The sequence below is a fragment of the Rhodobacteraceae bacterium LMO-JJ12 genome, from assembly GCA_021555075.1.
GTDB lineage: Bacteria > Pseudomonadota > Alphaproteobacteria > Rhodobacterales > Rhodobacteraceae > JAKGBX01.
Genome location: JAKGBX010000001.1, coordinates 1,490,680 through 1,603,611 on the forward strand (window position 1 = coordinate 1,490,680; position 112,932 = coordinate 1,603,611).

A 112,932-nucleotide genomic window follows, 5' to 3' on the forward strand; every position below is an offset into this window, starting at 1 on the left:
TCATCGGGGGCGTATGGAGGAGCCTGCGATCTATCACGTCGATCCGATAGAGACGGTGCAGAGCTGGGCTGCGGCCGGGGCCGAATGGATTCACGTCACCGATTTTGACGCCGTGGCGGGTACCGGAGACAACGCGGCACTGATCGAAGAGATCATCCGCGTGGTTCCGGCCTCCGTTCAACTGGCGGGCGGCTTTGGATCGCATGAGGCCGTGCAGCAGTGGATTGACCGGGGTGCGGGGCGCATCGTGCTGGGAACCTTGCCTGCGCGTGATCCGGACACATTCAAGTTGCTTGCGCGCGACTATCCCGATCAGATCGTTCTGGCGCTGGATATCTGGCAGGGGCAACTGATGACCGATGGCTGGAAGACGCCGGCGGCGATATCGCCGCAAGCGTTTCTGGAAAGCTATGGCGATGATCCGCTGGCGGCGGTTCTGATTACCGATATCGACAGTGACATTGACGAGGTCGATGCCCACCTGAGCGTGATCACCGGTTTGGCCGCGCAGACCCGTCATCCGGTGATTGCCAGTGGCACCGTGCGAGGGCCAGACGACATTGCGCGGCTGAAATATGTGCCCAACATTGCGGGCGCGTTGGTGGGGCGCGCGCTATTTGCCAAATCGGTTGATTTGGCTGAGGCGCTAAAAATCGCTCAACCGACGCCAGACCGGGTGGCAGACTTTCTCTGACAGCTGGTTTGACACCGCCCTGTGAAGCCCCTTTCTCTTGCCCCAGTGATCCAAGGCGCGTAAACAGCGCTGAAACATTGTCGTAGGTAAAGGGGCATTCTCATATGCGTCGAGTGGTTGTCACAGGGCTTGGAATGGTTACACCTTTGGCCGATGGGGTCGAAGAAAGCTGGAAGCGGCTGTTGGCCGGGCAATCCGGTGCAGGGCCGATAACCCAGTTCAATCCTGAGCGACTGATCACGAAATACGCTTGCGAAGTCAAACATGGCGATGGCAGTGACGGCACATTCAACGGCGACGCCTATGTCGAGCCGAAGGAACGCCGCAAGATCGACGATTTCATCCTCTATGGTATCGCCGCAGCCGATCAGGCGGTGAAAGATGCCGGTTGGATGCCGGAGGACGAGGAAAGCCGTCTGCGCACTGGCGTGATGATAGGGTCGGGCATTGGCGGGCTGAAATCCATCGAAGCGACCACTTTGTTGATGGCCGAAAAAGGCCCGCGCCGGGTGTCGCCATTTTTTATTCCCGGCGCTCTGATCAATCTGATTTCCGGGCAAGTCGGTATTCGCTTTGGCTTCAAGGGGCCAAACCATGCGGTGGTGACCGCCTGTTCCACCGGGGCGCATGCCATTGGTGATGCAACGCGGCTGATCAAATATGGTGATGCCGACGTGATGGTCGCGGGGGGCGCCGAGGCGGCGATCTGTGAAATCGGCATGGCCGGGTTCAATGCTTGCAAGGCGCTCTCGACCAAGCGTGAGGACGATCCAAAGGCGGCGAGCCGCCCCTATGACGCTGACCGTGATGGTTTTGTGATGGGGGAGGGTGCCGGTGTTGTCGTGTTGGAAGAATATGAACACGCCAAGGCGCGCGGCGCGAAGATATATGCCGAAGTGGCGGGCTATGGCCTGTCCGGCGATGCCTATCATATCACCGCACCCAGCGAAGATGGCGATGGCGGTTTTCGCTCGATGCAAGCCGCGCTTAAGGATGCCGGACTAGAACCCGATGCGGTTGATTACATCAATGCGCATGGTACCTCGACCATGGCGGATGTGATCGAATTGGCAGCGGTGGAACGGTTGTTGGGTGATGCGGCAAGCAAGGCAACGATGAGTTCGACCAAGTCGATGACCGGGCACCTCTTGGGGGCGGCGGGGGCGATCGAGGCTATTTTCTCGATCCTGGCCATTCGCGATCAGGTGGTTCCGCCGACGATCAACCTCGATACGCCTGTCGTGGAGACACCTCTCGACCTAGCGGCGAATGTCAAAAGCGAACGCGAGGTGAATGTGGCGCTTTCCAACAGCTTCGGCTTTGGCGGCACCAATGCCAGCGTGATTTTCAAGAAGGTCTGACCTGATGTGGCGCCATTTTGCTTCCAACGCGATCACGCTGCTGATCGTGATCGTTTTCCTGCTGGGCGGGATGATCCTGTGGGGGCAATCGCAATATGTCGCCGAGGGGCCGCTGGAGCAGCAGATATGCTTGCGCGTCGATCGCGGCAGCAACGTCACCCGTGTTTCTGAAACCTTGGAACAGGAAGGCGCGATCACATCCGGCACGATTTTCCGGCTTGGAATGGATTATGGCGACAAGACAGGACAGTTGAAAGCTGGTTCATTTCTGGTGCCAGAGCATTCGTCGATGTCGGAAATCGCCGAGATTGTCACCCGCGGCGGGGCCAGTACTTGTGGCACGGAAGTGGTCTATCGTATCGGTGTAACGGCACAGGACGTGCAGGTGCGCACGCTTGATCCGGTCACCAGCCGGTTTGTCGACGTGGCGAAGTTTGACCCGATAGCAGACCCGGTACCAGACGAATTTACCAAGGTGCGCGCGCAGAATGACACACGCTATCGCGTTGCCATCGCCGAGGGTGTAACCAGCTGGCAGATCGTGGATGCGTTGAGCCGGGTCGATGTGCTGGATGGCAAGGTGAGCGAGGTGCCGCCTGAAGGGTCATTGGCGCCAGACAGTTATGAGGTGCGCAAGGGGGATGACCGCGCCAGCCTGCTCAAGAAGATGAGCGAAGCGCAAGAGATACTTCTGGCGGCGGCTTGGGAAGGCCGTGATCGCTCTGTGCCATTGGCCAGCCCTGAAGAGGCTCTTATTCTGGCGTCGATCATCGAGAAGGAAACCGGCGTGGCCGAAGAGCGCGGCAAGGTTGCCAGTGTGTTCGTCAACCGGCTACGGAGCGGCATGCGGCTTCAGACCGACCCGACGGTGATTTATGGCGTCACCAATGGGCAAGGCGTATTGGGTCGCGGGTTGCGCCAGAGCGAGTTGCGCAAGGCGACACCATATAACACCTATGTCATCGAGGGTTTGCCGCCGACGCCGATCGCCAATCCGGGCCGTGCAAGCCTGCAGGCTGCGGTGAACCCGGAAGAGACCGAATATGTGTTCTTTGTCGCCGATGGCAGTGGTGGCCACGCCTTTGCTTCGACGCTGGACGAGCACAATGAAAACGTCAGACGCTGGCGCGAGATCGAAAAGCAGCGCGCCAGCGAATAGCGGCGTCGGGCTGCGGTATATATCCGGCATCAAAGGTATTTGGCAGTATCTAATCGCGCCCAGCTTGCGGGTTGATTCTATGCCTTGAACCATATGCGCGAAATTGCAGACGTCCTTAACGGGTCACCTTGGGTTGCTGCAAACTCCTTGGCGATCGTCGGAATTTCATTAATTTTTCAAGGGTTTGAGCGGAAATTGCAAACCGCAATGCGGCGTTTGCTCGATTCAGGGTACTCGTTGTTCCCAAGCCGCATATCGTGGGGGTTGAGTGATGCTTGCCACGATATATAGTGAAGCCAACGTCTGGTGGATGGCAACGCCTGAAAACCCAAGAGGCAGATCGCGTATGGACGCTAATTTCAGGTCGGAATTTGTCAGGCAGTCTGGCGCGCTCAGGCATTGTCCGGCGCTGGTTTTGAACGCTGATTATCAGCCTCTGTCTTATTTTCCGCTGAGCCTCTGGCCATGGCAGGAGGCGATCAAGGCAGCTTGGCTGGACCGGGTGGATATCGTTGCTGAATACGATCAGGTGGTCCGTTCGCCAAGCACCGAGATCAGGATACCGTCGGTTGTGGTGCTGAAGGACTATGTCAAGATGGGCAAGCGCGTTGCCTTCACGCGCTTCAATCTGTTTCTGAGGGATGAATTTCGCTGCCAGTATTGCGGGTCAAAGGGCGATCTGACGTTCGATCATGTGGTGCCGCGTGCGGCCGGTGGCGTGACCAGTTGGCAAAATGTCGTGGCCGCGTGCAGCCCTTGCAACCTGAAGAAGGGTTCGAAAAGCTTGCGCCAGGCGGGCATGAACCTACGAAAACCTCCTCGTATGCCTGACGCCGAAGCTCTGCGTAATAAGGGCAGGAAGTTTCCGCCCGGCCATTTGCATGCCAGTTGGATGGATTTCCTCTATTGGGACGCTGAACTGGAAGCTTGATCTTGAAGTAGCAATATCAAAGCTTGCCGTCTGGATATGTGACGGCACCGAAAGTGCGATCCTGTGCCTGATTTTCGCAAGCGCCGCGTGCGAGTTTTACAACCCCTGAAGGCCTTTGAGGGTGAGGTTGCTGACGAGCTCTGCATAGTCGCGGCGCGCAGACTCGTCTGCACCGGGATGCCACATGAAATACCAGTTCAACATGCCGAATACGGACATTGTTGTCGCGCGCAGGCGGGCAGGTTGGCCTTCAAATTGCGATGGGGCACACGCCGAAAGAATGTTGGATAAATGTGCCACCATGTCCCGCTGATAGGCGCGCAGTATGCTTTGTTGATCCCCTGGTAGAGCGGATAGGCCAGTGCTTTGAACCCGGTGTTCATCGTCGGCACCCTGGTAGGAAAGAAGGGTCTGCAATACAGTTTCGCGCAAAGTTTCTTCCGGTCGCTGATGATCGAGCGGGATCGCGCAAATTCGATCTCTGAGGGTGCTTAGATAGCTATCGAGAAGGTCGAATAGCAACGCGTGTTTGCTTTCGTAATAGTGGTAGATATTGGCCTTTGAGATACCGCATTCGGCCGCAAGCTGGTTCATGGACGCGCGATCAAATCCTTGTTCAGAAAAGATTTTTGCCGCCGCTTTGAGTATTTGCGCGCGCTTTTCACCATGATCTTTTGCAATCGTGCGGGCCACGGGGTTACCTCTTGTTGCGATTGTCGATGACGCGCACCGCCTTGCCCTCGCTGCGCGCGACCTCGCCGGGATCTCCGACGATGATTTCGGTTGAAACACCGACGATATCCTTGATTCGCTTGGTCAGCATCCGTGCGGCGGCAGTCTTTGATAGCTCGTCGTTTGAACCGAGCGCGGATTCGACATAGACGCGCAGACTGTCCATTCGGCCGGATGTGTAGAGTTCGATCTGGTAATGAGCGGCCAAGCCACCGGTGGCCATGACCTGTTCTTCGATCTGAGAGGGGAAGACATTGACACCGCGCAGGATGATCATGTCGTCAGAGCGCCCAGTGATCTTCTCCATCCGCCGCATCGAACGCGCGGTGCCAGGCAAAAGCCGCGTGAGATCTCGGGTGCGGTACCGGACCATCGGCAAGCCCTGTTTGGTGAGCGTGGTGAAGACCAACTCGCCCATCTCGCCATCGGGGAGAACCTCGCCGGTGACAGGGTCAATGATTTCTGGGTAGAAGTGATCTTCCCAAATGACCGGGCCATCTTTGGTTTCGACGCATTCATTGGCCACGCCTGGCCCCATGATTTCAGAAAGGCCATAGATATCAACCGCATGCATATCGAAGGCTTGCTCAACCTCCTTACGCATCGCATCGGTCCAAGGCTCGGCACCAAAGACGCCGACCGAAAGAGAGGTCTTGCGCGGATCAAGCCCTTGTTTGTGATACTGTTCGAGAATGTTGAGCATATAAGAAGGTGTGACCATGATGCCATCGGGGCGAAAATCTTCGATCAGTCCCACCTGTTTTTCGGTCTGACCGCCGCCCATGGGCACTACTGTGGCGCCCAGGCGCTCAATCCCGTAATGCGCGCCCAAACCGCCGGTAAACAGACCGTAACCATAGGCGTTATGCACCATATCGCCCCGGCGCAGACCGGAGGCGCGCAAGGAGCGAGCGCCAAGATCGGCCCAATTGTCGATATCGGCTTTGGTATAGCCGACGACGGTGGGTTTGCCGGTCGTGCCGGACGACGCATGGATGCGCATGATTTCGGAACGCGGAACGGCAAAAAGGCCAAATGGATAGTTGTCGCGCAGATCATTTTTGTAGGTGAAGGGGAATTTCGCAAGATCTTCAAGGCTTTGCAGGTCGTCCGGATGCACGCCTTTTTCGTCGAAACGTCTTTTGAACATCGCCACGTTGTCATAGGCGTGACGAAGCGACCATTTAAGTCTCTCAAGTTGGAGCGCACGAATTTCGTCGATTGAGGCGATTTCGATTGGATCGAGATCGGATTTCCTGGGCGTTAGATCCTTCATCGCGGTCTCCTCCTAAATTTCTTCGATATATTGGCCTCTGATCGCGCGCGACATGCCGCGAAATTCGGCAATCACGGTGCCGGTCTGGGTTGTCACTTTGACATCATAAATGCCTGAGCGGCCAGTCAGAGACACCTCCCGTGCCTCGGCGCGGAGCCGGTCGCCGATCTTGCCGGGGGCGAGATAGGAAATCAGATTGTGATGGGCCAGGGTGGATTGATTGCGGCTGTTGCAGGCAAAGGCAAAGGCCGTATCCGCCAGCATGTAGGTAATACCGCCGTGGCAGATGCCATGGCCGTTGCAATGGCGTTTCTCGACGGTGAGTTCCATGACGGCAAAGGCTTCGTCGATCTCGGTCAGTTCGATCCCGATGCCCCGGCTGGCATTGTCATTGGCCAGCATCGCAGCACTTGTTCTTTGGGCGCGTTCTTTGGGGGTGAGGTTCATTTACCTGTAAACTCCGGGGTGCGTTTGTCGAGGAATGCGCCGACACCTTCGGCGTAATCGGCGCTTTCGCCACAGGCTTTCATGGCGTCGGCTTCCAATTCGAGGTGGCTTTCAAAATCATTGGTTGCGGCGGCGTGGATTGCGCGTTTGGTTTGCGCATAGCCAAATGTTGGACCGGCGGCAAAACGGGCGGCCAGAGCGCGTGCCTCGTCCATCAGTTGGTCGTCTGGAATGGCCTTCCAGATCAGGCCCCAATCGGCAGCCTTTGCGGCGGGCAGTGGCTCGGCGGTGAGCGCGAGAGCCTTAGCACGGGCTTCGCCCAGAAGGTGGGGCAGGTGCCAGGAAGCGCCGGTATCGGGGATCAGTCCGACTTTTGAGAACGACTGAATGAACTTGGCGCTTTCAGCGGCGAGAACGATGTCGCATGCCAGAGCAACGGATGATCCCGCACCGGCCGCGACGCCATTCACAGCGCAGACCACCGGCATGTCCAGCGACCGGATCAGCCGCACCAGTGGGGCCCAGAAATTGCGCACGGTCGCGCCGAGATCAGGGGGTGTATCGGAGTTACGCGGATCGCGGTCGCCCAAATCCTGCCCGGCACAGAAACCACGGCCCGCACCGGTAAGCAGAACGGCGCGTTTGCCGTCGTTGCGGGCAGATTCCAACGCGGCGCGCAAAGCGTGATGCATGTCTTCGTTAAAGGAGTTGAGCTTGTCAGCACGGTTGAGCGTAATCTCCACCCATTGCCCGTGATCTTTGACCAGAACTGTGTCGCCCATTATGTCTCCTCCCTAAGCGTCCCGTCAGAATATCTTGCATAAACCGAACGGTTGGTCAATAAAAGAGATCAGAACGAGATTGGGGAGGGAAAGCCATGTCAGTGCAGCAAGTTGGAAGTTACGCAGCGGGAGAATGGTTGGCGCCAGGTGGCGGAGCCAGACCGATTGCCAGCGCAATCACCGGAAAGGTGATTGCCGAGGCGGGCAACGATGCGCTCAATGCTTCGGGGATGCTGGAGTTTGCGCGCGGGCAGGGCGGCCCGGCCTTGCGGGCGATGACGTTCCATCAGCGCGCAAAGATGCTGAAGGCGCTGGCGCTCTATCTCAATGAACGCAAGCAAGCGCTTTATGACATATCGTTTGAGACCGGCGCGACGCAATCGGACCATATGATTGACATAGACGGTGGGATTGGAACGCTCTTTGTTTTTGCCTCGAAGGGGCGGCGCGAGATGCCTGACTCCCAAGTCTATCTGGATGGCGGTTTGGAGCAGTTGGGGCGGACCGGCGCATTCATGGGCCAGCATGTCTGCACACCTCTGCAAGGGGTTGCGGTGCATATCAACGCCTACAACTTCCCTGTCTGGGGGATGCTGGAAAAGCTGGCGCCGAGCATTTTGGCTGGTGTTCCAGCGATTGTGAAACCGGCGACAGCCACGTGTTATGTTACCGAACTTTGCGTAAGGATGTTGCTGGAAAGCGGAATTTTGCCCGTGGGCTCTTTGCAGTTCGTGGCGGGCGGACTTGGCGACATGTTGGACAGGTTGGGTGCGCAGGATGTGGTCGCGTTTACCGGATCGGCGGATACCGCGCTCAAGCTGCGCTCGAACCCCGTAATCTTGTCCAATTCGGTGCGTTTCGCAGCGGAGCAGGACAGTCTGAACAGTTCGATCCTGGGGCCGGACGTGGGGCCTGGAACGGAGGAGTTTGATCTGTTCGTCAAGGAAGTTGCGCGTGAGATGACCGCCAAGGCGGGTCAGAAATGCACAGCGATCCGGCGGATCATTGCGCCCGAGGCATTGGTGCAGCCCGTCATTGAGGCAGTGTCAGAGCGCCTTGCGAAAGTGGTGATCGGTGATCCGCGCAACGAAGCGACCCGAATGGGGGCGTTGGTGTCGGAAAGCCAGAGGCGAGACGTTTTGGAAAAAGTCGCGTTAATCGGGGCCGAGGCGGAGCGGGTCTTTGGCTCGGACGATCTGCCCATGGGCGGCAAGGGCGGCTTCATGGTGCCGATGCTGTTTCATTGCGCCGATCCGGACGCGGCCAAGCGGGTGCATGATACCGAAGCCTTCGGGCCGGTTTCGACCGTGATGGGCTATCGCGATCTGGATCATGCCGTGACGCTCGCCAATCGCGGCGGGGGCAGTCTTGTTACTTCGCTGATCACGCGCGATGGCGATGTGGCGCGTCAGGTGGTGCTGGGTGCGGGGGCCTGGCACGGGCGGATCTATGTCAACAATGCCGATTCCATGAAGGAAAGCACCGGCCACGGATCACCAATGCCGCATATGGTGCATGGCGGTCCGGGGCGTGCTGGCGGCGGCGAAGAGCTGGGCGGCGTGCGCGGCGTGATGCATTACATGCAACGCACGGCAGTGCAGGGCAGCCCGGACATTCTGACTGCGGTGGGCGGGAAATGGGTGCCGGGGGCCGCTGAGATCACCGGCCCGGCGCATCCGTTTACCCGCAGGTTTGGCGAATTGTCGATCGGAGAAACGCTTCACACCGCATCGCGGGTCATTTCCCTCGAAGATATCGAACATTTCGCCGAGTTCACCGGCGATACGTTCTATGCCCACATGGATGACGAGGCAGCCAAACGAAACCCGTTCTTCCCTGGACGTGTGGCTCATGGCTATTTGCTTTTGAGTTTTGCGGCGGGGCTGTTTGTCGAGTCGAACGAGGGGCCGGTTCTGGCCAATACCGGCCTTGACAACTTGCGGTTCATGAAGCCGGTGCAAGCCGGTGACAGCATTGCTGTGCGGCTGAGCGTCAAGGCCAAGACCGCGCGCAACGATGAGTATGGCGAAGTGCGCTGGCACGTGACCCTGACCAATCAGGATGGTGACATGGTGGCGGAGTATGAGTTGTTGACCATGAATGCTTTTTGATCGGTAGCGGATAGGCTAGCCGAAAAAATGCGCTCTACACGGGTGGGCACGGTGGTGATAAGGTAGTCGTCATGGATCAGGGAATTCCGGTGACATATCAGACCGTTCTGGACCGCCTGCTGGCCTGTGGGCCAGTCAAGGCGTGGTCGTTGATCGTGACCATCCTGGGCGACCTGGCCGCCGAAGAGGGCGCGCGCGTGCCCGGCCCGGTTTTGACTAGGCTGACCGATCCGATGGGGATCAAGCCCGAAGCATTGCGGGTGGCGATTCATCGGTTGCGACGCGACGGCTGGATCACTTCGGAGCGTGACGGGCGAATGTCGCTTTATGGGCTTACGGCACATGGCCGCAAGTTGACACGATCAGTCTATGCGCGGGTTTACGGACAAGCCGTGAGGGACCCCAAGCAATGGCAGATATTGATCGCTCCCAATGCAGAGGCATTGCAGGGCGTTGATCATCCTGACTTGATATTGATAAGCGCCCGCGTGGCGATTTTGCCGAATGGGGCAACGGAATTGCCGGTGGCTTTGTTTGCCTGGGATGCCAGGCCCGGAGTTGTGCCCGATTGGATGAAATCAGTTCTTGTTCCCGAAGAATTGGACACGGCCTATGCAATGCTGGCCCAAGCGCTGACTCTTGCAAAGGAATTGAGAACGCCTCAATCTGTGTTGGAACAAGCGGTTTTGCGTCTTGTTGCGCTGCACCAATGGCGCCGGTTGGTCTTGCGCCATGGTACGGGGGTCGAGACGTTGATGGGCCCCGAGTGGCACGGCGCATTGTGCCGCACGCGGGTGAGCGATATCCTTGGTTTGCTGGTTCGACCCACCCCTTCAAGTCTGGTTGCAGCGGTGGAGACCTGAAGATCAGGACTGTTCGGAACCACCTTCTGTTTCACGCTGTTCGATGAAGTTGGCGAGGCTGATTTCGAGGTCTTTTTCAAGGTCGCGCGCGCGTGCGAGGTAAGCCTTGTTCTTTGATGTTTCGATTTTTGGATCCCAAAGTTCGGCGAGTTCGAGCATGGACTCGCGATCGCGCGCGTAGAAGGCCTGTTCTGTGGCGGCGGCTTCATATTCCGTAAGCCCCGCATTTTCGAGCACATAGCGACCGGCCCGCAACGAACTGTCAAACATCTCGCGAACGATATCGTTGGCGCCGGCATGAAAAAGCTGAAAAACATGGCCGCGATCACGTGCTCGCGCAATGATGTGCAGATCCGGGCGTTCACGGCGTGCAAATCGAACCAGTCGAACAGCGTCTTCGGGGTTGTCGAGCGCGACGACAAGGACTTGTGCTTCTTTCAACCCGGCAGCGTGCAGAAGGTCAGGGCGGGTCGGATCTCCGAAAAACCCCTTGTAACCAAACTCGCGAAGCAGCGCGATAGCCTTCATGTCGTGATCCAACACGACGGTCTTGAGCCCGCTGGACCTTGCCAGACGATTTACGACCTGTCCAAAGCGACCGATGCCAACGATAATGACAGGGCCTTTTTCGTCGATTGCATCCGGTGCCGCAGCTTCCTCGGATATGGAGGGCGCGAAACGCGACAGGAATTCATAGGCGATGAATAGCAAAGGTGTAGCCAGCATCGACATGGCCACAACGAGCAACAGTTTTTCGCTGAGATTGGGGGGGATAACGCCTTGTTGCAGCGAAAATGAGATCAGCACGAAGCCGAATTCACCCGCTTGTGCCAGAGCCAGTGTGAAGAGCCAGAGATCGCGGTGACGCAGGCCAAAGGCGCGCCCGAGGAGGTAAAGGCCAACGCCTTTGACCACGATCAAGGCAAAGGTCAGGCCGATGATGTTGGCAGGGCGTGACAGGAAGGCGGAAAAATCAATCCCGGCGCCGACCGTGATGAAGAACAATCCGAGAAGCAGGCCCTTGAAGGGTTGTAGATCGCTCTCGAGTTCATGGCGAAATTCGGAGTTGGCCAGAACAACCCCGGCCAGAAACGCGCCAAGCGCGGGTGAAAGCCCGACCAGCGTCATGCCAAATGAAATACCAATCACGATCAGCAGGGCCAATGCGGTATACATTTCGCGCAACCGTGCCGTGTGGATATAGCGAAAGAGCGGCCGTGTGAGGTAGATCCCGGCAAGTATGATCGCCGCGACCATGCCGATGGTGACAAGCGTAACGCCCCAACCCGGCAGGCCTTCGACCAGAGAGGGCCCGTGATGCGCCGCGTCCTCGACCATCAGACGCTTCATCGAGCCGTCAGGGTTCAAGGCAACGGGCGTAGACACGGCGAGAAGCGGTATGAGCGCCAACATCGGGATGACCGCAATATCTTGTGTCAGCAAGACGGAGAAGGACGAGCGCCCGCCCGGTGTTTGCATCAAGCCCTTCTCGGAAAGAGTCTGTAGTACGATAGCAGTTGAGGACAACGTCAGGATCATGCCAACGGCAATGGAGGCGTTTAGATCAAGGCCGAGAGCAATCGCAACAAGAGAAATACCTGCCCAGGTGCCAACCACCTGAATGCCGCCCAGCCCGATCAAACGGTGACGCATATCCCAGAGCGCGTTTGGTTCCAGCTCGAGCCCGATCAGGAACAGCATCATGACAACGCCAAACTCGGCGAAATGCTGCAGATTCTGAGTTTCCGACCCGATGCCGGGGATGAGCCCGATCAGAATGCCCGCTGCGAGATACCCCAGCACCGAACCGAATCCGAGCCGAGCGGAAATCGGCACGGCCACGACGGCCGCTGCAAGGTAGATCGTGGCTTGCAACAGGAAGCTGTCCATGTCCCGCTCTTTCGCGTCATCTTACACTGGCAAAACCGCATCGGCCTTGACCTGGTCCATAACGATCTGGCTATGAACCCGGCTGACAGCCGGATGCGGCAGCAGGACTTCGTGAATCAATCGATTTAGCCCTGCCAAGTCTTTGGTATAGATGCGGAGTAACAGATCTGCATCCCCTGTCAGCGCCCATGCGCTAATAACTTCCGAACGGGTTTCGATCAGGCGGGTGAAGCTGCTGGCTTGATCGGGTGCGTGGGTCGTGAACTGAATCTGGACAAAGGCCTGAACCGCCAATCCTAGTTTAAGCGGATCGAGCCGTGCGTGATACCCTTGGATGATGCCGCCTGCCTCAAGCCGCTGCCGCCGCCGCCCGGCCTGGCTGGCCGAGAGATTGAGTATCTCCCCGAGCTCCTGCGCAGTGAGATGTGCGTTTTTTTGAATTGCAGCGAGAAGCCGCGAATCGGCGTCATCAAGCATATGCGGGTTTCCTGCATGTTTCCGTCAGTCTATGCGGAATTCCCGCGAAAATACAACATTGGATGGCTAAAAACGCGCAAAGACACCCTGCGATGTTATGTATTTTGAAAGCTGAAACAGGACGTGACGCCAAACAGGAGACCGATCTCATGGGCCCATTCCCGCACGATGCCCCCCGCGCAACGATTTCCGACGAAAACCCCGCCGGCACAGACGGCTTTGAATTTGTCGAATTTGCCCACCCTGAACCTGAGAAGCTCCGCGAAGCGTTTACGAAGATGGGGTTCAGCCATGTTGCCAACCACAGGACTCGCGCCGTCGAACTGTGGCAACAGGGCGATATCAGCTATTTGATCAACAGGGAGCCGAACAGCCACGCTGCGGATTTCATTGAAGAACACGGCCCCTGCGCCCCGGCGATGGGTTGGCGGGTGGTGGACGCACAGCATGCCTTTGATCACGCGGTAACGATGGGTGCGAAACCATACGAAGGATCGGGCAAGAGCATGGATGTGCCGACAATCTATGGCATCGGTGACAGCCTGATCTACTTCATCGAGGATTATTTCGATACCTCGGCCTATAACGCCGAGTTCGACTGGATTACCAATTCGCATCCCGAGGGCGTGGGGTTTTATTATCTCGATCATCTGACCCATAATGTATTCAAGGGTAACATGGATAAGTGGTTCAATTTCTATGGCAATCTGTTCAATTTCAAGGAAATCAGGTTTTTCGACATTCAGGGCAAGTTCACCGGGCTGTTCAGCCGTGCATTGACCTCGCCATGTGGCAAGATTCGCATCCCGATCAACGAGGATCGGGGCGAAACCGGGCAAATCGTGGCCTATCTGAAAAAATACAATGGCGAAGGCATTCAGCATATCGCTGTTGGCAGCGAGAATATTTATGACAGCACCGACGAGATCGCATCGCGGGGGCTGACCTTCATGCCGGGCCCGCCAAAGAGCTATTATGATATGTCGTTCGAGCGGGTGAAAGCCCATGAGGAGCCGGTTGACCGGATGATGAAACACGGAATCCTGATCGATGGAGAAGGCGTTCTGGGTGGTGGCGAAACCCGTATATTGCTGCAAATCTTCTCGAAGACCGTGATAGGACCGATCTTTTTCGAATTCATTCAACGCAAGGGGGATGATGGCTTTGGTGAGGGTAACTTCAAGGCGCTCTTCGAGTCGATCGAGCGAGAACAGATCGAAAACGGTGAGATTGAAGCCGCGCAGTAGTGCCCCCTATCATTGAATATTGAAAGCCCCGGCCGGATGAATCTTGGTCGGGGTTCACTTGCGGATTTATGAGGTTTGGGCTCTGATGGGGAGGCGATCAGCACAGCATTGCAAGTCTAGCGTGTGGCTCTTCCACCGTCGTCTTTGCGCTATCCGCGCGGCATCTTCAGGATAACGTTACGACCGTTCTTCTGGTAACTGAGTTCGTCGTCACCAATGGTCGAAATACGACCGCCATCAATCCGGTCGCCCACTTGAACCTTTTTGTAACGACCATTTGACAGTCGCACGAGTGCGCGGCGTGAACTGGGTTTGCCATAAACGCCGATCAGGTTGATTTTGCGAAGATTCAATTGGTTGCGCACGGTTGCTGCCTTGGCGACCGAGGATTTTGACGGAATTTTCGGCGCGGTCTGTTGTTGTTGGGGAACGGCAGCGGCGACCTTGGTTACCTCCTGTGTTTCGTTTGAATCGCGGGCTTTTTCGACCACCCTGGCAAAGTTTCTTGGGCGTGGTTTGGGTTTGCGCGACTCTGCCACGGCCTGTGCTGTGCCGGTTTCAATGGGTGTCGTCGCCGTCGCGGCCTCAGCCAATGCGCTTTCCACCGCTGCCTTCGCAGCGGCAGCTTCGGATTCTTCCTGATCCCGCTTTGCCTGAGCTTGTAGTTGAATTGATGCGGGCCGAGTTCTGGGCCGTTTGCCTGCCAGTTCGCTGCGGGTTAGCCCACCCAGATTGGCGCGCTCGTTCTGCGCGATCAGACCTTCGGGGCGCACGCGTGGCCGTATGGCCGCACGTCTCTCATTCGCTGCCGAAACGGCAGGCTCCTCAATCTCGTTGCGCTGAGGCATGGCCGCAGGAGTCGAGGGTGGGCGGCCTGCAAACACAAGAAACCCTTCTGGTGTGAGGGAACCTTCAGCCCGGGCAACGACAAGGCCACGATCATCAAGTTCAAACCGGCTGCCGCGTTTGGCAGGCAGAGGCACCCGGCCCATCACCAGATCAGTGGCAAGTGCCGCAATTTCGGGAAGCGCGACTGCGTCCTGGGCATCGACCCGCGGATCAATCGACGTGAGATAAAGGTCATCAAGCGAGTTCTGGTCCGGTAGCTGGGGCTCTTGCGGGGCTCGTTGCCACACGCCGGTTACGGCATAACGATCCTGTGCTTCCTTTTCGCTCAGCGCTTGGGGCAAATTGGGTTGGGCCAACGGAGCGATTTCAGCGGGCTCCTCTGGCGCTTCCAAAGAAGCAATGGCGGGGCCATCGCCTGGCATTGCGGGCACCATCGCCTCGTCACCCTCGACATTCAGCTCATCAGCAGTGCCGGGGGGCAGGATTGCGACTTCGGCTTCGCGGGGGGCAAAAAGCCGGGCCAGACCGTCATCCATGAAGATTGACGCCCAGGCCGCAATCCCAGCCAGAAAGACCAGCAGAATCGCCGTCAGCATGAGGCCGAGATAGCGCGGCTTGCCACCGATGGCTCGCTTTTCGGTTTCCGCTTTACGGGCGCCGAAAACCGTCATTCGCTGACGTTCGCTTACCAGTTCCGGCTCACCTGTCGGCTCAAAGCTGGCTTCTGCGGCTCTTGCCCCGGCGCGGCGAGCGGACCTGTTTGCAAGCGAGTTTCTTACACCGCCAGCAAGGCCAGAAGCCATCTCGGAGCCCCGGCGGCTTAAGAAGGAAAGCCGCCCTCTTGGTGGTTCGGCGTTTGAATCGGATGCGCCTATATCGTCGTCATACTGAGTCGGCTCTTGGAAATGCTCCAATTCTGGCGCTGGTGCCGCGACGTATACATCGTGCTCAAGGTCAGATTCTGGTTCCGCTTCAATTGGCTGAGGCGCGCTTTCGACATGGTCATCGATTGCAGGCGTGAGCGGCTCGGCTATCAGACCTTCTAGATTGCGGCGCACTCCGCTCAGTGAAGGTGCGACGATGTCCTTATCATCGTCGCGAACCGCGCGGATGGTGGAAAAAGAAGGGGTGCTGTCATTCCCTTCGTCAACCGCATCACTGGCAGAGGTAATTTCGTCAAGCGAGCCGTGTGGAACGACATCGTCGACAGCAGCAGTTGCTTCTGTCCCCACTGTCTCCGGTTCCGCCTCGGCTTCTTCGCCCTCTATGGAGGGTAAAGTATCAGAGAGCACAGAGACACCCAGCGAACCGAGATCGGATTCGGTATCAGGCTCGGTTTCCTCGTCCAGAGGGGGCGCTATTGTCGCGGAGTCCGAGACAATCTCTTGCGCCGCGTCAGGTCCCAAAGCTTCAACCGCAGCAGATGCCTGCTCCGGCTCGGTCTCAATTGACGGGGCGTTGGCGATGTCTGCGTCGAGGCTGGTCGAGGCGTCGGGTGTTGCCTGTTCGGTTTCTTCATCCCCGGGGTCGGGAAGTCGCACGACACCTGTGACCTTGATCGGCGCCATGTCGCGATGCACTTCGTCGCCGTTAGCCAACAGCGCGGAGGCATGATCGGTCGGGCCAAAAAACGGCTCACCCGCGAATTGTCCCGGTGGGGGTATCGCTACGAAGCAGACGGGGCCGAACCCGTGATCTGACGCGAATTTTTCGGCCTCTGCGAGAGTTTCGCGTGCCACGGCGGCAATCTGTGTTTTCTGCCCGTCCATTGTCCAGTCATAGACGAGTTGATCGACGGGGTAGGGGGTGGCGTCGTCAAGGGCTTTCAGAATGGCTTGGGTGCGTTGAACCTCATCCATGAGACCGAGGTCAAGGCTGAGATATTTGATCTGCTCATTCGGTATGATGAGTTTGGAGGTCAGGTCTTGACCATTTATTTGCTGCGCAGTCTCGCGAAGTACCTCAAGCGCGCCGGGAAGATCCGGCGAATCCAGCGCAACCTCGCCCACCCGGTTCCAGCCGGGGAAGGCCCTGTGTAGCAGGCCTATGCCCTCAAACGAGAGCGATAGCGCAAAATTTGGTTTCATTGCCGGGGAATTAACACTCTTTCAGATGTGATGGGAGTCTTACCCAACATTGACTAATTTTATCGCAACAAATTGCCGGGGCAAAGGAGTTTCGGGTTCAACCGGCTCAAGGATGATATGGGGACGGAGCCGGTGGGTTCAACCAAAACCCCGGCAACCATGGGCAGCCGGGGCGGAAAAGAGTTCAGTCAGCTTTTGGATGTGTCAGGCAGTGGCCTTGGCCAGCCCCTGATCGAGATCGGCGATCAGATCGTCAGCATTTTCGATGCCGATGGAAATGCGCACGGTATCGGGGCCCGCACCTGCGGCTTCTTGCTGCTCGGGTGTGAGCTGACGGTGGGTGGTGGAGGCCGAGTGGATTATGAGCGAGCGCGTATCGCCGAGATTGGCAACGTGCGAAAACAAATCAAGACTGTCGACCAGTTTGACGCAAGCGTCATACCCTGCCTTTAGCTTGATCGTGAAAAGCGCGCCTGCTCCTTTTGGGCAAACCGTTTCTATGCGGTCGTAATAAGGCGAGGAGGGCAGGCCGGCATAGGTAACAGCTTCGATTCGCTCGTCCTTTTCCAGCCATGCCGATATTTTGCGTGCGTTTTCAACATGGCGCTCCATCCGCAGAGACAGCGTTTCGATCCCCATCAGCGTATAATGCGCCGCCTGCGGGTTCATCGTCATGCCAAGATCACGCAGCCCCACGGCGATGCCATGGAAGGTGAACGCCAACGGGCCAAAGGTCTCATGGAATTTTAGGCCATGGTAGGCGGGTTCGGGTTCGGACAGGGAAGGGAATTTGCCCGACGCAGTCCAATCGAAATTGCCTGAGTCGACGATACAGCCACCCATGACCGTGCCGTTACCGGTAAGGTATTTGGTGGTGGAATGCACCACCAGCGTGGCGCCCAGCTTGATCGGCTGGCAGAGGTATGGTGTGGCCGATGTGTTATCGACAATCAGCGGGATTTGTGCGCCGTCGGCAATCGCCGCAATTGTCGGAATGTCTGTGATGTAGCCGCCGGGATTGGCAATGGATTCGCAGAAGATTGCGCGTGTGTCATCGTCGATGGCTGCTTTCACGGCGTCGACATCATCGAAATCAACGAATTTGGCCGACCAGCCAAAACGTTTGATCGTTTGTGCGAACTGGGTGACCGTGCCGCCATAAAGCCGGGTTGACGCGATAACGTTACGGCCTGGTTCCATCAATGGGAACAGCGCCATGATCTGGGCCGCGTGGCCCGAGGAACAGCAGACAGCGCCCTGGCCACCTTCCAATGTGGCGATACGCTCTTGCAATACGGCTACTGTCGGGTTGGTCAGCCGCGAATAAATGTAACCCACTTCCTGAAGATTGAAGAGCGCGGCGGCGTGATCGGCATCGCGAAAGACATAGGCCGTTGTTTGATAGATCGGTGTCTGGCGGGCACCTGTGGCCGGGTCAGGGCGCGCGCCCGCGTGAATTTGCAGTGTATCGAAGCCGTAGGTCATGAAAAACGCTCCCGTTGATTTGTGTTTGAGCGACTCCTAGGGCATTCGCTTTGCTCTCACAACTGTGCTCAACGCGGAAAGGAGGGTGTTTCAATTGCAAAGCCTGAAATACAACAGCGTTCCGGGCTTGGCCAAGTGGTAGGAAGATTGGCTCGGTTCATCGCATCCAGAAACCGGCTTTCTTGATTCGGTTGCGGATTGCCTGCTCGCGTCGGGGGAGATTGTCCCGGTCGAACATCTCACGCACCTTCTGGCCACGGTTCTGATAGACCATCCGTTTGATCGGCTCATATTGCTTGAGCACTTTCTTGATCTTGTTGGGGGCGGTGACTTCTTCCAGAGCGGCGACGACTGCATCGCTTTCGCGGGCAAAGAGAAGCGGAAAGAGCCTGTAGTGGCAGCTGACCTGGCCATCAAGATACCCTGCGGGCAGCGAGTCGCGGCCGCCCCCCAAAGCATGGATCACCAGCGGGAGAGCAACCTGATCAAGCCACGGGTCAAGCTCCTGACAGACCAGTTCTTCCGGAGCGTCACGACTGATCGCCAGCGCATATTCGAGGAATTTTTCGCCAAAGGCTCTGGGGCACTGATAGAAAAAGTAGCCCGCGTTGAAGTAGAGATAGCGCTTCCAGTATTCGTCAGGCTGTGACTGATTGAGCGAGCTTTCGAAATCCAGCCCGAACTTGTCATAAAGCGATTTCCAGATATCGGTGTAACCGGGGCCATAGAGTTCGAGCTTGGGCCAGGTGCCTTCACAGCGCAGTGAAGCGGAGGGGCGTGTGAAATCAAACGGAACAGTCTCCAAATCGCCCGTGATCAGAGTGTCTGTATCGAAAAAGACGAAAGGTTCACCCTCGGGGAGGGCGAACAGAGCCTCGATCTTGTTGCCATAGGGATAAGTCTCGCCGAAGTGATGGTTTTCGAAACTCAGAATTTCGGCTTCGAGTCCTTCAAGAGCCTCTATGACCGCGCCATTGCCGATGCGTGGGTCGCGTGACCATTTCGGTCCGGGCTGGGGTTCTGCCACGAAGATGCGGCCTTTGAAATCGGGATTGAAATGGCGAAAAGAGGCTACAAAAAGGAGTGCTTCATATTGCAGGCGTCCATTTTGACCGATGATCACCACATTGAAGGATTGGCTTTCCTTTGCCTTTGCGGCCATTATTGCACCTGCCTCGCTCTGCTCAACGCGCAGTATAGAAGGAGTGAGGCTGACGACAAAGGCCTTTGGAGAAATTGATTACAAATTTGACGTGAAAGGAATTCCACATGCTCGACAATATTTTCATTGTTTTCGCAATTTCGATGGGGGCCGCCGGTGGGGGTGGGCCAATGGAGGCGCCCATGCCTGCACCCGCTACTGACGCGGTGGTCGTTGAGCAACCGTCTCAGAGTTCTGGCGGGGGCTTGTTAGATGGCACGGACGAAACCGAAACCGCCCTGACCACCCCGGAGACCGGTGCATATACTGCCGAGCCGCAAGTGCCGACGGGAAAGTTCACAACTGCCATTGAGATCAAGCCGATCATGAGCGCAACCAAGGGAAACTGGGTCGCCATTCGAGAATATGATGGCAAAGATTTGGTCTACTTTTCACATATCCTGGCTTGGCGATGCGGTTTGGCTGGTGTGCGCTATTCGATCAATGGTGCCCCGATGCAGGAGTGGCCATTGGCGCCCTGCCAACTCGACACAAACGCCCCAAACGCGATACCCAGTGATGCAAAGATCTATGAGGTGCATCCATTTCAATCGGTCAATTCGCTGTCCGTCGAGCTTATTTATGATGATCTGACGCGTGAAGCTGCTGTTTTTGAACGGAAAAATGTTCTCATGCCTTGATCCATTCCGCCGGGTCGTTTGAGCACGAATGTGAATGGCAAGGCGGGGCGTAAGCCTATCCTCGTGGTCGGTGTGTCATGCGCAAAGCCATCAGTGCGGAATTCAACCCGCCGAGCATGATATTGGGTGGATAAGGGCCATAGCGGTTGGACCCCACGACAAAAACCACGCCGATTTCTTTGCCTGGTATGTCGTGAAATACCAAGTGATAGGCTTCTGTTTGTTGTGACAGGGTGGTGGTGAGCAGTCTGTGCAGTTGTTCTTGGGTAAGTGTTCCAGTCGTCTCGCGCCCCCAGTTTACATGAACGTCAATTCTTGCATTGCCATTGCCCTCTTGCGTGGTTTCCAAGGCGGAAATGCCTTTCTTGGTCAATGCAAGAGGTTGCAGATAGGGGGCATCGGAATAGTTACTCAGGATACGGACGGTTACGGCCGGCGCCGCCAAAAATACGATGATCAGGATTACCCGGAGAAGATTGCCTTTGTCGCCCATGGCACAAAAACTGCCATAGCAAACCTGATAAATCGTTAATCACTGGCACGCACATTGAAATTCATAAAATTTCGCAAGAGGCGGCCCGACTGCTTGGCTGGCGCGATGCCGGTATGCTTCGCAAGAAGATAGAAGTGTGGATGAAATGGTGGGCGACCCTGGAATCGAACCAGGCGTGCGTCTCCGCGAGGGAGTTACAGTCCCCTGCCACACCTTGCGGCCTGTCGCCCACTGTGTCGGGGTGATTACTGTGGTCTCATGGGGTCGTCAACAGGAAAATCCCGTGATATGCGGCGGGAAAGACGGGGCGTTCGGAGACCGCGATGAAGAAGCCTACCTGGGTGATCGATAAGGAAAAGGCGCGCCGCAAGGAAGCTGCGGAAACCGTATGGCTTTTTGGCCTGCATGCCGTGCGCGATGCATTGCTGAATCCGGCTCGCGAAAAGCTGCGCTTGGTGGTGACGAGGAACGCCGCTGACAAATTGGGCGAGGCCATTGCCGAGGCCGGAATCACCCCTGATCTGTCCGATGCTCGCAAGTTTGCAGCGCCAATTGACGCGCAGTCGGTACACCAGGGCGCGGCGCTGGAGGTCAAACCACTGAATTGGGGCAGTTTGGCCGAGCGTTGTGTCGGCGTGCCCGAACGGGTTCCGCGTGTCTTGTTGCTTGATCGGGTGACGGATCCACACAATGTCGGCGCGATTCTGCGTTCGGCGGAAGTGTTCGGTGCCTGCGCGGTGATTGCGCCTCGGCACCATTCGGCGCCCGAAACCGGGGCTTTGGCCAAAACTGCGAGCGGCGCACTTGAACGCCAGCCCTATTTGCGGGTGCGCAACCTGTCGGACGCGATGGAAGAGCTGAAGGCTATGGGATATCTGATGCTTGGACTTGATGGCACAGCCGATCAAACCATAGAATCGGCACTTGAAGGGGTTCGGGATCGCCCTGTCGCGCTGGTTCTGGGGGCCGAGGGGCCGGGTCTGCGCCAGAAAACCCGCGAGACCTGTGACGCTTTGGTCAAGATAGATTTTGCAGACGCATTTGGGTCGCTCAACGTATCGAACGCGGCTGCGGTCGCACTTTACGCATCGTTGCCACGCTAGGGCAAATCGGACTTGTGGATGCTGTCTTCACAATTATCTTACTTCCTCTTCATAACTTGCAAAAAGTTTCTATCTGAAGATCAGAAAGGCAGGCGCGGAACTCCTGTCTTTCACTTCACTGTCCCTCGTTCCGTGACTGGCGCCCGGACATGTCCGGGCGCTTTTTTCCCGACAGCTTTAAGGCTATGGTTGGCATATGAGTGAAACCTATTCAGATTCGCATTTGCGCGAAATTCTCTCCCGAACCAAGACCATAGCGGTTGTTGGGGTGTCGATGAACGAAGTGCGTCCGAGTTTTTATGTCGCGCGCTATCTTTCGCTGAAGGGTTACAAGGTTATTCCGGTCAATCCAGTTCACGCGGGCAAGGTGCTTTTGGGCGAAACCGTGCGCGAAAACCTTTCGGAAATCGCCGAGCCTGTGGATATGATTGATATTTTCCGCCGGTCCGAACATGTTCCGCCAATCGTAGATGAGGCGTTAGAGGCCTTTTCCGGTCTGCAAACCATTTGGATGCAGATCGGGGTGGAGCATAAGGAAGCCGCCGAGCGTGCGCGCGCGCGGGGTGTGGATGTGATCATGAACCGCTGTCCCAAAATCGAATATCAACGGCTCTTCGGAGAGCTGCGCATGGGTGGGTTCAACACCGGCGTGATTTCTTCGAAATTGTGAAAACCTGCCTTTTCCGGTCGGATGCGGAAATGGCGAAAACCACAAGCGTGCAAGGTGAAAGTCGGGTGTCTTAGGTCCGGCTGGCTTTTTCTTTCAGCCCGGATTGACCTTGACGGCTGGCAAGCTCCTCCAGAACGTCAGCCAAGGCAATGTCGCGCGATTTGAGCATGACAAGCAGGTGAAACAGGACATCTGCCGCCTCGGAGGTAAGCCGTTGGCGGTCGCCCTTTACGGCCTCGATCAGCGCCTCGATGGCTTCTTCCCCGAATTTTTCGGCCACTTTCTCCGGACCCTTGGCGAGCAACTTTGCAGTCCAGCTTTCATCTGCCGAGGCAGAGGCGCGTTCAAGAATGATTTTTTCCAGGTCTTCCAGTGTCATGTCAGCCTCATCGGGATGCCGGCGGCGGCCAAATATTGCTTGGCCTCGCCGATGGTGTATTCACCGAAATGAAAGATCGACGCGGCCAGAACGGCCGAGGCACCGCCTTTGGTGACGCCCTCGACCAGATGGTCGAGCGTGCCGACGCCGCCCGAAGCAATCACCGGAACATCGACAGCGTCGACAATCGCGCGTGTGAGCGGCAGATTGAAGCCAGCGCGCGTGCCGTCGCGATCCATCGAGGTCAGCAGGATCTCACCGGCGCCTTTTGCAACCACGGTGCGAGCGAATTCAACCGCGTCGATGCCGGTGGGTTTGCGGCCCCCGTGGGTGAAGATTTCCCATTTCCCCGGAGTCACGGTCTTGGCGTCGATGGCCACGACGATGCATTGACTGCCGAATTGATCTGCTGCCTGGGCCACGACGTCTGGATTGGCGACTGCAGCGGAGTTGAAGCTGACCTTGTCCGCCCCGGCGAGCAGAAGTTTGCGCACATCCTGAACCGTGCGCACACCGCCGCCAACAGTGAGCGGGATGTAACATTGTTCAGCAGTGCGCGTGACCATATCCAGCATCACCCCACGATTTTCATGGGTGGCGTGAATATCAAGAAAACAAAGCTCATCAGCCCCCGCAGCGTCATAGGCACGCGCGGATTCGACCGGATCTCCGGCATCGACCAGATCGACAAAATTCACGCCCTTGACTACGCGGCCATCGGCCACGTCAAGGCAAGGGATAATTCGGATCTTGAGCATGGCTCGGCCCCGGCTGACTACGCTGCATCTCTATGGCAAGAAACGCGGCAAGGGGCAACGGCTTGACGGTAATCAGCCGACCGGTTTGGCCCGGCCGACATAGCTGTCGGCAAACCGCACGAGAATGCCCAAGGGGAAAAGCCCGAGGATATAGATCATGGCCGCCATTTTCGTGACCGGTGCGAGGGTGTTGAACAGGTTTGTCACGTTGCTCCCACCCAGGCAGACGCTATGGGTCTTCATCAGATGTCCATCGCAGGCCATCATCGGGATGACGAGGAGGGCGACGAGAATAACGGCGAGGCAGCCGCCCCAGAACATCACAAACCGCGCCTGCGGTGTTTTCAGGTCGTGTGCCGTGGCGACGGCCACGATGGCGGGCATTCCGTAAAAGAAGGATAGCAGAAAATCGTTGAGCATAATCAATCCGTTGATAAAATTCCGGATGGCATGAGTATCGGACGCGCACCAAGGCGTGTCAATTGCGGATTGCTGAGGCAATCAGGCCAATACGGCCAGCGCCTGCTTGAGATCAATCGCGCCATCATAAAGCGCGCGGCCCGAGATGGCACCGTTCAGGGGCGCGCCACAGGTTCTGAGCGCCCTGAGATCGTCAAGGGAACTGACCCCACCAGAGGCGATGACGGGGATTGATACCGCATTGGCCAGCGCCGCTGTTGCCTCTACATTTGGGCCTTTCATAGCACCGTCGCGCAAGATGTCGGTGTAAATGATTGCGGCGACGCCGGCATCTTCGAAGGATTTGGCAAGATCGGTCGCGTCGATATCGGTTTCTTCTGCCCAGCCTTTGGTGGCCACTTTTCCGTGACGCGCGTCGATGCCGACGGCGACCTTGCCGGGAAATTCGCGGGCCGCGTCGCGCACCAGGGCGGGGTTTTCGACGGCGACCGTGCCGAGGATGACACGCGCCAGCCCGCGTGAAATCCAACGCTCAATCGTGGCCATGTCGCGGATGCCGCCGCCAAGTTGAGCGGGGGTTTTTGTCTGTTTCAGGATCTCCTCGACCGGTGCGGCGTTGACCGGTTCACCGGCAAAAGCGCCATTGAGATCAACAAGATGCAGCCATTCGCACCCGGCCTCGACAAACTCCAACGCTTGCGCGGCGGGGTTTTCGTTGAACACGGTTTCGCGCTCCATTTCGCCATGCACAAGGCGCACGGCGCGGCCATCCTTGAGGTCGATCGCGGGGTAGAGGATCATTGTTTTGTCCCTTGTTTTGCTGGCGGGAATCCTTTGACATGGTGGCGCGGCAAATGCAACGTGACCTCAAGTTAAGCTTGAATGGAGTCCTCGCAGGAAGCAGACTGGGAGGGGAACTCAGGGAGGAGAATAAAAATGAAGAAAATCATGGGCTTGGCGGCGATTGGGCTGTTGGCGATGGCGGGTGCTGCGATGGCGGACCCGGCGGAAGGCATCTGGAAAACCGAAGTGGATGATGGATCTTACGCGCACATCCAGATGACGAAATGCGGAACGAATGTGTGCGGAACAATTGCGCGTACCTTCAACGCCAGCGGTGAATACAACTCACCCAACAAGGGTAAGCTGTTGGTTCAAAACATGAAACCCGAGGGCAAAGGCTATTACGCCGGCAAAGTTTGGCGCCCGTCCAACAACAAGATCTATATCGGCAAGATGCAGGTGAGCGGCAACAAGTTGAAGCTCAAGGGATGCATCGCCGGTGGGATGCTGTGTTCGAGCCAGAATTGGACGCGGGTAAAGTAAGCAATCGTCCGGTCGGGTTAAAAGGTTAATCCTCCGCCCAAGGGCGGGGGTGTTTCGCGTGCACTGACAAGGCACTTCTTGTGCACCGGGTCAGGCGTTAACTTTTGGCTCCGCGAAAGCTTAATGCAACGTACGACATTGAGCGATCTGCGGGCCTGCGTTTCGGCGTCGTTCCGCCTTGCGGGGTGGGACACGAAACCTTCATTGGTGACAATCTGAAAATCCGCGTATTGTGGTTTGCGTCCGGGTGTGGTGCCGGGACATGTACGCTGCGACCCCAAGGTCAGCAGCAGGAGAGCCCCGAAATGCGACCTCTGCTTGTTTCGTTTCTTGCGTTGTTTGCGATGCCTGCTGCGGCAGAGACGGCGGCGGGGCTTTGGCTGACCGGGCCGGACCAGAAGGGGCAGGTTGGGCACATCCTCATGTCGCCATGCGGCGCGAGCCTGTGTGGGACGGTTGTGAGCGCGCTGGATAAGGCCGGACGGGCGGTGAAGACGCCCAATGTCGGCAAGCAGGTGATCTGGGATGTGAAGCCGGTCGGCGCAGACAGCTATGCCGGGCAGATGTATGTGAGCCATTTCAAAGCCACGGTGGCCGGAAAATTCCATCTCATGGGCCGCAAGATGACTGTTAAGGGCTGTCTTGGGCCGGTTTGCCAGTCGCAGGTGTGGACGCGGCTGAAGTAGGGCTTGGCAACGCGGCTTTGAGTGAGGGCGCGCGACGTGTGGGCTCTCAGACGCTTCAGGGCGTCCAGTTGAGGAAATTCGCGATCAGTTGAAGGCCGGTTTTCTGACTTTTCTCGGGGTGGAACTGCATGCCTAGAATGTTATCGCGTCCGACGATTGCGGTGATTTCGCTGCCATAATCCACATGCGCAAGGCGATGCGCAGGGTCGGTGACGCGGAAATGATAGGAGTGCACGAAATAGGCGTGCTGACCTGTTTCGATCCCTTCAAAGACCGGGTGAGGGTGGTCGATCACCAGATCGTTCCAACCCATGTGCGGCACTTTGAGAGCGGGATCTGAGGGCGCTATCTTGACCACTTCGCCGCCGATCCAGTCGAACCCCGGCGTTTCGGTATATTCAAGCCCGTGCGTGGCAAGCATTTGCATCCCGATACAGATGCCGAGAAAGGGTTTGCCGCCTGTTGTCACAGCTTCTTCAATCGCCTCGTACACGCCGCGATGATCGAAGAGTGCGGTGCGACAGGCCGGGAAGGCGCCATCGCCGGGCAAGACGATGCGCGCGGCGCGCCGGATCAGATCGGGATCAGAGGTGACATGCACTTCGCCAGCGTTGCTTTCACGGGCCATGCGTTGGAACGCCTTTTCGGCCGAGTGCAGATTGCCGGATTCATAGTCAACGATGGCGGTGAACATGGGTGGTCCCGTCTTGTGCAAGGGGGGAGACGCCCCGGATCAGGCCCGGAGCGTCGGAAATGTCTTAGAGCGTGCCCTTGGTCGAGGGGATCGCATCGCCCTTGCGCGGGTCGGTTTCAACCGCGTCACGCAGCGCACGAGCGACCGATTTGAACGCGGCTTCGGCGATGTGATGCGAATTCAGCCCGTGCAGAGCTTCGACGTGAAGCGTGATGCCGCCATGGGTGCTGAACGCCTGAAAGAATTCACGCACCAGTTCAGTGTCGAACGTGCCGATCTTTTGCGTTGGCAGATCAAGGCTCCACACCAGAAAGGGGCGGCCCGAGAGATCAAGCGCGCTGCGCACGAGGGTGTCGTCCATTGGCAAAAGGCAGCTTCCGTATCGGCGGATGCCCTTTTTGTCGCCCAAGGCGCGTGTGAGCGCCTGACCAAGGGCGATGCCAACATCTTCCACCGTATGGTGATCGTCGATGTGCAAGTCACCGGTGCAGCGGATTTTCATGTCGATCAGCGAATGGCGGGCAAGTTGGTCAAGCATATGATCAAAGAAGCCGACACCGGTCTGGTTGTCGTAAGCTCCGCTGCCATCGAGCGCGATTTCGACGCTGATTTCGGTTTCCGCAGTTTTGCGGGTGACGCTGGCGCTGCGCATAAGGCTGTTCCCATGGTTCAAGGTAATGCGGGGCCGTTATAGGAGCGCGCCCGGCGGGTTGGAAGCGGTTGCATGCGCAATGGCATGGGTTTTTGCGCGGGCGTGACATTTTGCGTAGTGACGATTCGGGTGTATCGTTTCGCGATTACACAAGAAAAGGTTGTTTGCGATGTCGGTTTTTGCGCTGCGTTTGGGTGTGGTCATGGCGGTTTTGGCGGGATTGAGCGCCTGTGCGACGGCCAAGGGGCCATTTCGCAAGACCTTGTTAAGTGAGCCGGTTTGCGCAGAGCCGCATGATTTGCAGGCGGGCAATCAGGAGCTTGGAAAAGAGGAAAAGCGGCGTTGTGCCATGCAGCGACATTTGATGCCGGGTGCGGCAGAGGCACGGGCCAAGCGTGCGGAACTGGTGGCGGCGATTGCGCAGGCGCGGGCGGAGGCGGGCGAGGGCGAGGCGGTGGTGGTGACGGTTTCGGATCTGGCGATGCCGGATGAGGATTGGGTGGCGCTGGCAGATGTCAATGAGCGGGCGTTGCAGCGCAGCGATGAATACGATCTGGCGTTTGTCGAGTTGGCGGATGATGGATCGCTGGATCTACCCTGGCAGTTGCAGGCGGTGAAGGCGCATCTGGATCGTCAGGATAAGGCAGGCGTGCAGAATTACGTGGTCGCCTATGTGCACGGATGGCGTCACAATGCCGAGCTGCGCGATGGGGATGTGCGCAAGTTTCGCCGGATGCTGGCCTATTCGCGCGCGGCGTTGAACACGCGTTGTGTGGCGGATGGCAGCTATTGCAATGCGGCAGTTACCGGCGTGTTTATCGGCTGGAACGGGCAGCGGGTGAAAGAAGGGCCGTCGGATGAAAACCCGGACCAGGGCGCGCCGACAGGGTTGGAGAGTATCGGGCCGGCGCTGACCTTCTGGAACCGGTGGGATGTGAGTTGTCGGTTGGGGGGCGGACGGGGCAATTGCCAAGGCACGGTGCCGAAGAATTTCAAATCGCCCTTGCGGATGGTGTTGCGTGAGTTGCAGGGCGAGTTGTGGTTGCGCCCCGGCAATGCGGCGGCGGACAAGTTTCTGATTTTCGGGCACTCGATGGGCGGCAACATGCTGGCCGAGATGCTGCGCGTGCAGGCAGAGGCCAAGGTGAAGCGCCATGTGCCGGGGCAAAGGATGACGCCGCTGGTGGGCGATCTGGTGGTGCTGCTCAACCCGGCGGCAGAGGCGGGGGCGTGGCTTGGAATTCAGCGGGCCGAGCGGGCGCGTGCCGGGTTGAAGGACAGCAATCGGCTGACCTGTTGGCAACCGGGGGGCGAGGCTGGTGAATGTCCTGAGCGCGCGGAATTGGCGCGGTGGTATCGACTTTACCCCAAGGAACAGCGTCCGATTTATGTTTCTCTGACATCAGCAGGGAACTGGGGGACGTTGAAGGCCAAGGACCGGGACGTTGAACATGATCTGGCGACGGGTGAAATTTTTCCCTTTGCGCGCAAGATAGAGGGCCAGCAGGCGCGCGAAAGGGTGGTGGCCATCGGGCATTATACGCCGGATTATGCCAGCCAGTTGGTGCTGCGGGGTGAAGCGGCGGGAACGTCGCATGAGGTGGCCGTTCTGGAGGGGGCGGTAGGCAAGAACACGCGTTATCTTTCGCGTTATCGCAATACCTCAAACCCCGAGGCGTCATGGTGCGCGCCTGCCGATGGCTGGCTGCGCGAGACGCGCGAGATGTGGTCGCAAAACGGCACGATTGCCAATTGGGATACCAGCTATCTTGGGGATGGGTCGCGCAAACAGGAATTGCCCAATATTGGTGGACCATTGAACAAGGCGCGTATTCAGTGGCGTCAGGGGATGAACCTGAAAGGTAATCTGGGGGCCTTGAGCGTGTCGCCGGGGACCAGCCCGTTTTGGAATACCCGCGCGCTGGATACGGCGATTAGAGGGCATGCGGGTTGGGCCAATTATGCGACGTGGTGCGCGCTCAACCAGATGGTTTTGGATGATGTGACGGGGCCGGGGCGCCGGCCGGTGGTGACGGCAGAGGTTGAGGCAGTTTCAGGGGGCGGAAATTGACGAGGCCGCTTGAACCTCTGGCGGGTTCATGCCAGCTTGCGGCGATCCAGAAGGGGCGATGAAAATGTCGACATGTGTCTTCGTGCAACTGCGCTGCAAACCGGGCACGACCTATAAGGTGGCCGAAGAAATCGTGCTGCGCGAAATTCATTCCGAGCTGTTTTCGACCAGCGGGGAATATGACCTGATCCTCAAGCTTTATATCCCCGCAGATCAGGATGTCGGGAAGTTTATCAACGATAGTCTGCTGGACATCCCCGGCATCGAACGCTCGCTGACGACGCTGACGTTTAACGCGTTCTGAGTGTTGCGCCTGCTGCGGGATGGGCGAGAGGCAGTGGGTGGTCTCAGGCCTTGAGTGGGGAAATCGCCAGAAATCCCGCCTCGCAGAAATCGAGCAGGGTTTCGATCATTTGCGTCGGGGTGGCGTTGCCGTCTGAAATTCCCTCCTGATCTCTTCCAAGTGTTTCGATGCGCCCGAGCGAGGCGCAGATCGAGAGCATGGACGAGACCATGAAGACGAAACATGCGCCGATCTGAGAACGCGAGGCGTTGGGCAGGAGGCGGCGGATTTCGGTGATGAAAATCTCGACCGTTGGGTCAAAGCAGCGTGCGGCAATCTCGCGCCAGCGCTCGTCGGTGGAGACATGGGCGATCAGACGGCCATAGGCGCGCCAATGGGCTCCACCCTCAAAAACCTGGTGCAGGAAGGGTTCAAGAAAGCAGGCAAGCACCGAGCGCAGATCGAGCGGGCCGAGTTCCTCGCGTGCTGCGAGGGCATTGACACGCAGGTGTGAGAGCGGTTCGGCGCGCCGTGCAACCACGGTAAAGAAAAGCTCATCCTTGCTGCCGCCATGGTGGTTTACCAGCGCGGTTTGCACTCCGGCGCGTGCGGCAATGTCGCGAATCGAAGCACCATCGAATCCATGTTCGGAAAACACCGCCTCGGCCGCATCAAGAATGCGCGCGCGGGTTTCAAGCGAGCGTTTGCTGGGGGCGCGTTGGCGTTGTTTTTGCTTGGTGTTTAACATCTTCACAAAAGAGCTTGCCTTATTTTGAACGCTCGTTCAATCTAATTGTAACGGGAGACGGAAGAACAGGGTGGAAATATGCCGGAGTCGTTGAGGGGGGCGCCCGCCGAGGGGGGTGTGGAGAAATTCGCGTTGATCGGGGCGGGGCCGATGGGGTTGGCCATGGCCAAGGTGCTGCGTGAGCAGGGGATTGCGTTTCAGGGGTTTGAGCTGCATTCCGATGTCGGGGGCCTGTGGGATATCGATGCGCCGCGGTCGACAATGTATGAAAGCGCGCATCTGATTTCGTCAAAGAAGATGACCGAGTTTGACGATTTTCCGATGCGTGAAGAGGTGGCGGAATACCCCTCGCACCGGGAAATGAAGCGTTACTTTCAGGAATTTGCCGAGCGGTTTGATATCTATCGTGACTATGCGTTTGGTTGCGAGGTGTTGAGCGCCGAGCCAAAGGGGGCGGATGGCGAAGGCTGGGTGGTGCGTTGGCGAGACGGCGAAGGGCATGAGCAAAGCGGCGAATTTGCCGGGGTCATGATCGCCAATGGCACGCTTTCAGAGCCGAATATTCCCGAGTTTGAGGGCGAATTCACCGGTGAGTTGATCCATGCCTCGCAGTATCGCAGCGCGCGGCAGTTTGACGGCAAGCGGGTGTTGATCGTGGGGGCGGGCAATTCCGGCTGCGACATCGCGGTGGATGCGATTCACCACGGGGAAAGCTGTGATTTGTCGATGCGGCGCGGCTATTATTTTGTGCCGAAATACGTGTTTGGCAAACCGGCGGACACGATGGGCGGGGCGATCAAGCTGCCGATGTGGCTCAAGCGTCGGGTTGATGGGATGATCCTGAAATGGTTCGTCGGCGACCCGCAGAAATATGGCTTCCCCAAGCCCGATTACGCGCTTTACGAGAGCCACCCGGTGGTCAATTCGCTGATCCTGTTTCATGCCGGGCATGGGGATCTGAAGGTGCGGCCCGATATCGCGCGCCTTGACGGGAACGTGGTGCATTTCACCGATGGGAGCAGCGGTGAGTATGACATGATCCTGACGGCGACGGGGTATCTGCTGCACTATCCGTTCATCGACAAGGCGTTGCTGAATTGGCAGGGCGATGCGCCGCATCTTTATCTCAACGCCATGCACCCCGAGCGCGATGATCTGTTCGTTCTGGGGATGGTCGAGGCGTCGGGGCTGGGATGGCAGGGGCGTCATGAGCAGGCGGAAATGGTGGCGCGTTACATTAGCGGATTGAAAGCCGGGAATGCGGCGGCGCGCCAGATCAAGGAGGAGAAGGCGCGCGGGTTTGATCGTGCAACGGGTGGGATGAATTATCTTAACGTGGCGCGCATGGCCTATTACGTTGACAAGGCGACCTATCGCAACGCCGTCACCGGCTGGATCAAGGCGCTGTCACGGGGGGCGGCATGAACGATATCGACACGGTTGCGCTGAACTTCAGCCCGGCGAGCCTGATGGCGTTGAACGGGGTTCTGGCGATTGTGATGTTTTCGGTCGCGCTGGATCTGCGGATTGCAGATTTCGGACGGTTGATGAAAGCGCCAAAGCCGCTTTTGACCGGGATCATCTCGCAATTTCTGCTGCTGCCGGCGCTGACCTTTGGGTTGGTGATGGTGATGCAGCCGCAGGCCTCGATTGCGCTGGGGCTGATCCTTGTGGCGGCTTGTCCGGGGGGCAATATCTCAAACTATATTACCCATCGCGCCGGGGGGAATACCGCGCTGTCAGTGTCGTTGACGGCGTTTACCACGGTGGGGGCGATTGTGCTGACACCGCTTAATATTGCGTTCTGGGGGAACCTCTATGGCCCGTCGCGCGAGATTTTGCAGGCGATCAAGATTGATCCGGTGCAGGTGGCGATTACGGTGATCCTGATGCTGCTGTTGCCGCTATTGGCGGGCATTGTTCTCAATGAACGGCGTAGGTTTCTGGCGATGCGGCTCAGGGCGCTGATGCAGAAACTCTCATTGGTGATATTCGTCGCCTTCATCGTGTTGGCATTACAGGCGAATTGGGCGTTTTTCCTTGGGTATGCGCATCATGTTGCACTGCTTGTGTTCTTGCATAATGCGCTGGCGCTGGCCGGGGGGTATGGCATTGCCAGCCTTGTGGGGCTGTCGGAATTTGATCGCCGTTCGGTGACGATTGAAACGGGGATTCAGAATTCCGGTCTTGGGCTGATCCTGATTTTCGGGTTCTTTGGCGGGCTTGGCGGGATGGCCGTGGTGGCCGCGTTCTGGGGCATCTGGCACGCAATCTCGGGCATTGCATTGGCGCGGATCATGTCGCGCACGGTGGCTGCGCAATGAGGCGTGTATTGGTGACAGGAGCCGCCGGGGCAGTGGGCACGGCACTGCTTGGTGAACTTGCCGCGAGTGACTGGGACGTGATTGCGACGGATGTGCAGGAACCACGCATGCTGCCCGAGGGCGTTCGGTTCTTGGTGATGGACGTGCGCGGCGGGGATGTTGACCGGGTGATCGGTGAGGTGCGGCCCGAAGTGGTGGTGCATCTGGCCTCGATTGTGTCGCCGACGACACGCGAATTTGCCCATTCGGTCGATGTTGTGGGGTCACGCAATGTGATTGACGCCTGTGTAATGCATGGCGTGCGGCGGTTGGTGGTGACCTCGTCGGGGGCGGCTTATGGCTATCACGCCGACAACCCGGTGCCGCTGCGCGAAAGCGACCCGGTGCGCGGCAATGTCGAGTTCGCCTATTCCGATCACAAGCGGCAGGTCGAGGAGATGCTGACCGAGGCGCGTGTGGCGCATCCGGCGCTGGAGCAGGTGGTCTTGCGGGTCGGGACGGTGTTGGGCGAAGGGTTGGAGAACCAGATCACGGCGCTGTTTCACAAGCCGCGCCTGTTGGCGCTGAGAGGCAGCGACAGCCCGTTCGTGTTCATCTGGACGCGTGATCTGGCGCGTATCCTGCGGCGTGCGGCGGGCGATGGTCCGGCGGGGATTTTCAACGTGGCGGGCGATGGCGCGTTGGGGGTTGATGATCTGGCCAAGGCGCTGGGCAAACCGGTTTTGCGGTTGCCGGTCTGGGCCGTGAAGCTGGGGCTTGGGGTCGCGAAACCTTTGCGCTTGTCGCGATATGGGCCGGAGCAGGTGCGCTTTTTGCAATATCGCCCGGTGTTGGATAACACGGCGCTGAAGGGCGAGTTTGGCTATGTGCCGGAGTTGAGCAGCGCCGAAGTGTTTGATCTCTGGCGCAAGGCGGCGGGGCTGTGAGCAAGACGGCGGTGATCACTGGCGGGGCCGGGGGGATGGGATTGGCGCTTGACGCGGGATTGCGCGCACGCGGCTGGCGCACGGTTCTGATTGATCTGCCGGGGCAAGCGTTGGAGGCATTGGAACCCATGGCAGAGCGCAAGGTTCTGGCCTGCGATCTGTGCGATGGGGCGGCGATGCGGGCGGTTTGTGACGGGCTGCGCAAAGACTGTGCGTCGATTGATCTGGTGATTTACAATGCCGGGATCACGCAGGTTGGGGCGTTTGACGCGCTGTCGGAGGCGGCGCATCGAAAGGTTTTTGAAATCAACTATTTCGCGGCCACCAACATGGCGCGTGAACTTTTGGAGGATGTGCGGGCGGCGCGCGGTATTCATCTGGTGATGTCGTCGGTTGCGGGTTTTTCGCCGCTGATTCACAGGACCGCCTATGCGGCGAGCAAACACGCGCTGGAAGGGTTTATGAAATCGCTGCGCTCGGAAGAAAAGGCGTTTGGCGTCAGGTGCCTGATTGCGGCCCCAAGCTTTGTGGCGACCAATATCGGCAGGGCGGATGAGCAGGCCGATGGAACCTCGCGCCCCGGATCGGCAAGCGATGGAATCGACGTGATGTCACCCCAAGCGGCGGCGGAGGTGATCCTGCGCGGGGTTGAGAGAGAGCGTGATTTCATACCTGTGGGGCGCATGGCGCGGATTGCGTCATTGGTAAACCGGCTTTCTCCTGCGCTGTATCAACGCTTGATGGAGCGTAGTGTCAGGCAGCGGTAGGTGTTTCGGGGAAGAGGCGGCGCGGCATTGCCATGCGCAGGCAGGGGGCCGCCCGAACCCGATCATCTGGTTTCCATGATCTGAGGTTACTTCGTCGGTGGCCAATTCAGGGCGATACCATGCGCCGCGGCCAGGTCGGCTTGGGTTTGTGTGAGCGGCTGGTAGGACACGAATTCGCTACCCGAGCAGGCGGGCAGGCCCAGGGCCGCGATCAAAGGTGCGTCGTAGTGGCCGGACAACAGCAGGATGCCTTCGCGCGCCAAGTGGTCGCGCGTGCCTTTGCCTTTGTCGGATCGGATGCGCCGCATGAAGTCTTGCTGTTGCGCCACGGCTTCGACCACGTCGCGGGTGATGGGTTGGCGTTGAACCTCGCGGAACAGATTGGCCATACGATGATTGCCGGATTGCCCCGCGAAAATACGCGCGATTACATCGGCCGGCACGGTGCGCCAGAAATTCGGCGGGTAGGGGTGGTCACGCAACAGCCAAAGTATGTTGGCGAATCCCGACGCCGAGACGCTTTTCTTGGAATCCTTGTTCTGGCCGAGGGTCAGGTATTGGGGGCGCGCCACGATCAGGCCGAGATAGCATTTTGCCCGCACTTCGTCGGCGGCCACCAGAATGCAGGGGTGGTCGATGGCCTCGGTCGGAATCATCCAGTTGCTGCCCATGGTGTTCTTGATGTCCACATCGTGTCCGAGAATGACGGTATCGAGCTTGCCTTTGGGCAGGCGCAGCATGGCGCGTAGTTCAATTTCGACGCGGGTGCCGATGTAGGTTTTTTCGGTTTTTTCCAGTTCGTCATAGGAGCGCCGCCCGGTTTTCGGGGTCATGATCACGTCGTCAACGCATTGGCGCAGCATGGCGGAGAACCTGGTCGCCAAAGCCGCACCCCCGCCAGCGCGCCGAGTGATTTCATCGCCGATTGCGCTCAGCAGGGTGTGATCGCGGTGGCCCGCGATGACCATGCTATCTGGAATGGTTTTCTTCAAATTGCCCGCAGCCCTGTGAAACCGTTGTTTACCGGCAAGCTGTCACAAGTGGGAGGGCTTGGGAAGTTCAGCCGTTGACGGCGCGCAGCACCCGCTTGCGCAGAGCTTTGGCGATCTGCGCCGATACGGCCTGAGCGACGGGGGGCGGAAAGGCGTTGCCGACCTGCCGATAGGCGTTGGTCTTGGCGCCTGTAAAATGCCAGTCGTCCGGGAAGCCTTGGATGCGAGCCACCATTGGCACCGTCAGGCGCGGCATGCCGATGTGCGAGGGGTCGGGGGCTTCGGGCGCAATGGTGCGCCCTTCGACACCCAGCGTGGCCCATGCGGCGCGCGCACGGGTGGGGCCAAGATCGGGGCCGCCGTGTTTCTTGGAGCCGCCCACGATGGTCGGGGCAATTTCGTCGGCCTTTGCAGCCCAGTCGTCGGCACCGCGCCAGCCGCGCGCGGCCATGAGATCGCGCAGGGTTTCGCCAACGGTGGGCGGGTTGTGCGGATTGGGCTCTGGCCAGTCAAAGAAGTCTGCACGCTCCTTTTGAACCGCCACAATCACCACGCGCGGGCGCAGTTGCGGCACGCCATAATCTGATGCATTGAGAAGCCGCCAATCGGTCTTGTAGCCCAGCTTGTCGAGCTGCTTTTTCAGCCGTTCGCGATAGTCGTGGAATACAGCGTCGAGAAATCCGCGCACGTTTTCAATCATCACGGCGCGGGGGCGGGCGGCATCTACAATGTCGATGGCATCGTTGAACAGGTTGCGTTCGTCCTGCTCGCCCAGCTGTTTGCCGGCGACGGAAAAGGGCGGGCAAGGTAGGCCACCGGCCAACAGGTCCATGCCCTTGTAATCAGCGGCGCGCTCCTTGAAGAGTCGCATGTCTTCTTCGAGGACATTCCATTCGGGGCGATTGTGGCGCAGCGTGTTGCAGCAGTGTTTGTCGATCTCGACCAGCGCGGTGTGGGCGAATCCGGCTTTTTCCAGCCCGAGGGCCTGACCGCCGGCACCGGCGCAAAGTTCTACGGATGTCAGCATGTTGCCCGCCCTCTTTTCGCACATACAACGCGTTGTGGTCGCCTAGATCAACAGGCGACTCGACGTTGCATGAATGTTCCTAATTCGTTCTTACTTGCTTTGGGCAGGTCGGGCAAGCCCGGGCGGGTGGCAATCTGTTGCCCCGTCGCTATCCCAGCGTCAGAAACAGAAAGGCCGCCCGGAGGCGGCCCTGTCTCGCTAACCGTGGGTATTCGGTTAATTTGGAGCGGGCGAAGAGATTCGAACTCTCGACCCTAACCTTGGCAAGGTTATGCTCTACCCCTGAGCTACGCCCGCATCCTTGAGTGAGGCGGAGATATGAAATCTGGCCCGGGGCTGCAAGGGGAAAAACGCGCCAAAGTGAAAGATTTTCATCTTATGACCCGCCCATCGGGCCAGCGGCCCCCTCACGCGGGCCTTTGGTCAGATCAAGACCAGCACCAGATTGGCAATCGACAGGGCCAACAGCAAGACAAAGGTCAGCGTTGCGCCGCCACCCCGGCCCGGGGACCAATGGGGCAGACGCCCCATGCCGAAAGCGTGCAAACCTCGTGCAACCAGCAAGGTGAGCCCGCTGACGTGCAGCCAAGTGGACCCCAGGCCGTTCACCTCGGCCAAACCCATGAGGATCAGCAGCATGGGAACGTATTCGACAAAATTGGCGTGTGTGCGCATGGCGTTGGCCATGATCGGGTCGCCCTTGTCACCGGACATTACCTTGCGGCGGCCGCGCTGCACCACGACCCAAGAGCTGAGGCCAAGGTAGAACAGCCCGAGCAAGCCAGCATAAAGGGTTGTGACGGCAAGTGACATGAGACCTCTCCGGAATATGAAATACCCGGCCAGTCTGACGATTGGCCGGGTGTTTGCAAAGCGTGACGTCGCGGGGATGTTAAAGCGTTCCGCCTTAACCTGACGTCAGGGATGGGGCGGAGCGCCGTGCAGCAGATAGGTTCCGCGCGTGACGCCCAAAACCCGTGTTTCAGGTTTTGGGCGCGGGACGCTTTATTCGAACTCGATCAGCAGATCCTTGGCGTCAATTTGCGTGCCGGGTTGGACGTGCACGGCTTTGACCGTGGCGTCGCGTTCGGCGTGGATGCCGGTTTCCATCTTCATCGCCTCAATCGTGAGCAGCATGTCGCCTTCGCGCACCTGTTGACCGGCGCTGACCACGACCGAAGCGACCACGCCGGGCATTGGCGCGCCGATATGGCTGGGGTCGCCCTCGATCGCCTTGGGGCGTTGGGCGGTCTGGGATTTCACCAGGCGGTTGGGCACGCGGATCACCCGGGGCTGACCGTTGAGTTCAAAGAACACCTTCACTTCGCCGTCTTCGTTGGTTTCGCTGATCGCCTGGCAGCGGATTTCAAGCGTCTTGCCGGGGTCGATCTCGGTCGAGATCTCGTCGCCCGGTTCCATGCCGTAAAAGAACGTCTTGGTGGGCAGTGTGCGCACCGGGCCATAGGTGCGATGACGGCCCATGTAATCGAGGAAGACCTTGGGATACATCAGGTATCCGTTGAGGTCTTCGTTGTCGAACTTGAAGCCTTCGAGCTCCTTTGACAGATCTTCGCGGGTTTTTTCCAGATCGACCGGGGCGAGATGTTTGCCGGGGCGTTCGGTGTTTGGGGCTTCGTCTTTCAACACCTTCTTGACGATCGTGTCGGGGAAGCCGCCGGGAGGCTGACCAAGATTGCCGCGCATCATGTCGATTACCGAGTCGGGGAAGGCGACATCGGTTTCGGGGTCTTCCACATCGGCGCGGGAGAGGCCTTGGGAGATCATCATCAAGGCCATGTCGCCAACCACTTTTGAGCTGGGCGTGACCTTTACGATGTCGCCGAACATATGGTTCACATCGGCGTAGGCCTGCGCCACTTCGGGCCAGCGCTCTTCAAGCCCGAGCGAGCGGGCCTGGGCCTTGAGGTTGGTGAACTGACCGCCGGGCATTTCGTGCAGGTAGACCTCGGAGGCGGGGGCCATGAGGCCGGATTCAAACGCGGCGTATTGGGTGCGGACCTGCCCCCAATAGTTGGAAATCTCGCGAATTGCGGAGATGTCGAGCCCGGTGTCGCGCTCGGTATTGTCGAGGGCTTCGACGATGGAACCGAGGCACGCCTGCGAGGTGCCGCCCGAAAACGCATCCATCGCCAGATCGGCGGCGTCGACGCCTGCATCGGCGGCGGCGATAATGGTCGCCCCGGCGACGCCCGAGGTGTCATGGGTGTGGAAGTGAATCGGCAGGCCGGTTTCGTCCTTGAGCGCCTTGATCAGTACGCGCGCGGCGGCGGGTTTCAAAAGGCCAGCCATGTCCTTGAGGCCAAGCACATGCGCGCCGGCGGCTTCGAGATCCTTGGCCATGCCGACATAGTATTTCAGGTCGTATTTGGCGCGGTCGGGGTCGAGGATATCGCCAGTATAGCAGATCGTGCCTTCGCAGATCTTGCCGCTTTCGATCACGGCGTCCATGGCGACGCGCATGTTTTCAACCCAGTTGAGGCTGTCAAAGACGCGGAAGATGTCGATGCCGGTTTCAGCCGCTTGCCGCACGAATTCCTGCACCACGTTGTCGGGGTAGTTGGTGTAGCCGACGCCGTTGGAGGCGCGCAGCAGCATTTGAGTGAGCGTATTGGGCATGGCCGCGCGCAGATCGCGCAGGCGCTGCCAAGGGCATTCCTGCAAGAAGCGATAGGCCACATCGAAAGTGGCTCCGCCCCAGCATTCGACCGAGAACAGGCCGGGCAGGTTGGCGGCGTAGGCGGGCGCGACCTTGATCATGTCGATCGAGCGCATCCGCGTGGCCAGAAGCGATTGGTGGCCGTCACGCATGGTGGTGTCGGTGATCAGAAGCTGTTTCTGGGCCTTCATCCAGTCGGCCACGGCCTTGGGGCCTTTTTCAACGAGCAGGTTCTTGGCGCCGGATGGCGGGCGGTCTGTTCGCAGCTTGGGCGGACGAGGCTCTTTCAGGTCGGCGGGCGGTTTGGGGCGATCTTGGGTTTCGGGGTGACCGTTAACCGAGATGTCGGCAATGTAGGTCAGCACCTTGGTGCCGCGGTCGCGGCGCTTCTTGAACTGAAAGAGGGCAGGCGTTTCGTCGATGAAACTGGTTGTGTAATCGTTGTTTACGAACGACGGGTGTTTGAGCAGGTTTTCAACAAAGGCGATGTTGGTGGAAACGCCACGAATGCGGAATTCGCGCAGGGCGCGGTCCATCCGGGCGATGGCCATTTCAGGGGTCGGCGCCCAAGCGGTGATCTTGGTCAGAAGGCTGTCATAATAGCGTGTGATGATGCCGCCCGCGTAGGCGGTGCCGCCATCGAGCCGGATGCCCATGCCCGTGGCCGAGCGATAAGCGGTGATGCGGCCATAGTCGGGGATGAAGTTGTTCTGCGGGTCTTCGGTCGTGACGCGGCATTGCAGGGCGTGGCCATTGAGGGTGACATGGTCCTGATCAGGTTTGCCGGTGGCCTGGGCGATGGTCTTGCCCTCGGCGATGAGGATCTGGGCGCGCACGATGTCGATGCCGGTGACCTCTTCGGTGACGGTATGTTCGACCTGCACGCGCGGGTTTACTTCGATGAAGTAGAATTGGCTGGTGTCCATATCCATAAGGAATTCGACTGTGCCGGCGCATTCGTAATTGACGTGTTTGCAGATCTTGTATCCGAGTTCGCAAATCTCGGCGCGCTGCAGGTCGGTGAGGTAGGGGGCGGGGGCGCGTTCGACCACCTTTTGGTTGCGCCGCTGAACCGAGCAATCGCGCTCAAACAGGTGATACATGCCGCCGTGCTTGTCGCCCAGTATCTGCACCTCGACATGGCGCGCACGGGTGATCATCTTTTCGAGATACCCTTCGCCATTGCCAAAGGCGGCTTCGGCTTCGCGGCGTCCTTCGAGCACCTTTTCTTCCAACTCGCTTTCCGACTGAATCGGGCGCATGCCGCGCCCGCCGCCGCCCCAGGAGGCCTTGAGCATCAAGGGATAGCCGACTTCCGAGGCCTGTTTGCGCGTGTCGGTCATGTCATCGCCCAAAACCTCGGTGGCGGGGATGACGGGGACACCGGCTTCGATTGCGACGCGCCGCGCGCTGGCCTTGTCGCCGAGCGCGCGCATGGTGCTGGCCTTGGGGCCGATGAAGGCGATTCCGGCGGCGTCGCAGGCATCAACAAAATCGGGGTTTTCGCTGAGCAGGCCATAGCCCGGATGGATCGCATCGGCGCCGCAATCCTTGGCTACGCGGATGATGTCGTCAATGCAGAGGTATGCCGCGACGGGCCCGAGTCCTTCGCCGATTCGGTAGGCTTCATCCGCTTTGAAACGATGCAGGCAGAGCTTGTCCTCTTCGGCATAGACCGCGACGGTGCGCTTGCCCATCTCGTTGGCGGCGCGCATCACGCGGATGGCGATTTCGCCCCGGTTGGCGATGAGGATTTTCTTGAAGTCTGGCATCGGGTATCCCTTGGGTTGTTCGGTATTCCGCTGTGGCTTGCGCGATTTGCTAGCGCGATGCCGCATCGCAGCGCAAGCGTTGCTGTGTCTGAGTGACAAAAATTATCGACATTTTCGCTCCAATTGCATCCGCGCGAACTTTTCTTTCCTTTGAGAGGTAAGTGACGCAGTTTTTATTCGCGACGTAAGGGAGGCCGACAGCGGAAGGCGGCAGCTATGTCTTCGCAGCTTAACGCCGAAAGGGGGCCGCCAGAGGGTCGAGCCGGGTGGAAAGATCGGCGAAATGCTCGATGCCGATCTGGCCCATGTTGGCTTCTAGGTCGCGGCGCAGCATGTCGGCCAGATGATCGGGGCCGCGCGCGCCAAGAGCGGCGAGGGCAAAATGCCAGGCACGCCCCAACATCACGAAATCAGCCCCGAGGGCGAGGGCGCGCAGGATGTCGAGCCCGCCTTCGACGCCGCTGTCGAAAATGATCGGCAGGTTGGTCGCGGCGCGCATGGCGGGCAGCATTTCTATTGTGCTGGGCGCGCCATCAAATTGCCGCCCGGCATGGTTGGAGAGCCAGATGCCGTCGATCCCTTGGTTTTCCAGCCCTTTGGCTTCGGCAGGGTTCATCACGCCTTTGAGCAGCAAGGGACCATCCCACAGGTCGCGCACGGCGCGGACATAGTCGAGATCGGGGGAGGTGCGCAGCAGGTAGCCGATGTGTTCGGTCGAGGGCAAGGCGCCGTGATCGTCGATATAGCTTTCGATGGTGCGCAGGCGCGGCATACCGTGCGGGCGCATTGCCATGGCCCAAGCGGGGCGCTGGGCGATCTGCCAGAGGATGCGCGGCGTGGTGCGGGGTGGATGGGTCAGCCCCGAGCGGGTCTGGCGTTCGCGCCGCGAGGCGACCGGCACGTCGACGGTGAGGGCAACTGTCTTGAACCCGGCGGTTTTGGCGCGTTTGAGGATGTCGCGCAGGATCTCGGGGTCTTTTGGCGGGTAGAGTTGAAACCAGCCGTGATTTCCCAGGACCGGCGCGACATGTTCGGGGGTCTGCGCCGCCACGGTAGAGAGGCAATAGGGAATGTCGAGGCGCGCGGCCGCGTTGGCCAGAAGGTATTCGGCATTGGGCCAGATCAGCCCGGACATGCCCACGGGGGCGATACCGAAGGGCAGGGGCAGATCGGAGCCGAAAAGCTTGACGCAAAGCGCAGGGGTCATTGGGCCGCGCAGGATCTGAGGCATGAAGCGGACCTGGTCGAGCATTTGGCGGTTGCGCCGGAGGGTGGCTTCGCTGCCCGTGCCGCTATCAAGATATTCGAAGACGAAATGCGGGATGCGGCGGCGGGCGCGGGATTTCAGATCCGAGAATCCAGGGTATTTTGCGTGCAGGTCAACCAAGTATCAGATCCCCCGCCAGTCCGAGTGCCATGCCTGCGACCGCGCCAAGTGCGGGCAGCCATGCCTTTTGCAATTTGACCTGTGGCGCGATGTCTTCGAACATCAGGTAGAGAATTGCACCCGCTGCCAGAAGCATCATTGCGCCCAGCGTGGCAGGATGATCGGCGAGAAACACGTAGCCCAATACGGCGCCGATCGGCCCAAGCGCGGCAAGGGCGACGAATTCACGCAAAACCCGGGGGCCGGACGCCTTGTTTCGGCTGGTTCTTTCACGATAAGCGTTGAACCCTTCGGGCAGGTTTTGCAGACCGATCAGCGCGGCAAGCAGCAGGGTGGCGCCGCTATCGACCGTATAAAGCGCGCCCAAGGCCATGATTTCAGGCAAGAAATCGGTGAGCATGGCGATGAATTGACCCGAAGAGTGGCCCCGTCGCGCGATCAACCCGTTCAGGCCCGCCATTGCAAGACCACCAGCCATGAGCCAGAGCGGCGCGCTCCACGGTGCGACCTTGGCAGAACCATCGGGAATGAGAACGAAGGCAACAGCGGCCAGAAGCGCGCCGGCACCAAAGGCGATCACCGCATGGCGAAACTCTTCCTCCAGCCAGTTAGGTTGCAGGTTTTCGCGGCGTGCCAGAAGTGCTCCGAGAGGGATCATGCCTCCGGCAAGCGTCGCGAGGATCAAGACTTGAATCATGGCGTCAGGCTATCTGTTGGCAAAACGCACGCAAGAGGGAACAGAGGGCGAACAAAGACTTTCGCCCGCCGCGCAGGCGCGCTATCTTGCCGGGCATGAGCAGTTTTGACGAATCCGAAGCCTTTGAAGGGGCATCGCTTTCGGCGCGCGCGATGGCGGCGCGTCCGAGGCCATATCTTGACGAGTTGAACCCGGCGCAGCGCGATGCGGTCGAGGCGTTGGACGGGCCGGTATTGATGCTGGCCGGGGCCGGGACCGGCAAGACCAAGGCGTTAACCACGCGGATCGTGCATCTGCTGAACACTGGCCGCGCACGGCCCAACGAAATACTGGCGGTGACCTTTACCAACAAGGCCGCGCGCGAAATGAAAGAGCGGGTGGCGCGGATGCTGGGCCAGCCGGTTGAGGGGATGCCATGGCTGGGCACATTTCATGCGATTTGTGTCAAGCTTTTGCGTCGTCATGCCGAGTTGGTGGGGTTGAAGTCGAACTTTACCATTTTGGACACGGACGATCAGCTTCGGCTTTTGAAACAACTGGTTAGCGCGAGCAACATTGACGATAAACGCTGGCCCGCGCGGATGCTGGCGGGGATCATCGACAATTGGAAGAACCGCGCATGGACACCCGAAACGGTGCCAGGGAGCGAGGCGGGGGCGTATAACAATCGCGGCACCGAGCTTTATGCGCAATACCAGGTGCGGCTGCGCGAGCTGAACGCGGTTGATTTCGGTGATCTGCTGCTGCTTGTGGTGACTATTTTTCAGAAACACCCGGATGTTCTGGCGCAGTACCAGGGCTGGTTTCGTTATGTTCTGGTGGACGAATACCAAGATACAAACGTGGCGCAGTATTTATGGCTGAGGCTGTTGGCGGGCAAGCATAAGAATATCTGTTGCGTGGGCGATGACGATCAGTCGATCTATGGTTGGCGCGGCGCCGAGGTGGGTAATATCCTGCGGTTTGAAAAGGATTTTCCGGGCGCCAAGGTGGTGCGGTTGGAGCAGAATTACCGCTCAACCCCGCATATCCTTGCGGCGGCTGCAGGGGTGATCCGGGGCAATGAGAACCGGCTGGGCAAGGAGCTTTGGACCGAGGCCGAAGACGGTGAGAAGGTGCGGCTGATCGGGCATTGGGACGGCGAGGAAGAAGCGCGCTGGATCGGCGAGGAGATCGAGGCGATGCAGGGCGGCGCGCGCGGTATGCGCAAGATTTCATTGGATGAAATGGCGATTCTGGTGCGTGCATCGCACCAGATGCGGGCGTTTGAGGATCGGTTTCTGACGATTGGTCTGCCTTATCGCGTGATCGGCGGGCCGCGGTTTTACGAGCGCATGGAGATCCGCGATGCGATGGCCTATTTCCGGCTGGTGGTGTCGCCGGATGATGATCTGGCGTTTGAGAGGATCGTCAATACGCCCAAACGGGGCTTGGGCGATGTGGCGCAAAAGAAGATCCAAGCGGCGGCGCGCAGCAATGGTGTCTCGCTGGTCGAAGGCGCGCGAATATTGCTTGAAACCAAGGGGTTGGGTGGTAAGGGCGCGATCGAGCTTGGGCGGTTGATCGAAGGGTTGGACCGTTGGGGTCGGATGGCGGGCAGCCCGGAGCTTTCTCATGTCGAGTTGGCCGAGATTATCTTGGACGAGTCGGGCTATACGGGGCATTGGCAGAACGACAAGACGCCGGAAGCGCCGGGGCGGCTGGAGAACCTCAAGGAATTGGTCAAGGCGTTGGAAGCGTTTGAAAACCTTGGGAGATTTTTGGAGCATGTCAGCCTGATCATGGATAATGCGAGCGGGGATGAAGACGAAAAGGTCTCTATCATGACGCTGCATGCGGCCAAGGGGCTGGAGTTTCCCGCGGTGTTCTTACCAGGGTGGGAAGACGGGCTTTTCCCTTCGCAACGCTCGATGGATGAGAGTGGAATCAAAGGGTTAGAAGAAGAGCGGCGGTTGGCTTATGTGGGAATTACGCGGGCTGAGGAGATTTGCACGATCAGTTTTGCGGGCAACCGGTTGGTGTTTGGGCAGTGGCAGAGCGCGATGCCGTCGCGGTTTATTGATGAATTGCCCGAGGCACATGTCGATGTGCTGACCCCGCCGGGGCTTTATGGCGGGGGATATGGTGCGGCGGCACCCAGAAGTGGCGGGATCGATGCCCGAGTGGCGGAGGCCAATGTATATAACTCTCCGGGGTGGAAGCGGATGCAGACCCGCATTCAGGATCGCCCGGTAAGTCAGCCGAAAGACAGCAGGAATCAGGTTATCGACCTGAAAGCCGTGTCGTCTCATACGGTGGGCGAACGGGTGTTTCACCAGAAGTTCGGCTATGGTGAGGTGCTGAGCATTGAGGGTGACAAGTTGGAAATTGCCTTTGAAAAGGCCGGCACCAAGAAGGTGATCGCCAAATTTATCTCCGGCGCAGACGACATCCCGTTTTAAGCAATTGGTAAGCAGGTGTTAACGGCGCATTTGGCGCGAAAAGCGGGGGTGACTCGCGGCTGCCACCCGGCTGCCCTCTGGCTGCCGGTGAAGCGGGGCAGAGGCGGGGTGAAAAAGGGTTAACCGGGCGTGCGCGCATTAGAGGGCGTTAAAGCCTAGGCCGATTTGCGCGCCAGCATGGTTGCAAACTGAAGCTGTGCCCCGTTGTGCATGGTGCCAAGGTCTTCGTTGTATTTGAGCATTTCCCAGCCCTGATAGATTGTGCTGAGCTGACCCTCACCCAGGGTGAACGGAAAGCCGACCGGGCAGGGATTTGCATCGGTATCCATCGCACAAACGATCAGATTATGGCCGCCGGGCAGGGTATGTTCTTGCATGTCGGCGAGAACGGCCCCGACCCGACCGGGGTCAAGAAACATCAGGGTCACGGTACAGGTAATGAATCCGTAGTCGGCATCCAATTCGGCCTTGTTGATATCATAGACGCGTGGATCAATGTTGTTGATGTCTTCTTGCGCGACAATGGATTGCAGCATTTGAAGGGCATTGGTGTTGTTGTCCACTGCGGTGACATCAAAACCCAGCTGGCCCAGATGCAGGGCATTGCGGCCATTGGAGCACCCCATGTCGAGTGTCTTGCACGGTGCAATATGCTGGCCGGCGTTGACCACCTCGCTATGCGGCGGGGTGATGCCGTAGCGGCTGTTCAGGTCTGTCATTTTGATCTCCGGTATGGGTGGGCTGCTATCGGTTTCTTGGAAAGAAAGATAATCCGACTTGTGAATACCTATTTAGGGCCATAACAGCAACCCCAAGGTCAACTCTTACACGTGCATTTGTGGAATGGCCGATTGGTTGCCAGGTCTTCGGTGGCACGCGTTCTGATCAAAAACCAAGCAGGAATTGAAGATTTTAGCCACGCTTGCGCGCCTCGACATTCGAGCGCCTCGCCGCATCCGCCGCCTTGGGCTCGAATCAGACCTTTGTTGGGGCGGCCCGCTCCGGTGTGGAAGTGATTCCGGCATTCGCAGCGCGATGCGCAAAGAGCAAAAAAAACGGCGGCGCTCTGGGAGGAGAGGCGCCGCCGTTAAAAAATTGCCGAAATCGGGAGGAGGAGTGACCCCGGCAAATTCTTTGGTCTTAGCGACAGTGGCACCCAGGGAGGAGGAGAGGGAACCACCGTCATTCACTATGCCGAAATCGGGAGGAGGTGACCCCGGCACAATCTCGTTTTGGTTAGTGACGGCGGCATCCAGGGAGGAGGAGAGGATGCCGCCGTCTCTTGCAATGCCGAGATCGGGAGGAGGTGACCCCGGCACATTCTTCAAATTTTGCGGCGGCGGAACCTAGGGAGGAGGAGCGGTTCCGCCGCCATGTAACAGATGACCCAGGGAGGAGGAGAGGGGCACCTGATTCGTGAAACTGTTTAGCGCGTGCCGTAGACCGCCTCGTAGGCGGCGGCGCGCAGGTTGTAGGGCGACAGGCCGAGATCTGTCATCTCGCGCGATGACAAGGTGGCTAGTTCGGCACAGGTCTTGCGGTAGAGGCGATATTTGGCGAAACGCTCGGCCAAGGACGAAAACGCCGGAGCGAAGGCGGCTGCGCCTTTTGCCATCGCCATTGTCTTTGTGCTATCTGCGTATGCCATCGGTCTCTTCCTTTTGGGCGATCCGCCCGATCCGTGTTTCTGTCTTGTGAACTACATATAGACAAATGCTGCAGGTGCGAAAAGGCTTAGGACAGCAATGCTGCCATGCAGCATTTGCATACGTGACGCTGGGGAAAGTTTAATCTAAACGGGTATTTACGATGCGTAATAAAGGTAAGGTCGTCGTGATATAGTGAGATGTTTGGCGGGTGGGGTGCGACACTAATAGGCATTAACAATACCCATTAGATCTTGAACTCTGCTGAAAAACCAACAGGGTCATTGCAAGCAGAAATTGGAGACGGACATTATGGCACTTACACGTGAAAGCATATTGGAGGAGTTGGGCCGAATCCAGCTTTCCGACGGCGAAACGCTGACCTCGCGCGGGATGGTCAAGGCGCTGTCGATTGATGAGGGGCAAGTCAAGTTCGTCATCGAAGCGGCCACACCGGAAGAAGCGCAAAAGATGGGGCCGGTGCGTGACGCCGCGCAAAACCTTATTAGTCTGCTGGATGGAGTTGCGGGGGTTAGCGTCGTGCTGACCGCGCATGGACCGTCAGAAAAGCCGGCGGCGCCTGATCTTAAGGTGGGGCGCCATCCGAGCGGGCAGAAGGGCAAGATTGCAATTCCGGGTGTGAAGCGGATCATCGCGATTGGTTCGGGCAAGGGGGGCGTGGGCAAATCGACCGTGTCGGTCAACCTTGCGGTCGCCTTGGCACGGCAAGGCAAGAAGGTGGGGTTGCTTGATGCCGATATATATGGGCCGAGCCAGCCGCGTATGTTGGGGATCGCCGAACGCGCACGCGCGGGCGAGGATGGCAAGCTGCATGCGCCCGAGGCCTTTGGCATTCGCATGATGTCAATCGGGCTTATGGTGGAAGAGGGGCAGGCCGTGGTCTGGCGTGGGCCGATGCTGATCGGGGCGCTGGAGCAGTTTCTCTCGGATGTGTCCTGGGGCGAGTTGGATGTCTTGATTGTCGATCTGCCGCCGGGGACGGGGGATGTGTTGCTGAGCCTCGCGCAGAAAACCACGCTGGATGGTGCGATCATGGTGAGCACGCCGCAGGATGTGGCGTTGATTGATGCGCGCAAGGGGATCGACATGCTCAACAAGCTGAAGGTGCCGATTGTCGGGCTGATCGAGAATATGAGCACGTATGTTTGCCCGAAATGCGGCCATGAGGAACATATCTTTGGCCATGGCGGCATGGCGGACGAGGCTGCGAAGCTTGGGGTGCCTTTGTTGGCGCAGTTGCCGATTGATCTGCAAACACGGCTGGGGGGCGACGAGGGCCGCCCCGTGGCGGCAGGGGCCGGCACGATGGCCGATGCCTATGCAAGGCTGGCGCGGGAAATGATTTCGCGCGGCACACTCTGAGCAGAGCCGCAGGCGGCGGGGTGCGCTAGGGGCGCACCCGGCGCGCCTATGGGACTTCATGGGACAGCGCGCGGGACTTTATGGGACCGACGTCGGCCATGCGCCCGAATTTCGAATCAAATCATGAAAACTTGCCGAGATTTGGTGTGAATCGCCGTTGATTCGGATGATTCCGGGTCTGCTTGCCGAGGTTTTCGGCTGCGTTTCAGTCATGTCGAGGAATTCTTCGGGAAATTGGGGGAATTTTTTGTATGCCCCAGGTTTTACTACATCTTGTGTGTATATCCCGTATCTTCCGCTAGGTTAGGTGATTGGCGAGCTGTTTTTCCTGCTATATGTTGTTTCTCAGGGGCCTCGAAAACAAGATGATGTGCCGGTTGCCCGTAAAAAACAGTTGATTACCATTAATTCCCATGTCATCCCTGTAATCACGATGAAGACGAGACACAGGGGCGCTACAAAGACCCCGAACATAAAAAACTCCTAAGTCAGGTTTCATACAGGCACCTCGCTTTCATCAACACAGAGATCCGGCGCGCGGGCGAGCAGACATCCCCCCAGGTGGCGCGCGCAGCTGGACACCCCGCACAGCGGGACGAGGGCGGTGGATTGATCAGTGGCAGCAGATCAATCCGCCGTTTCCTTTAAAAGGCCCCTTCGAACGGAAATGGAACGCAGGGGCCGCTGATATAGGAAGAGGGCCAGGGACAGTGACCCGCAGGTTCAGAGGCGAAAGCCACCACAAGGTGGATGCGAAGGGCAGGGTGTCTATCCCGGCCCTGTTTCGCCGTGTGCTTGAGGCGGGCGACCCTGAATGGAAAGAGGGGCTGAACCCCAACCTGGTGATCGTTTATGGCGATCATCGCCGTAAATTCCTTGAATGCTATACCATGGAAGCCATCGCAGAGGTCGATCAGCAGATCGAGGACCTGCCGCGCGGCTCGATGGAGCGGCGGATGTTGCAACGCATGTTTCATGGTCAGAGTTTCCCCACCACTGTGGATGAGACCGGGCGGCTTGTGCTGCCGGCCAAGCTGCGCGCCAAGATCGCCTTGGAAAACGAGGCGTTTTTCATCGCAGCGGGCGATACGTTCCAGATCTGGAAGCCCGAAACCTATGAAGAAGAAGAGCTTGCGAAAACCGATGCGTGGCTGGACGAGCTGCCCGATGATTTCGATCCGCTGATCTTTCTCGACAAGGCAGCCAAGGGCAAAAAGGAAGAGCAATGATGGCGGCGGCTGCCAATTCGCCCGGTAATGATGCTCCGCATATCCCTGTTCTGCTTGGCCCGCTCTTGCGGGCTGTGGCGCCTGTAAAGGGTGTCTGGCTGGACGGGACTTTCGGCGCGGGTGGTTATGCGCGGGCGTTTCTTGAAGCGGGGGCCGACAAGGTGATCGGGGTAGACCGTGACCCGGCGGTTTTTGAGATGGCGGCGGCCTGGGCCGGGGCATATGGCGACCGGCTTGAGCTGGTTCAGGGTGTATTTTCGAAATTGGATGAGTATGGCAGCGCGCTTGATGGCGTGGTGCTTGATCTTGGGGTCAGCTCGATGCAGCTGGATCAAGCAGAGCGCGGGTTTTCCTTTATGACGGATGGGCCGCTGGACATGCGGATGAGCCAGCAAGGGCCGAGCGCGGCCGAGATCGTCAATCAGGCGGAAGAGGCCGATTTGGCGGATATCCTCTATCTCTATGGTGAAGAGAGGGCGAGCCGCCGGATCGCGCGCAATATTGTGCGGGCAAGAGACGCCGCGCCCATCGAGACGACGCGGCAACTGACCGAAATCATTGAAAAATCCCTGCCACGGCCCAAGCCGGGACAGAGCCATCCGGCGACTCGCAGCTTTCAGGCGATACGCATTGCGGTGAATGATGAATACGGCGAGCTGGTGGCGGGGCTGGAGGCGGCAGAACGTGCGCTCAGACCCGGCGGGCAATTGGCCGTCGTGACGTTTCATTCAATTGAAGACCGGATGGTGAAGCGGTTTTTTGCAGAAAAATCGGGTGGCGGCGGCGGCAGTCGCTATGCGCCGGAGGTGACGCGCGAGGCGCAGTTCGAGGTCAAATCGCGCAAGGCGATCGGCCCGGATGATGAGGAACTGGCGCAAAACCCGCGCAGCCGCAGTGCCAAGCTGCGGGTGGGTGTGCGCACAGAGGTTGGTGCCGAACCGGTGGATCGCAAGGCAATTGGTATGCCGCAATTGGGGAGACGGGGGCGATGAAAGGCCTTTTGTATGTGCTGACCGCTGTATCGGTCATCGGGCTGGCCTTTTGGGCCTATCACGAGAATTACCGCACTCAGGAAGCGCTGAACAAGACCGAAGACCTGCAACGCCAGATCGGTCTGGCGCGTGAGCGGCTGAGCGTTTTGAATGCCGAATGGGCGTATCTCAATCGCCCCGACAGGCTGCGCGAGTTGGCTGATCTGAACTTTGAACGGCTGGCGCTTTTGCCGCTTTCGGCAGAGCAGTTCGGGCGGATTGATCAGGTGTCGTATCCTGTTGAAAAGGCTTTGGATTTATCCGATTCTGTGGATGTGTCGAGCGATGGAGAGAAGCCATGATCCGCACGCCTCTGCGCCCGTTGGCGCGTATTCTGGACGCCCGTGCCAAGGGCGAAAACCCCGACGCAATTGAGCGCGAGAACCTGCGCAAACGCCACGAAGATATGCGCGAGCGTTCCTGTGCGCGCGCCGAGGGTCGGCTTTTGGTGCTGGGGGTAATGTTTTTCCTGGCCTTTGGCGTGGTGGGGGGGCGTATGGCGCTGATGGCGGGCACGGAACCGGCGGAGCCAAGGGTGCGCGCCAGCGAGGCCGAGATTCTCACCCAACGCGCCGATATTGTGGATCGCCGGGGGCGCATTCTGGCCACCAATTTCGAGACCCACAGTCTCTATGCCCATCCGCAGAACATGATCGAGCCGACCCGCGTGGCGCGTGCGCTGGTCTCGATCTTTCCCGATCTTGATGAGGCGCGGTTGATCAAGGATTTCACCGGCAAGCGCAAGTTCGTGTGGATCAAGAAGAAGATCAGCCCTGAGCAGAAACAGGCGGTTTTCGATATTGGCGATCCTGGCCTTTTGTTTGGCCCGCGCGAGATGCGCCTATACCCCAACGGCAAGCTGGCTGCGCATGTGATGGGGGGCGCGTCATTTGGCAAAGAGGGCGTGGACGCCGCCGAGGTGATTGGCGTTGCCGGGGTGGAAAAGACGTTTGACGAATATCTGCGCGATCCGGCGCGCGAAGGGCAGCCGTTGCAATTGTCGATCGACATGACGGTGCAGGCGGCCGCGGAACGGGTGCTTTATGGCGGCATGCGATTGATGAACGCCAAGGGCGCGGCGGCGGTTTTGATGGATGTGCATACCGGCGAGGTGATTTCGGTCGTCAGCCTTCCGGATTTCGACCCCAACGACCGCCCGCGCCCGCCAACCGAAGGCGCGCCGGACGACAGCCCGCTGTTTAACCGGGCTGTGCAGGGGGTTTATGAGCTGGGTTCGACCTTCAAGATCTTCACCACCGCGCAGGCGATGGAGTTGGGGCTGGTCAATCCTTCGACGATGATCGACATTCGTGGCCCGCTTAGGTGGGGCAAGCACCGGATTCGGGATTTTCACAATTATGGCAAGGAGTTGTCTGTTACCAAGGTGATCGTCAAAAGCTCGAATATTGGCACTGCGCGGATTGCCCAGATGATCGGAGGCAAGCGGCAGAAAGAGTTTCTGACAGCACTTGGTCTGATGGAGCGCGTGCCGTTGGAGATTGTCGAAGCGCGCGGCTCAACGCCGCTGACGCCGCTCAATTGGTCGGAGATTTCGACCATGACGATTTCTTATGGCCACGGTATTTCGGTAAGCCCTTTGCATCTGGCCGCTGGCTATGCGGCGATTGCCAATGGCGGAACGAAGGTTGAGCCGACAATTCTCAAGCGAAATGGGCCGCAATATGGACCGCGTGTGATGAGCAAACAGGTGGCTGCCGCATCGCGCGACATGCTGCGTCAGGTAGTGACCGATGGCACGGCGAGCTTTGGCGATGTGCCGGGTTATGCGGTGGGTGGCAAGACCGGCTCGGCGGACAAGCCCAAGCCGAATGGGGGTTATTACAAAGGCAGGTTGATTTCGACCTTTGCCTCGATCTTTCCGGCGCATGATCCGAAATATGTGTTGATCGTGACGCTGGATGAGCCGGAAATCCAGAGCTATGGCGAAATGCGCCGCACGGCGGGGTGGACGGCGGTGCCGGTCGCCGCGGAAATAATCAACCGGGTGGCACCGCTTTTGGGGCTGAGACCTGAGGTTGAGCCGGGGCAATTGGCTGGTATAACGCTGACATCAAATTAAGCCATAAAGGGCAATCGGCAGATGGGCGGGCAGGCGAAAACTCTGACGGAACTGGGCCTGACCGCCCTGCAAGGCCGCGAGGTCGAGATTACCGGGTTGGCAGTGGATAGCCGCGATGTGCGCGAGGGGTTTCTCTTTGCGGCGTTGCCGGGCACCAAGGTGCATGGCGCCGAGTTCATCCAATATGCGCTGCGTATGGGAGCGGGCGCCGTTCTGACGGATGCGCAGGGCAAGAGGATCGCAAGTGAGGTGTTGTCACAGAGTGACGCGGCGCTTGTGGTGAGCGAAGACCCGCGACAGGTGCTGGCCTATACGGCGGCGCTGTGGTTCGGGCGCCAGCCCAAGACGATGATTGCGGTGACGGGCACCAACGGCAAGACCAGCGTGGCCAGTTTTGCGCGCATGATCTGGAGCGAGTTGGGCTTGGACGCGGTCAATCTTGGCACGACGGGGGTTGAGGGGGCGTGGAGTGCGCCGCTTGCCCATACGACGCCCGAGCCGATTACGCTGCACCGCACGTTGGCGGCGGCGGCTGATGCGGGTGTCACCCATGCCGCGATGGAAGCGTCGTCGCACGGGTTGAGTCAGAAACGTCTGGACGGGGTGCACCTGAGGGCGGCGGGGTTCACCAATTTTACCCAGGACCATCTGGATTATCACGACAGTTTTGATGCCTATTTCGAGGCCAAGGCGGGGCTTTTCCTGCGGGTGTTGGGCGAGGACGGCGTGGCGGTGATCAATATCGACGATCCGCGCGGGCCGGATATGGCGGCGATTGCAGGTGGCAGGGGGCAGGAATTGATCGCGGTGGGGCGCACCGAGGGGGCGGATATTCGCCTGACGGCGCAACGCTTTGACGCGACGGGACAGGAAGTTTTTTTCACGTGGAAATCCAAGGGGTTTCGCACTTATCTGCCGCTGATTGGCGGGTTTCAGGCGGAGAATGTCCTGCTGGCGGCCGGGCTTGTGATTGCGGCGGGGGAAGCGCCCGAGCGGGTGTTTGAAACGCTCGATCACATGGGCGGTGTGCGCGGGCGAATGCAGTTGGCGGCGCGGCGCAGCAATGGAGCGGCGGTATTTGTCGATTATGCCCACACGCCGGACGCAGTGGCGACGGCCTTGCAGGCGATGCGCCCGCATGTGGCAGGGCGCATCATTGCCATTGTCGGGGCCGGTGGGGACCGTGATGTGGGCAAACGTCCGTTGATGGGGGCGGCAGCGGCCAAGCATGCCGACGTGGTGATCGTGAGCGATGACAACCCGCGCAGCGAAGACCCGGCGGCGATTCGGGCCGCCGTGATGCAGGGATGCCCCGAGGCCAACGAGGTCGGCGACCGGGCAGAGGCGATTTTGCGCGGCGTCGATATGCTGGGGCCGGGGGATGCATTGTTGATTGCCGGAAAAGGCCATGAAACGGGGCAGATCGTTGGCGATGATGTTTTGCCGTTTGATGATGCTGAACAGGCCAGCGTGGCGGTGGCGGCGCTGGAAGGGGGGATGGCATGACGCTGTGGAGCAGTGCCGACGCGGTGGCGGCAACCGGTGGGCGGGCGACACGGGATTTTGCGGCAACGGGCGTGTCGATTGACACACGGACATTGCAGCCGGGGGATCTGTTCGTGGCGCTTCGCGACGTGCGCGATGGGCATGACTTTGTCGCGCAGGCGTTGGACAAGGGGGCGGCGGCGGCGTTGGTAAGCCACGTTCCCGAGGGCGTGGCCGAGGATGCACCGCTATTGATCGTGGACGATGTTTTGACGGCGCTGGAAGCGCTGGGGCGGACGGCGCGGGCGCGCAGCAAGGCGAAGGTTGTGGCGGTGACGGGATCGGTCGGCAAGACCTCGACCAAGGAGATGCTGCGCACGGTGCTGGAGCGGCAGGGGCGCACGCATGCGGCGGAGGCGAGTTACAACAATCAGTGGGGTGTGCCGTTGACGCTGGCGCGGATGCCCGCCGATACGGAATTTGCGGTGATCGAGATCGGGATGAGCCACCCCGGCGAGATCGAACCGCTTGCCCGGATGGCGCGCCCGCATGTGGCGATGATTACCACGGTGGCCCCAGCGCATATGGAAGCGTTTGACAATATTGAGGGAATCGCCCGCGAGAAGGCGGCGATCTTTGACGGGTTGGAACCCGGCGGGGTCGCCGTGATCAACGCCGATGTGGGAACCAGCGCGATTCTTCTGGACAAGGCGCGCGCGGTGGGAGCGGCGCCGGTACTGTTTGGGGTCAACGGTGCGGATTACCATCTTGAGCGGGTCACGCTGGCCGATGAGACCACGATCTGTGAGGCCGAAGCCTGGAGCGAGTTGCTTGTGTTCAAGATCTCGACGCCGGGGCGGCATTTCGCGATGAACGGGCTTGGCACCTTGGCCGCCGTTGCGGCGCTGGGCGCGGATGCCGGGATTGCGGCGAGCGATATTGCCGCCTGGCACCCACCGGCCGGGCGGGGCACTCGCGAACGCGTGGTGTTGGACGATCAGACCGAGGCGGAGCTGGCGTTGATTGACGATGCGTTCAACGCCAATCCGACCTCGATGGCGGTGTCGCTGGAGGTGTTGGCCGCGGCGACTCCTCTGAATACTCGCACCGGGCGGCGGATCGCGATTCTGGGAGATATGCTGGAACTGGGCGAGAGCGAAGCGGCGGATCATGTGGCGATTGCCAAATTGCCGTGGATTTCGAAAATTCATGTCGTGCATTGTGTCGGGCCGCGGATGCAGCACCTTTATGACGCCCTGAGCCCTGACAAGCGCGGTGAATGGCTGGAAACTGCGCCCGAGATGGTCGCGCTGGTGCGCAAGCTGGTGCATCCGGGCGATATCGTGCTGGTCAAGGGCTCGAAAGGGTCCAAGGTCAGTCTGGTTGTTGACGCGATCCGCAAAATGGGCCATCCGGCGCCCATGCAACAAAGGGACGATTGAATGCTGTATTGGCTGACCTTGCTGTCGGATGGTGGGGATGTTTTCAACTTGTTCCGCTATATCACCTTCCGGGCAGGGGGGGCGTTCATGACCGCTCTGCTGTTCGGGTTTATTTTCGGGCCGCCTCTGATCAATGTGCTGCGTCGCCGTCAGGGCAAGGGGCAGCCCATTCGCAACGACGGTCCCGAGAGCCATTTCGAAAAGGCCGGCACGCCTACGATGGGCGGCTTGTTGATCGTTGGTGCGTTGTTGACCTCGACGTTGCTGTGGGCGCGGTTGGACAATCCGTTTGTCTGGCTGGTGCTGTTTGTGACGATGAGCTTTGCCGCCATCGGGTTCGCCGATGACTATGCCAAGGTGAGCAAGCAATCGAGCGCAGGTGTGTCTGGTAAGGTGCGGTTATTGCTTGGGTTTCTGATTTCCGGGATCGCGGGGTATTGGGCCGCACAGTATCACCCGGACGCGCTGCAATACAAAGTGGCGCTGCCGGTGTTCAAGGATACGCTGATCAACATGGGCATGTTTTTCGTGCCGTTTTCGATGATCGTGATCGTGGGCGCGGCCAATGCCGTCAACCTGACCGATGGGTTGGACGGATTGGCCATCATGCCGGTGATGATCGCCGCCGGGACGCTGGGTGTGATCGCCTATGCGGTGGGGCGGGTCGATTTCACCGAATATCTGGACGTGCATTATGTGCCGGGGACGGGTGAAATCCTGATTTTCTGCGCCGGGTTGATTGGCGGGGGACTGGGGTTTCTTTGGTATAACGCGCCGCCAGCGGCAGTGTTCATGGGCGATACCGGGTCGCTGGCGCTGGGTGGCGCGCTGGGCGCGATTGCGGTGGCGACCAAGCACGAAATCGTTCTGGCGATCGTTGGCGGGCTGTTCGTGGTCGAGGCGATGTCGGTGATCATCCAGGTTTTGTATTTCAAACGAACGGGAAAGCGGGTGTTTCTGATGGCGCCGATCCATCACCATTACGAGAAAAAGGGTTGGGCCGAGCCGCAAATCGTGATCCGGTTCTGGATCATTTCGCTGATCCTCGCCATGATCGGGCTGGCGACGCTGAAGGTGCGCTGAGCGGGGCCTGTTGGCCCTGACAGGCGAGGCCCGTGCGGGCCGGGATTTTGGGGGTCTGAATGATACCGGTGCAAGGATATGACGGCCACAAGGTGGCGGTTCTGGGGCTTGGGCGATCCGGGTTGTCGGCGGCGCGTGCGCTCAGGGCTGGCGGCGCCGAGGTGCTGTGCTGGGACGACAGCGTCGATGCCCGCGAAAAGGCGGAAACAGAAGGATTTCAATGTGTTGACCTGATGCGGGACGGCGCGTTTGAAAGTGTTTTCGCGCTGATTGTTTCGCCGGGTATTCCACATCTCTATCCGACGCCCAACCGGGTTATCGAGGCGGCATGGGCGGCGGGTGTGCCGGTGGATAACGATATCGGGTTGTTCTTCCGTTCGCTCGGCGGGAATGATTGGGACCGTTTTGATGTGATGCCAAAGGTGGTGGCCGTGACCGGATCGAACGGCAAGTCGACCACTTCGGCGTTGATCCATCATCTGCTGGAAGCGGCGGGGCGAGAGGCGCAACTGGCCGGGAATATCGGGCGCGGGGTGCTGGATATCGACCCGCCGGGCGAGGCCGGTGTCGTGGTGTTGGAATTGTCGAGCTATCAGACCGATCTGGCGAGATCTCTGACCCCGGATGTGGCTGTTTTCACAAACCTTTCGCCCGATCATCTAGACCGGCACGGAGGTCTTGGGGGGTATTTTGCGGCCAAGCGTCGGCTGTTTTCCGAGGGCGGGCCGGATCGGGCCGTGATCGGGGTGGATGAGGCGGAGGGGCGGTATCTGGCCAATCAGATGGTGGAAGGGGCGGCAGATGACCGCCTGATCGCGATCTCGGTGGAACGAAAACTGAGCGGGCCGGGCTGGTATGTGTTTGCACGCAAAGGGTTTTTGGCCGAATGGCGCAAGGGACGGCAGGTGGCGTCGATTGATCTGCGCAAGGTGGCGGGGCTTCCCGGGGCGCACAATCACCAGAATGCCTGTGCCGCCTATGCGGTGTGCCGGACTTTGGGGCTGGGGCCGCGCGAAATCGAGCAAGGATTTCAAAGCTTTGGCGGTTTGCCGCATCGCTCGCAACTGATCCGGGAAGTGCGGGGCGTGCGGTTTGTGAATGATTCCAAGGCAACAAATGTGGATTCGGCGGCCAAGGCATTGAAGGCGTTCGATAAAATCCGCTGGATCTGTGGCGGGCTGGAGAAGGAGGGCGGGCTTGGCGGTTTGCTCGACGCGACGGGATCAGTCGTGAAGGCCTATGTCATCGGGCGCGAGGCGGCGAATTTTGCCATTCAACTTCAAGGGGTTGAGGCGGAAGTTTGCACTTCAATGGAGGAAGCCGTGGCCCGTGCGGCGGGCGAGGCGGAGGCCGGGGACGTGGTTTTACTGGCCCCGGCGGCGGCGTCGTTTGACCAGTATGACAACTTTGAGAAACGCGGTGAGCATTTCATGGAAGAGGTTGCCAAGTTGTTGTAATTAGTGGCAAATTCCGCTCCGTTGTGCGCCGTCCCAAGGGATGTAGATGTCCTTGGGGATGTGCAGCTTTCCAACCGGGAAGGCACCTTTTAGCAAGGCGCGCAGGCGGGCGGTGCGTGGCGCTTTTGGGTCGAGGGCAGCACAGCAGACATATTCCTCAACGATGCTGGCTTGTTGCTCGAATCCGTAATCGAGAAACCGTGTTTTCGTATTGATATCATAGAGATAGGGGTCTTCCCCGGCCTTGTGTTCATTGGCGGCGCGGATCGGGGAATAGCCGGTTTTGGCGCGATTCTGCCATTGCCAGACATGGGTGGTTTCATGGGCGAAAAGCATCGCGGCGAAGAGGTTGAGAGATTTCGGGTAGGACGCCAGATAATCGTTTGTGTAGTAGGGCTTAGCAAAGAAAACCGTGTTGTGCATGGCGATGGCGGCGGGGCCGACGGTGACGGTTTCGCTGGTCGGTTCGGGCCAGATGCGCTCGCGGCACGCAAGGCGGGGGCGTTTCTGGCGCTTGTAAGTCACCTTCCCCACCAATGCGCCATCGTGAAAACGCATGATTTCGGTGTTGGTTGTCCCGCCAAATAATTGATCGGCAAAGGATTTTTCGCCCATCGTCAGGGGGCGTCCACAGGCGGCGAGGATCAGGAAAAAGGCGAGGAAAACGTGCTTCATGGGCGCAGTTTAAGAGAGGTTGGCGCAACGTGCGAGAGGGTTAATGGCCCAATTTGCGCAAAAATGCGCAGGGGGTGATTTGCGTCTGACATCCGGCTGCTGCCCGGCTGCCGCCTGAACCGTGGCGCGCAGCATTGGTTCGGCGGGTTAACGCCGCGTTCGCCGACAAAGGGCGCAAATTCTCGGGAACGTTTTGCGCCGCTCACGGTTGTTATGGGGAAGACAACGAGAAGGCAACGAAAGGAGAGACGACATGAATTGGGATCAAGTAAAAGGTAAATGGACCGAACTCAAAGGCAAGGCCCGTGAGAACTGGGGCGAGCTGACCGACGATGAGTTGGACCAGGTCCAGGGCAACCGCGAACAGATGGTTGGTCTGGTTCAGCAGAAATACGGCAAGGCCAAAGAAGTGGCCGAGAAAGAAGTCGACGACTGGTCGGCGCGCATGGGCTGAGTTTTTCCGCTGTTTGGTAGTGAGTGTGCCCCGGAGGTTTCGACCTCCGGGGTTTTTCATGCGCTATGGGGTTGGCGCTATTTGAGGGGCAACGGGGGGCGGTTTATACCTTCTTCTTTGCACCGAGGCTGACGGGTTTGCCGAGGTTGGAATTGGCTGTGGCGCTGACCTTGGGTTGTTCTTTTTTCGGCTTCTTGGTTTCGCGGTTGCCGCGGTTTTTCTCTTTGGACATGGTGTGGTTCCCTTAAGAGCGTTCCCGAAGGGCGTGACCCTGCGGGCCGTCGCGTCGTCAGTCGATCTTCGGCCCGGACTTGGTGCGGGTGATGATCCTTGGGAAGCGGCAGGGGCATGGTGTTTCTCATGGAGCCTGCGAGGGTGATGATACGCCTGTGTTGAGGGCCGAGCAAGAGATTTGAATAGGCGGATTTGGCGGAGAATTGCCCGGAATCATGGCGCTTGCGGCGCCCATTGCCGACAGGCGATTTGGTGAGGGGGGTGTGTTTGCTTGGGGAGAGTGGTTTGGCGGGATTAAGTGGGCATTATAGCTGAGCGATGATCCCGCCCTTCATAGCACTATCGTCGCGCCTATATTCTGGACGAGGGCCGTCAAACACGTCGCCGCCATCGTCGACGCCGTTCGCTCGGTCCAACCGGAATAGTTGCCAGTTGACGTGTTCGCCTGACGCACTTGCTCCGCTAGTCTGGTATGCACGGATCAATATGTCGCCGCTAGAACTGTAACCGACCGCATGCGGTTCGACGTTCCGTACGCCGGGGTGATAGTCAATGATGAGGGTTTTGCGCCCCTCAATGGCGCTTTTGACAAGTTCCAACATTGTATACTCCATCGCTGTGTGCGACGGGTCATTGACTTGCCATGATTCTGAATCGTAGGATTCAGTCATTGGGAGGCTATCCGCAGCGACCCGTCTATGGGTTGCAGATACCACAATATCAGCGCCGCCTTGGCCTAGGCACCCTAGGAGGCGCATCCATTTTTAGTACGTCACGACGATCATGGAATCTTGAACGCGATTGAGTCAAGCGCAGGATTGCATTCAACGACACAGATCGTTGCATACTCCCACACTATGTAGTGTTTTTCCGGTACCGCGCCCCTATTCTTATGTTCAGGTTAACACGGGTTTGTCAAATATACAATCGCCCAGTTTTTTGACATCACTCAAATACCTAGTTAGCAAGTCATTAGCTTTATTGGGTAAGGTTCCGAAAGGTATAGTAAGCTCTTCCTCACTCATACATCCAACTCCTCCACAAACCGCGCGTTTTCCTGAATATACTGGAACCGCAATTCCGGCTTCTTGCCCATCAGGCGCTCGACCAGATCTGAGGTTTCGCCGGGTTCGTCTTCGTCGATGGTGACGCGGATGAGCCTGCGGGTTTTGGGGTCCATCGTGGTCTCCTTGAGATCCTTGGCGTCCATTTCGCCGAGGCCCTTGAACCGCTGCACGTCGATCTTGCCTTTGCCGCCCAGACCCTTTTCGAACACGGCGTCTTTTTCGGCGTCGTTGGCGACATAGACGCGGCGCGCGCCTTGGGTCAGGCGATAGAGCGGTGGGCAGGCGAGGTAGAGGTGGCCGTTGTCGATCAGCGGGCGCATCTGGGTGAAGAAGAATGTCATCAGCAGGGCCGCGATATGGGCGCCGTCGACGTCGGCGTCGGTCATGATGATGATCTTCTCATAGCGCAGATCTTCGAGGTTGAATTTGCTGCCCATGCCACAGCCAAGGCTCTCGCAGAGGTCGGAGATTTCGGCGTTGGAGCCGAGTTTGGACGAGGCGGCGCCAAGGACGTTGAGGATCTTGCCTTTGAGCGGCAAAAGGGCCTGGGTCTTGCGATCACGCGCGCCTTTGCCCGAACCGCCGGCGGAGTCGCCCTCGACGATGAACAATTCGGTTCCGACGCGGTCGTTTGACGAGCAATCGGTGAGCTTGCCGGGCAGGCGGAGTTTCTTGGTGGCGGTCTTGCGCTGGGTCTCTTTTTCCTGGCGGCGGCGCAGGCGTTCTTCGGCGCGCAGCACGAGGAAATCGAGGATCGCGCCGGCGGATTTGGTGTTGGAGGCCAGCCAGTTGTCGAAATGGTCGCGCACGGCGTTTTCAACCAGGCGATGGGCCTCGACGGTGGCGAGACGGTCTTTGGTCTGGCCGACGAATTCCGGCTCGCGGATGAAACACGAGACCAGCGCGCAACCGCCCGAGGTGAGGTCATCGCGAGTGATCTGGGCGGCCTTGCGGTTGTTGGCAAGCTCGCCATAGGCCTTGATGCCTTTGAGGATCGCGGCCCAGAACCCGGCGACATGGGTGCCGCCTTCGGGGGTGGGGACCGTGTTGCAATAACTTTGCAGGTAGCCGTCGCGCGACGGGGTCCAGTTGATCGCCCATTCGACCTTGCCGGGGGTGTTGAAACGCTCCTTGAAATCGACGAGGCCCGAGAAGGGGGTTTCGGCGTAGGTGGTGGCGGTGCCCATGGTCTCTTTGAGGTAGTCGGTGAGGCCGCCGGGGAAGTGGAACGTGGCCTCAAGCGGGGTTTCGCCGTCGTCTATGGCGGATTTCCAGCGGATTTCGACGCCAGAAAAGAGGTAGGCCTTGGAACGGGCCATCTTGAACAGGCGCGCGGGTTTGAATTTGAGCGAGCCGAAGATTTTCGGGTCAGGGTGGAAGGTGACGGAGGTGCCGCGCCGGTTGGGGGCGGCGCCGATCTTGGCCAGTGGAGCCTGGGGCGCGCCACAGGAAAACTCCATCGCGTAGAGTTCCTTGTTGCGCGCGACTTCGACGCGGACATGATCGGAGAGCGCGTTGACCACCGAGGAGCCGACGCCGTGTAGGCCGCCCGAGGTTTCATAGCTGTCGCCAGAGAATTTGCCGCCCGCGTTGAGGGTGCAGAAGATGATTTCGAGGGCAGTTTTGCTCGGGTCTTTGGGGTGGGGGCCGACGGGGATGCCGCGACCGTTGTCGCGCACGGTGACGTGGCCGTTTTCGTGCAGTTCAATCTCGATCCGGTTGGCGTGACCGGCGACGGCTTCGTCCATCGAGTTGTCGACGATTTCGGCAACCATGTGATGATAGGCGCGATCATCGGTGCCGCCGATATACATGCCAGGGCGCAGCCGGACATGTTCCATATCTTCGAGCACCTCGATCGAGGATGCATCATAGTCGCCGTTATCGGCGGTGGAGAGGAGATCGTCGGCCATGTGCTGCTGCTCTTATTGGTCTTGGTTGGCGGGCATTATGGCAGAGTGGACGGGATGGGGGAAGATGCTGTGGGTGGGGTAAGGGTGCATCAAGGCCGCCTCGGGGCGGATTAAATGGCACAGCGCAACAGCCCGGTGGTTTGGAAGTCACCTATGCGCAAGATCATCGTGCGTTCAAAGCTTCCGCAGGTATGCCCAGGAGACATAGCCTTTGAGGCCACGTGCGCGCTCGAGCGAGACCTTGCACCAGCGGGTGCCACCGGTCTGCTGGCAGCTGTGAACGCGTAAGACGGTTCCATTTGGAAGGCCAACAATCACGCTATAGCCGATTCCCGGCCCGCCGCGCATTTTCAGCATGTCGTCGCTCTCGACGCCGGTAACTTCGTAGCGCCCGAGCGAGGCGGCTGTGGCCGGTTCGGCGCCAAGGGTGACACACATCATACCTGATGCCAGCGCTGCGATGATGGCTTTGCGCATCGTTTTCTCCTGTTTTCTGCCTCGACTGCCTTTGTAGTCTGTCAGAGTCGCCAAAGGAACAGCCCGATTTGCATGAAACACAATAACGTGGAAACCGCATGGGATTGTCGGCGTGTTTGGCTTAAAGCGTTTCCACTTAAACCTGAGGCAGGGTTAAGTGGAAACGCCGCGCAACACATCAATGTTGTGGGCATCTCAAAGCAAACTCGTGATTCAAGTTTATCTCGAAACGCTTTAGGGGCTGTCGATCCAGTCAAGGAGGGCGGTTGCCACGGCGTCGGGTTTTTGATGGCAAATCCAATGATCAGCCTGCGGGACGGTGACGCGGGTGAGGTTGGGCACGTAAGTCTCTAGCCCCTCGGTGGTTTCAGGCAGGAGGGCGGTATCATCCTGCCCCCAGATCAAGAGGTGCGGTTGAGGCACGGTAAGGCGGGCGGGCGAAAAGCTGCGCAGGTCGTTGATTGGCACGCCGGGGGCGGCGACCCTGAGCGGGGAGGCGCGATACCAGTTGAGCATACCGGTAAGCCGGCCGGGGCGCGCCCATTCGCGTTTGTAGGCGCGCAGTTTGTCAGGGGTCATCCAGGTGAGGTCCATCTTGGCCGAGAAGAGGGCCATGAAGCGGGCGAAATCATCGGCGGCGAGGCGGGCTTCCGCATCTGGCGTGCGCAGGAATTCGATATATTGCGACGCCTCGGATTGCGCACCGCCCTTGGCCAGTTCGCGTTGAAACGGGGCAGGGTGGACACCGTTGACGATGATCAAGCGCTCGACCAGATCGGTTTGGGAAATAGCCAGCGCATAGGCCACCGCCGCGCCCCAGTCGTGGCCGAGCAGGGTGAGCGGACCAGTATCGAGGTTGGTGATCAGATCGACCATGTCGCCTACCAGCCTTGAGGCAGTGTATTCGCCGGGGTCGGCGGGGGCGAAGCTTTGACCATAGCCGCGCTGATCCGGGGCGATGCAGTGAAAGCGATGGCTGAGGCGGGTCGCCAGTTCGTCCCAGGCGGCGGAGTATTCGGGGAAACCGTGCAGCATCAAGAGAGCTGGCAAAGTGGGGTCGCCCCAGGTGAGGTAATGAAACGGTTGACCGGAGAGGTGGATGTGATGGCTCTGCATGGTGAGAAGCGTAGAGTGGCAAGGGGAGATGCGACAAGGAGAACGTGGCGTTGGTTTGGTCGTGGGGCGGGAGGTTAGCGAGAGCTGCGCCGATGGGTGCAGCGGTTCACATCGGGGCGGGTGCAAGGCGGCGAATGTTGGCCAATCGGCGTAATGTTTGATGCGGATCAATGCCGGGAGGGCAGTAGACTGTTATACTGTGAACAACATCAAACGTTAGGAGACGCCAATGACCGACGCACAGGCTGCGCCACGCCGAAATTCCGCCCACAAACCTGTTGAAGAGACCACGCCCGAAAACGCGGAGACGGCGGTGCCCGATACCGTCGCGGCGCAGACGAATAATGCGTCGAGTGCCGAGGAGGTGCGACGCGCGTTTGAAACCGGCGAATACCCTTATGAGACCAAGCTGGGGCGGCGCAGCTATGAGGCGCAGAAGGCGAAGCTTCAGGCCGAGCTGTTGAAGGTGCAGCTTTGGTCGCAGGAGACCGGGCAGAAATTTGTGATGCTGTTCGAGGGGCGCGACGCGGCGGGCAAGGGCGGCACGATCAAGCGGTTTACCGAGCATCTCAATCCGCGTTCGGCGCGTGTTGTGGCGCTGAACAAGCCGACGGACGAGGAGCGTGGGCAGTGGTATTACCAGCGCTATATCGATCATCTGCCGACGACGGGTGAGATCGTGCTCTATGACCGCTCGTGGTATAACCGCGCCGGAGTCGAGCGGGTGATGGGGTTCTGCGAGCCGCAGGAATATCTGGAATTCATGCGCCAGACGCCGGATTTGGAGCGGATGCTGGTGCGGTCGGGGATACGGCTTTACAAATACTGGTTCTCGGTCACGCAGGACGAGCAGAAGCGTCGGTTTGAGAGCCGCGCCGGAGATCCTCTGAAGCAATGGAAGCTAAGCCCGATCGACAAGGCGTCTTTGGATAAGTGGGACGAATATACCGAGGCCAAGGAGGCGATGTTTTTCTATACCGACACGGCGGATGCGCCCTGGACCGTTGTGAAGTCGAACGACAAGAAACGTGCGCGGCTGGCGTGCATGCGCCATTTCCTGTCGAGCATTGATTATCCGGGCAAGGATGAACGCATTGTCGGGCATCCCGACCCTCTGTTGGTGTCGAGCGCCAACCATGTGATCCACCGCTCGGACCACATTCTGGGCACGGCGCTGCATCCGGATCAGCGGCGCGGGTGAATTAGGAACAATTCTAGTCGGCAAGGCCGCGCGCGAGGGATTGCGCGCGGCTTTGTTTTGGCACGACGGGTTTAGCTTGATGGCGCGAGGCGGATCCGCATGATGGTGTTGGTGGCGCTCTGATGGATCAGCAGGCCCGTGCCGTCGCGGGTGACGCGCATGTGTCGGACGATGCCCGCGTGGATGTCGCCCGAAGGGATCGGCCAGCTCTGGAAAGTTTCGTTTGTCGGGTCAAAGCGCACCATCATGTCGGGGCGCATACCGGATTCGTTATACCAGACCGCGCCATCGAACCAGGCAATCGCGTAGGGGTGCGAGGAGGGGCCGCTGGGGCTTGGCCATTCGCGCAAGTCCCCGGTGACCGGGTCGTAATGTCCGAGCCGACCGCGGCCGGAATTGACATACCAGATGGTGCCGTCCGGGGCGATATCGAGTCTGCGGATGTGGCTGTCGGGATGGGGTATTTCGTGTTCGGAGACGGCGAGGCTCTCAGGGTCGAGGCTATAGAGCCGGTTGGCGCCATTGGCGCTGACCCAGATGGTGCCGTCTGCCGCGCGCTTGATGCCGTAGGGGCGCGAGCCGCGCACCGGCATGCGCACCAGGTCGATCGCGCCGCTGGCCGGATCGATCCGCCCGACCATGTTGCCGCGCTGAACTGTGAAATAAACCCGCCCGTCGGGGGCGACGATGGCGGAATGCGGATCGCCTGCCGCTGGGTCGGGCATGTCGTAGACGGTGATTTCGCCTGTCGCAGGATCAAGACGGCCCATGGTTGCGTTGCCGTTGCCAGTATACCAGATCATGCCGTCTTCGGCGGCGGTGACGGTATGGGCGCGCGCACCGGTGGGCAGCGCGAATTCCTGCATTTCGCCCGTGCCCGGATCAAGGCGGGTCAGCACGTCTGCCCATTGCCCTGTCCACCAGATCGCACCGTCGGGGGCTTGGACCGGATCGCGTGCGCGCTGGCCACGGGTGGGGCCGGACCAGGTTTCGATATCGAGACGCAGCGGCCCTTCTGCCATGATGGGCGCACGTCGGTCATTCGGCGGGAAATGTTCTGCGAGGTAGGCGGCGATCGTATCGATTTCGGGAGTGTCGTCGAGCTCGACCATGGTCAGGGCCAGCGCCTTCCAGCCCGCGAGGTCATAGCCAAGCGCGCGGTTGATATTGCGGGTGCTGTGGCAACTGGTGCAGTGGGCCTCGACGAGGTCGCGCCCGTCGCCCTGGGGCAGGCTCTGGGCGGCGGCATGAACGGGAACGGTGGCGAGAAATGCGCCGATGATGCGGGTGAAGATGTGCATTGTCTAGACCTCCCTCTGGCCAGACAACGGAGCCTGGCGGCGGCGGGGATGTTAGCATCTTGGGCGAGTCGACATAACCCCGACTACAAGCGGAAAGCCGCTGTTGCAGGGCCAGTGCAGAACCAAAGCGCAGGTTAGCAAACGCGCGGCTTGCAGCTTTGGCATTGCTGCGCCGCGGGGGGATACAGGCGTTTTTCTGAGAGGGCGGAACGCGCGGTGCCGAGCTTAGTCAAACCCCACGAACCGCGCGGCGTTTCCGACCGGGCGGCGGCGTGATTTTACCGAGTTGGCGGCAAAGTTTTCATCGGGCCAGCCGAGGGCGACGCAGGTCAGGATCACTTGATCGTCGGGGATGCCCGCGTGTTCGCGCACCACGGGCGATTGCATGATGCCCTGGCCGTTGATGACGGCACCGAGGCCGCGGCTCCATGCGGCCAGCACAAGGCCATAGGTCAGCGCGCCGAGATCGAAATGCGCGATCGTGCCATTGTCTTCCAGTGAGCGGTCGAAACACACGACCACCGAGACCGGCGCGTCGAACTGGCGAAAACCGCGCATCACCCAGTCCTGGCGCTTTTCCTTGTCGTTGCGCTCGATCCCCATGGCCTCGAACAGTTGCACCGCGATCTCGATCTGGCGTTCGCGATGCACGCCATCGTAGGCACCGTGATCGTTGATTTCACGCTGGGGCGGGTAACCAGAGAGCATGAGGGTGGAATTACCTTCGCGGATTCTTTCCAGCGGTTCGCCGGTGACGATGTGCAGATGCCAAGGCTGGGTGTTCATCGAGGACGGCGCGCGATTGGCCAGCGCGATGATCTCTTCGAGGAGTTCGCGGGGCACGGGATCGGCGGTAAAGCCGCGAATGCTGCGCCGTCCGCGCATGGCTTGGTCGAGTTTCACGTCAAGGCTCCTTTTTGTCGCAGGCACGGGAGGTGCAGGGTTGGATGGGGTGGTGCGATGCGTCAACCGGCAACGCGACGTCAGAATGCGATGTGGTGTGGCCGGGAAGCGGTTTTGGGGGTGGTACGTGGGCAAGGCCGCGCGTGTGGGGCGAGCGCGGCCCATCGCCGCCGTTGCAACGACATGCAGCTAACGGGCCGTATCGGTCATTGGCCGAGGAATCACCCGGCCGCATTGCAGCTTTGGCATTGCTGCGATTGCTGGTCCTGCGTAGTTTGATCAGTGATCAGACAGATTGGGACAACATATGGAATCTCATACGAAATTCACTGGTATCGGGCGCTTGGTTTTCTGCTTAGCTTTCGGTGTAAGGCGGGCGGCACAGTGATGACCTTCTGCTTCTCAGACCCCGGCTTGTTGGGGGCGATCATTGACGGTGGCGGAATCGTCAATGATAGCCAGTATCGCTTTCGCGATCTGCGGGTGTTGGCGCGATGATTTTTGTCCCGTCATTGGAGCGCCTCGCCTCTGTGGAGGATGATGATTTTACAGAGTTGCTGGCGATAAGGCGGGAATGGTCAGAGATATTCGCAGAGGATTTTGTTCATTTCGACACCTTGTATGCGCTCATCATCGAGGCTGGCCAAACGCTTTTGGGCGTGGAGCAATCGTGCGCGCGCCCACATGTATTCACGCAAAAAGCGGCTGAGGTTTTTCTCTACACCGCCTCGGACACTGACTATTTGCGCGCCATCGGCTCGAAGTCGGCGATCGAGGCAAGGCTTGCGCGGCATAACGAGACGATCTTGTCGCTGATCGCTCAGATGACTGCGGCGGCAAAGGGGCGAGAAGGGCTTGCCCGGCCTGTCGATGCACTCATTTCGCTCTATTTTCATCATACCGCGGCAAGTGATGTTGCCGAGGGCCTTCGCGCCGATGTGGCGCGCGTCATTCCCGATGCTTTGATGGCCTTTCCCGAGCAATCATTCTCGTTTGCAATCTACCTTTTGGCGCAGGGTGCTGATGCTGCCAAATACATCGGGCGGATCATGACGTTCCATGTGGTGGAGCGCGGGGACGCTACGCATGACATCTGTCAGGAGGTTGGCGAAGGCATGATGGGTCTGACAATGAGACGCGAAAGACTCTGTGAATTGGGCGCGGCGATCATGGGGCCTGTCGCGCGTGCGACACGAGACAAGCGGCCGGAAATTTGCGACGATCTTGTGGCCGCGTTTGTGCTGAGCCCATTGCAGTGCAATCCACGCAGCCGCGAGGCTCAGATTGCACGCCTTGAAGCCGATCTTTCGTTTTTGCGCGTCCGGCTCAGTAGCTTTGAAAAACAGCACAAGGCGCCTGTGCCCGTCACGGCACAAGATACCCCGCTGGTGCTCGATATCTCGCAGGCGGAGAGAGAGTTGAAGCGCGTTAAGGATGACTTTGAAGCATGGATGGACGAACGTTGGAATATTGCTGTGCACCAGATCGCGACCCAGCCATACAAACGCGCCACGCTTGAGGCGATCCAGACCGGTCTGTCCCCGTATCAAAGCGCGGAGTTGGAACAACTTCTCTCTGATGCCACGCGTGCGAATCTCTGAACTATTCTGGAACGCGGTTCGGGGCGGCGTGCACTGTTGTCGTGGCTTGGGGTTATCAAAGCGGTGCGAGAGCAGGGCTGAGTCGGTTCGAAATGCCGGAAAAACAGACGTAAAACAGGCACACACCATGCATGTTTATAACGCAATGACAGAGATTGCGCGTGTTTATGCCTGCCCAGGTAGCTAAAAGCCCTTGTTTTCATGGCTTTGTATGCGGTTGTATACTGGGAAAGCTGCGACAATTTCAACTAACTGAATATGTCCTTGCGTCGGTTGACCCTGCCATGGGGCGCTAGTAAACCCTGAGGCAAGATTTCGCTGCTATTTAGCGCGCCGGAGACTGCGCAGGAAGGAGCCTCAATCCATGGAAGAGATGCTCAGGGAATATCTTCCCATTCTCATCTTTCTCGTCATTGCTGTCGCGCTGGGTATGGTTTTCCTTCTGGCCGCGTTCATTCTGGCAGTGCGCAACCCCGATCCCGAGAAGGTAAGTGCGTATGAATGCGGTTTCAACGCCTTCGACGATGCACGGATGAAATTTGACGTGCGGTTCTATCTCGTGTCGATCCTGTTCATCATCTTTGACCTTGAAATCGCGATGCTTTTCCCTTGGGCCGTGGCGTTCAAGGATGTCAGCATGGTGGGTTTCTGGTCGATGATGGTGTTTTTGGCGGTGCTGACCATCGGGTTTGCCTATGAATGGAAGAAAGGGGCGCTGGAATGGTCATGACCGGAGCCAATACGGCGGGTGTGGATCAAGAAGTTGCCACGCAGGCGCTGAATGCGGAACTGCAGGACAAGGGCTTTCTGCTGACCACCACCGAGGACATCATCAATTGGGGGCGCACAGGCTCCTTGCACTGGATGACGTTCGGGCTGGCCTGTTGCGCCGTTGAGATGATGCATGCCTCGATGCCGCGCTATGATCTGGAACGCTTTGGCGTTGCGCCGCGCGCAAGCCCGCGCCAGTCGGACGTGATGATCGTGGCCGGGACGCTGACCAACAAGATGGCGCCGGCGCTGCGCAAGGTTTATGACCAGATGCCCGAGCCGCGCTATGTGATCAGCATGGGGTCCTGCGCCAATGGCGGTGGCTACTATCATTACAGCTATTCGGTGGTGCGCGGCTGTGACCGCGTGGTGCCTGTGGATATCTATGTGCCGGGCTGCCCGCCGACCGCTGAGGCGCTGGTTTACGGTGTGATGCAGTTGGCGCGGAAGATCCGCCGGACCGGAACGATCGCGCGCTAAGGCGCGGGCAACAAGACTGCGCCAATCAAGCGCGGGAAGGGGCAAGACGATGAGTGAGGCACTCAAGGAACTGGGCGCGTATATCGAAGGCAAGCGCCCCGACAGCGTTCTGGGCTGGGATGTGACCCATGGCGAGCTGAACGTCGATGTGGCGCCGTCAGGCATTGTGGCGCTGATCGACTTTCTCAAGACCGATGGCACCTGCCGGTTTTCGACGCTGGTGGATATCACCGCAGTGGATTATCCGGCGCGGCCCAAACGGTTTGACGTGGTTTATCACTTCCTCAGCATGTATCAGAACCACCGCATTCGCCTGCGCATGGGCGTGCGCGAGGATGAGTTGGTGCCGTCGATCACCGAGGTGCACCCCTCCGCCAACTGGTTTGAGCGCGAAATTTTCGACATGTTCGGCCTTTTGTTCTCGGGTCATCCGGACCTGCGGCGGCTGCTGACGGATTATGGCTTTCAGGGGCATCCGCTGCGCAAGGACTTCCCGACGACGGGCTATGTCGAGGTGCGCTATGACGAGAGCCAGAAACGGGTGGTCTATGAGCCTGTGACCCTGGTGCAGGAGTATCGGCAGTTTGATTTCATGTCTCCCTGGGAGGGTGCGCAATACATCCTGCCGGGTGATGAGAAGAGCGAAGGGGCGAAGAAATGATGGATGGCTCCAAAGGTTTCGACGACGCCTTGACGGGCGAGCAGAAGATCCGCAATTTCAACATTAACTTTGGCCCGCAACACCCTGCTGCGCATGGGGTTTTGCGCCTTGTGCTGGAGCTGGACGGGGAGATCGTGGAACGGTGTGATCCGCATATCGGCCTGCTGCATCGTGGCACCGAGAAGTTGATGGAGAGCCGGACATATCTGCAATGTCTGCCGTATTTCGACCGGCTGGATTATGTCGGCACGATGAACCAGGAACATGCCTGGTGTCTGGTGATCGAAAAGCTGTGCGGCGTGGAAGTGCCGCGCCGGGGCAGCCTGATCCGGGTGCTTTACTCGGAAATCGGACGCATTCTCAACCACTTGCTGAACGTGACGACGCAGGCGCTGGACGTTGGCGCTCTGACGCCGCCGGTCTGGGGCTTTGAGGAACGCGAAAAGCTGATGATCTTTTACGAGCGGGCGTGCGGTGCACGGCTGCACGCGGCCTATTTCCGCCCCGGTGGCGTGCATCAGGATTTGCCGCCTGATCTGATCGACGATATCGAGACCTGGGCCAAGGCATTCCCGAAGTTTCTCGACGACATCGACACGTTGTTGACCGAAAACCGCATCTTCAAGATGCGCAACGTCGATATTGGCGTGGTCGATGAGCAGACGGTTCTGGAATACGGTTTTTCCGGGGTGATGGCGCGTTCGGTTGGTATGGCGTGGGATCTGCGACGCTCGCAACCCTATGAATGCTATGACGAATTCGATTTCGAGATCCCCGTTGGCACGAGTGGCGATTGCTTTGATCGCTATCTGATGCGGATGGCGGAGATGCGTGAATCCATCAAGATCATGCTTCAGGCGATTGAAAAGCTTCGCGCGCCGGAAGGGCAAGGCGATGTGATGGCACGGGGCAAGATCACCCCGCCGAAACGGGGCGATATGAAAACCTCGATGGAAGCTCTGATCCATCACTTCAAACTCTATACCGAAGGCTTCCATGTGCCCGAGGGTGAGGTTTATTGCGCGGTTGAAGCGCCCAAAGGTGAATTCGGAGTCTATCTGGTGGCCGATGGCACCAACCGTCCGTATCGCGCCAAGATCCGCGCGCCGGGGTTTTTGCATTTGCAGGCGATGGATCATATCGCCAAGGGGCATCAGTTGGCTGATGTGGCGGCGATCATCGGGTCGCTTGATGTGGTGTTCGGGGAGATTGATCGCTGATGATCAGCAGTGTCGGCCTTCCGGGTTTTGCCCTTCTGTTTGGGGGCGGTGATCCGATTTCGGGCGCGATACTGCATCTGTTCGGGGCGATGAATTTTGCGGTGATTTTTATGATGGGGGTGGGTTGATGCAGGAAGTGAACTTCACCGCGCCCCCGGATGTTTCGCGCGAGACTGCGTGTGACGGACTTTGTGTGACGTTGGAAACTGGGGACTTTTCATGATGGTTGGAATGCTGCGTAAACCTGTGCTTTTGCTGGTCTGCTTGTCGGCCCTTTCGGGATGTCTCGCGATTCCGCCGAAAGGGGTCACCCCCGAAATGCGCGCCGATTACGTGGCTGCCGTGACTTCGATCGGTTGTGTGATGCGCGACGAGAGCGACTATCAGCCGGTGGAATTGCAAGCCGGGCTGACCCGTGAACAAGCCATCCAGATGACCGAATATCATCTTGTCAACGGCACCGCTGTGAAGCTGCCGGGTGACGAGGGTGTCAAACTCATAATCGGAGCCTGTGCCTGATGCTGCGCCGCCTTCATAGCGAACAACCGACAAGCTTTGCGTTCACGCCTGCCAATCAGGCCTGGGCCGAAGCGCAGATTACCAAATATCCCGAAGGCCGTCAGGCCAGCGCGATCATTCCGCTTTTGTGGCGGGCGCAGGAGCAGGAGGGCTGGCTGACCAGACCGGCGATTGAACATATCGCCGACATGCTGGGAATGGCCTATATCCGGGCGTTGGAAGTGGCGAGCTTCTACTTCATGTTTCAGCTGCAACCGGTTGGATCGGTGGCCAATATCCAGATTTGTGGCACCACGTCCTGCATGATCTGTGGTTCCGAAGACCTGGTCGGGGTTTGTCGTGAAAAGATTGCGGCCAACGCACATGAGCTGTCGGCGGATGGCAAGTTCTCGTGGGAAGAGGTGGAATGCCTCGGGGCATGCGCCAATGCGCCGATGGCGCAGATCGGCAAGGATTATTACGAGAACCTGACCGCTGCGCGTCTGGGCGAGATCATCGACGAGTTGGCGGCTGGCAAAGTGCCGGTGCCGGGGCCGCAGAACGGGCGTTATTCAAGCGAACCATTGGGCGGGCTGACTTCGCTTAAGGAATATGAGAGCGGCAAGACGCAGTATAACGCCAGCGCGCAACTGGCCGTGGATATCGGGGATACGGTCAAGCGGATCGACGGCACCGAAGTGCCGCTTCTGACGCCATGGCTGGACGCGAAAGCGCGTGCCGGTGGGGCGGCCAAGCCGAAATCTGATGAACCTGCCAAGGGCAAGGAAGCATCTGCGAAAGCGGCCAAGGACAAGGCGGCGAAGCCTGCGGCGGGTGAGCCCGCGGACGAAACCGGCGTGGCCAAGCAGGAAGCAAAGGCCACTGCCAAGGGCAAACCGGCAAAGTCTGACACGGCGAAGGCGACTCCGGCGAAAGTTGCGGTTGTGGCGGATGTGGCGGAGGAGCAGCCCGAGGTCTTGAGTGCAGCGCGTGACGGCGGGGCCGACGATCTCAAGCTGATCAGCGGCGTCGGGCCGAAGCTGGAACAGACGCTTAACGAGCTGGGCTTCTGGCATTTCGACCAGATTGCAAAATGGACAGAGGCGCAGATCGCCTGGGTTGATGCGCGACTGCGCTTCAAGGGGCGAATTCTGCGCGACAACTGGATGGCGCAAGCCGAAACGCTGGCCAAGGGGGGCGAGACTGAATTCTCGGCCAAAGCCAAGAAAGGCAAGTCGTAACGTTTATGGGTGCCAAGCCACATAAGATCTGCCGCAACCGGTGGAGGGCGCAATGAGCGCGTGCAACTGGATCTGTTGGGTGATCGGGGTTGGCACGGGTGCGCTTGCCTTTTGGGCGTCGGTTGATGCGGTCACGGTGCTGCCTGCGGTTCTGATCGCTTTGGCGGTGGGGGCGTTTGTGGCGCTGGTTCTGAGCGACTTGGTCTGTGGCAATGCGGCGGATCAGGCCGAAGCGGTGGCGGCGACGGGTGTGCAGGTTGAGGCGGAAGCCGCCGAGAAAACGATGGCGCGCAAGATCGAAACCGCAGAGCTGGTGGCCGAGGCCGAAAAAATGCAGGCGCTCGGTGATGATTACGATGATGGCGGCGGTCTTGTGGATGTGGGCGAAGGCAAGATGCCCGAGATGCTGGACGGACCACAGGGCGGAGAAGCCGACGATTTGAAAGCAATCAAGGGGGTTGGGCCGAAGCTTGAAGCGCTGCTTAACCATCTTGGGGTGTATCACTTTGGGCAGATCGCCGGGTGGAGCGCTGAGGAAATTGCCTGGGTTGATGCCAATCTGGAAGGGTTCAAGGGCCGGGTAAGCCGCGATGATTGGGTGTCGCAGGCGAAGGTTCTGGCGGCAGGCGGGGATACCGAGTTTTCCGCCCGTGTCGGCAAGGGCGGGGTTTACTGAGGGCTGATGAATGGGCAACAGCACAAATCAGAGCCAGACGCGCAAGGGACGGGTTGTCGCCTTGGTGATCGCGTTTACGGCGGCGTTTTGGGTGCTGGGGCTGTTCTTTGGCAGCAAGATCGGGCTGAGCCAGCGATGGCTTGCTCTTATAGATTTATTCGCGTTGGCGGGCTTTGTGCTGGCGATCGTGATGATTTGGCAAATCTGGCGTGCGCGCCAGCGAGACGAAGGATGAGACGGGTATGCTGAAAGACCAGGACCGGATCTTTACCAACCTTTATGGCATGCACGAGCGTACGCTCGCCGGCGCTAAGAAGCGCGGCCATTGGGACGGCACCGCAGGGATCATCCAGAAGGGGCGCGACTGGATCATCAGCGAGATGAAGGCCAGCGGGCTGCGTGGACGCGGCGGTGCGGGGTTTCCCACCGGGCTGAAATGGTCGTTCATGCCCAAGGAAAGCGATGGTCGCCCCAGCTATCTTGTGATCAACGCGGATGAATCCGAGCCGGGCACCTGCAAGGACCGCGAAATCATGCGCCACGATCCGCATACGCTGATCGAGGGGGCGTTGATCGCCAGTTTCGCGATGCAGGCCAATGCCTGTTACATCTATCTGCGCGGCGAATATATCCGCGAGCGCGAAGCGTTGCAGGCGGCGGTTGACGAGGCCTATGACCAAGGGCTTCTGGGGCCGAATGCCGCCGGGTCGGGCTGGGATTTCGATCTTTACCTGCATCATGGCGCGGGCGCGTATATCTGTGGTGAAGAAACCGCGCTTCTGGAAAGCCTTGAAGGCAAGAAGGGAATGCCGCGGATGAAGCCGCCGTTTCCGGCGGGTGCGGGGCTTTATGGCTGCCCGACCACGGTGAACAACGTGGAGAGCATTGCCGTTGTGCCGACGATCCTGCGCCGTGGGGCGGAGTGGTTTTCGAGCTTTGGGCGGCCCAACAATGCGGGCACCAAGATTTTCGCAATCTCGGGTCATGTGAATAACCCCTGCGTGGTGGAAGAAGCCATGTCGATCAGCTTTGAAGAGCTGATTGAGACCCATTGTGGCGGGATCAGAGGCGGCTGGGACAATCTCAAGGCGGTTATTCCCGGTGGGTCTTCGGTGCCATGTGTGCGCGGCGAAGCGATGCGCGGCGCGGTGATGGATTTTGATGCGCTGAAAGAGGTGGGTTCGTCGCTTGGCACGGCGGCTGTGATCGTGATGGATAATTCGACCGATATTATCAAGGCGATCTGGCGGCTGTCGGCGTTTTACAAGCATGAGAGCTGTGGTCAGTGCACGCCTTGCCGCGAAGGCACGGGATGGATGATGCGGATCATGGACCGGCTGGTGCGCGGCGAGGCGGAAATCGAAGAAATCGACATGCTGTTTGACGTCACCAAGCAGGTGGAAGGTCATACGATCTGTGCGTTGGGCGATGCTGCGGCATGGCCGGTGCAGGGGTTGATCAAGAATTTCCGTGAGGAAATCGAGGATCGCATCAAGGCACAAAAATCGGGCCGTATGGGCGCGATGGCGGCGGAGTAAGAGCGGTGAAAGCCAAACAGATCATCCTTTTCGGCCTGGTGGCTGGTATGCTGGCGTCCTGCGGTGTGGCCAACAAGATGCGCACCAAGAAAGGGCTGTTCTTTGAGGGCCATCAGTTTCGGGCGCGCTCGGAAAAGGTGGATGATGTGCGCGAGGAATTCATCGTGACCGTGGCGCGCGCCAGCCAGAGCGTGGAAGGTGCACGCGAGGCCGGGCGCCATGAGGCCAATAGCTATTGCATCACCAATTATGGCCGTTCGGACATGGACTGGGTGGCTGGGCAAGGGCCGGATGACGAAAACATCGCGGCGCGGATCGTGGATGACAAGCTGGTTCTGAGGGGGCGTTGCAAGGGGTGGTGAGACTTCGCGCATATCCCGGCCTGTTTGGGCAAAAACCCGCCGCATCAGCGGGTTGCGGTGCGTGTTATTGCATATCACGCAGGCGCGTATCCATCTCGGGCAGCAAGGGGGGTGCGTTGCGCCCTCTGCCATGCTGCATGAGAGGAGAAAACCCATGCGAATGATCAAAACCCTGACCCTTGGTTTGACACTGGGCCTGAGCCTGAGCGCTGCCGGTGCGACGATGGCGAGCGCCAAGGTGCCGCTGCGCGATGTGAAGGCGGTTGACGACAACATGCTCCTAGTCGCGCTGGCGCTGGAAATCAGCGAGAAATGCGGCGAGATCGACGCGCGCAAGCTCAAGGGGCTGAATTTCCTGTGGTCGCTGAAGAAGCAGGCCAATGCGCTTGGCTATTCCGACGACGAGATCAATGCCTATCGCAAGAGCGAAGCCGAAAAGGCGCGCATCCGGGCGCGGGGCGAAAATTATGTGAAATCCAAGGGGTTCAATCCGAAGGATTCTGGTGATCTGTGCAAGCTCGGCCATGCCGAGATCGCCCGGGGAAGCCAGATCGGGGCCCTGTTGAAAGCAAAGTGAGCTGAGATGAGCGACGCACGCAAGATCATCATTGATGACCATGAGATCGAGGTCGATGGTGCCATGACACTGATCCAGGCCTGTGAAGAGGCCGGGATCGAAGTGCCGCGGTTCTGCTATCATGAGCGGCTGTCGATTGCGGGCAATTGCCGGATGTGTCTTGTCGAAGTGGTCGGCGGGCCGCCCAAGCCGACGGCGTCATGTGCCATGCAGGTGCGCGATCTGCGCCCCGGGCCGGAAGGCCAGCCGCCCGTCGTGAAGACCAATTCGCCGATGGTGAAGAAGGCGCGCGAAGGGGTGATGGAGTTTCTCTTGATCAACCACCCGCTGGATTGCCCGATCTGTGACCAGGGTGGTGAGTGCGATTTGCAGGATCAGGCGATTGCCTATGGCGTCGATTTCAGCCGGTTCCGTGAGCCCAAACGAGCCACCGAGGATCTCGATCTTGGGCCGCTGGTTGAAACCCATATGACGCGCTGCATTTCGTGCACCCGGTGCGTGCGTTTCACCACCGAGGTGGCGGGGATCACCCAGATGGGCCAGACGGGCCGGGGCGAGGATGCCGAGATTACGTCGTATCTGGGCGAGACGCTGGATTCCAACCTTCAGGGCAATATCATTGATCTCTGTCCGGTTGGTGCGCTGGTCAGCAAACCCTATTCGTTTACCGCGCGGCCCTGGGAGTTGAGCAAGACCGAGAGCATTGACGTGATGGATGCGCTGGGGTCGTCGATCCGGGTTGATACCAAGGGGCGCGAAGTGATGCGCATTCTGCCGCGCAACCATGACGGCGTGAACGAGGAATGGATTTCCGACAAGACGCGCTTTGTCTGGGACGGGCTGCGCCGTCAGCGGCTTGATACGCCTTATGTCCGCGAAAATGGCAAGCTGCGCCCCGCGACCTGGGGTGAAGCTTTGGGCAAGGCTGCCGAGGCTCTCAAAGGGGCCAGCAAAGTGGCTGGGCTGGTTGGGGATCTGGTGCCGGTGGAAGCGGCGTTTTCGCTTAAGAACCTGATTGAAGGGCTGGGCGGTTCGGTGGAATGCCGCGTCGATGGTGCGCGTCTGCCTGCTGGTAATCGCTCGGGCTATGTCGGCACGGCGACGATTGAAGACATCGAAGACGCCGAGATGATCCAGTTGATCGGGACCAACCCGCGCGACGAGGCGCCGGTTCTGAATGCGCGTATCCGCAAGGCCTGGAGCAAGGGGGCGCAGGTCGGGTTGGTCGGCGAAGCCGTTGATCTGACGTATAAATACGAACACATGGGCAATGACCGCGCGGCTTTGGAAGCGCTTGGATCGCACGATTTCAAGGCCGTATTGGAGGTGCCGAGCATCGTCATCATCGGTCAGGGCGCTATCCGCGAGGCCGATGGCGAGGCGGTTCTGGCGGCGGCGATGAAGCTGGCCGAAGATACCAAATCGAAGCTCCTGGTGCTGCACACGGCTGCGGGCCGCGTTGGGGCGATGGATGTGGGCGCGGTGACCGACGGCGGTCTGGCGGCGGCCACCGAGGGTGCCGACGTGATCTACAACCTTGGCGCCGATGAGCTTGATATCGAGGCCGGTGCCTTTGTGATCTATCAGGGTAGCCACGGGGATCGTGGTGCGCATCGCGCCGATGTGATCCTGCCGGCGGCGGCCTATACCGAGGAACAGGGATTGTTCGTCAATACAGAAGGGCGCCCGCAACTGGCGTTGCGCGCCGGGTTTGCGCCGGGGGAGGCCAAGGAAAACTGGGCCATTTTGCGCGCGCTTTCCGGTGAGTTGAACGCTGTGCAACCGTGGGATAGTCTTGCACAGTTGCGTGTGAAACTGGTCGAGGCGGTGCCGCATCTGGCAATGGTCGATCAAGTGCCGGAAAACGAATGGCAGGCGATTGCGCCGGGCAAGCTGGGCAAGGGCAACGTGCCCTTCCGCAAGGCGGTGGCTGATTTCTATCTGACCAACCCGATTGCGCGCGCCAGCGAGGTGATGGCCGATCTGAGTGCGCGGGCCAAGGCGCGCAACAGTGAGAAAATGGCGGCAGAGTGACCCACATTGCACGCATAACTCCTCTGGCGCTTGCAGCGCTGGTGATGGGCTGCGATACGGGCCGCGAGCCGGGTGAGGTGACTCGTCTGGCGCCGAGCGATCTGGACTATCGTGGCGTGGAAACCCGGCTTCTGGATGGTGATCTGGTGCAATTCGTTGTGTCCATGGGGGCCAACGCGCAGCCAGAAGACCTGAACGATTATGCCGAATGTGCGGCGGCGCAATATGCGCTGATCCGAGGGTACGGGTTTGCACGGCATGTGCGCACAAGCGTGGCGCAAAAAGGAAATGTGGCGCAGGGGGATGCTGTTTATACCATCTCGCCGTCGCTGCCCCGCGGATTGAAGACCATCGACGCAGAAGTCGTGGCCTCTCATTGCGCGGAAAACGGAATACCGATGGTGTGAGGACTTGATGGCTGATTTCTTTTACAACACCAACCTGGGCATTTTCCTGCTGATCGTGGGTCAGGTTCTCTTGATCGTCGTGCCGCTTCTGGTGGCGCTGGCCTTCCTGCTTTGGGGAGACCGCAAGATCTGGGCCGCGGTGCAGATGCGGCGTGGACCCAACGTGGTGGGCACGTTCGGGCTGTTGCAGAGCTTTGCCGACTTCGTGAAATACGCGGTGAAGGAGATTGTCGTGCCGGCGGGGGCGGATAAGTTCGTTTTCTTCCTGGCGCCGATGCTGAGCCTTGTGATGGCTATGATTGCCTGGGCGGTGATCCCGTTCAACGATGGTTGGGTTCTTTCGGACATCAACGTGGCGATCCTCTATGTCTTCGCGATTTCGTCGCTTGAGGTTTACGGCGTGATCATGGGGGGCTGGGCCAGTAACTCGAAATACCCGTTCCTTGGGAGCTTGCGCTCGGCGGCGCAGATGATTTCCTATGAGGTCAGCATTGGTCTGATCATCATCGGCGTGATCCTGTCCACGGGGTCGATGAACTTTGGCGATATCGTGCGCGCACAGGACGGCGCGGGGGCGCTCAGCTGGTATTGGCTGCCGCACTTCCCGATGGTGTTCTTGTTCCTGATCTCGGCGCTGGCCGAAACCAACCGGCCCCCGTTCGACTTGCCGGAGGCGGAATCCGAGCTGGTGGCGGGCTATCAGGTGGAATACTCCTCGACGCCGTTCCTGTTGTTCATGATCGGTGAATATGTCGCCATCGTGTTGATGTGCGCGCTGATTTCGCTCTTGTTCTTTGGTGGCTGGCTGTCGCCGATCCCGGGGTTGCCCGATGGCATTCTGTGGTTCTTTGCCAAGATCGTCTTCTTCTTCTTCATCTTCTCGATGGTGAAGGCAATTACGCCGCGCTATCGCTATGACCAGCTGATGCGGTTGGGTTGGAAAGTGTTCCTGCCGTTCTCGCTGTTCTGGGTCGTCTTCGTAGCGTTTGCTGCAAAATTCGAATGGTTCTGGGGCGTATACGCGCGCTGGGGCATGGGGGGCTGAGCATGGCTGATACCAACACCAAGATCGACTATAAACGCGCGGTTGGGTATTTTCTGCTGACCGACTTTTTCAAGGGCTTCGCTCTGGGGATGCGGTATTTCTTCGCGCCCAAGGCGACGCTGAACTATCCGCATGAGAAGGGGCCGCTTAGCCCGCGCTTTCGTGGTGAACATGCGCTGCGCCGCTATCCCAATGGGGAAGAACGCTGCATCGCGTGCAAGCTCTGTGAAGCGATCTGCCCGGCGCAGGCGATTACGATTGATGCCGAACCGCGTGACGACGGGTCGCGGCGCACCACGCGTTATGACATCGACATGACCAAGTGCATCTATTGCGGTTTCTGTCAGGAAGCCTGCCCGGTAGACGCCATCGTCGAGGGGCCGAATTTCGAATATGCGACCGAAACCCGTGAAGAGTTGTTCTATGACAAGGACAAGCTTCTGGCGAACGGTGATCGCTGGGAAGCCGAAATTGCCCGCAACCTCGAATTGGATGCACCGTACAGATGAGCGACGCAAAAACACCTTTCGAGTTGATGATGAAGCAGGCCCAGGAGATGGCGAAAGCCTTCAATCCTGCGCTTGAGAGCTTCTCGCCCAAGGGGTTTGAAAACCTTTGGCCGACCATGCCGAAAGAGGCGATGGAAATGTTTTTCGGCAAGGGTGTGTCGAAAGACGGGCTTGATGCGAAAACCCGGCTGTTGCTGACATTGGCGGGGCTGACCATGCAGGGCGCACAGGCGGAAACGCCTCTGCGCATGACCGTGCGCCACGCCATCGAGGCGGGCGCGACCAAGGAAGAGATTGCCGAAACCATCGCACAGATGTCGATGTTTGCCGGCATTCCCGCCATGACCAAGGCCATGGAACTGGCCAAATCGGTGATGACAGATATTGAGGATGACAAGACATGACAGTCGTAAGCCTGGCTTTTTACCTCTTTGCATTCAGTATGCTTATCGGCGGGTTTTTCACCGTAATGAGCCGTAATCCCGTGCATTCGGTGCTGTTTCTGATCCTGGCATTCATGTCGGCGGCGGGGCTGTTTGTTCTGCTGGGGGCCGAGTTTGTCGCGATGCTGTTGATCATCGTTTATGTCGGCGCGGTTATGGTTCTGTTCCTCTTCGTGGTGATGATGCTGGACGTGGATTTCGCCGAGTTGAAGGCCGGGATGGCGCAGTATTTGCCCATTGCGCTGGCTATTGGGGTGGTGCTCTTGATGCAGCTGGGTCTGGCCTTTGGCGATTGGCAAATTGCCGATGGCGCCGAAGCTGCACGGCGCGCCGTGACGCCTGAGGGGGTCGAAAACACTGCCGCTCTGGGGCTGCTGATTTATGATCAATACTTCCTCTTGTTCCAGTTGGCCGGGCTGATCCTTTTGGTGGCCATGATTGGTGCCATTGTTCTGACCCTGCGCCATCGCGATGGCATCAAGCGCCAGAACGTGCATCAACAGATGTGGCGCGATCCGGCCACGGCGATCGAGATGAAGGACGTCAAACCGGGGCAGGGGCTTTGATTTCACGCTCGTCCATATCGTTTGGCCTTGCTGCGCTGATTGCGTTTGGCGCGGTGGATGCGCGTGCCTTGACGCCGCGCCCACCATGTCTCAGCGAGACCGAGGGCAATATGGGCGTGCATGATGCCACAATATTTGGTCACGGCGGCAGCGGATACATTGTCGAGGATTACAGTTTCGTCGGTGGTCAGGATTTAACGAATTTTCCCAAAGCGTTGCAGAGGTTTCGCGGCGGGCGGGTTGTTGAATGCCGCACCGGAAAAATCGTGGCTGTGAACTACAAGCGCGGCGAAGAGCTCCATCATGCGCTGAGCGCGACGGAATTTCTGCGCGGTGCCGTGCAGAACAGTAAAAGCATCCGCTTTAATGATGTGCAACGCGCGGCGAAGGCCGTGTTTCCAGAAGATGTCATAGTGCTTCGCGAAACTGAAGAAACCTGTGGCTGTAACGCTTATTTTCCGGGGCTGCGACCGAGTTCGCTGGCACCGTACCAACAAGACTAACAAGGGCTGCTAAGCGCCCGACAAAGGAACCGAGGGACGACATGATCGGACTTGAACACTATCTGACGGTGGCGGCTGTGCTGTTTGTCATCGGCATTTTCGGGCTCTTCCTCAATCGGAAGAACGTGATCATTCTGTTGATGAGCATCGAATTGATGCTGCTCGCGGTCAATATCAACCTCGTGGCGTTTTCGTCTTTTGCGGGCGATCTGGTGGGGCAGGTGTTCACTCTGTTCGTTCTTACGGTTGCTGCTGCTGAGGCGGCGATCGGGCTTGCCATTCTCGTTGTCTTCTTCCGTAACCGCGGCACCATCGACGTCGAAGACGTCAACGTGATGAAAGGGTAAGTGACCATGGAAACCATTATCCTTTTCGCGCCATTGGTGGCTTCGATCATCGCGGGCTTTGGCTGGCGCATGATGGGCGAGACGGCGGCGCAATGGCTGACCACCGGGGTTCTGTTTCTCGCGTGCGGGCTGAGCTGGATCGTGTTTTTTGGCCATGACGGCACCACACAGCACATCGAGGTGCTGCGTTGGATTCAGTCGGGCAGTCTTGATACGTCCTGGGGCATTCGCGTGGACCGCATGACCGCGATCATGTTGATCGTTGTGACAACGGTTTCGGCGTTGGTTCACCTCTATTCCATGGGCTATATGGCGCATGATGAAAACTGGGGTGAGGGCGAGCATTACAAGGCGCGCTTCTTTGCTTACCTCAGCTTCTTCACCTTTGCGATGCTGGCTCTGGTGACGGCCGATAACCTGGTTCAGATGTTCTTTGGCTGGGAAGGTGTGGGCGTTGCCTCGTATCTTTTGATCGGTTTTTACTATAAAAAGCCGAGCGCCAATGCCGCCGCGATCAAGGCGTTTGTGGTCAACCGGGTCGGGGATTTCGGCTTTCTGCTGGGTATCTTCGGGCTGTTCTATCTGACCGATAGCATCTATCTTGACGATATCTTTGCCGCCGCTCCGACACTGGCGGAAACGCAGCTGAGCTTCCTGTGGACCGAATGGAACGCGGCGAACCTGCTGGCCTTCCTGCTGTTTATTGGCGCGATGGGCAAATCGGCGCAATTGTTCCTGCACACATGGCTGCCGGACGCGATGGAAGGTCCGACGCCTGTGTCGGCGCTGATCCACGCGGCAACCATGGTGACGGCGGGTGTGTTCCTTGTCAGCCGGATGTCGCCGCTGATGGAATATGCGCCGCAAGCCAAGATGTTCATCGTCTATATCGGTGCTTCGACCGCGTTTTTCGCGGCCACCGTGGGGTTGGTGCAGAACGATATCAAACGCGTCATCGCCTATTCGACCTGTAGCCAGTTGGGCTATATGTTCGTGGCTGCCGGTGTGGGGGTCTATTCGGTGGCGATGTTCCACCTTCTGACCCACGCATTCTTCAAGGCGATGTTGTTCCTCGGGGCCGGTTCGGTGATCCATTCGATGCATCACGAGCAGGACATGCGCAACTATGGCGGTCTGCGCAAGAAAATCCCCTATACTTTCTGGGCGATGATGATCGGCACGCTGGCGATTACCGGGGTGGGTATTCCGCTCACGGCGATCGGCTTTGCCGGGTTCCTGTCCAAGGATGCGGTGATTGAGAGCGCTTGGGCGGGCACGCAGGGTGGTTTTGCCTTCTGGTCGCTGGTTGTTGCGGCGCTGTTCACCAGCTTTTATAGCTGGCGGCTGATGTTCATGACCTTTTATGGCAAGCCGCGCGGCGACAAGCATACGCATGAGCATGCGCATGAAAGCCCGATGGTGATGCTTGTTCCGCTTGGTGTTCTGGCACTGGGGGCGATTTTCTCCGGGATGATCTGGTATGGGTCGTTCTTTGGTGACCACGCGCAGGTGAACAAGTTCTTTGGCATTCCGGCCCATGCCGAAGCGTCAGAAACCCATGGCGAGGATGCGGGCCAGGGCGAGGCCACCGCAACGGGAGCGGATGAGCAGCACGCGGCGACGGACATGGCGCAAGGCATGGCCCCCGAGGGTGCGATCTTCATTCACCCGGACAATCATGTGATGGACGACGCGCACCACGCGCCCGTCTGGGTCAAGGTGAGCCCGTTCATTGCGATGCTGATCGGGCTGGCGACGGCGTTCTGGTTCTATATCGTCAACCCGGAGATGCCCAAGCGGCTAGCCGAACATCAGCGCCCGCTCTATCTCTTCCTGCTTAACAAGTGGTATTTCGATGAGCTTTACGACTTCATCTTTATCAAGCCCGCGAAAGCGATTGGTCGCTTCTTGTGGAAAAAGGGCGATGGTGAGGTGATTGATGGCACGATCAACGGTGTCGCAATGGGGGCCGTTCCGTGGCTCACCCGTCTCGCCGGTCGCGCGCAAACGGGTTATATCTTTACCTATGCCTTTGCCATGGTGATCGGGGTTGTTGTTCTGATCACGTGGATGGTTATGTCCGGAGGAGCACGCTGATGGACAATCTTCTTTCCATTGTCACCTTTATTCCGGCTTTGGCCGCGCTGATCTTGGGCGTGTTCCTGCGTGGCGAGGACGAAGCGGCGCAGCGCAATGCCAAATGGGTGGCGTTGCTGGCCACGAGCCTGACCTTTCTGGTGTCGTTGTTCATTCTGGCAAAGTTCAACCCCGCCGACACCGGCTTTCAGATGGTGGAAGAGCGCGAATGGCTGCTGGGGCTGAAATACAAGATGGGTGTTGACGGGATCAGCGTTCTCTTTGTGTTGCTGACCACCTTCATGATGCCGCTTTCGATCTGGGCAAGCTGGGGTGTGAACTCCCGCGTCAAGGAATACATGATCGCCTTCCTGGTTCTGGAAACCCTGATGTTGGGCGTGTTCATGGCGCTTGATCTGGTGCTGTTCTATCTGTTCTTCGAGGCCGGGCTTATCCCGATGTTCCTGATCATCGGGATCTGGGGCGGCAAGGAACGGATTTACGCGAGCTTCAAGTTCTTCCTCTATACCTTCCTCGGCTCGGTTCTGATGCTGGTGGCGATGGTTGGGATGTTCTCGGATGCGGGCACAACCGATATTGCGCAGCTTCTGACGCATCAGTTTGGGTCTGAAACCTTCAGCCTGATGGGTATTCAGATTGTTGGCGGGATGCAGACGCTGCTCTGGCTGGCCTTCTTCGCCAGTTTCGCGGTTAAGATGCCGATGTGGCCGGTGCATACCTGGCTGCCGGATGCGCACGTGCAGGCGCCGACCGCCGGGTCGGTCGTTCTGGCGGCAATCCTCTTGAAGATGGGCGGCTATGGCTTCCTGCGCTTTTCGCTGCCGATGTTTCCGGTGGCGTCTGATCTGTTGGCACCGCTGGTGTTCTGGATGAGTGCGATTGCGATTGTCTATACCTCGCTGGTGGCCTTGGTGCAGACGGACATGAAGAAGCTGATTGCTTATTCGTCGGTTGCCCACATGGGCTATGTGACGATGGGTATATTTACGGCCAACCAACAAGGGGTTGATGGCGCCATCTTCCAGATGCTCTCGCACGGGTTCATCTCGGGCGCGCTGTTCCTCTGTGTTGGAGTGATCTATGACCGGATGCACACCCGCGAAATCGACGCCTATGGCGGGCTGGTCAATCGGATGCCGGCCTATGCGTTGATCTTTATGTTCTTCACCATGGCGAACGTTGGTTTGCCGGGGACTTCAGGCTTCATCGGCGAACTGCTTGTGCTGATCGGTATCTTCCAGGTCAACACCTGGGTGGCGCTGGTGGCGACATCGGGCGTGATCCTGAGTGCGTCTTATGCGCTCTGGCTTTATCGCCGGGTGGTATTGGGCGATCTGATCAAGGAGAGCCTGAAAACCATCAAGGATATGAGCAGCCGCGAGAAGGCGATCTTTGCGCCGCTGGTGGCAATGACCCTGTTGCTTGGGGTCTATCCGGCGCTCGTGACCGATATCATCAGCCCCTCGGTCGAGGCGTTGATTGGCAATTATGACACCGCGCTGGCGGATGCTCAGGCATCCAGCCAGGTCGCGGCCTCGCACTGACGGAGAGAGAGATGATCCAGGCTGATCTGAACATTATCCTGCCCGAGATTGTTCTTTCGCTTTATGCGATGGGCGCACTTCTGGGGGCGGTCTACACCGGCAAGGACAAGCTGGCCGGGCCTTTGATCTGGTCCACGGCGGCTTTGATGGCTGCATTGGGGATCTGGATCGGGATGACCGGGACGGGCACCAGGAACGCCTTTGGCGGCATGTTCATCGACGATGGCTTTGCGCGATTTGCCAAGGTGGTTATCCTGCTCAGCGCGGCGGCTGTTCTGGTGATGGGGCAGGATTTCATGGCCCGTCGCGGGATGTTGAAATTCGAATACCCGGTTCTTGTCACGCTGAGCGCCGTTGGCATGATGATGATGGTCTCGGCGGGCGATCTCATGGCGCTTTATATGGGGTTGGAGCTGCAATCTCTGGCGCTTTATGTGGTGGCGGCGATGCGGCGCGAAAGCGTGCGTTCGACCGAGGCGGGGCTTAAATACTTCGTGCTTGGCGCGCTCAGCTCTGGCTTGCTGCTCTATGGCGCATCGCTGACCTATGGCTATGCGGGAACGACGCTGTTTTCCGGGATTATCGCGGCGGCGGGTGACGGTCAGGCGTCAATCGGGCTGTTGTTCGGGCTTGTCTTTGTGATGGTGGGGTTGGCGTTCAAAGTGAGCGCGGTGCCGTTTCACATGTGGACGCCGGATGTCTATGAAGGCTCGCCAACGCAGGTTACGGCGTTCTTTGCCACCGCGCCGAAGATGGCGGCTATCGCTTTGCTGGCGCGGGTGTTGCACGATGCCTTTGGCGGGGTAAGCGCGGATTGGGGTCAGGTTCTGGCTCTGCTGTCGCTTCTGTCGATGTTCCTTGGCGCCGTTGCGGGTATTGGGCAAACCGATATCAAGCGGCTGATGGCTTATTCGTCGATCTCGCATATGGGCTTTGCCTTGATGGGGCTGGCGGCGGGCACGGCGTTTGGTGTGCAGGCGATGCTGATCTACATGGCGATCTATGTGACGATGAATATCGGCACCTTCGGCTTCATCCTGAGCATGGAGCGTGATGGTCAGCCGGTGACTGATATCAAGTCGCTGAACCAATATTCCAAGCGCGAGCCGGGGCGTGCGCTGGCGATGCTGATCTTGCTGTTTTCACTGGCCGGGGTGCCGCCGCTGGTGGGCTTTTTCGGCAAGCTTTATGTGCTGCGCGCCGCTTATGAGGGCGGGCTGGCGTGGCTGGCGGTGGCCGGTGTGATCGCGTCGGTGATCGGTGCGTTTTATTACCTGCGCATCGTCTATTACATGTATTTTGGCGAAGAAGGTGAGGCGCTGGACAAGGGCCGTGCCTCGGTCGCTTGGGTGTTCTTGATGGTCAGCGCGGCAATCATGCTGGTCGGGGTTGTGAACCTCTTTGGGGTCGAGACCATGGCGCAGGCGGCGGCGGCGGCGCTGGTCAACTGATCTGGGGAAAACCCCTTGGCAGGCGCCCGCTTTATCGGCGGGCGTTTTGCGTTTGTCGGGCGCAGGATTTGGATATTTTTGGCAAGATGAAGTTGGGGGACGGTGCATGAACGGCTGGCCTGACGGATATGGACGCCGGGTGCTTGATGAGGTGGACAGCACCATGGCCGAGGCGGCGCGGATTGCACCCGATCTGGCCGGGCCGGAATGGATTTTGGCGCGTCGGCAGGTGGCAGGGCGCGGGCGGCGCGGGCGGGCCTGGCGAGATCCGCAAGGCAACTTTGCCTCGACATTGGTGATGCAGCCGGATGAGGCGCCGGGGCAGGTGGCATTGCGCTCGTTCGTGGCGGCGCTGGCGCTGTTTGATGCTTGTGTGGCCGCGACGGGGCGCCCCGATGGGTTTGCGCTGAAATGGCCGAATGATGTGTTGTTGAATGGTGGCAAGCTGGCCGGGATCCTGCTGGAAAGCTCGGGTCAGGGGGGGGCGATCAGCCATCTGGCGATAGGCATCGGGGTCAACCTCTCGCATGTGCCCGAGGCGGTCGAGCAGGGGGCGGTGCGCCCGGTGTCGCTGAGGGGGGAGACCGGGGTGGTGATTGATCCTGAGGATTTTCTGGAGGTGTTGGCGGGTGCTTTTGCCAAGCGGGAAGCGGCGTTTCGCGCCCATGGGTTCAAGCCTGTGCGTGAGGCCTGGTTGGCGCGGGCGGCGCGCCTGGGCGAGGTGATCACGGCGCGCACCGTGCGCGATGAGGTGACCGGAAAGTTCGAAACGGTGGACGAGACGGGCAATCTTGTTCTATCCACCCCCAAAGGCCGTGTGGCGATTGCTGCGGCGGACATATTCTTTTGAAAGGTCACGCGCATGCTGTTGTGCATTGATTGCGGCAATACGAACACGGTGTTTTCGATTTGGGACGGGGAAAAGTTTCTCTGTACCTTGCGCACGTCGACCCACCATGGCCGCACGGCGGATGCCTATTTCACCTGGTTTTCAACGCTGATCAAACATTATGAGATCGAGGCGGACATCAGCGAAGTGATTATCTCGTCGACGGTGCCACGGGTGGTGTTTAACCTGCGGGTCTTTGCTGATCGCTTCTTTGGTGTGCGCGCGCTTGTTGTGGGCAAGTCCGACTGTCTGTTGCCGCATCCGCCGCAGGTGGATGCAGGCACGCAGGTCGGGCCTGACCGGCTGGTCAATACGGCGGCGGCGTTTGATCGCCATGGGGGCGATATCATCGTCGTGGATTTTGGCACGGCGACGACGTTTGACGTGGTGTCCAAGGATGGTAACTATGTTGGTGGGGTGATCGCGCCTGGTGTGAACCTGTCGCTTGAGGCATTGCATATGGCGGCCGCGGCCCTTCCGCATGTGGATATCACAACGCCGCAGAGTGTGATCGGAACCAACACCGTGGCCTGTATCCAATCGGGTATTTTCTGGGGGTATATAGGTCTGGTCAAAGAGATTTGTGCGCGCATCAAGGACGAACGCGCGCGCGACATGAAGATTATCGCTACTGGCGGGCTGGCGCCATTGTTCCAGCAATCCGAGGATCTGTTCGACGCGCTCGAAGAAGATCTGACCATGCATGGGCTGACCGTGATCCATGACTATAACAAAGAGCAGGGTGCCATATGAGTCGTGAACGTTTGATTTACCTCCCGCTGGGAGGCGCCGGTGAGATCGGCATGAATGCCTATGTCTATGGCTATGGTGCAGCGGGAAAGGAGCGGCTAATCTTGGTCGATCTGGGTATAACTTTTCCGGATATGGACAGCACTCCGGGGGTTGATCTGATCTTGCCGGATATGAGTTGGCTGATCGAGAACAAGCACCGGCTGGAAGCGATCTTTATCACGCATGCACATGAGGATCACATCGGGGCCGTCTCGCGGTTTCCCGACCTGCTGGATGTGCCCGTCTATGCGCGGGCTTTCACAGCGCATCTGGCGCGGATGAAGATGGAGGAGGCGGGGCAGGATCCGCGTAAGATCAAGACCGTCAGCGCGTGGCCCGAGACCGTGACGGCAGGGCCGTTTACGGTTGGTTTTGTGCCGCTGTCGCATTCGATTCCGGAAAGTGCAGGGCTGGTGATTGACAGTCCCGAAGGCCGCCTGGTGCACTCGGGCGATTTCAAGATCGACCACACGCCGGTGGTGGGAGAGCCGTTTGACGAGGATGTCTGGCGCGAGATTGCCAAGCCCGGGGTGCGCGCGTTGATGTGCGATTCAACCAACGTGTTTTCACCCAAGGAGGGGCGCTCGGAGGCCGAGCTTCCTGAGCAGATCGCCAAGCTGTTTTCCGAGGCCAAGGGCATGGTGGTCGCCACCACATTCGCCTCGAACGTGGCGCGGGTGAAAACGCTGGCAGAGGCGGCGGAGCGGGCAGGGCGCACGGTCTGCCTGATGGGGCGGGCGATGCTGCGGATGATCGATGCGGCGCTTGAAACCGGCGTTCTGAGCGGCTTTCCCCGGGTTATCACGCCCGAAGACGCGCTTGGGGTGCCGCGTGAGAACCTTTGTCTGCTGGTGACGGGCAGCCAAGGCGAACGTCGGGCGGCGAGCGCGCAATTGGCGCGGGGCAAGTTCAACGGGATCACCATGAAGGAGGGCGATCTGTTCCTGTTCTCGTCGAAAACCATCCCGGGCAACGAGCGCGGGGTAATCCGGGTGATGAACCAGTTTTCCGAGATGGGGGTTGATGTTGTTGATGAGAGCAACGGATTTTACCACGTTTCGGGCCATGCCAACCGGCCGGATCTGGCGAAGATGCATGATCTGGTCGACCCGCAGATGGTGATACCGATGCATGGCGAGCACCGGCATCTGCGCGAGCATGTAAAGCTGGCGAAATCGAAACGGCGGCAGGGTATCGTCGCGGTGAATGGCATGATGATCGACCTTTCGGGCAACGATCCGACGGTGGCCGAGTTTATCGAGACCGGGCGGACCTATCTGGATGGGTCAGTGCAGATCGGGGCGATGGATGGGGTCGTGCGCGACCGGATTCGCATGGCGCTTAACGGTCATGTGGTTGTGACGTTGATCCTTGATGAGAAGGATGAGCCGCTGGGCGATCCCTGGTGCGAGCTGATGGGGCTGACCGAGACCGGGCGGAGCCGTGTGCCGTTGGTCGAGATTCTGGAGGCTGACCTGGGGCAATATCTTGGCCGGGCGAGCGCCAAGACCCTGCGCGATGATGAAAAGCTTGAACAGGAACTCAAACGCATCGTGCGCAAGGTGAGCCAGAACGAGATCGGCAAGAAGCCGGAAGTGACGGTGGTGACCAGCCGGTTGACGTAAACCGAAGGGAGCAGGGGTGCACTTAATGCGCACCCTGTGTCAGTTCGCGGGAAACCAATGCGCGCCCGTCACGTTTGGCGGCGCAACCGCGCGGCAATGCTTAGCGCATCGTCGAAACGATGTGTAAGCATGGTTTTTCTCACAATTTTGGGAATGGCGCGGCAGCGGGTGCTGCCGAGCTGTTCACCGAATGGCGCATTTGCAGTTTGGCAAGTGCACGCTCGAAAACCCGGTCAGTTTGTGCGCCGGTCGTCGAAGCTTTTGGCGATGAAGCCGGGCATGTGATCGCCCATGCCTACGGTTTTGTTGCCGCCGCCCTGGTTGTTGTTGCCCTGTCTGTTGCTGGGCTGTCTTCCGCCCCGATCACCGCGGGATCTGCCTTTGGATTCAGCAGGTTGTTCCGGCTTTTCAGAGGCGCGGTTATCCGGCACGGTCTTTTCCGGTGCAGACTTCTCGGCGGCGGGTTTTTCAGACGCGGGCTTGTCGGATGCGTTTTTCTGCGACGCTTCAACCGGGGTTGAGCGCGAACGGCTGCGCGAACGGGATCTCGGTTTGGATTCGGTTTCGGCTCGGGGGGCCGCGTCGGCATCTGTCTCGGCCTGACGGGGTATGTCGGCTTGCGAGAACTCTTCGAGGCGCGGGATCTCTTTCTGGATCAGACGTTCGATATCGGCGAGGTTTTTCTCGTCACGCGGAACGCAGATCATCATCGCCTTGCCGGTGCGCCCGGCACGGCCGGTGCGTCCGATGCGATGGACGTAATCTTCGGCATGGGAGGGCACGTCAAAATTGAACACATGGCTGACCGCAGGCACATCGAGCCCGCGCGCCGCCACGTCAGAGGCGACGAGGAAGCGCAATTCGCCCGAGCGGAACAGATCGAGCGTGCGGGTGCGTTGGGATTGGTCGAGGTCGCCATGGATCGGGGCAGCATCGAGTCCGTATTTCTTCAACGATTTGGCGACGATATCAACATCCGACTTACGGTTGCAGAAGATGATCGCGTTGCTGCATTTATCACCCTCTGCCGCGATCATGTCGCGCAGCAGCTTGCGTTTTTCCGTCGCTTCGCGGTCGCGACGCGAGCCCTTGAACATCGCCACGCCCTGTTCGATCGTCTCAGATGCGGTGGCCTGGCGGGCAACTTCGATCCGCGCGGGATTGGACAGGAACGTGTTGGTGATCCGTTCGATCTCGGGCGCCATGGTGGCCGAGAAGAAAAGGGTCTGACGGGTGAAAGGTGTCAGGCCAAAAATGCGTTCGATATCGGGGATGAAGCCCATGTCGAGCATGCGGTCGGCCTCGTCGACGACCATGACCTTGACGTCAGAGAGGATCAGCTTGCCGCGCTCGAAATGATCGAGCAGGCGGCCGGGCGTGGCGATCAGGACGTCAACGCCCTTGTCGATCAGCAGATCCTGTTCCTTGAACGATACACCGCCGATCAGCAACGCCTTGGTCAGCTTGACGTGCTTGGAATATGTATCGAAATTCTCGGCCACCTGGGCGGCGAGTTCGCGTGTGGGGCAGAGGACCAACGAGCGCGGCATGCGCGCACGGGCGCGTCCACGTGCCAGCATGGTGATCATCGGCAGGACGAAACCTGCGGTCTTGCCAGTGCCGGTCTGGGCGATGCCCAAGACGTCGCGGCCTTCGAGCGCGGGGGGAATGGCGCCTTCCTGAATGGGAGTGGGCGATGTATAGCCTGCCTCTTCGACGGCTTTGAGAACCTTCGCGTGCAGTTTCAGGTCTGAAAATTTTGTCATGTGTATCCGCAATTTACGGACACGTCTGGCCCGTAGCGACTGATACGGGTCGGACCCGTATGGTCCTGTGGTTATCCACATGGATGACCCGCGCGCGATCAATAGGCAATATTCAGGGTGCGGTCAACTTAATGCTGTGAAGGGCGCTGTTTGCGGGCAGATTATTAACGAAACGGAAACAATCTCAGGCCAGGTCGGGGAAATGTTTCGCGCGCTTGCGGTCAAGGTCGAGCGCGTGGCAACGCAGGAGCCCGAAGGCCTTGAGGCGGGCGCGCAGATCGGGCGTGGCGCGGCAGACTTCGTTGTAGAACGCGATGAGGCCATCGCGACCGTTCTCGGCGATGATGGCCTGAAACAGTTCGTGCATGGTTAACCCGCCGTGCGTGCGTGCGCGGGTCGGGGCCAGCCCGGCGCGATAGGCGCCCTTTTCGAGGCGATATTCAAAACGGTTCAGCCACGCGTCGAGGGATGGGGCATGCAGATGGCAGAGCTCGGTGTCGAGCAGGTCCTGCTGACCCGGATTTTTCTGATCGCCGAGAAAGACGTTGTGGATGCGCGGGTTAAGTCCGTCGATGCCAGTGCGAAAGATCACCTTGCCGGCGACATGGCTAAGAAACCCCCCGTTGAGATGGGCGCCGAAGGTGGGAAAAATTTCGCTGGTTTGCCGGTGGCGAGTGCTGCGGTCGGGAGATGTCGCCTTGAAACAGGTCTGACCGGGGGGGATATCGCCACATCCATCAGAGGAAAGAGCTTCGATCGGGCGGATTCGCGCGGTGAGGCAATCTTGCGGAAGGGCTTTAAGTTGTTCCTCTAACGGTCTTGTAGGCCAGAGAAATTCATCAACATCGATATGCGCCAACCAGTCGAGATCGCGGGATCTGCGCTTGAGCGCATGGCGGGCATTGGCGGTCTGGCGCGGCTGGTGTTGTTCAGGGCGATTGGCGTTGCGCCAGTTGGCGGCGTCGGCCTTGAAGACACGCAGTTTGGGATGGGCGCTTAGGGCCAGAAAGGTTTCGGGAGCATCCTCGTCAAGATAGAGGATCAGCCGATGGGCGCCGAGTTCGAGGTGATAGGCGGCGAAATCAGCGATCTCGCGCAGCGGCGCCTTGACGGTGGAGACGATGCCCCATTTGGGAGGGTTATTCATAGGGGCAGGATGCGGATTGGCGCGGGTGCGTGCAAGCGCAGATGTGGAGGACCATCGAACGGCAGGAGCCTCCGGCGGGGATATTTCGGGTCAGAGGAAGCAACGGGGGGCGTTTACCTTGCGAGGCCGGGGGGATCAGACCATCATTTCCTTTGTCGCCGAGAGTGTGACATCGGGAAAGTCGCGTTCAATCCGGTCGATATCCCATTGCAAGCGGGTGAGGTAAGTGATGTCACCATCATTGTCGTAGGCGATGTGTTGTTTGTTGGAATTTATAAATTTATCAATAGCTTGCTTGTCTCCGCTAACCCAGCGGGCCGAGGTGAAATGCGACGGCTCGAAACGCACAGGCAGGCCGTATTCCAGCTCGATCCGGCTGGCCAACACCTCAAACTGCAATGCGCCGACGACGCCGACGATGAAGCCCGAACCCATGGCGGGTTTGAAGACCTTGGCAGCACCTTCTTCGGCAAATTGCATCAGGGCCTTTTCCAGATGCTTGGATTTCAGCGGATCGTTGGCGCGCACGGATTGCAGCAGTTCGGGCGCGAAGGAGGGGATGTTGCTAACACGCAAAGCTTCCCCTTCGGTTAACGTATCGCCAATGCGCAATTGGCCGTGGTTGGGGATGCCGATGATGTCGCCAGCCCAGGCCTCTTCGGCGAGTTCGCGATCTGAGGCGAGAAAGAGTACCGGGTTGGTGATCGTCATCGGTTTCTTGGTGCGCACATGGGTGAGTTTCATGCCGCGTTTGAAATGGCCCGAAGCAAGACGCAGAAAGGCGACACGGTCGCGGTGCTTGGGGTCCATGTTCGCCTGAACCTTGAAGACGAAGCCGGAAACCTTTGTTTCTTCAGGAAGAATTTGTCGAGGCTTGGCCGATTGCGGTTGGGGTTCGGGGCCGTAGGTGGCAATGCCTTGCATCAATTCCTTGACGCCGAATGAGTTGATGGCCGAGCCAAACCAGATCGGGGTCATATGGCCTTCGAGCACGGATTGGGGGTTGAGCGCGGGGAGCAGCTCGCGGGCCATTTCGACCTCTTCGATCAGCTTTTCCAACAGGTCAGCGGGCACGTGTTTGGCCAGAAGCGGATCATCCAGGCCCTTGATTTCAATGGTTTCTGCGATGCGGTTACGGTCGGCCCGGTCCATCAGTTCGAGGCGGTCATTGAGCATGTCGTAACAACCCAGGAAATCGCGGCCGACACCGATGGGCCAGCTGGCCGGGGTGACGTCGATCGCCAGCATTTCCTGAATTTCATCAATAATGTCAAAGGTATCGCGGCTTTCGCGGTCCATCTTGTTACAGAAGGTCAGGATCGGAAGGTCGCGCAGGCGGCAGACCTCAAAGAGCTTCTGGGTCTGGCTTTCAACGCCCTTGGCGCCGTCGATCACCATCACCGCCGCATCCACCGCCGTGAGCGTGCGATAGGTGTCTTCCGAGAAGTCGGAGTGACCGGGTGTGTCAACAAGATTGAAGCGGAAGGTTTTGAAATCAAACGACATTGCCGAGGCCGAGACGGAGATGCCGCGATCTTTTTCCATCTGCATGAAGTCGGACCGGGTGCGGCGGGCTTCGCCCTTGGCGCGGACCTGTCCGGCCATCTGAATCGCGCCGCCGAACAACAGGAATTTCTCGGTCAGCGTGGTTTTGCCCGCATCCGGGTGCGAGATGATCGCGAAAGTGCGGCGGCGGGCGATTTCAGCCGGCAGATCGGGGCGGTTTTGTGCGGTGTCCAACATGAGCGCGCGTATATGTAAGATTTGCCCGATGAGCAAGAAATTGCGGGGGTGACTTGCGGCTGACTTGCGGCTGCTGCCCGGCTGCCGTGCGCTGGCACCGGGGGGCGTTAACCTTTGGGCTCTAGAGGTTGCCTGGAGGTTAACTGAAGAGAGGAGGCCGGGATGGCCCCGAGCAAACAGGACGCACAGGCGCGGATGTATCGTGAGCTGCGCGATTTACAGAGCGATCTGGCCGAGCATTGGCTGGAACGCTCCTTGCCCGAGGATTGGCATGGGCTGGAGACGAGCCAGCCTTTGCGGCAGGTCAAGGAGCGGGTGACGATTCGGCTTGATGCCGACATGGTGCGTTGGTTTCGCCGTCTTGGGCCGGGCTATGGGCAGCGGATCAACCGGGTGCTCAGGCTTTATTGGATGGCGCTGCTTTCGGGGCGGGTGAAATCGCACTGGGACGAGGACGAATTGGCGCCGCCCTTCATGCAGGTGATCGAACAGGCGGCGGCGCGTCGGGGGCAGGAAGATGAGGCGTGAGGATGGCGCGTCGGCCCGTAGGTTGGTTTTCCGGCTCCGGTTCTCTCTCAGCGGGTTGAGGCGCGCCGCAGCAGGGCGGCGGCGTCGGGGCGGTCGAGCAGTTTGGCGCTGACTTCGAATTCGAGATGCGCCGCGTCGCCATGATTGCGCCCGGAGGACAGGAGCTTGTCGGCCAGCGCGCGGGGCAGGGCGGCATGGGTGCGCTGATCCGCCAGCAGGGTTTCGGCGGCGATGCCTTCGGCAAAGATGATCTGGTGGCGGTCAAACAGCAGTTGGAAGTAATCGACAAAGCCGCCCGGTTGGGCATGGATGGTATCGCCGTTGACCAGATGGCGGGCCTTGATCAGCAGTTCGGAGCGGCCCGCGCCGAAAGCGTCGGAGCGTTGATAAATGAACAGGCGGTGATCGGGAGAGACCAGAAGATCGCCGGCGTTGTGCAGCGCCCCGGCGGCGATACGGATCGGGGCGAATTCGCCCGAGGCGCGCATGGTGCTGTTGCCGATCCAGCGGATTTCCTGTGCGCCATCGTCGCGCGTCAGCACGCGGTCGCCGATTTGCAGCGATTCGATGGGGCGCTGCTGTCCGGTGGCCATGGTGATCTGGGTGCCGCGGGTGAAGGACACACAGGCCATCTGGGCCATGCGGGTTTTCGCGGCCTCGCGATCAATCCCGACCAGCAAATATTCGGCCTTGGCCTCTAGCGGGGCAAGTGGCAGGCCATAGATTGCACGGGCGTGGCCGGTTTCGTCGATTTCAACCAGTACCAGGAGTTCGACGACTTCGCTGGCGCGTGTCATCAATGTCAGGCAACTGTCGAGCACCACGGTGGCGCCGGGCGTGCCGGTGGCGGTGCCCTGGGCGATGACGAAATGGCCGTTTTCACCCGCCATGACAGCGAGGCGCACGGGCTCGGCGGCGTGGCGCAGCGCATAGCTGTCTTCGAGTTGCAGATCGTCGGCATGTGACAGCGGGTCGCCAAGATTGGCACCGTTCACCACGCTGAGCATGGCCGAGGTATAGACGGGCAGCGCATGGGCCGGGCGGGTATTGGATTGGGTCATGATGAGGCCACTTGAGGATTGCACGATCTCTGTCACGCCAGAGCTAGCTTAGAAATGTGGCGGTGCATGGTCAACGTCCCGGCGATTTTCTGGCAATGGGGAGCGCGATCGGGGATGATCCGCGCAAGACAGGGATTCGAACGAGGGAGAAACGCGATGGATCTGGGAATTTCGGGCAAAAGGGCGGTTGTCTGTGCGTCGTCAAAGGGGCTGGGGCGGGGCTGTGCCGAGGCGCTGGCCGAGGCCGGTGTCGACCTAGTGATGAATGCGCGCGGCGAGGAGGCGCTTCTTGCCGCAGCCGAGGAGATAAGAGCGGCTTATGGCGTGGAGGTCACGACGGTGGCGGCTGATATTTCGAGCGAGGCGGGGCGCGCAGCGGTGCTTGAGGCGGTCGGGGCGGCGGATATTCTGGTGAACAACGCGGGCGGGCCGCCGCCGGGCATGTGGTATGACTGGGAGCGCGAGGATTTCATCAAGGCGCTGGATGCCAACATGTTGGCGCCCATCGCGATGATGAAGGCGCTCTTGCCGGGGATGATGGAGCGCGGCTGGGGCCGGGTGGTGAACATCACCTCGCAATCGGTAAAGGCGCCGATTGCCGTGCTGGGGCTGAGCAATTCGGCGCGTGCGGGGTTGACGGGCTATGTCGCCGGGACGGCGCGGCAGGTGGCGGGATCGGGTGTGACGATCAACAATCTGTTGCCGGGGATTCATGCCACGGATCGCGCCATCGCGCTTGACGGCAAGGTGGTGCAGGAGCAGGGCATTACCATGGAGGAGGCGCAGGCGGCGCGCGCGGCCAGTATTCCTGCCGGGCGCTATGGCACGCGCGAGGAATTCGGCGCGGCCTGTGCGTTTTTATGCTCAAAGCATGCCGGGTTCATCGTGGGGCAGAACATCCTTCTGGATGGTGGCGGTGTGAACGCGACGTTGTGATGGGGAGTGGTTTTTCGCAAGGGTTACTGTGCCGGTTGAAACCCTTCGATCAGCTGGCGCAGGCCGATGCCTGCTCCGATGAAGATGGCAAGGAAGGTGACAGGGGCCGAGAAGCTGAGCAACGAGAAGGCCGAGATGCCCTGGCCCACGGTGCAGCCCATGGCGATCACCGCGCCCGCCCCCATCAGGGCGGCGCCGATGATCTGGCGGCGCAGCTCGCGTGGGTCTTCGCAGGCTTCCCAGCGGAAATGCCCCTTGATCAGGGACCCTGCGAAGGCGCCGAGGGCCACGCCGAGGATCGAGCCGACGGCAAAGCTTGGCACCCGCGCCGAGGAGGTCATGGCGTAGAGCAGGGTTTCGCCCACCGGCGCGGCAAAGGAGTGTGAGACCAGCGGCACCGGCGCGTAGCCGTGGCTGACCACATAGGCCGATCCGGCCCAGCCCGAGATGACGGCAAGCCCCACCATCACGGCCCAGAACACCGCAGCGGGGCGTGCCAGCAACGGGCGCGAGGCCAGGGCGGCGAGGCTGATTGCGGCACCGATGGTGACGCCGATGGTTGAGAGCGGCCAGCCGGTCCAGGCCGCCAGAGCATGGGCGAAGCCGGGGGGCGTGTCGTTGGTGACATCCTGTTGAAAGAACAGCCAGTTGCGCAGGCCTGCAAAGGGACCGGAGAGCACCATATAGGCCGAGAGGCCCATCACCAGCACAATCACGAAGGCGCGCATGTCGCCGCCGCCAAGCCGCGCGATCGAGCCGTAGCCGCAATTGCCCGCCAATGCCATGCCATAGCCAAACATCAGCCCGCCGAGGATCGAGGCCAGCGGCATCCAGCGGATCGAGAGGTAGAAGCTTTGTTCCGGTGCAAGCCAGCCGAGGCCGGTGAGGGTGAAGCTGCCCATGATTGCGACGCCGATCGCCAGTATCCACATGCGCATGCGGATATCCGAGCCGCCATAAAGCAGGTCTTCGATGGCGCCCATGGTGCAGAACCGCCCGAGGCGCGCGGCCAGCCCAAGAATGACGCCGCCCAGAAGGCCGACGAGCGCCACGAAGGTGTTGTCCCCCACTAGATCAAGCATCGCGCCTCTGATCCTCCCCGATCAGATTGCTTTTGGCCCAAGCCGACTTGTGCGCGGCCGAGAAACCGTTGGAGACCGGCTTGTGGACCAGCCTGCCGATTATTTGTCGTCAGCGTCGCAGAACAACTCGTAAACCAGTTCCAGGATACGCTTGGGGCGGTCATCGGCCAAGCGGTAATAGATTGCCTTGCCGTCGCGCCGCGGGATCACCAGCCCTTCGAGGCGCAGACGCGAGAGCTGTTGGCTGACCGCTGCCTGACGGGCCGAAAGCAGTTCTTCGAGTTCGGTCACGGATTTTTCGCCCGAGACCAGATGGCACAGGATCATCAACCGGCCTTCGTGGCTCACGGTTTTGAGAAAGTTCGATGCCTCTGTGGCATTGGCGACGAAGCGGTCAAGCTCTGCCTCGGTCAGGTCATCGTCAAAGACGGGTAGCCCCATGTTCGTTAGCCTTTGCAATTGGCGCGTTAGGTGCACCTTGTTCGTTTTGGGTTCGGTTTGGATGTTATCGCGCGATTTCGTGCAATGTTTTGATGCAATTACGCGTGACGGTCAACCATTGCTGTTTTGCGCGCCTGTTGCAGTGCCGCCCTCGTAACTGGTTTTGGTTTTGAGCATCATGCCCAGCAGACCCCAGAAGAAATCTTCGCCCGGGTAGCCTTCGATTCGGGCCACTTCGGTGCCGTTTTCGATCAGGATGAAAGTGGGGGTATAGACCACCTTGCGCGCGAAAGTGAGGTCAGCGGGCACAGGATCGTCGATGTCGATCATGCGCAGGGGGGCAAAAATGCCCTCGTCTGTTTTGGGGTAAATCGGGCCGATTTCACGCTTCCAGGTGATGCAATAGGCGCATCCCTGTTGCTCGACCATAACCAGTTCACCAGCGGTGAGCGGCCCTGCAAATACCAGCGGTAGCAAGAGAAAAAGCGAAAGGGCGGCGCGTTTGAGCATTTGTAACCCGATTGACCAAAGTTCATTCTCAAGTATAATTTGAATATGTGAATTTCTCAAGAGACGAGACGCCGCACTATGTTTGATATCACCTATTTCGGCGCTCTTTTTGCAGGGTTTGCCGCTTTTTTCACCCCCTGTATCCTGCCGATGGTGCCTTTCTATCTGAGCTATATGGCGGGGATCAGCATGGCGGAGTTGAGGGGGGATGGCGAAATTGCCCCCGGAGCGGCGCGCAGGTTGGTTATTTCGGCGCTGATGTTCGCGCTGGGGGTGACGACGATCTTCATGCTGATGGGAATGGGCGCGACGGCCCTTGGGCAGACTTTTGCGCAGTGGAAAGATTGGTTGGCGTATATCGCGGCGGCGGTGATCTTTGTCTTTGGGTTGCATTTTCTGGGCGTGATCCGCATCGGGTTCTTGATGCGAGAGGCACGAATGGAGAGCAAGGCAGACCCGAGCACGGTGTTTGGGGCCTACCTTATGGGGCTTGCGTTTGGCTTTGGCTGGACCGCCTGCGTCGGGCCGGTTCTGGCGTCGATTCTGATGATTGCCAGCGGTATGGGCGATATCAGCAAGGGGGCGTTACTGCTGGCCGCGTTCGGGCTGGGCATGACTGCGCCGTTTGTTGTGGCGGCGATGTTTGCGCGCCCGTTTCTGGGATGGTTGGCGCGGCACCGTGCGAAGATGGCCTACGTTGAGAAGGCGATGGGGGTGATGCTGATCGTGTTTGCCATTCTGATCGCAACCGATACGGTGAACGTGATTTCGAATTGGATGATTGAGACATTCCCGAGCTTTGGCAAGCTTGGGTAACGGGAGGAGAAGACATGAAGAGAATCGTTTTGGCGGTTGCGCTGTTGCTCGGGTTTGTCGGGGCGGGATTTGGCGCAGAGATGGGCGATGACGGGCTACACAAGGCGCCGTGGATGCGCGACACGTTCAAGGATCTGCGCGAGGATCTGGAGGAGGCCACCGCCGAGGGCAAGCGGCTGGTGGTGTTGATCGAGCAGCGCGGCTGTATCTATTGCGCCAAGATGCATGAGGAGGTCTTTTCCGACCCGGCGTTGAGCCAATACATCGAGGATAACTATTTTGTGGTGCAGATGAACCTGCACGGCAATGATGCGGCGGTGGATTTTGACGGCGAGGAGGCCGAGCAATCGGCCCTGATGCGCAAGTGGGGGATTCTGTTTACCCCGACGCTGATGTTCTTTCCCGAGGAGGTGCCCGAGGGGGTGACGGCCAATGGGGCAACCGTGGCGGTGATGCCCGGTGCGTTTGGTATTCAGACCACGACGGACATGTTCACCTGGGTCAACGAAAAACGCTATGAGCTTGATGATGGGGAAGATTTCCAACGTTATCACGCCAGAATGATTAAGGAACGACAAGCCAGGGGCGGAAATTGAGCAAGAAAGTTACGTGAGTAACTTATTTGAAAATTCAGATTTATGAATTTGTTGTTGCGTTTTCGTGATCATGTAAACTACAAAGTATAGAGAGCTAACCTGAAAAAAATAAGAAGGTAGCGAAGGGAGGAAACATGAGGTTAACCACACTGACAATCGCGGCTGTGCTGAGCGCTGGTGCCGCATTTGCCGCAGATGTTGCGCCGGGGGATGTTGTCTTTGATGAAGGCAGCGTCGCAGCGTCGCTGACTGGCACGCCGGGCGATCCGGCAATGGGCGAAAAGGTCTATGCCTCCAAGAAAATGGGTAATTGCGTGGCCTGCCATCTGATCTCGTCGGTCGATGTGGCGTTTCCAGGCAATGTTGGCCCGGAGCTTGACGGGGTCGGCGACCGCTATGACGAAGCTAGGCTGCGCGGCATCCTGGCAAACTCGAAGATGACGTTCGAGGGCACTGTCATGCCAGCCTATTACAAGGTGGACGGTTTCATTCGTCCGGGCAATGCTTATAGCGGCAAGGCGGCAGACGACACGTTTGCGCCACTGCTGGAGGCCCAGCAAATCGAAGATCTGGTGGCGTTTTTGAGCACGCTCAAAGAGTGAGCGGTGCGCGGTGCGCCACCCCGATGAGACTATTGAGCTTAAGGAGAGATACATGAGCTTCTCACGACGCGATACGCTGGCGCTCGGAGCCGGTGCTGTTGCCCTGACCATGCTGCCGATGCGCGCGGCCTTTGCGGCGGCGACAGCCGATGAGGTGATTGCCGGCTTCACCGGTGGGGCAGATATTGGCGAGGGCGGTGTGACGCTGTCTGCGCCGGAAATTGCCGAGAATGGCAACACCGTTCCGGTGGGTTTTGATGCGCCGGGGGCCGTTTCGGTTCTGATCATTGCGGCGGGCAATCCCAATCCGAATGTGGCCACCTTCAATTTTGGTGAGCTGGCAGGGAGCCAATCGGCCTCGACGCGGATCCGGCTTGCGGGGACGCAGGATGTTATGGCGATTGCCAAGATGGCGGACGGCAGCTTTGCCAAGGCCGCGCAAACCGTAAAAGTCACCATTGGCGGCTGCGGCGGCTAAAGCGAGAGGATTCAAGACATGGCAGATGGTGTAAAACCCCGCGTGAAAGCGCCCAAATCAGCCGCCGCCGGTGAGGTGGTTACGCTGAAAACCCTGATCAGCCACACGATGGAATCGGGCCAGCGCAAGGATAAGGACGGGAATGTGATCCCTCGGTCGATCATCAACCGCTTTACCTGTGACTTTAACGGCAAGAACATCATTGATGTGGCGATGGAGCCGTCGATTTCGACCAACCCGTATTTCGAATTCGAAGCGGTGGTGCCGGAAGCGGGAGACTTCAAGTTCGCCTGGTATGACGACGATGGGTCGGTTTACGAGGAAAGCAAGTCGGTCAAGATCGGCTGAGTGCTGCGCGAATGGATGCGCGCCCCGCCAAAGAAGGGCGCGCCACCGCGAAACAGGGAGGAAAACGTTATGAATATCAAGACAGTATCTTTCATCACTGCCCTCGCCATGGCTTTGCCGACTCTTGGGGCTGCGGACCCGGACGATGACAAGCTGGTGATCAATGAAGAGATCGAGATGGTCACCAAGACCAAAGCGCCAGAACATCTTGAGGGGGCGCTCGACGAGGTGATGTCGGGGTGGCATTTCCGTTCGGATGAAACGCAGGCGATGGAAATGGACGATTTCGACAATCCTGGCATGATTGATGTCGAGAAAGCGATCAAGACCTGGAACACCGCCGAGGGGTCGGAGGGGAAATCCTGTGCCGATTGTCATGGCGCGCCCGAGGACATGGCCGGGGTGAAGCCGACATATCCCAAGTGGAATGAGGCGGCCGGTGAAGTTTTCACCTTGCAGATGCAGGTTGATGATTGCCGGGTGAACCGGATGGGTGCCGAGGCCTGGAAAACCGACAAGGGTGGGTCGATCGCAATGGAGGCTCTGTTGAGTTCGGTGTCGCGTGGGTTGCCGATGAATGTGGCAATAGACGGACCGGGGCGCGAAACCTGGGAGAAGGGTAAGGAAATCTATTATACCCGTTTTGGTCAGCTGGAATTGAGCTGTGCCAATTGTCATGAAGACAACAATGGCAATATGATCCGGGCGGACCATCTGAGCCAGGGTCAGATCAACGGTTTTCCCACCTACCGGTTGAAGAACACCAAGCTGAACGGCGCACATTCGCGGTTCAAGGGCTGCATTCGTGACACGCGGGCCGAGACGTTCAATCCGGGCAGCCCCGAGTTTGTGGCGCTGGAGATGTATGTCGCGTCGCGCGGTAACGGGCTTTCGGTTGAAGGGCCTTCGGTGCGTAACTAACAATGGATCGGGCTGCTTTGGGTGGCCCGACAGGTCACAAGACATTTTGGGTCTTGTGACAAACTCGATCAAGGCGGGGGGCGCTGCCCCCCGGTCACAAAACTCAAAGATTTTTGTGACACCCCCCGGGATATTTTCAGCAAGATGAAGAGGGGCGCCGGGTTTGGGCCTTGGCGTCTTTCGTGCAATGTGGAGAAGTGACATGATTTCACGGCGAGATTTTCTTCAGGTGTCGATGGCGGCATCGGCGCTCTTGGGGTCGTCGGGGTTCAGCAATTGGGCGCGGCTGGCGGCGCAGCAGGCGCTGACGCAGGACCAGTTGTTGGAATTTGACACGTTCGGAAACCTGAGCCTGATCCATGTCACTGATATCCATGCGCAGTTGAAGCCGATCTATTTCCGCGAGCCCCAGATCAATCTGGGGGTGGGGGCCGCCAAAGGGCAGGTGCCGCATGTCACGGGGGCCGATTTTCGCAAGTTGTATGGGATCGAGGATGGCTCGGCGGCGGCTTATGCGTTGAGTTATGAGGATTTTGAGGCGCTGGCGAAGAGTTATGGCCGGGTTGGCGGGTTGGATCGGGTGGCCACCGTGGTCAATGCCATTCGGGCGGATCGGCCTGATGCGTTGCTGCTGGATGGGGGTGATACATGGCATGGGTCGTATACCTGTCATCACACCCAAGGGCAGGACATGGTCAATGTGATGAATGCCTTGAAGCCCGATGCGATGACGTTCCATTGGGAATTCACGCTGGGCTCAGAGCGGGTGAACGAGATTGTTCAGGGGCTGCCGTTTGCGGCGCTGGGGCAGAATATTTTCGATGCGGAGTGGGATGAGCCGGCGGAGCTGTTCAAGCCTTATAAGTTCTTTGAGCGGGGCGGCGTGAAGGTTGCCGTGATCGGGCAGGCGTTTCCTTATATGCCGATTGCCAATCCGCGCTGGATGTTTCCCGAGTATTCCTTTGGCATCCGCGAAGCGAATATGCAGGCGATGGTGGATGAGGTGCGCGCGCAGGGGGCGGAATGTGTGGTTTTGCTGTCCCACAACGGGTTTGACGTGGACAAGCAGATGGCCGCGCGGGTGCAGGGCATCGACGTGATCCTGAGCGGGCATACCCATGATGCATTGCCCGAGCCTGTGCAGGTGGGGCAGACCTATGTGATTGCGTCGGGCAGCAACGGCAAATTTGTCAGTCGCATTGATCTGGATGTGCGTGACGGGCGGATGATGGGCATTCGACACAAGCTGATCCCGATTTTTGCCGATGTGATCACGCCGGATTCCGAGGTGGCCAAGGTGATTGACGCACAGCGCGCGCCTTATGAGGACAAGCTTACTGAAGTGATAGGCACCACCGACGAGGTGCTTTATCGGCGCGGCAATTTCAATGGGACGTGGGATGATCTGATTTGTAATGCGCTGATTTCCGAGCGCGAGGCGGATATTGCGATGAGCCCCGGTGTGCGCTGGGGGCCGAGCCTGTTGCCGGGGGATGACATCACCCGCGAAGATATCTGGAACGTGTGTTCGATGAGCTATGGTGAGGCCTATCGCAGTGAGATGACGGGTGAGTTTATCCATGTGATCCTGGAAGATGTGGCCGACAATCTGTTCAACCCGGACCCTTATTATCAGCAGGGGGGGGATATGGTGCGCGTTGGCGGGCTTGGCTATCGGATTGATGTTACCAAGCCGCAGGGGGAGAGGATCAGCGATCTGACGCTTTTGAAGACCGGTGAGAAGATCGACGCAGCCAAGAGTTATGTTGTGGCCGGGTGGGCCTCGGTGAATGAGGGCACTGAGGGGCCGCAGATCTGGGATGTGATTGAAAACCATATTTCCAAGCTGGGCACTGTGACGCTGGAACCGAATAACTCGGTGCAGGTTGTTGGCGGGTAAGTGTTGCAGGTCGGGGTGATCCGAGCCTTTGAAGGATAGACAAGCGGCCCTCCGGAGTATTGGGGGGCCTTTTTCATCTTGAGGGTTTGTGAGAACTTGGAACTGCGAGACAATCGGGACGGTTTGCGCCAAACTCGATCGCGGAAATGCGAGAGATTTTTTTGACGGAGGCATAGAATGAGACATTTGATTGCAGGGTTTGTTGGTTTTTTGGGGGTCGCATTGATGCCCGCAGCATCGGGCGCAAATTCACTTCAACTTGAGGACCTGGTGGAGAAGGAACATGGCGCGACCGCGTGCTGGCAGCGGGTGTATTCGGATGAGCATCTGGCGGCGCACCCGGATCAGAAGGTGCGCGAGCTTCGGCTTTCGGTGTCCTATCACGTTTATGATGATCCGAACGGCCAATACAGCTTTGGCTATGACGCCCTGCGCCGGGGAGAGGGCGAAATGGGCGGGGAGGCCGGTGTCTGCTGGAACAAGCCCGAGGGCGTGGCCTGTCATGTCGAATGCGATGGGGGCGGCTTTATGCTGCGCCGGGCGCGCAACAAGGGTGATGTTCTGTTTGATCTTGAATACGTTGGATTTCTGGCGATGCGGGGGTGCGGCGATTTTGACGGGGAAGGCGGCGAGATGGAGCCCTTGGTTCCGGGGCTTGATGACAAGTTGTTCCTGCTGCATCCGGCCAATTGTGCGGCGCTTTTTGGCGAAGACTGACGCGCGATAGGCGGTGGACCGTGGCGTGGTGAGATTGCTCTGAATATTGCATTCATGTCGTAGGCGACGTGCGCGGGTGTCTTGTGCGCCGGTGGCTGTAATTGTGTGAAGTCGCGACGGGGCGCGCAACACGAATTTTTTATTCGTTAACGTGAATATGAAGGTTTTCTTTCCATGTTAAATTCAATAGCATGAATTTGTTAAAGCGTGAGGAGGGGAATTACCAATGACAACCGAGCTGAAGGGCGCAAAGCCCTCAAGGCGCGCGTTTTTGAAGGGCGCGGCGGCCGCAGGTGGCACGTTGGCGGGGGCTGGCGTTGCGGCGGCGCGTGCGGCGGGTGATCCGCTGATTACGCAAGTGCAGCCTTGGACCAGTGAGCTGGGAGATGGTGTGGACGCGGCCCCCTATGGCAGCCCGTCGCAGTATGAGGCGCATGTGAAGCGGCGCACGGTGGATTGGCTGACCGCTGATCCGATCAGTTCGATCAATTTCACGCCGCTGCATGAGTTGGATGGGATTATTACGCCCAATGGTTTGTGTTTTGAGCGTCATCACGGCGGGGCGGCGCAGATTGCGCCGGGTGATCATCGCTTGATGATTCACGGGCTGGTCGATCAGCCGCTGGTGTTTACGATGGAGGATCTGATGCGGTTTCCGCGTGAGAACCAGGTATTCTTCCTCGAATGTGCGGCCAATACGGGCATGGAATGGCGCGGAAGCCAGCTGAATGGCTGTCAGTTCACCCACGGGATGATCCACAACGTGATGTATACTGGCGTGAAGCTGCGCCATCTGCTGGACGAGGCCGGTGTGAAGCCGAGCGGCAAATGGTTGTTGGCGGAAGGCGCGGATGCCAGCGCGATGACGCGTTCGATTCCGATGGAAAAGGCGCTGGATGATTGTCTTGTGGCCTGGAAAATGAACGGCGAGGCGTTGCGCCCTGAGCAGGGGTATCCTGTGCGGTTGGTCGTTCCCGGTTGGGAAGGCAACATGTGGATCAAGTGGTTGCGCCGCCTTGAGGTGGGGGATCAGCCTTGGCAGCAGCGCGAGGAGACCAGTAAATATACTGATCTGTTGGAAAATGGAAAAGCGCGACGCTTTACCTGGGAGATGGATGCCAAATCGGTCATCACCAACCCGAGCCCGCAAGCGCCGATCACGCATGGGTCGGGGCCGACGGTTCTGACGGGTGTGGCGTGGAGCGGGCGGGGCACGATCCCGCAGGTGGATGTGACGCTCGATGGTGGTGTGAATTGGCATAAGGCGCGCATCAGTGGGCCGTCTTTGGATAAGGCGATGCACCGGTTTTATTTCGAGTTTGAGTGGGACGGGAAACCGTTACTGCTGCAAAGTCGTGCACATGACAGCACTGGGTATGTGCAGCCCACCAAGGAGGCGTTGCGCAAGTTTCGCGGCAGCAATTCGATCTATCACAACAACGGGATTCAGACCTGGGCCGTCAACAGCCATGGGGAGGCGGAAAATGTCGAGATTTCTTAATGTTTTAGCTGTGTCCGCGGTGGTTTTGAGCGTTGCATCGCCAGTTCTGGCGGGGCCGTTGGGGCTTGGCCGGGCGGCGACGCCTGACGAGATTGCGGCGTGGGATATTGATGTGCGCCCGGATGGGATGGGCCTGCCGGAGGGCGAGGGATCGGTTCTGGACGGCGAAGAGATTTTTGCCGAGAAATGCGCCGTCTGTCATGGCGATTTTGGCGAGGCGGTGGACCGGTGGCCGGTTCTGGCCGGGGGGCAAGGCACCTTGGAGGATATGCGCCCGGTCAAGACGATTGGGTCATATTGGCCCTATCTGAGCACGGTTTTTGACTACGTGCATCGCGCCATGCCGTTTGGTGAGGCGCAGAGCCTTGAGGCGGATGAGACCTATGCGATTGTTGCGTATCTTTTGTATGTCAACGATCTGGTTGACGAGGATTTCGTGCTGAGCCGCGCGAATTTTACCGACCAAAAGCTACCCAATGAGGAGAACTTCTTTCTCGATGATCGTGGGGCTGACGGGGGCGAGTTGGAGAGTTTCACCGCGCCCGAGATTTGCATGCAGAATTGCAAGGCCGACGTGAAGATTACGGCGCGGGCCGCGATAATTGACGTCACACCCGAGGACGGGGAAGCCCGCAAGGCGCGTGAAGCCAAACTGGCGACCGAAGAGGCTGGCGAGCAGCCGGAGGCAAGCGAGGCTGAGACCGCGCCGGAGCCTGAGGTTGCGCAGGAGACGGCGTTGGACCCTGAGTTGGTGAAGGCGGGTGAGAAGGTCTTCAAGAAGTGCAAAGCCTGTCATCAGGTGGGAGAGGGGGCCAAAAACCGCACCGGGCCAGAACTGAACGGCGTGATTGGCCGCGACATGGCGTCTATTGACGGTTTCAAATATTCAGCGACACTAAGGACGATGGCGGAAGACGGGACGATCTGGGACGAAGGCAATATGGCCGAATTTCTTAGAAAACCACGCGATTTCGTCAAAAAGACCAAGATGTCGTTTGTTGGATTGAAAAAGGATGAAGATATTCAAGCCGTGACAGAATATCTGAAGTCCTTTCCCGAGTAGGGGAAGGCGCGAATATAACAAAGCGCGCGCTTCCGTTTTGCCATGATGGGGAGTCATGGCATGAAAAGGGAGGATGGCGTATGGCGCGTGTGCGTCGCGAAGCGTTGAAGGGCGTAGGGGGGACGGAGACGTTTGCCCTATCAGACTGCGGCATCCCGGCCCATCTTCTCCAAACACGGCGTCGCATTGTGAGCGGGGCGAAGCGGCGGATTGCTGCCAGCGCGTTGCGGGCAGTGATGTTGCTGGCGGCTAGTTTGCTTGTCGCGTCGGGTGCAAGGGCGGATGCAAAAGCCACGCCGATTGGAGATGCGCAAGCGGGTGAGATTCTGTTTGAGATTTGCGCAGCCTGTCATGAGGTGGGCGCGGGGGCCGAGAATGCGATTGGGCCGCATCTTAACGGTATTTTCGGTCGTAGGGCGGGATCGGTTGAAGATTTCAGCTATTCCCGCGGGTTGATCCGTGAAGGCAATTTCGGGCTTGTCTGGCAACTCGACAAGCTGGATGCCTATCTGGAAAATCCCAAAGCTCTGGTCAGCGATACGCGGATGAATTTTGACGGGATGGCAGACAAGGATGAGCGCGACGATGTGCTGGCCTATCTGCGCCGCTTTTCCGACAGTCCACAAAACATCCCCGAGGCGTCGCCGACCGCGCGCAAGCGAGAGGTGGAATTGCCGCCTGAAATTCTGAAGTTGGTGGGTGATCCGGAGTATGGCGAATACTTGGCCAATGAATGCACCACCTGTCATCAGCGGGACGGTGAATATGATGGAATTCCGTCGATTATTTCTTGGCCCGAGGAAGATTTCATCATCGCGCTGCACGCTTACAAGACAAAGGTTCGCCCGCATCCGGTCATGCAGATGATGGCCGGGCGCTTGACGGACGAAGAGATCGCAGCCTTGGCCGCGTATTTTGGGAGGCTGGAGTGATCCGGCGCAGGACGTAACGAAAACCCGAAGGGAGGAAATGACATGACATTGAACAGACGAGCCTTTATTGGCACCGGGGCTGCGGCGGCAGCTGTGCTGAGTGCGCCGCATGTGCGCGCGGCAAGCGATGGTAAGCCACGCGTCATAGTGATCGGCGGCGGTGCTGGCGGGGCCACGGCGGCGCGCTATATCGCCAAGGACAGCAACACCGAGATTGATGTGACGCTGATCGAGCCGACGCGGATGTATTACACCTGCTTCTTCTCAAACCTCTATATCGGGGGCTTCCGCGAGATCAGCTCGCTTGGGCATTCCTATGGTGCGTTGGCCAAACAGGGCGTGAACGTCGTGCATGACTGGGCCGTGGGGGTGGACCGCGCGGCGCGCACCGTGACGTTGGCGGGGGGGGCAGTACTGCCCTATGATCGGTTGGTTCTGAGCCCGGGGATTGATTTTGTCGATGGCGCCGTGCCGGGATGGGACGTGAGCGCGCAAAACAAGATGCCACATGCTTATAAGGCAGGGTCGCAATCAGAACTGCTGAAGGCGCAGGTCGAGGCGATGCCGGAGGGGGGTACCTTCTGCATGGTGGCGCCGCCCAATCCGTATCGCTGTCCTCCGGGGCCATATGAGCGGGTTTCGATGGTGGCGCATCGCCTCAAGGAGATAAATCCGACGGCGAAGATTCTGGTGGCCGATCCCAAGCCCAAATTCTCGAAAGAGGGGCTGTTTCGCGAGGCCTGGGACACGCATTACGCTGGCATGGTTGAATGGTTAGGCCCGGATTTCGGCGGTGACAAGGTAAGTGTGAACGCCGATGACATGACGGTGGATATCGACGGCGAGGTTGTGCATGTCGATGTTTGCAATGTGATCCCGGCACAAAAAGCGGGGCGGATCTGTGAACTGGCCGGCGTTAACGAAGGCAATTGGGCACCTGTTGACGGGCACACGATGCAGAGCCGTGTGGATGAGAATGTCCATGTTCTGGGCGATTCCTCTAATCAGGGCGACATGCCGAAATCGGGCTTCTCGGCCAACAGCCAGGCCAAGGTTTGCGCCATGGCAGTGCGCGGCGCGCTGACCGGGTCGAAAGTGTTTCCGGCCAAGTTCTCAAACACTTGCTGGAGCCTTCTCGGGAGCGAGAATGGCGTCAAGGTGGGCGCGACCTATGAGGCAATGGACGACAAGATCGCCGAGGTGGAAGGCTTTATCAGCGCGGTCGGCGAAGATGCGGCGATGCGCAAGGCCACCTATGAGGAATCACTGGGTTGGTATGAGGGGATCACCAGCGACATCTTCGGCTGATCGGAGTGTTATAGGCAGGAATGGGGAGGGCGGTGCGTAGGTGCCGCCCTTTATCGTGGGGGGGGTGGGGAATGGCGGGTTTGAGCCCAAAGTGCCAGATGCTGCGATCTGCATGAATGTCTGTTTTTGGTACGCCGCTACCGCTCATTTGGCTCTACCCGCGCGATGCCGCGCCATACCAGATCGAACACGCGGTTCAATTCGCACCTTTCCATTTGCGCACCACCTGTCGAGGCCCGACGGGCAAGTGTGATGGCAGGGGAGGCGAGAATGATCTCAAGGGTTTTGACGGGCGCTTGGACCAGCACTTGGCTGTCTATCCCCATTTGGATCTCGGCAAGAATCTCGCTTCCCATTTTGTTAAGCAGCATATCCTCCTGAAAGGCGGTGCGAATTTCGGCGGACATCATTTCAGTAAACTGGAAGTCTTTGGGGACAGTGAGGCCATACTCCACTAGTGCAAACCACATCGCGCGCAAACGTTCGGTTGCCCCGTCCTTCTCGCGCGCCGCTGTCATCATCGCATCGTGGATATCTGATTTCACCTGCTTGTAGACCCAAAACAGCAAATCATCCTTTGTTTCATGGTACCGGTAGAGCGTTCCAACAGACAGTTTCGCCCGTTTTGCGATTTTATTGACAGAGACGGCGGTTGAGCCAACTTTCGCGACCTCTTCAATTGTCGCCGCGCGTATGGCCTTTGGTTTGTCGCCGGATTTTGTTCGCGCCAAGGGGCTCTCCATCTCTGATTGGGTCTTGGCCAAGTTAACCTAAGCTCGCGGGAATTGACAATGAGCATGTGCTCATTATATCGAAGTGAGCACATGCTCATTTATAACCCAAACGAAGGGAATGTCCCACATGTCTAAAGTCGTCCTCATCACCGGCACCTCAACCGGCCTTGGTATCAGCCTTGCGGTTCAGGCCGCGCAAGCGGGTCACACAGTTTATGCGAC

The 112,932-nt window shown here is 59.0% G+C and carries 111 protein-coding genes and 2 tRNA genes (2 of these 113 cut by a window edge); 71 read left to right on the plus strand and 42 right to left on the minus strand.

Going from position 1 to position 112,932, the window contains the following annotated elements; genetic code table 11:
- From LZG00_07125 to LZG00_07140, 4 genes are all read left to right on the plus strand, one after another.
- Positions 1 to 694, plus strand: the 3' portion of a protein-coding gene (locus tag LZG00_07125; GenBank protein MCF3593769.1) for a 1-(5-phosphoribosyl)-5-[(5-phosphoribosylamino)methylideneamino] imidazole-4-carboxamide isomerase. 50 nt of this gene lie to the left of the window's left edge; 694 of the gene's 744 nt are visible here — the last part of the coding sequence; the start codon falls outside the window, past its left edge; the stop codon is at positions 692 to 694.
- A 104-nt stretch (positions 695 to 798) separates the two neighbouring features.
- The gene (gene fabF, locus LZG00_07130) at positions 799 to 2,055 is read left to right on the plus strand and encodes a beta-ketoacyl-ACP synthase II (GenBank protein MCF3593770.1); all 1,257 of its coding nucleotides are present in this window, start codon (positions 799 to 801) and stop codon (positions 2,053 to 2,055) included.
- Positions 2,056 to 2,059: 4 nt separating this feature from the next.
- Entirely contained in the window at positions 2,060 to 3,214 is a 1,155-nt protein-coding gene (mltG, locus tag LZG00_07135) for an endolytic transglycosylase MltG (GenBank protein ID MCF3593771.1), read from the plus strand.
- A gap of 346 nt (positions 3,215 to 3,560) precedes the next feature.
- On the plus strand, positions 3,561 to 4,145 hold the full coding sequence (locus tag LZG00_07140) for an HNH endonuclease (GenBank protein ID MCF3593772.1): 585 nt from the start codon (positions 3,561 to 3,563) through the stop codon (positions 4,143 to 4,145).
- A gap of 96 nt (positions 4,146 to 4,241) precedes the next feature.
- On the opposite strand, the gene LZG00_07145 is transcribed toward LZG00_07140, so the two are convergent.
- From LZG00_07145 to paaG, 4 genes are read right to left on the minus strand one after another with little or no spacing between them, the layout of a single operon-like run.
- A complete protein-coding gene (locus LZG00_07145) occupies positions 4,242 to 4,838 on the minus strand; it encodes a TetR/AcrR family transcriptional regulator (protein ID MCF3593773.1) in 597 nt (198 codons plus the stop codon).
- Positions 4,839 to 4,842: 4 nt separating this feature from the next.
- Positions 4,843 to 6,153 (minus strand): phenylacetate--CoA ligase, encoded by a 1,311-nt coding sequence (gene paaF, locus LZG00_07150; protein MCF3593774.1) that lies wholly within the window; start codon positions 6,151 to 6,153, stop codon positions 4,843 to 4,845.
- 12 nt (positions 6,154 to 6,165) lie between these two features.
- A complete protein-coding gene (gene paaI, locus LZG00_07155; protein MCF3593775.1) occupies positions 6,166 to 6,600 on the minus strand; it encodes a hydroxyphenylacetyl-CoA thioesterase PaaI in 435 nt (144 codons plus the stop codon).
- Complete coding sequence (gene paaG, locus LZG00_07160) at positions 6,597 to 7,382, minus strand: 2-(1,2-epoxy-1,2-dihydrophenyl)acetyl-CoA isomerase PaaG (protein ID MCF3593776.1); 786 nt, start codon at positions 7,380 to 7,382, stop codon at positions 6,597 to 6,599. Before paaG ends, paaI begins: the two co-directional genes overlap by 4 nt.
- 95 nt (positions 7,383 to 7,477) lie before the next feature.
- Between paaG and paaZ the strand changes: the two genes are divergently transcribed.
- Positions 7,478 to 9,493 (plus strand): phenylacetic acid degradation bifunctional protein PaaZ, encoded by a 2,016-nt coding sequence (paaZ, locus tag LZG00_07165; protein MCF3593777.1) that lies wholly within the window; start codon positions 7,478 to 7,480, stop codon positions 9,491 to 9,493.
- A 71-nt stretch (positions 9,494 to 9,564) separates the two neighbouring features.
- Positions 9,565 to 10,356 carry a PaaX family transcriptional regulator gene (locus LZG00_07170; GenBank protein MCF3593778.1) on the plus strand — a complete coding sequence of 264 codons (792 nt, stop codon included), beginning with the start codon at positions 9,565 to 9,567 and terminating at the stop codon, positions 10,354 to 10,356.
- Positions 10,357 to 10,359: 3 nt separating this feature from the next.
- Here the strand turns inward: LZG00_07170 and LZG00_07175 are convergent, their stop codons facing one another.
- Together LZG00_07175 and LZG00_07180 are read right to left on the minus strand one after the other, a co-directional pair.
- Positions 10,360 to 12,246: a monovalent cation:proton antiporter-2 (CPA2) family protein gene (locus LZG00_07175; protein MCF3593779.1), complete on the minus strand. Its 1,887-nt coding sequence runs from the start codon at positions 12,244 to 12,246 to the stop codon at positions 10,360 to 10,362.
- Between the two features lie 21 nt (positions 12,247 to 12,267).
- On the minus strand, positions 12,268 to 12,723 hold the full coding sequence (locus LZG00_07180; GenBank protein ID MCF3593780.1) for an Lrp/AsnC family transcriptional regulator: 456 nt from the start codon (positions 12,721 to 12,723) through the stop codon (positions 12,268 to 12,270).
- A gap of 149 nt (positions 12,724 to 12,872) precedes the next feature.
- Here LZG00_07180 and hppD point away from each other — a divergent pair, with 149 nt between their 5' ends.
- Entirely contained in the window at positions 12,873 to 13,970 is a 1,098-nt protein-coding gene (hppD, locus tag LZG00_07185) for a 4-hydroxyphenylpyruvate dioxygenase (GenBank protein MCF3593781.1), read from the plus strand.
- Between the two features lie 149 nt (positions 13,971 to 14,119).
- Here hppD and LZG00_07190 read toward each other — a convergent pair whose 3' ends face one another.
- The 3 genes from LZG00_07190 to LZG00_07200 form a co-directional block, all read right to left on the minus strand.
- On the minus strand, positions 14,120 to 16,906 hold the full coding sequence (locus LZG00_07190; protein MCF3593782.1) for a hypothetical protein: 2,787 nt from the start codon (positions 16,904 to 16,906) through the stop codon (positions 14,120 to 14,122).
- A 204-nt stretch (positions 16,907 to 17,110) separates the two neighbouring features.
- Positions 17,111 to 18,391: an O-acetylhomoserine aminocarboxypropyltransferase/cysteine synthase gene (locus LZG00_07195; protein ID MCF3593783.1), complete on the minus strand. Its 1,281-nt coding sequence runs from the start codon at positions 18,389 to 18,391 to the stop codon at positions 17,111 to 17,113.
- A 157-nt stretch (positions 18,392 to 18,548) separates the two neighbouring features.
- The gene (locus LZG00_07200; protein ID MCF3593784.1) at positions 18,549 to 19,553 is read right to left on the minus strand and encodes a hypothetical protein; all 1,005 of its coding nucleotides are present in this window, start codon (positions 19,551 to 19,553) and stop codon (positions 18,549 to 18,551) included.
- A gap of 107 nt (positions 19,554 to 19,660) precedes the next feature.
- On the opposite strand from LZG00_07200, the gene LZG00_07205 reads away from it, so the two are divergent.
- The gene (locus LZG00_07205) at positions 19,661 to 20,233 is read left to right on the plus strand and encodes a hypothetical protein (GenBank protein ID MCF3593785.1); all 573 of its coding nucleotides are present in this window, start codon (positions 19,661 to 19,663) and stop codon (positions 20,231 to 20,233) included.
- Between the two features lie 55 nt (positions 20,234 to 20,288).
- Here LZG00_07205 and LZG00_07210 read toward each other — a convergent pair whose 3' ends face one another.
- Both LZG00_07210 and LZG00_07215 read right to left on the minus strand, forming a co-directional pair.
- Complete coding sequence (locus LZG00_07210) at positions 20,289 to 20,726, minus strand: hypothetical protein (protein MCF3593786.1); 438 nt, start codon at positions 20,724 to 20,726, stop codon at positions 20,289 to 20,291.
- A 146-nt stretch (positions 20,727 to 20,872) separates the two neighbouring features.
- A tRNA-Tyr gene (locus LZG00_07215) sits at positions 20,873 to 20,956 on the minus strand.
- Positions 20,957 to 21,049: 93 nt separating this feature from the next.
- Here LZG00_07215 and rlmB point away from each other — a divergent pair.
- Both rlmB and LZG00_07225 read left to right on the plus strand, forming a co-directional pair.
- Positions 21,050 to 21,829 (plus strand): 23S rRNA (guanosine(2251)-2'-O)-methyltransferase RlmB, encoded by a 780-nt coding sequence (rlmB, locus tag LZG00_07220; GenBank protein MCF3593787.1) that lies wholly within the window; start codon positions 21,050 to 21,052, stop codon positions 21,827 to 21,829.
- 196 nt (positions 21,830 to 22,025) lie between these two features.
- Positions 22,026 to 22,499 carry a CoA-binding protein gene (locus LZG00_07225; GenBank protein ID MCF3593788.1) on the plus strand — a complete coding sequence of 158 codons (474 nt, stop codon included), beginning with the start codon at positions 22,026 to 22,028 and terminating at the stop codon, positions 22,497 to 22,499.
- A gap of 70 nt (positions 22,500 to 22,569) precedes the next feature.
- Here the strand turns inward: LZG00_07225 and LZG00_07230 are convergent, their stop codons facing one another.
- The 4 genes from LZG00_07230 to hisA form a co-directional block, all read right to left on the minus strand.
- The gene (locus tag LZG00_07230) at positions 22,570 to 22,878 is read right to left on the minus strand and encodes a phosphoribosyl-ATP diphosphatase (GenBank protein MCF3593789.1); all 309 of its coding nucleotides are present in this window, start codon (positions 22,876 to 22,878) and stop codon (positions 22,570 to 22,572) included.
- Positions 22,875 to 23,636, minus strand: coding sequence for an imidazole glycerol phosphate synthase subunit HisF (gene hisF / locus LZG00_07235; GenBank protein MCF3593790.1), 762 nt, complete (start codon positions 23,634 to 23,636; stop codon positions 22,875 to 22,877). The genes LZG00_07230 and hisF overlap by 4 nt, the downstream gene beginning before the upstream one ends.
- A gap of 72 nt (positions 23,637 to 23,708) precedes the next feature.
- Positions 23,709 to 24,056, minus strand: a complete 348-nt coding sequence (locus LZG00_07240; protein ID MCF3593791.1) for a hypothetical protein — start codon at positions 24,054 to 24,056, stop codon at positions 23,709 to 23,711.
- An 81-nt stretch (positions 24,057 to 24,137) separates the two neighbouring features.
- A complete protein-coding gene (hisA, locus tag LZG00_07245; protein ID MCF3593792.1) occupies positions 24,138 to 24,857 on the minus strand; it encodes a 1-(5-phosphoribosyl)-5-[(5-phosphoribosylamino)methylideneamino]imidazole-4-carboxamide isomerase in 720 nt (239 codons plus the stop codon).
- A 135-nt stretch (positions 24,858 to 24,992) separates the two neighbouring features.
- Here hisA and LZG00_07250 point away from each other — a divergent pair, with 135 nt between their 5' ends.
- Entirely contained in the window at positions 24,993 to 25,382 is a 390-nt protein-coding gene (locus LZG00_07250; GenBank protein MCF3593793.1) for a DUF2147 domain-containing protein, read from the plus strand.
- Positions 25,383 to 25,687: 305 nt separating this feature from the next.
- Entirely contained in the window at positions 25,688 to 26,068 is a 381-nt protein-coding gene (locus LZG00_07255) for a DUF2147 domain-containing protein (GenBank protein ID MCF3593794.1), read from the plus strand.
- A gap of 55 nt (positions 26,069 to 26,123) precedes the next feature.
- On the opposite strand, the gene hisH is transcribed toward LZG00_07255, so the two are convergent.
- Entirely contained in the window at positions 26,124 to 26,762 is a 639-nt protein-coding gene (hisH, locus tag LZG00_07260) for an imidazole glycerol phosphate synthase subunit HisH (GenBank protein MCF3593795.1), read from the minus strand.
- A gap of 64 nt (positions 26,763 to 26,826) precedes the next feature.
- Positions 26,827 to 27,414, minus strand: a complete 588-nt coding sequence (hisB, locus tag LZG00_07265) for an imidazoleglycerol-phosphate dehydratase HisB (protein MCF3593796.1) — start codon at positions 27,412 to 27,414, stop codon at positions 26,827 to 26,829.
- A gap of 169 nt (positions 27,415 to 27,583) precedes the next feature.
- On the opposite strand from hisB, the gene LZG00_07270 reads away from it, so the two are divergent.
- Both LZG00_07270 and LZG00_07275 read left to right on the plus strand, forming a co-directional pair.
- A complete protein-coding gene (locus LZG00_07270; GenBank protein ID MCF3593797.1) occupies positions 27,584 to 29,485 on the plus strand; it encodes a hypothetical protein in 1,902 nt (633 codons plus the stop codon).
- A gap of 64 nt (positions 29,486 to 29,549) precedes the next feature.
- The gene (locus LZG00_07275; GenBank protein ID MCF3593798.1) at positions 29,550 to 29,789 is read left to right on the plus strand and encodes an Lrp/AsnC family transcriptional regulator; all 240 of its coding nucleotides are present in this window, start codon (positions 29,550 to 29,552) and stop codon (positions 29,787 to 29,789) included.
- A 43-nt stretch (positions 29,790 to 29,832) separates the two neighbouring features.
- Here LZG00_07275 and LZG00_07280 read toward each other — a convergent pair whose 3' ends face one another.
- Positions 29,833 to 30,516, minus strand: a complete 684-nt coding sequence (locus LZG00_07280) for a TetR/AcrR family transcriptional regulator (GenBank protein MCF3593799.1) — start codon at positions 30,514 to 30,516, stop codon at positions 29,833 to 29,835.
- A gap of 78 nt (positions 30,517 to 30,594) precedes the next feature.
- On the opposite strand from LZG00_07280, the gene LZG00_07285 reads away from it, so the two are divergent.
- The 4 genes from LZG00_07285 to LZG00_07300 are packed head-to-tail and all read left to right on the plus strand — an operon-like array spanning position 30,595 to position 34,533.
- The gene (locus LZG00_07285) at positions 30,595 to 31,941 is read left to right on the plus strand and encodes an NAD(P)-binding domain-containing protein (protein ID MCF3593800.1); all 1,347 of its coding nucleotides are present in this window, start codon (positions 30,595 to 30,597) and stop codon (positions 31,939 to 31,941) included.
- Positions 31,938 to 32,840, plus strand: a complete 903-nt coding sequence (locus tag LZG00_07290; GenBank protein ID MCF3593801.1) for a bile acid:sodium symporter — start codon at positions 31,938 to 31,940, stop codon at positions 32,838 to 32,840. Before LZG00_07285 ends, LZG00_07290 begins: the two co-directional genes overlap by 4 nt.
- Positions 32,837 to 33,766 carry an SDR family oxidoreductase gene (locus LZG00_07295; GenBank protein ID MCF3593802.1) on the plus strand — a complete coding sequence of 310 codons (930 nt, stop codon included), beginning with the start codon at positions 32,837 to 32,839 and terminating at the stop codon, positions 33,764 to 33,766. The genes LZG00_07290 and LZG00_07295 overlap by 4 nt, the downstream gene beginning before the upstream one ends.
- Positions 33,763 to 34,533: an SDR family NAD(P)-dependent oxidoreductase gene (locus LZG00_07300; GenBank protein ID MCF3593803.1), complete on the plus strand. Its 771-nt coding sequence runs from the start codon at positions 33,763 to 33,765 to the stop codon at positions 34,531 to 34,533. The genes LZG00_07295 and LZG00_07300 overlap by 4 nt, the downstream gene beginning before the upstream one ends.
- An 86-nt stretch (positions 34,534 to 34,619) precedes the next feature.
- On the opposite strand, the gene LZG00_07305 is transcribed toward LZG00_07300, so the two are convergent.
- The 7 genes from LZG00_07305 to LZG00_07335 all read right to left on the minus strand — a co-directional run bounded on the left by LZG00_07305 (position 34,620) and on the right by LZG00_07335 (position 43,085).
- Positions 34,620 to 35,525 (minus strand): hypothetical protein, encoded by a 906-nt coding sequence (locus tag LZG00_07305; protein ID MCF3593804.1) that lies wholly within the window; start codon positions 35,523 to 35,525, stop codon positions 34,620 to 34,622.
- Between the two features lie 67 nt (positions 35,526 to 35,592).
- Entirely contained in the window at positions 35,593 to 36,552 is a 960-nt protein-coding gene (locus LZG00_07310; protein MCF3593805.1) for a DNA cytosine methyltransferase, read from the minus strand.
- Positions 36,553 to 36,774: 222 nt separating this feature from the next.
- Positions 36,775 to 36,849: transfer RNA gene (locus LZG00_07315), tRNA-Gly, on the minus strand.
- 126 nt (positions 36,850 to 36,975) lie between these two features.
- Positions 36,976 to 37,365, minus strand: a complete 390-nt coding sequence (locus LZG00_07320) for an MAPEG family protein (protein ID MCF3593806.1) — start codon at positions 37,363 to 37,365, stop codon at positions 36,976 to 36,978.
- A gap of 192 nt (positions 37,366 to 37,557) precedes the next feature.
- Complete coding sequence (locus tag LZG00_07325) at positions 37,558 to 41,001, minus strand: pyruvate carboxylase (GenBank protein ID MCF3593807.1); 3,444 nt, start codon at positions 40,999 to 41,001, stop codon at positions 37,558 to 37,560.
- Positions 41,002 to 41,230: 229 nt separating this feature from the next.
- On the minus strand, positions 41,231 to 42,388 hold the full coding sequence (locus LZG00_07330; protein MCF3593808.1) for an alpha-hydroxy-acid oxidizing protein: 1,158 nt from the start codon (positions 42,386 to 42,388) through the stop codon (positions 41,231 to 41,233).
- Complete coding sequence (locus LZG00_07335; protein MCF3593809.1) at positions 42,381 to 43,085, minus strand: hypothetical protein; 705 nt, start codon at positions 43,083 to 43,085, stop codon at positions 42,381 to 42,383. Before LZG00_07335 ends, LZG00_07330 begins: the two co-directional genes overlap by 8 nt.
- 95 nt (positions 43,086 to 43,180) lie before the next feature.
- Here LZG00_07335 and LZG00_07340 point away from each other — a divergent pair, with 95 nt between their 5' ends.
- The gene (locus tag LZG00_07340; GenBank protein ID MCF3593810.1) at positions 43,181 to 45,526 is read left to right on the plus strand and encodes a UvrD-helicase domain-containing protein; all 2,346 of its coding nucleotides are present in this window, start codon (positions 43,181 to 43,183) and stop codon (positions 45,524 to 45,526) included.
- A 155-nt stretch (positions 45,527 to 45,681) separates the two neighbouring features.
- On the opposite strand, the gene tehB is transcribed toward LZG00_07340, so the two are convergent.
- Positions 45,682 to 46,245, minus strand: a complete 564-nt coding sequence (gene tehB / locus LZG00_07345) for a tellurite resistance methyltransferase TehB (GenBank protein ID MCF3593811.1) — start codon at positions 46,243 to 46,245, stop codon at positions 45,682 to 45,684.
- A gap of 707 nt (positions 46,246 to 46,952) precedes the next feature.
- A complete protein-coding gene (locus LZG00_07350) occupies positions 46,953 to 47,174 on the minus strand; it encodes a DUF1127 domain-containing protein (GenBank protein ID MCF3593812.1) in 222 nt (73 codons plus the stop codon).
- A 310-nt stretch (positions 47,175 to 47,484) separates the two neighbouring features.
- On the opposite strand from LZG00_07350, the gene LZG00_07355 reads away from it, so the two are divergent.
- The 9 genes from LZG00_07355 to murD all read left to right on the plus strand — a co-directional run bounded on the left by LZG00_07355 (position 47,485) and on the right by murD (position 58,362).
- Positions 47,485 to 48,555 carry an Mrp/NBP35 family ATP-binding protein gene (locus tag LZG00_07355; protein ID MCF3593813.1) on the plus strand — a complete coding sequence of 357 codons (1,071 nt, stop codon included), beginning with the start codon at positions 47,485 to 47,487 and terminating at the stop codon, positions 48,553 to 48,555.
- Between the two features lie 710 nt (positions 48,556 to 49,265).
- Complete coding sequence (mraZ, locus tag LZG00_07360; GenBank protein ID MCF3593814.1) at positions 49,266 to 49,784, plus strand: division/cell wall cluster transcriptional repressor MraZ; 519 nt, start codon at positions 49,266 to 49,268, stop codon at positions 49,782 to 49,784.
- A complete protein-coding gene (gene rsmH / locus LZG00_07365; GenBank protein MCF3593815.1) occupies positions 49,784 to 50,776 on the plus strand; it encodes a 16S rRNA (cytosine(1402)-N(4))-methyltransferase RsmH in 993 nt (330 codons plus the stop codon). The genes mraZ and rsmH overlap by 1 nt, the downstream gene beginning before the upstream one ends.
- Entirely contained in the window at positions 50,773 to 51,117 is a 345-nt protein-coding gene (locus LZG00_07370) for a cell division protein FtsL (protein ID MCF3593816.1), read from the plus strand. Before rsmH ends, LZG00_07370 begins: the two co-directional genes overlap by 4 nt.
- A complete protein-coding gene (locus LZG00_07375; protein MCF3593817.1) occupies positions 51,114 to 52,895 on the plus strand; it encodes a penicillin-binding protein 2 in 1,782 nt (593 codons plus the stop codon). The genes LZG00_07370 and LZG00_07375 overlap by 4 nt, the downstream gene beginning before the upstream one ends.
- 21 nt (positions 52,896 to 52,916) lie before the next feature.
- A complete protein-coding gene (locus LZG00_07380) occupies positions 52,917 to 54,401 on the plus strand; it encodes a UDP-N-acetylmuramoyl-L-alanyl-D-glutamate--2,6-diaminopimelate ligase (GenBank protein MCF3593818.1) in 1,485 nt (494 codons plus the stop codon).
- Entirely contained in the window at positions 54,398 to 55,822 is a 1,425-nt protein-coding gene (gene murF, locus LZG00_07385; protein MCF3593819.1) for a UDP-N-acetylmuramoyl-tripeptide--D-alanyl-D-alanine ligase, read from the plus strand. The genes LZG00_07380 and murF overlap by 4 nt, the downstream gene beginning before the upstream one ends.
- Positions 55,823 to 56,905 (plus strand): phospho-N-acetylmuramoyl-pentapeptide-transferase, encoded by a 1,083-nt coding sequence (gene mraY, locus LZG00_07390; protein ID MCF3593820.1) that lies wholly within the window; start codon positions 55,823 to 55,825, stop codon positions 56,903 to 56,905. It abuts the gene before it with no gap.
- Positions 56,906 to 56,964: 59 nt separating this feature from the next.
- On the plus strand, positions 56,965 to 58,362 hold the full coding sequence (gene murD, locus LZG00_07395; protein ID MCF3593821.1) for a UDP-N-acetylmuramoyl-L-alanine--D-glutamate ligase: 1,398 nt from the start codon (positions 56,965 to 56,967) through the stop codon (positions 58,360 to 58,362).
- Here the strand turns inward: murD and LZG00_07400 are convergent, their stop codons facing one another.
- A complete protein-coding gene (locus tag LZG00_07400) occupies positions 58,363 to 59,037 on the minus strand; it encodes a hypothetical protein (GenBank protein ID MCF3593822.1) in 675 nt (224 codons plus the stop codon). It lies immediately after the preceding gene.
- A 253-nt stretch (positions 59,038 to 59,290) separates the two neighbouring features.
- Between LZG00_07400 and LZG00_07405 the strand changes: the two genes are divergently transcribed.
- Positions 59,291 to 59,491 carry a CsbD family protein gene (locus LZG00_07405; protein ID MCF3593823.1) on the plus strand — a complete coding sequence of 67 codons (201 nt, stop codon included), beginning with the start codon at positions 59,291 to 59,293 and terminating at the stop codon, positions 59,489 to 59,491.
- Between the two features lie 539 nt (positions 59,492 to 60,030).
- Here LZG00_07405 and LZG00_07410 read toward each other — a convergent pair.
- From LZG00_07410 to LZG00_07425, 4 genes are all read right to left on the minus strand, one after another.
- A complete protein-coding gene (locus LZG00_07410; GenBank protein ID MCF3593824.1) occupies positions 60,031 to 60,396 on the minus strand; it encodes a hypothetical protein in 366 nt (121 codons plus the stop codon).
- A gap of 350 nt (positions 60,397 to 60,746) precedes the next feature.
- Positions 60,747 to 62,705: a DNA topoisomerase IV subunit B gene (gene parE / locus LZG00_07415; GenBank protein ID MCF3593825.1), complete on the minus strand. Its 1,959-nt coding sequence runs from the start codon at positions 62,703 to 62,705 to the stop codon at positions 60,747 to 60,749.
- A 174-nt stretch (positions 62,706 to 62,879) separates the two neighbouring features.
- Positions 62,880 to 63,182: an SH3 domain-containing protein gene (locus tag LZG00_07420; GenBank protein MCF3593826.1), complete on the minus strand. Its 303-nt coding sequence runs from the start codon at positions 63,180 to 63,182 to the stop codon at positions 62,880 to 62,882.
- A gap of 234 nt (positions 63,183 to 63,416) precedes the next feature.
- Positions 63,417 to 64,298 carry an alpha/beta hydrolase gene (locus LZG00_07425; GenBank protein ID MCF3593827.1) on the minus strand — a complete coding sequence of 294 codons (882 nt, stop codon included), beginning with the start codon at positions 64,296 to 64,298 and terminating at the stop codon, positions 63,417 to 63,419.
- A gap of 229 nt (positions 64,299 to 64,527) precedes the next feature.
- On the opposite strand from LZG00_07425, the gene ppk2 reads away from it, so the two are divergent.
- Complete coding sequence (gene ppk2, locus LZG00_07430) at positions 64,528 to 65,499, plus strand: polyphosphate kinase 2 (protein ID MCF3593828.1); 972 nt, start codon at positions 64,528 to 64,530, stop codon at positions 65,497 to 65,499.
- Between the two features lie 71 nt (positions 65,500 to 65,570).
- Here ppk2 and LZG00_07435 read toward each other — a convergent pair whose 3' ends face one another.
- Together LZG00_07435 and LZG00_07440 are read right to left on the minus strand one after the other, a co-directional pair.
- Entirely contained in the window at positions 65,571 to 66,800 is a 1,230-nt protein-coding gene (locus LZG00_07435) for a hypothetical protein (protein ID MCF3593829.1), read from the minus strand.
- Between the two features lie 225 nt (positions 66,801 to 67,025).
- The gene (locus LZG00_07440) at positions 67,026 to 67,703 is read right to left on the minus strand and encodes a nitroreductase (protein ID MCF3593830.1); all 678 of its coding nucleotides are present in this window, start codon (positions 67,701 to 67,703) and stop codon (positions 67,026 to 67,028) included.
- 494 nt (positions 67,704 to 68,197) lie between these two features.
- Here LZG00_07440 and LZG00_07445 point away from each other — a divergent pair, with 494 nt between their 5' ends.
- From LZG00_07445 to LZG00_07570, 26 genes are all read left to right on the plus strand, one after another.
- Positions 68,198 to 69,304 (plus strand): hypothetical protein, encoded by a 1,107-nt coding sequence (locus LZG00_07445; protein ID MCF3593831.1) that lies wholly within the window; start codon positions 68,198 to 68,200, stop codon positions 69,302 to 69,304.
- Positions 69,305 to 69,668: 364 nt separating this feature from the next.
- A complete protein-coding gene (locus LZG00_07450) occupies positions 69,669 to 70,034 on the plus strand; it encodes an NADH-quinone oxidoreductase subunit A (GenBank protein ID MCF3593832.1) in 366 nt (121 codons plus the stop codon).
- Positions 70,025 to 70,555: an NADH-quinone oxidoreductase subunit B gene (locus LZG00_07455; protein ID MCF3593833.1), complete on the plus strand. Its 531-nt coding sequence runs from the start codon at positions 70,025 to 70,027 to the stop codon at positions 70,553 to 70,555. The genes LZG00_07450 and LZG00_07455 overlap by 10 nt, the downstream gene beginning before the upstream one ends.
- A 49-nt stretch (positions 70,556 to 70,604) precedes the next feature.
- Positions 70,605 to 71,216 carry an NADH-quinone oxidoreductase subunit C gene (locus LZG00_07460; protein ID MCF3593834.1) on the plus strand — a complete coding sequence of 204 codons (612 nt, stop codon included), beginning with the start codon at positions 70,605 to 70,607 and terminating at the stop codon, positions 71,214 to 71,216.
- Positions 71,216 to 72,436 carry an NADH-quinone oxidoreductase subunit D gene (locus LZG00_07465; GenBank protein ID MCF3593835.1) on the plus strand — a complete coding sequence of 407 codons (1,221 nt, stop codon included), beginning with the start codon at positions 71,216 to 71,218 and terminating at the stop codon, positions 72,434 to 72,436. Before LZG00_07460 ends, LZG00_07465 begins: the two co-directional genes overlap by 1 nt.
- A 219-nt stretch (positions 72,437 to 72,655) precedes the next feature.
- Positions 72,656 to 72,955, plus strand: a complete 300-nt coding sequence (locus tag LZG00_07470; GenBank protein MCF3593836.1) for a hypothetical protein — start codon at positions 72,656 to 72,658, stop codon at positions 72,953 to 72,955.
- Entirely contained in the window at positions 72,955 to 74,175 is a 1,221-nt protein-coding gene (locus LZG00_07475) for an NADH-quinone oxidoreductase subunit E (GenBank protein ID MCF3593837.1), read from the plus strand. Before LZG00_07470 ends, LZG00_07475 begins: the two co-directional genes overlap by 1 nt.
- 52 nt (positions 74,176 to 74,227) lie before the next feature.
- Positions 74,228 to 74,851, plus strand: a complete 624-nt coding sequence (locus tag LZG00_07480) for an NADH:ubiquinone oxidoreductase (protein MCF3593838.1) — start codon at positions 74,228 to 74,230, stop codon at positions 74,849 to 74,851.
- A gap of 10 nt (positions 74,852 to 74,861) precedes the next feature.
- Positions 74,862 to 75,086, plus strand: coding sequence for a DUF5337 domain-containing protein (locus LZG00_07485; protein MCF3593839.1), 225 nt, complete (start codon positions 74,862 to 74,864; stop codon positions 75,084 to 75,086).
- Between the two features lie 7 nt (positions 75,087 to 75,093).
- Positions 75,094 to 76,389 carry an NADH-quinone oxidoreductase subunit NuoF gene (gene nuoF / locus LZG00_07490; GenBank protein MCF3593840.1) on the plus strand — a complete coding sequence of 432 codons (1,296 nt, stop codon included), beginning with the start codon at positions 75,094 to 75,096 and terminating at the stop codon, positions 76,387 to 76,389.
- Positions 76,390 to 76,394: 5 nt separating this feature from the next.
- Positions 76,395 to 76,751, plus strand: coding sequence for a hypothetical protein (locus LZG00_07495; GenBank protein MCF3593841.1), 357 nt, complete (start codon positions 76,395 to 76,397; stop codon positions 76,749 to 76,751).
- Positions 76,752 to 76,905: 154 nt separating this feature from the next.
- The gene (locus LZG00_07500) at positions 76,906 to 77,328 is read left to right on the plus strand and encodes a DUF5333 domain-containing protein (GenBank protein MCF3593842.1); all 423 of its coding nucleotides are present in this window, start codon (positions 76,906 to 76,908) and stop codon (positions 77,326 to 77,328) included.
- Between the two features lie 6 nt (positions 77,329 to 77,334).
- Complete coding sequence (gene nuoG / locus LZG00_07505; GenBank protein ID MCF3593843.1) at positions 77,335 to 79,362, plus strand: NADH-quinone oxidoreductase subunit NuoG; 2,028 nt, start codon at positions 77,335 to 77,337, stop codon at positions 79,360 to 79,362.
- A gap of 44 nt (positions 79,363 to 79,406) precedes the next feature.
- Positions 79,407 to 79,769 (plus strand): hypothetical protein, encoded by a 363-nt coding sequence (locus LZG00_07510; protein ID MCF3593844.1) that lies wholly within the window; start codon positions 79,407 to 79,409, stop codon positions 79,767 to 79,769.
- 7 nt (positions 79,770 to 79,776) lie between these two features.
- Positions 79,777 to 80,814 (plus strand): NADH-quinone oxidoreductase subunit NuoH, encoded by a 1,038-nt coding sequence (nuoH, locus tag LZG00_07515; protein ID MCF3593845.1) that lies wholly within the window; start codon positions 79,777 to 79,779, stop codon positions 80,812 to 80,814.
- 2 nt (positions 80,815 to 80,816) lie between these two features.
- Entirely contained in the window at positions 80,817 to 81,323 is a 507-nt protein-coding gene (gene nuoI / locus LZG00_07520; protein MCF3593846.1) for an NADH-quinone oxidoreductase subunit NuoI, read from the plus strand.
- A complete protein-coding gene (locus LZG00_07525) occupies positions 81,320 to 81,727 on the plus strand; it encodes a carboxymuconolactone decarboxylase family protein (GenBank protein MCF3593847.1) in 408 nt (135 codons plus the stop codon). The genes nuoI and LZG00_07525 overlap by 4 nt, the downstream gene beginning before the upstream one ends.
- Positions 81,724 to 82,332 carry an NADH-quinone oxidoreductase subunit J gene (locus tag LZG00_07530; GenBank protein ID MCF3593848.1) on the plus strand — a complete coding sequence of 203 codons (609 nt, stop codon included), beginning with the start codon at positions 81,724 to 81,726 and terminating at the stop codon, positions 82,330 to 82,332. Before LZG00_07525 ends, LZG00_07530 begins: the two co-directional genes overlap by 4 nt.
- Positions 82,329 to 82,835, plus strand: coding sequence for a hypothetical protein (locus LZG00_07535; GenBank protein MCF3593849.1), 507 nt, complete (start codon positions 82,329 to 82,331; stop codon positions 82,833 to 82,835). The genes LZG00_07530 and LZG00_07535 overlap by 4 nt, the downstream gene beginning before the upstream one ends.
- 41 nt (positions 82,836 to 82,876) lie before the next feature.
- Positions 82,877 to 83,182 (plus strand): NADH-quinone oxidoreductase subunit NuoK, encoded by a 306-nt coding sequence (gene nuoK, locus LZG00_07540; protein MCF3593850.1) that lies wholly within the window; start codon positions 82,877 to 82,879, stop codon positions 83,180 to 83,182.
- A gap of 6 nt (positions 83,183 to 83,188) precedes the next feature.
- The gene (gene nuoL, locus LZG00_07545) at positions 83,189 to 85,279 is read left to right on the plus strand and encodes an NADH-quinone oxidoreductase subunit L (GenBank protein ID MCF3593851.1); all 2,091 of its coding nucleotides are present in this window, start codon (positions 83,189 to 83,191) and stop codon (positions 85,277 to 85,279) included.
- Complete coding sequence (locus tag LZG00_07550) at positions 85,279 to 86,823, plus strand: NADH-quinone oxidoreductase subunit M (protein ID MCF3593852.1); 1,545 nt, start codon at positions 85,279 to 85,281, stop codon at positions 86,821 to 86,823. Before nuoL ends, LZG00_07550 begins: the two co-directional genes overlap by 1 nt.
- An 11-nt stretch (positions 86,824 to 86,834) precedes the next feature.
- Positions 86,835 to 88,274, plus strand: a complete 1,440-nt coding sequence (gene nuoN, locus LZG00_07555) for an NADH-quinone oxidoreductase subunit NuoN (GenBank protein MCF3593853.1) — start codon at positions 86,835 to 86,837, stop codon at positions 88,272 to 88,274.
- Positions 88,275 to 88,380: 106 nt separating this feature from the next.
- On the plus strand, positions 88,381 to 89,124 hold the full coding sequence (locus LZG00_07560; protein MCF3593854.1) for a biotin--[acetyl-CoA-carboxylase] ligase: 744 nt from the start codon (positions 88,381 to 88,383) through the stop codon (positions 89,122 to 89,124).
- 12 nt (positions 89,125 to 89,136) lie between these two features.
- Positions 89,137 to 89,916, plus strand: coding sequence for a type III pantothenate kinase (locus tag LZG00_07565; protein MCF3593855.1), 780 nt, complete (start codon positions 89,137 to 89,139; stop codon positions 89,914 to 89,916).
- On the plus strand, positions 89,913 to 91,580 hold the full coding sequence (locus tag LZG00_07570; protein MCF3593856.1) for a ribonuclease J: 1,668 nt from the start codon (positions 89,913 to 89,915) through the stop codon (positions 91,578 to 91,580). The genes LZG00_07565 and LZG00_07570 overlap by 4 nt, the downstream gene beginning before the upstream one ends.
- A 233-nt stretch (positions 91,581 to 91,813) precedes the next feature.
- Here LZG00_07570 and LZG00_07575 read toward each other — a convergent pair whose 3' ends face one another.
- From LZG00_07575 to LZG00_07585, 3 genes are all read right to left on the minus strand, one after another.
- Complete coding sequence (locus tag LZG00_07575) at positions 91,814 to 93,346, minus strand: DEAD/DEAH box helicase (protein MCF3593857.1); 1,533 nt, start codon at positions 93,344 to 93,346, stop codon at positions 91,814 to 91,816.
- 184 nt (positions 93,347 to 93,530) lie between these two features.
- On the minus strand, positions 93,531 to 94,493 hold the full coding sequence (locus LZG00_07580) for a glycosyltransferase family 2 protein (GenBank protein ID MCF3593858.1): 963 nt from the start codon (positions 94,491 to 94,493) through the stop codon (positions 93,531 to 93,533).
- A 135-nt stretch (positions 94,494 to 94,628) separates the two neighbouring features.
- On the minus strand, positions 94,629 to 96,236 hold the full coding sequence (locus LZG00_07585; GenBank protein MCF3593859.1) for a peptide chain release factor 3: 1,608 nt from the start codon (positions 96,234 to 96,236) through the stop codon (positions 94,629 to 94,631).
- A 162-nt stretch (positions 96,237 to 96,398) separates the two neighbouring features.
- Between LZG00_07585 and LZG00_07590 the strand changes: the two genes are divergently transcribed.
- Entirely contained in the window at positions 96,399 to 96,764 is a 366-nt protein-coding gene (locus LZG00_07590) for a BrnA antitoxin family protein (protein ID MCF3593860.1), read from the plus strand.
- 47 nt (positions 96,765 to 96,811) lie between these two features.
- On the opposite strand, the gene LZG00_07595 is transcribed toward LZG00_07590, so the two are convergent.
- On the minus strand, positions 96,812 to 97,825 hold the full coding sequence (locus tag LZG00_07595) for a Hint domain-containing protein (GenBank protein MCF3593861.1): 1,014 nt from the start codon (positions 97,823 to 97,825) through the stop codon (positions 96,812 to 96,814).
- 156 nt (positions 97,826 to 97,981) lie between these two features.
- On the opposite strand from LZG00_07595, the gene LZG00_07600 reads away from it, so the two are divergent.
- A complete protein-coding gene (locus tag LZG00_07600) occupies positions 97,982 to 98,761 on the plus strand; it encodes an SDR family oxidoreductase (GenBank protein MCF3593862.1) in 780 nt (259 codons plus the stop codon).
- Between the two features lie 23 nt (positions 98,762 to 98,784).
- On the opposite strand, the gene LZG00_07605 is transcribed toward LZG00_07600, so the two are convergent.
- The 3 genes from LZG00_07605 to LZG00_07615 all read right to left on the minus strand — a co-directional run bounded on the left by LZG00_07605 (position 98,785) and on the right by LZG00_07615 (position 100,794).
- Positions 98,785 to 99,843 carry a YeeE/YedE family protein gene (locus LZG00_07605; protein MCF3593863.1) on the minus strand — a complete coding sequence of 353 codons (1,059 nt, stop codon included), beginning with the start codon at positions 99,841 to 99,843 and terminating at the stop codon, positions 98,785 to 98,787.
- A gap of 99 nt (positions 99,844 to 99,942) precedes the next feature.
- The gene (locus LZG00_07610; GenBank protein MCF3593864.1) at positions 99,943 to 100,284 is read right to left on the minus strand and encodes a metalloregulator ArsR/SmtB family transcription factor; all 342 of its coding nucleotides are present in this window, start codon (positions 100,282 to 100,284) and stop codon (positions 99,943 to 99,945) included.
- A 111-nt stretch (positions 100,285 to 100,395) separates the two neighbouring features.
- A complete protein-coding gene (locus tag LZG00_07615) occupies positions 100,396 to 100,794 on the minus strand; it encodes a thioredoxin family protein (protein ID MCF3593865.1) in 399 nt (132 codons plus the stop codon).
- A 78-nt stretch (positions 100,795 to 100,872) separates the two neighbouring features.
- On the opposite strand from LZG00_07615, the gene LZG00_07620 reads away from it, so the two are divergent.
- The 12 genes from LZG00_07620 (at position 100,873) to LZG00_07675 (ending at position 111,976) form a co-directional block, all read left to right on the plus strand.
- Entirely contained in the window at positions 100,873 to 101,610 is a 738-nt protein-coding gene (locus LZG00_07620; protein MCF3593866.1) for a cytochrome c biogenesis protein CcdA, read from the plus strand.
- A 14-nt stretch (positions 101,611 to 101,624) separates the two neighbouring features.
- Positions 101,625 to 102,206, plus strand: coding sequence for a thioredoxin family protein (locus tag LZG00_07625; protein ID MCF3593867.1), 582 nt, complete (start codon positions 101,625 to 101,627; stop codon positions 102,204 to 102,206).
- Between the two features lie 134 nt (positions 102,207 to 102,340).
- Positions 102,341 to 102,808, plus strand: coding sequence for a sulfur oxidation c-type cytochrome SoxX (soxX, locus tag LZG00_07630; GenBank protein ID MCF3593868.1), 468 nt, complete (start codon positions 102,341 to 102,343; stop codon positions 102,806 to 102,808).
- Between the two features lie 52 nt (positions 102,809 to 102,860).
- On the plus strand, positions 102,861 to 103,286 hold the full coding sequence (soxY, locus tag LZG00_07635) for a thiosulfate oxidation carrier protein SoxY (GenBank protein MCF3593869.1): 426 nt from the start codon (positions 102,861 to 102,863) through the stop codon (positions 103,284 to 103,286).
- Positions 103,287 to 103,304: 18 nt separating this feature from the next.
- Positions 103,305 to 103,634 carry a thiosulfate oxidation carrier complex protein SoxZ gene (gene soxZ, locus LZG00_07640; GenBank protein ID MCF3593870.1) on the plus strand — a complete coding sequence of 110 codons (330 nt, stop codon included), beginning with the start codon at positions 103,305 to 103,307 and terminating at the stop codon, positions 103,632 to 103,634.
- 69 nt (positions 103,635 to 103,703) lie between these two features.
- Positions 103,704 to 104,555 carry a sulfur oxidation c-type cytochrome SoxA gene (soxA, locus tag LZG00_07645; GenBank protein ID MCF3593871.1) on the plus strand — a complete coding sequence of 284 codons (852 nt, stop codon included), beginning with the start codon at positions 103,704 to 103,706 and terminating at the stop codon, positions 104,553 to 104,555.
- A 202-nt stretch (positions 104,556 to 104,757) separates the two neighbouring features.
- Positions 104,758 to 106,455 carry a thiosulfohydrolase SoxB gene (gene soxB / locus LZG00_07650; protein ID MCF3593872.1) on the plus strand — a complete coding sequence of 566 codons (1,698 nt, stop codon included), beginning with the start codon at positions 104,758 to 104,760 and terminating at the stop codon, positions 106,453 to 106,455.
- A gap of 177 nt (positions 106,456 to 106,632) precedes the next feature.
- Positions 106,633 to 107,172: a hypothetical protein gene (locus LZG00_07655; protein MCF3593873.1), complete on the plus strand. Its 540-nt coding sequence runs from the start codon at positions 106,633 to 106,635 to the stop codon at positions 107,170 to 107,172.
- A 226-nt stretch (positions 107,173 to 107,398) separates the two neighbouring features.
- Positions 107,399 to 108,673 carry a sulfite dehydrogenase gene (gene soxC / locus LZG00_07660; protein MCF3593874.1) on the plus strand — a complete coding sequence of 425 codons (1,275 nt, stop codon included), beginning with the start codon at positions 107,399 to 107,401 and terminating at the stop codon, positions 108,671 to 108,673.
- Entirely contained in the window at positions 108,657 to 109,736 is a 1,080-nt protein-coding gene (locus tag LZG00_07665) for a c-type cytochrome (GenBank protein MCF3593875.1), read from the plus strand. Before soxC ends, LZG00_07665 begins: the two co-directional genes overlap by 17 nt.
- 236 nt (positions 109,737 to 109,972) lie before the next feature.
- Entirely contained in the window at positions 109,973 to 110,668 is a 696-nt protein-coding gene (locus LZG00_07670; GenBank protein MCF3593876.1) for a c-type cytochrome, read from the plus strand.
- Between the two features lie 42 nt (positions 110,669 to 110,710).
- Entirely contained in the window at positions 110,711 to 111,976 is a 1,266-nt protein-coding gene (locus LZG00_07675) for an NAD(P)/FAD-dependent oxidoreductase (protein MCF3593877.1), read from the plus strand.
- 137 nt (positions 111,977 to 112,113) lie between these two features.
- On the opposite strand, the gene LZG00_07680 is transcribed toward LZG00_07675, so the two are convergent.
- Positions 112,114 to 112,707 (minus strand): TetR/AcrR family transcriptional regulator, encoded by a 594-nt coding sequence (locus LZG00_07680; GenBank protein MCF3593878.1) that lies wholly within the window; start codon positions 112,705 to 112,707, stop codon positions 112,114 to 112,116.
- Positions 112,708 to 112,837: 130 nt separating this feature from the next.
- Between LZG00_07680 and LZG00_07685 the strand changes: the two genes are divergently transcribed.
- On the plus strand, positions 112,838 to 112,932 hold the beginning of the coding sequence (locus LZG00_07685; protein MCF3593879.1) for an SDR family oxidoreductase. The gene runs 763 nt beyond the window's last position; the window shows 95 of its 858 coding nt (coding positions 1-95); it begins with the start codon at positions 112,838 to 112,840; its stop codon lies beyond the right edge, outside the window.

Coding starts and splice junctions, on each gene's coding strand:
- fabF (MCF3593770.1), top strand. CDS start 799: ATGCGTCGAGTGGTTGTCACAGGGCTTGGAATGGTTACACCTTTGGCC.
- mltG (MCF3593771.1), top strand. CDS start 2,060: ATGTGGCGCCATTTTGCTTCCAACGCGATCACGCTGCTGATCGTGATC.
- LZG00_07140 (MCF3593772.1), top strand. CDS start 3,561: ATGGACGCTAATTTCAGGTCGGAATTTGTCAGGCAGTCTGGCGCGCTC.
- paaF (MCF3593774.1), bottom strand. CDS start 6,153: ATGAAGGATCTAACGCCCAGGAAATCCGATCTCGATCCAATCGAAATC.
- paaI (MCF3593775.1), bottom strand. CDS start 6,600: ATGAACCTCACCCCCAAAGAACGCGCCCAAAGAACAAGTGCTGCGATG.
- paaG (MCF3593776.1), bottom strand. CDS start 7,382: ATGGGCGACACAGTTCTGGTCAAAGATCACGGGCAATGGGTGGAGATT.
- paaZ (MCF3593777.1), top strand. CDS start 7,478: ATGTCAGTGCAGCAAGTTGGAAGTTACGCAGCGGGAGAATGGTTGGCG.
- LZG00_07170 (MCF3593778.1), top strand. CDS start 9,565: ATGGATCAGGGAATTCCGGTGACATATCAGACCGTTCTGGACCGCCTG.
- LZG00_07175 (MCF3593779.1), bottom strand. CDS start 12,246: ATGGACAGCTTCCTGTTGCAAGCCACGATCTACCTTGCAGCGGCCGTC.
- LZG00_07180 (MCF3593780.1), bottom strand. CDS start 12,723: ATGCTTGATGACGCCGATTCGCGGCTTCTCGCTGCAATTCAAAAAAAC.
- hppD (MCF3593781.1), top strand. CDS start 12,873: ATGGGCCCATTCCCGCACGATGCCCCCCGCGCAACGATTTCCGACGAA.
- LZG00_07190 (MCF3593782.1), bottom strand. CDS start 16,906: ATGAAACCAAATTTTGCGCTATCGCTCTCGTTTGAGGGCATAGGCCTG.
- LZG00_07195 (MCF3593783.1), bottom strand. CDS start 18,391: ATGACCTACGGCTTCGATACACTGCAAATTCACGCGGGCGCGCGCCCT.
- LZG00_07200 (MCF3593784.1), bottom strand. CDS start 19,553: ATGGCCGCAAAGGCAAAGGAAAGCCAATCCTTCAATGTGGTGATCATC.
- LZG00_07205 (MCF3593785.1), top strand. CDS start 19,661: ATGCTCGACAATATTTTCATTGTTTTCGCAATTTCGATGGGGGCCGCC.
- LZG00_07210 (MCF3593786.1), bottom strand. CDS start 20,726: ATGGGCGACAAAGGCAATCTTCTCCGGGTAATCCTGATCATCGTATTT.
- rlmB (MCF3593787.1), top strand. CDS start 21,050: ATGAAGAAGCCTACCTGGGTGATCGATAAGGAAAAGGCGCGCCGCAAG.
- LZG00_07225 (MCF3593788.1), top strand. CDS start 22,026: ATGAGTGAAACCTATTCAGATTCGCATTTGCGCGAAATTCTCTCCCGA.
- LZG00_07230 (MCF3593789.1), bottom strand. CDS start 22,878: ATGACACTGGAAGACCTGGAAAAAATCATTCTTGAACGCGCCTCTGCC.
- hisF (MCF3593790.1), bottom strand. CDS start 23,636: ATGCTCAAGATCCGAATTATCCCTTGCCTTGACGTGGCCGATGGCCGC.
- LZG00_07240 (MCF3593791.1), bottom strand. CDS start 24,056: ATGCTCAACGATTTTCTGCTATCCTTCTTTTACGGAATGCCCGCCATC.
- hisA (MCF3593792.1), bottom strand. CDS start 24,857: ATGATCCTCTACCCCGCGATCGACCTCAAGGATGGCCGCGCCGTGCGC.
- LZG00_07250 (MCF3593793.1), top strand. CDS start 24,993: ATGAAGAAAATCATGGGCTTGGCGGCGATTGGGCTGTTGGCGATGGCG.
- LZG00_07255 (MCF3593794.1), top strand. CDS start 25,688: ATGCGACCTCTGCTTGTTTCGTTTCTTGCGTTGTTTGCGATGCCTGCT.
- hisH (MCF3593795.1), bottom strand. CDS start 26,762: ATGTTCACCGCCATCGTTGACTATGAATCCGGCAATCTGCACTCGGCC.
- hisB (MCF3593796.1), bottom strand. CDS start 27,414: ATGCGCAGCGCCAGCGTCACCCGCAAAACTGCGGAAACCGAAATCAGC.
- LZG00_07270 (MCF3593797.1), top strand. CDS start 27,584: ATGTCGGTTTTTGCGCTGCGTTTGGGTGTGGTCATGGCGGTTTTGGCG.
- LZG00_07275 (MCF3593798.1), top strand. CDS start 29,550: ATGTCGACATGTGTCTTCGTGCAACTGCGCTGCAAACCGGGCACGACC.
- LZG00_07280 (MCF3593799.1), bottom strand. CDS start 30,516: ATGTTAAACACCAAGCAAAAACAACGCCAACGCGCCCCCAGCAAACGC.
- LZG00_07285 (MCF3593800.1), top strand. CDS start 30,595: ATGCCGGAGTCGTTGAGGGGGGCGCCCGCCGAGGGGGGTGTGGAGAAA.
- LZG00_07290 (MCF3593801.1), top strand. CDS start 31,938: ATGAACGATATCGACACGGTTGCGCTGAACTTCAGCCCGGCGAGCCTG.
- LZG00_07295 (MCF3593802.1), top strand. CDS start 32,837: ATGAGGCGTGTATTGGTGACAGGAGCCGCCGGGGCAGTGGGCACGGCA.
- LZG00_07310 (MCF3593805.1), bottom strand. CDS start 36,552: ATGCTGACATCCGTAGAACTTTGCGCCGGTGCCGGCGGTCAGGCCCTC.
- LZG00_07320 (MCF3593806.1), bottom strand. CDS start 37,365: ATGTCACTTGCCGTCACAACCCTTTATGCTGGCTTGCTCGGGCTGTTC.
- LZG00_07325 (MCF3593807.1), bottom strand. CDS start 41,001: ATGCCAGACTTCAAGAAAATCCTCATCGCCAACCGGGGCGAAATCGCC.
- LZG00_07335 (MCF3593809.1), bottom strand. CDS start 43,085: ATGATTCAAGTCTTGATCCTCGCGACGCTTGCCGGAGGCATGATCCCT.
- LZG00_07340 (MCF3593810.1), top strand. CDS start 43,181: ATGAGCAGTTTTGACGAATCCGAAGCCTTTGAAGGGGCATCGCTTTCG.
- tehB (MCF3593811.1), bottom strand. CDS start 46,245: ATGACAGACCTGAACAGCCGCTACGGCATCACCCCGCCGCATAGCGAG.
- LZG00_07350 (MCF3593812.1), bottom strand. CDS start 47,174: ATGGCATACGCAGATAGCACAAAGACAATGGCGATGGCAAAAGGCGCA.
- LZG00_07355 (MCF3593813.1), top strand. CDS start 47,485: ATGGCACTTACACGTGAAAGCATATTGGAGGAGTTGGGCCGAATCCAG.
- rsmH (MCF3593815.1), top strand. CDS start 49,784: ATGGCGGCGGCTGCCAATTCGCCCGGTAATGATGCTCCGCATATCCCT.
- LZG00_07370 (MCF3593816.1), top strand. CDS start 50,773: ATGAAAGGCCTTTTGTATGTGCTGACCGCTGTATCGGTCATCGGGCTG.
- LZG00_07375 (MCF3593817.1), top strand. CDS start 51,114: ATGATCCGCACGCCTCTGCGCCCGTTGGCGCGTATTCTGGACGCCCGT.
- LZG00_07380 (MCF3593818.1), top strand. CDS start 52,917: ATGGGCGGGCAGGCGAAAACTCTGACGGAACTGGGCCTGACCGCCCTG.
- murF (MCF3593819.1), top strand. CDS start 54,398: ATGACGCTGTGGAGCAGTGCCGACGCGGTGGCGGCAACCGGTGGGCGG.
- mraY (MCF3593820.1), top strand. CDS start 55,823: ATGCTGTATTGGCTGACCTTGCTGTCGGATGGTGGGGATGTTTTCAAC.
- murD (MCF3593821.1), top strand. CDS start 56,965: ATGATACCGGTGCAAGGATATGACGGCCACAAGGTGGCGGTTCTGGGG.
- LZG00_07400 (MCF3593822.1), bottom strand. CDS start 59,037: ATGAAGCACGTTTTCCTCGCCTTTTTCCTGATCCTCGCCGCCTGTGGA.
- LZG00_07405 (MCF3593823.1), top strand. CDS start 59,291: ATGAATTGGGATCAAGTAAAAGGTAAATGGACCGAACTCAAAGGCAAG.
- LZG00_07410 (MCF3593824.1), bottom strand. CDS start 60,396: ATGACTGAATCCTACGATTCAGAATCATGGCAAGTCAATGACCCGTCG.
- parE (MCF3593825.1), bottom strand. CDS start 62,705: ATGGCCGACGATCTCCTCTCCACCGCCGATAACGGCGACTATGATGCA.
- LZG00_07420 (MCF3593826.1), bottom strand. CDS start 63,182: ATGCGCAAAGCCATCATCGCAGCGCTGGCATCAGGTATGATGTGTGTC.
- LZG00_07425 (MCF3593827.1), bottom strand. CDS start 64,298: ATGCAGAGCCATCACATCCACCTCTCCGGTCAACCGTTTCATTACCTC.
- ppk2 (MCF3593828.1), top strand. CDS start 64,528: ATGACCGACGCACAGGCTGCGCCACGCCGAAATTCCGCCCACAAACCT.
- LZG00_07435 (MCF3593829.1), bottom strand. CDS start 66,800: ATGCACATCTTCACCCGCATCATCGGCGCATTTCTCGCCACCGTTCCC.
- LZG00_07445 (MCF3593831.1), top strand. CDS start 68,198: ATGATTTTTGTCCCGTCATTGGAGCGCCTCGCCTCTGTGGAGGATGAT.
- LZG00_07450 (MCF3593832.1), top strand. CDS start 69,669: ATGGAAGAGATGCTCAGGGAATATCTTCCCATTCTCATCTTTCTCGTC.
- LZG00_07455 (MCF3593833.1), top strand. CDS start 70,025: ATGGTCATGACCGGAGCCAATACGGCGGGTGTGGATCAAGAAGTTGCC.
- LZG00_07460 (MCF3593834.1), top strand. CDS start 70,605: ATGAGTGAGGCACTCAAGGAACTGGGCGCGTATATCGAAGGCAAGCGC.
- LZG00_07465 (MCF3593835.1), top strand. CDS start 71,216: ATGGATGGCTCCAAAGGTTTCGACGACGCCTTGACGGGCGAGCAGAAG.
- LZG00_07470 (MCF3593836.1), top strand. CDS start 72,656: ATGATGGTTGGAATGCTGCGTAAACCTGTGCTTTTGCTGGTCTGCTTG.
- LZG00_07475 (MCF3593837.1), top strand. CDS start 72,955: ATGCTGCGCCGCCTTCATAGCGAACAACCGACAAGCTTTGCGTTCACG.
- LZG00_07480 (MCF3593838.1), top strand. CDS start 74,228: ATGAGCGCGTGCAACTGGATCTGTTGGGTGATCGGGGTTGGCACGGGT.
- LZG00_07485 (MCF3593839.1), top strand. CDS start 74,862: ATGGGCAACAGCACAAATCAGAGCCAGACGCGCAAGGGACGGGTTGTC.
- nuoF (MCF3593840.1), top strand. CDS start 75,094: ATGCTGAAAGACCAGGACCGGATCTTTACCAACCTTTATGGCATGCAC.
- LZG00_07500 (MCF3593842.1), top strand. CDS start 76,906: ATGCGAATGATCAAAACCCTGACCCTTGGTTTGACACTGGGCCTGAGC.
- nuoG (MCF3593843.1), top strand. CDS start 77,335: ATGAGCGACGCACGCAAGATCATCATTGATGACCATGAGATCGAGGTC.
- LZG00_07510 (MCF3593844.1), top strand. CDS start 79,407: ATGGGCTGCGATACGGGCCGCGAGCCGGGTGAGGTGACTCGTCTGGCG.
- nuoH (MCF3593845.1), top strand. CDS start 79,777: ATGGCTGATTTCTTTTACAACACCAACCTGGGCATTTTCCTGCTGATC.
- nuoI (MCF3593846.1), top strand. CDS start 80,817: ATGGCTGATACCAACACCAAGATCGACTATAAACGCGCGGTTGGGTAT.
- LZG00_07525 (MCF3593847.1), top strand. CDS start 81,320: ATGAGCGACGCAAAAACACCTTTCGAGTTGATGATGAAGCAGGCCCAG.
- LZG00_07530 (MCF3593848.1), top strand. CDS start 81,724: ATGACAGTCGTAAGCCTGGCTTTTTACCTCTTTGCATTCAGTATGCTT.
- nuoK (MCF3593850.1), top strand. CDS start 82,877: ATGATCGGACTTGAACACTATCTGACGGTGGCGGCTGTGCTGTTTGTC.
- nuoL (MCF3593851.1), top strand. CDS start 83,189: ATGGAAACCATTATCCTTTTCGCGCCATTGGTGGCTTCGATCATCGCG.
- LZG00_07550 (MCF3593852.1), top strand. CDS start 85,279: ATGGACAATCTTCTTTCCATTGTCACCTTTATTCCGGCTTTGGCCGCG.
- nuoN (MCF3593853.1), top strand. CDS start 86,835: ATGATCCAGGCTGATCTGAACATTATCCTGCCCGAGATTGTTCTTTCG.
- LZG00_07560 (MCF3593854.1), top strand. CDS start 88,381: ATGAACGGCTGGCCTGACGGATATGGACGCCGGGTGCTTGATGAGGTG.
- LZG00_07565 (MCF3593855.1), top strand. CDS start 89,137: ATGCTGTTGTGCATTGATTGCGGCAATACGAACACGGTGTTTTCGATT.
- LZG00_07570 (MCF3593856.1), top strand. CDS start 89,913: ATGAGTCGTGAACGTTTGATTTACCTCCCGCTGGGAGGCGCCGGTGAG.
- LZG00_07575 (MCF3593857.1), bottom strand. CDS start 93,346: ATGACAAAATTTTCAGACCTGAAACTGCACGCGAAGGTTCTCAAAGCC.
- LZG00_07580 (MCF3593858.1), bottom strand. CDS start 94,493: ATGAATAACCCTCCCAAATGGGGCATCGTCTCCACCGTCAAGGCGCCG.
- LZG00_07585 (MCF3593859.1), bottom strand. CDS start 96,236: ATGTTGGACACCGCACAAAACCGCCCCGATCTGCCGGCTGAAATCGCC.
- LZG00_07590 (MCF3593860.1), top strand. CDS start 96,399: ATGGCCCCGAGCAAACAGGACGCACAGGCGCGGATGTATCGTGAGCTG.
- LZG00_07595 (MCF3593861.1), bottom strand. CDS start 97,825: ATGACCCAATCCAATACCCGCCCGGCCCATGCGCTGCCCGTCTATACC.
- LZG00_07600 (MCF3593862.1), top strand. CDS start 97,982: ATGGATCTGGGAATTTCGGGCAAAAGGGCGGTTGTCTGTGCGTCGTCA.
- LZG00_07605 (MCF3593863.1), bottom strand. CDS start 99,843: ATGCTTGATCTAGTGGGGGACAACACCTTCGTGGCGCTCGTCGGCCTT.
- LZG00_07610 (MCF3593864.1), bottom strand. CDS start 100,284: ATGGGGCTACCCGTCTTTGACGATGACCTGACCGAGGCAGAGCTTGAC.
- LZG00_07615 (MCF3593865.1), bottom strand. CDS start 100,794: ATGCTCAAACGCGCCGCCCTTTCGCTTTTTCTCTTGCTACCGCTGGTA.
- LZG00_07620 (MCF3593866.1), top strand. CDS start 100,873: ATGTTTGATATCACCTATTTCGGCGCTCTTTTTGCAGGGTTTGCCGCT.
- LZG00_07625 (MCF3593867.1), top strand. CDS start 101,625: ATGAAGAGAATCGTTTTGGCGGTTGCGCTGTTGCTCGGGTTTGTCGGG.
- soxX (MCF3593868.1), top strand. CDS start 102,341: ATGAGGTTAACCACACTGACAATCGCGGCTGTGCTGAGCGCTGGTGCC.
- soxY (MCF3593869.1), top strand. CDS start 102,861: ATGAGCTTCTCACGACGCGATACGCTGGCGCTCGGAGCCGGTGCTGTT.
- soxZ (MCF3593870.1), top strand. CDS start 103,305: ATGGCAGATGGTGTAAAACCCCGCGTGAAAGCGCCCAAATCAGCCGCC.
- soxA (MCF3593871.1), top strand. CDS start 103,704: ATGAATATCAAGACAGTATCTTTCATCACTGCCCTCGCCATGGCTTTG.
- soxB (MCF3593872.1), top strand. CDS start 104,758: ATGATTTCACGGCGAGATTTTCTTCAGGTGTCGATGGCGGCATCGGCG.
- LZG00_07655 (MCF3593873.1), top strand. CDS start 106,633: ATGAGACATTTGATTGCAGGGTTTGTTGGTTTTTTGGGGGTCGCATTG.
- soxC (MCF3593874.1), top strand. CDS start 107,399: ATGACAACCGAGCTGAAGGGCGCAAAGCCCTCAAGGCGCGCGTTTTTG.
- LZG00_07665 (MCF3593875.1), top strand. CDS start 108,657: ATGTCGAGATTTCTTAATGTTTTAGCTGTGTCCGCGGTGGTTTTGAGC.
- LZG00_07670 (MCF3593876.1), top strand. CDS start 109,973: ATGTTGCTGGCGGCTAGTTTGCTTGTCGCGTCGGGTGCAAGGGCGGAT.
- LZG00_07675 (MCF3593877.1), top strand. CDS start 110,711: ATGACATTGAACAGACGAGCCTTTATTGGCACCGGGGCTGCGGCGGCA.